The 115,343-nt window shown below is 60.0% G+C and carries 99 protein-coding genes and 3 tRNA genes (2 of these 102 cut by a window edge); 59 read left to right on the forward strand and 43 right to left on the reverse strand.

Going from position 1 to position 115,343, the window contains the following annotated elements:
• Both pta and ackA read right to left on the reverse strand, forming a co-directional pair.
• Positions 1-982 carry the 5' end (the start) of a phosphate acetyltransferase gene (gene pta / locus J0X03_RS06920; RefSeq protein ID WP_004936066.1) on the reverse strand. It extends 1,178 nt beyond the left edge of the window, so the window shows 982 of its 2,160 coding nt (coding positions 1-982); it begins with the start codon at positions 980-982; its stop codon lies off the left edge, out of view.
• Positions 983-1,056: 74 nt separating this feature from the next.
• A complete protein-coding gene (ackA, locus tag J0X03_RS06925; RefSeq protein WP_004936063.1) occupies positions 1,057-2,259 on the reverse strand; it encodes an acetate kinase in 1,203 nt (400 codons plus the stop codon).
• Positions 2,260-2,617: 358 nt separating this feature from the next.
• On the opposite strand from ackA, the gene yfbV reads away from it, so the two are divergent.
• The 4 genes from yfbV (at position 2,618) to J0X03_RS06945 (ending at position 6,312) form a co-directional block, all read left to right on the forward strand.
• On the forward strand, positions 2,618-3,073 hold the full coding sequence (gene yfbV / locus J0X03_RS06930; RefSeq protein WP_004936061.1) for a terminus macrodomain insulation protein YfbV: 456 nt from the start codon (positions 2,618-2,620) through the stop codon (positions 3,071-3,073).
• Between the two features lie 140 nt (positions 3,074-3,213).
• Positions 3,214-3,708 (forward strand): YfbU family protein, encoded by a 495-nt coding sequence (locus tag J0X03_RS06935; protein ID WP_033643864.1) that lies wholly within the window; start codon positions 3,214-3,216, stop codon positions 3,706-3,708.
• 17 nt (positions 3,709-3,725) lie between these two features.
• Positions 3,726-4,382, forward strand: coding sequence for a sugar phosphatase (locus tag J0X03_RS06940; RefSeq protein ID WP_033643863.1), 657 nt, complete (start codon positions 3,726-3,728; stop codon positions 4,380-4,382).
• A gap of 97 nt (positions 4,383-4,479) precedes the next feature.
• A complete protein-coding gene (locus tag J0X03_RS06945) occupies positions 4,480-6,312 on the forward strand; it encodes an SLC13 family permease (protein ID WP_069100275.1) in 1,833 nt (610 codons plus the stop codon).
• Between the two features lie 27 nt (positions 6,313-6,339).
• On the opposite strand, the gene yfbR is transcribed toward J0X03_RS06945, so the two are convergent.
• Positions 6,340-6,939 carry a 5'-deoxynucleotidase gene (gene yfbR / locus J0X03_RS06950; RefSeq protein WP_015378582.1) on the reverse strand — a complete coding sequence of 200 codons (600 nt, stop codon included), beginning with the start codon at positions 6,937-6,939 and terminating at the stop codon, positions 6,340-6,342.
• Positions 6,940-7,046: 107 nt separating this feature from the next.
• The gene (locus J0X03_RS06955) at positions 7,047-8,261 is read right to left on the reverse strand and encodes a pyridoxal phosphate-dependent aminotransferase (protein WP_019453720.1); all 1,215 of its coding nucleotides are present in this window, start codon (positions 8,259-8,261) and stop codon (positions 7,047-7,049) included.
• An 856-nt stretch (positions 8,262-9,117) separates the two neighbouring features.
• Here J0X03_RS06955 and lrhA point away from each other — a divergent pair.
• From lrhA to nuoN, 14 genes are all read left to right on the forward strand, one after another.
• Positions 9,118-10,062: a transcriptional regulator LrhA gene (gene lrhA / locus J0X03_RS06960; protein WP_033643860.1), complete on the forward strand. Its 945-nt coding sequence runs from the start codon at positions 9,118-9,120 to the stop codon at positions 10,060-10,062.
• A gap of 707 nt (positions 10,063-10,769) precedes the next feature.
• Positions 10,770-11,207: an NADH-quinone oxidoreductase subunit NuoA gene (gene nuoA, locus J0X03_RS06965; RefSeq protein ID WP_004936040.1), complete on the forward strand. Its 438-nt coding sequence runs from the start codon at positions 10,770-10,772 to the stop codon at positions 11,205-11,207.
• A gap of 15 nt (positions 11,208-11,222) precedes the next feature.
• Positions 11,223-11,897, forward strand: coding sequence for a NuoB/complex I 20 kDa subunit family protein (locus J0X03_RS06970; protein ID WP_004936039.1), 675 nt, complete (start codon positions 11,223-11,225; stop codon positions 11,895-11,897).
• Between the two features lie 96 nt (positions 11,898-11,993).
• Positions 11,994-13,790, forward strand: coding sequence for an NADH-quinone oxidoreductase subunit C/D (gene nuoC, locus J0X03_RS06975; protein WP_033651942.1), 1,797 nt, complete (start codon positions 11,994-11,996; stop codon positions 13,788-13,790).
• Between the two features lie 2 nt (positions 13,791-13,792).
• Positions 13,793-14,344 carry an NADH-quinone oxidoreductase subunit NuoE gene (gene nuoE / locus J0X03_RS06980; RefSeq protein ID WP_069100276.1) on the forward strand — a complete coding sequence of 184 codons (552 nt, stop codon included), beginning with the start codon at positions 13,793-13,795 and terminating at the stop codon, positions 14,342-14,344.
• Positions 14,341-15,687, forward strand: a complete 1,347-nt coding sequence (gene nuoF, locus J0X03_RS06985; RefSeq protein WP_015378579.1) for an NADH-quinone oxidoreductase subunit NuoF — start codon at positions 14,341-14,343, stop codon at positions 15,685-15,687. Before nuoE ends, nuoF begins: the two co-directional genes overlap by 4 nt.
• A 76-nt stretch (positions 15,688-15,763) precedes the next feature.
• Entirely contained in the window at positions 15,764-18,502 is a 2,739-nt protein-coding gene (nuoG, locus tag J0X03_RS06990) for an NADH-quinone oxidoreductase subunit NuoG (protein WP_069100336.1), read from the forward strand.
• Complete coding sequence (nuoH, locus tag J0X03_RS06995) at positions 18,499-19,476, forward strand: NADH-quinone oxidoreductase subunit NuoH (RefSeq protein ID WP_004936022.1); 978 nt, start codon at positions 18,499-18,501, stop codon at positions 19,474-19,476. The genes nuoG and nuoH overlap by 4 nt, the downstream gene beginning before the upstream one ends.
• 14 nt (positions 19,477-19,490) lie before the next feature.
• Positions 19,491-20,033 (forward strand): NADH-quinone oxidoreductase subunit NuoI, encoded by a 543-nt coding sequence (gene nuoI / locus J0X03_RS07000; protein ID WP_025160170.1) that lies wholly within the window; start codon positions 19,491-19,493, stop codon positions 20,031-20,033.
• 13 nt (positions 20,034-20,046) lie between these two features.
• On the forward strand, positions 20,047-20,604 hold the full coding sequence (gene nuoJ, locus J0X03_RS07005) for an NADH-quinone oxidoreductase subunit J (protein WP_019453717.1): 558 nt from the start codon (positions 20,047-20,049) through the stop codon (positions 20,602-20,604).
• Positions 20,601-20,903, forward strand: a complete 303-nt coding sequence (nuoK, locus tag J0X03_RS07010; protein WP_004936014.1) for an NADH-quinone oxidoreductase subunit NuoK — start codon at positions 20,601-20,603, stop codon at positions 20,901-20,903. Before nuoJ ends, nuoK begins: the two co-directional genes overlap by 4 nt.
• On the forward strand, positions 20,900-22,747 hold the full coding sequence (gene nuoL / locus J0X03_RS07015; RefSeq protein WP_015378577.1) for an NADH-quinone oxidoreductase subunit L: 1,848 nt from the start codon (positions 20,900-20,902) through the stop codon (positions 22,745-22,747). The genes nuoK and nuoL overlap by 4 nt, the downstream gene beginning before the upstream one ends.
• 95 nt (positions 22,748-22,842) lie before the next feature.
• Positions 22,843-24,372, forward strand: coding sequence for an NADH-quinone oxidoreductase subunit M (nuoM, locus tag J0X03_RS07020; protein ID WP_033643857.1), 1,530 nt, complete (start codon positions 22,843-22,845; stop codon positions 24,370-24,372).
• Positions 24,373-24,378: 6 nt separating this feature from the next.
• Positions 24,379-25,836: an NADH-quinone oxidoreductase subunit NuoN gene (nuoN, locus tag J0X03_RS07025; RefSeq protein WP_033635324.1), complete on the forward strand. Its 1,458-nt coding sequence runs from the start codon at positions 24,379-24,381 to the stop codon at positions 25,834-25,836.
• Positions 25,837-25,895: 59 nt separating this feature from the next.
• Here nuoN and J0X03_RS07030 read toward each other — a convergent pair whose 3' ends face one another.
• Complete coding sequence (locus J0X03_RS07030; protein WP_046687544.1) at positions 25,896-26,771, reverse strand: LysR family transcriptional regulator; 876 nt, start codon at positions 26,769-26,771, stop codon at positions 25,896-25,898.
• A 288-nt stretch (positions 26,772-27,059) separates the two neighbouring features.
• Between J0X03_RS07030 and J0X03_RS07035 the strand changes: the two genes are divergently transcribed.
• Together J0X03_RS07035 and J0X03_RS07040 are read left to right on the forward strand one after the other, a co-directional pair.
• Entirely contained in the window at positions 27,060-28,295 is a 1,236-nt protein-coding gene (locus J0X03_RS07035; protein ID WP_042785096.1) for an MFS transporter, read from the forward strand.
• A 130-nt stretch (positions 28,296-28,425) separates the two neighbouring features.
• Positions 28,426-28,935 (forward strand): DUF1097 domain-containing protein, encoded by a 510-nt coding sequence (locus tag J0X03_RS07040; protein WP_033643854.1) that lies wholly within the window; start codon positions 28,426-28,428, stop codon positions 28,933-28,935.
• Here the strand turns inward: J0X03_RS07040 and J0X03_RS07045 are convergent.
• Positions 28,915-29,898 (reverse strand): LacI family DNA-binding transcriptional regulator, encoded by a 984-nt coding sequence (locus J0X03_RS07045; protein ID WP_160204449.1) that lies wholly within the window; start codon positions 29,896-29,898, stop codon positions 28,915-28,917. The genes J0X03_RS07040 and J0X03_RS07045 overlap by 21 nt on opposite strands.
• A 268-nt stretch (positions 29,899-30,166) precedes the next feature.
• On the opposite strand from J0X03_RS07045, the gene idnO reads away from it, so the two are divergent.
• The 8 genes from idnO (at position 30,167) to menE (ending at position 38,428) form a co-directional block, all read left to right on the forward strand.
• Entirely contained in the window at positions 30,167-30,931 is a 765-nt protein-coding gene (gene idnO, locus J0X03_RS07050) for a gluconate 5-dehydrogenase (protein WP_033643852.1), read from the forward strand.
• A 23-nt stretch (positions 30,932-30,954) separates the two neighbouring features.
• The gene (gene idnD / locus J0X03_RS07055) at positions 30,955-31,986 is read left to right on the forward strand and encodes an L-idonate 5-dehydrogenase (protein WP_033643851.1); all 1,032 of its coding nucleotides are present in this window, start codon (positions 30,955-30,957) and stop codon (positions 31,984-31,986) included.
• Positions 31,987-32,067: 81 nt separating this feature from the next.
• The gene (elaB, locus tag J0X03_RS07060; protein ID WP_033643850.1) at positions 32,068-32,379 is read left to right on the forward strand and encodes a stress response protein ElaB; all 312 of its coding nucleotides are present in this window, start codon (positions 32,068-32,070) and stop codon (positions 32,377-32,379) included.
• A 380-nt stretch (positions 32,380-32,759) separates the two neighbouring features.
• Positions 32,760-34,436 (forward strand): 2-succinyl-5-enolpyruvyl-6-hydroxy-3-cyclohexene-1-carboxylic-acid synthase, encoded by a 1,677-nt coding sequence (gene menD, locus J0X03_RS07065; protein ID WP_160204448.1) that lies wholly within the window; start codon positions 32,760-32,762, stop codon positions 34,434-34,436.
• Entirely contained in the window at positions 34,433-35,203 is a 771-nt protein-coding gene (gene menH, locus J0X03_RS07070) for a 2-succinyl-6-hydroxy-2,4-cyclohexadiene-1-carboxylate synthase (protein ID WP_033643848.1), read from the forward strand. Before menD ends, menH begins: the two co-directional genes overlap by 4 nt.
• An 11-nt stretch (positions 35,204-35,214) precedes the next feature.
• The gene (gene menB, locus J0X03_RS07075; RefSeq protein ID WP_033639797.1) at positions 35,215-36,072 is read left to right on the forward strand and encodes a 1,4-dihydroxy-2-naphthoyl-CoA synthase; all 858 of its coding nucleotides are present in this window, start codon (positions 35,215-35,217) and stop codon (positions 36,070-36,072) included.
• Positions 36,072-37,055, forward strand: a complete 984-nt coding sequence (gene menC, locus J0X03_RS07080) for an o-succinylbenzoate synthase (RefSeq protein ID WP_033651932.1) — start codon at positions 36,072-36,074, stop codon at positions 37,053-37,055. Before menB ends, menC begins: the two co-directional genes overlap by 1 nt.
• On the forward strand, positions 37,043-38,428 hold the full coding sequence (menE, locus tag J0X03_RS07085) for an o-succinylbenzoate--CoA ligase (protein ID WP_047574287.1): 1,386 nt from the start codon (positions 37,043-37,045) through the stop codon (positions 38,426-38,428). The genes menC and menE overlap by 13 nt, the downstream gene beginning before the upstream one ends.
• 44 nt (positions 38,429-38,472) lie before the next feature.
• Here menE and katA read toward each other — a convergent pair whose 3' ends face one another.
• Positions 38,473-39,909 (reverse strand): catalase KatA, encoded by a 1,437-nt coding sequence (gene katA, locus J0X03_RS07090; RefSeq protein ID WP_033651930.1) that lies wholly within the window; start codon positions 39,907-39,909, stop codon positions 38,473-38,475.
• 338 nt (positions 39,910-40,247) lie between these two features.
• Here katA and J0X03_RS07095 point away from each other — a divergent pair, with 338 nt between their 5' ends.
• On the forward strand, positions 40,248-40,787 hold the full coding sequence (locus J0X03_RS07095) for a YfaZ family outer membrane protein (protein ID WP_033643844.1): 540 nt from the start codon (positions 40,248-40,250) through the stop codon (positions 40,785-40,787).
• Positions 40,788-40,848: 61 nt separating this feature from the next.
• On the opposite strand, the gene tyrP is transcribed toward J0X03_RS07095, so the two are convergent.
• Entirely contained in the window at positions 40,849-42,057 is a 1,209-nt protein-coding gene (gene tyrP / locus J0X03_RS07100) for a tyrosine transporter TyrP (RefSeq protein WP_004935940.1), read from the reverse strand.
• A gap of 245 nt (positions 42,058-42,302) precedes the next feature.
• Between tyrP and J0X03_RS07105 the strand changes: the two genes are divergently transcribed.
• Positions 42,303-43,499, forward strand: coding sequence for a nicotinamide mononucleotide deamidase-related protein YfaY (locus J0X03_RS07105; RefSeq protein ID WP_122016671.1), 1,197 nt, complete (start codon positions 42,303-42,305; stop codon positions 43,497-43,499).
• 3 nt (positions 43,500-43,502) lie between these two features.
• Here the strand turns inward: J0X03_RS07105 and J0X03_RS07110 are convergent, their stop codons facing one another.
• Positions 43,503-44,711 carry an FAD-dependent oxidoreductase gene (locus tag J0X03_RS07110; protein WP_230358711.1) on the reverse strand — a complete coding sequence of 403 codons (1,209 nt, stop codon included), beginning with the start codon at positions 44,709-44,711 and terminating at the stop codon, positions 43,503-43,505.
• A gap of 116 nt (positions 44,712-44,827) precedes the next feature.
• Between J0X03_RS07110 and J0X03_RS07115 the strand changes: the two genes are divergently transcribed.
• Positions 44,828-45,649: an AraC family transcriptional regulator gene (locus tag J0X03_RS07115; protein WP_033651927.1), complete on the forward strand. Its 822-nt coding sequence runs from the start codon at positions 44,828-44,830 to the stop codon at positions 45,647-45,649.
• Between the two features lie 231 nt (positions 45,650-45,880).
• Positions 45,881-46,033 carry a Hok/Gef family protein gene (locus tag J0X03_RS24305; RefSeq protein ID WP_033651926.1) on the forward strand — a complete coding sequence of 51 codons (153 nt, stop codon included), beginning with the start codon at positions 45,881-45,883 and terminating at the stop codon, positions 46,031-46,033.
• Between the two features lie 59 nt (positions 46,034-46,092).
• Here the strand turns inward: J0X03_RS24305 and yfaE are convergent, their stop codons facing one another.
• The 4 genes from yfaE to ubiG form a co-directional block, all read right to left on the reverse strand.
• Positions 46,093-46,353 (reverse strand): class I ribonucleotide reductase maintenance protein YfaE, encoded by a 261-nt coding sequence (gene yfaE / locus J0X03_RS07125; protein WP_015378558.1) that lies wholly within the window; start codon positions 46,351-46,353, stop codon positions 46,093-46,095.
• 3 nt (positions 46,354-46,356) lie between these two features.
• The gene (gene nrdB / locus J0X03_RS07130) at positions 46,357-47,487 is read right to left on the reverse strand and encodes a class Ia ribonucleoside-diphosphate reductase subunit beta (protein WP_019453694.1); all 1,131 of its coding nucleotides are present in this window, start codon (positions 47,485-47,487) and stop codon (positions 46,357-46,359) included.
• A 67-nt stretch (positions 47,488-47,554) separates the two neighbouring features.
• The gene (gene nrdA / locus J0X03_RS07135; protein WP_033632525.1) at positions 47,555-49,843 is read right to left on the reverse strand and encodes a class 1a ribonucleoside-diphosphate reductase subunit alpha; all 2,289 of its coding nucleotides are present in this window, start codon (positions 49,841-49,843) and stop codon (positions 47,555-47,557) included.
• Positions 49,844-50,281: 438 nt separating this feature from the next.
• On the reverse strand, positions 50,282-51,007 hold the full coding sequence (gene ubiG / locus J0X03_RS07140; RefSeq protein ID WP_160204447.1) for a bifunctional 2-polyprenyl-6-hydroxyphenol methylase/3-demethylubiquinol 3-O-methyltransferase UbiG: 726 nt from the start codon (positions 51,005-51,007) through the stop codon (positions 50,282-50,284).
• A gap of 212 nt (positions 51,008-51,219) precedes the next feature.
• Here ubiG and gyrA point away from each other — a divergent pair, with 212 nt between their 5' ends.
• On the forward strand, positions 51,220-53,862 hold the full coding sequence (gene gyrA, locus J0X03_RS07145) for a DNA topoisomerase (ATP-hydrolyzing) subunit A (protein WP_033643840.1): 2,643 nt from the start codon (positions 51,220-51,222) through the stop codon (positions 53,860-53,862).
• Positions 53,863-54,028: 166 nt separating this feature from the next.
• Positions 54,029-56,890 (forward strand): two-component system sensor histidine kinase RcsC, encoded by a 2,862-nt coding sequence (rcsC, locus tag J0X03_RS07150; RefSeq protein ID WP_033643839.1) that lies wholly within the window; start codon positions 54,029-54,031, stop codon positions 56,888-56,890.
• Positions 56,891-56,951: 61 nt separating this feature from the next.
• Here rcsC and rcsB read toward each other — a convergent pair whose 3' ends face one another.
• From rcsB to J0X03_RS07170, 4 genes are read right to left on the reverse strand one after another with little or no spacing between them, the layout of a single operon-like run.
• Positions 56,952-57,602, reverse strand: coding sequence for a response regulator transcription factor RcsB (rcsB, locus tag J0X03_RS07155; protein WP_004935900.1), 651 nt, complete (start codon positions 57,600-57,602; stop codon positions 56,952-56,954).
• On the reverse strand, positions 57,595-60,297 hold the full coding sequence (gene rcsD / locus J0X03_RS07160) for a phosphotransferase RcsD (protein ID WP_033651924.1): 2,703 nt from the start codon (positions 60,295-60,297) through the stop codon (positions 57,595-57,597). Before rcsD ends, rcsB begins: the two co-directional genes overlap by 8 nt.
• 20 nt (positions 60,298-60,317) lie before the next feature.
• Entirely contained in the window at positions 60,318-61,472 is a 1,155-nt protein-coding gene (locus J0X03_RS07165; RefSeq protein WP_047025315.1) for an MFS transporter, read from the reverse strand.
• A gap of 54 nt (positions 61,473-61,526) precedes the next feature.
• The gene (locus J0X03_RS07170; RefSeq protein WP_103100936.1) at positions 61,527-61,934 is read right to left on the reverse strand and encodes a DUF4186 domain-containing protein; all 408 of its coding nucleotides are present in this window, start codon (positions 61,932-61,934) and stop codon (positions 61,527-61,529) included.
• A 695-nt stretch (positions 61,935-62,629) separates the two neighbouring features.
• On the opposite strand from J0X03_RS07170, the gene ompC reads away from it, so the two are divergent.
• Positions 62,630-63,760 (forward strand): porin OmpC, encoded by a 1,131-nt coding sequence (gene ompC / locus J0X03_RS07175; RefSeq protein ID WP_033643836.1) that lies wholly within the window; start codon positions 62,630-62,632, stop codon positions 63,758-63,760.
• Positions 63,761-63,916: 156 nt separating this feature from the next.
• The gene (locus J0X03_RS07180; RefSeq protein WP_046687537.1) at positions 63,917-64,333 is read left to right on the forward strand and encodes a VOC family protein; all 417 of its coding nucleotides are present in this window, start codon (positions 63,917-63,919) and stop codon (positions 64,331-64,333) included.
• Here the strand turns inward: J0X03_RS07180 and J0X03_RS07185 are convergent.
• Complete coding sequence (locus J0X03_RS07185) at positions 64,327-64,905, reverse strand: TetR/AcrR family transcriptional regulator (RefSeq protein WP_046688521.1); 579 nt, start codon at positions 64,903-64,905, stop codon at positions 64,327-64,329. The genes J0X03_RS07180 and J0X03_RS07185 overlap by 7 nt on opposite strands.
• Positions 64,906-65,013: 108 nt before the next feature.
• On the opposite strand from J0X03_RS07185, the gene J0X03_RS07190 reads away from it, so the two are divergent.
• The 4 genes from J0X03_RS07190 (at position 65,014) to J0X03_RS07205 (ending at position 66,265) form a co-directional block, all read left to right on the forward strand.
• The gene (locus J0X03_RS07190) at positions 65,014-65,481 is read left to right on the forward strand and encodes a nuclear transport factor 2 family protein (protein ID WP_033643833.1); all 468 of its coding nucleotides are present in this window, start codon (positions 65,014-65,016) and stop codon (positions 65,479-65,481) included.
• A gap of 127 nt (positions 65,482-65,608) precedes the next feature.
• Positions 65,609-65,938 carry an osmotically-inducible lipoprotein OsmE gene (gene osmE, locus J0X03_RS07195; RefSeq protein ID WP_004935874.1) on the forward strand — a complete coding sequence of 110 codons (330 nt, stop codon included), beginning with the start codon at positions 65,609-65,611 and terminating at the stop codon, positions 65,936-65,938.
• A 157-nt stretch (positions 65,939-66,095) separates the two neighbouring features.
• Positions 66,096-66,183 (forward strand) — tRNA-Ser (locus J0X03_RS07200).
• 6 nt (positions 66,184-66,189) lie between these two features.
• Positions 66,190-66,265 (forward strand) — tRNA-Thr (locus tag J0X03_RS07205).
• A 236-nt stretch (positions 66,266-66,501) separates the two neighbouring features.
• Here the strand turns inward: J0X03_RS07205 and J0X03_RS07210 are convergent.
• Positions 66,502-66,744: a DinI family protein gene (locus J0X03_RS07210; protein WP_033643832.1), complete on the reverse strand. Its 243-nt coding sequence runs from the start codon at positions 66,742-66,744 to the stop codon at positions 66,502-66,504.
• Positions 66,745-66,917: 173 nt separating this feature from the next.
• Positions 66,918-67,829, reverse strand: coding sequence for a LysR family transcriptional regulator (locus J0X03_RS07215; protein WP_046687533.1), 912 nt, complete (start codon positions 67,827-67,829; stop codon positions 66,918-66,920).
• 125 nt (positions 67,830-67,954) lie between these two features.
• On the opposite strand from J0X03_RS07215, the gene mhbT reads away from it, so the two are divergent.
• The 4 genes from mhbT to maiA are packed head-to-tail and all read left to right on the forward strand — an operon-like array spanning position 67,955 to position 71,743.
• Positions 67,955-69,304 (forward strand): 3-hydroxybenzoate transporter MhbT, encoded by a 1,350-nt coding sequence (mhbT, locus tag J0X03_RS07220; protein WP_046687532.1) that lies wholly within the window; start codon positions 67,955-67,957, stop codon positions 69,302-69,304.
• Between the two features lie 19 nt (positions 69,305-69,323).
• On the forward strand, positions 69,324-70,361 hold the full coding sequence (gene gtdA, locus J0X03_RS07225) for a gentisate 1,2-dioxygenase (RefSeq protein ID WP_060660446.1): 1,038 nt from the start codon (positions 69,324-69,326) through the stop codon (positions 70,359-70,361).
• Between the two features lie 15 nt (positions 70,362-70,376).
• Positions 70,377-71,078, forward strand: coding sequence for a fumarylacetoacetate hydrolase family protein (locus J0X03_RS07230; RefSeq protein WP_160204446.1), 702 nt, complete (start codon positions 70,377-70,379; stop codon positions 71,076-71,078).
• Positions 71,079-71,098: 20 nt separating this feature from the next.
• Positions 71,099-71,743: a maleylacetoacetate isomerase gene (maiA, locus tag J0X03_RS07235; RefSeq protein WP_046687529.1), complete on the forward strand. Its 645-nt coding sequence runs from the start codon at positions 71,099-71,101 to the stop codon at positions 71,741-71,743.
• 139 nt (positions 71,744-71,882) lie between these two features.
• On the opposite strand, the gene J0X03_RS07240 is transcribed toward maiA, so the two are convergent.
• From J0X03_RS07240 to J0X03_RS07250, 3 genes are all read right to left on the reverse strand, one after another.
• A tRNA-Pro gene (locus J0X03_RS07240) sits at positions 71,883-71,959 on the reverse strand.
• A gap of 78 nt (positions 71,960-72,037) precedes the next feature.
• Positions 72,038-73,819, reverse strand: coding sequence for an LPS biosynthesis-modulating metalloenzyme YejM (gene yejM / locus J0X03_RS07245; protein ID WP_033643825.1), 1,782 nt, complete (start codon positions 73,817-73,819; stop codon positions 72,038-72,040).
• Between the two features lie 9 nt (positions 73,820-73,828).
• The gene (locus J0X03_RS07250) at positions 73,829-74,056 is read right to left on the reverse strand and encodes a YejL family protein (RefSeq protein ID WP_004935782.1); all 228 of its coding nucleotides are present in this window, start codon (positions 74,054-74,056) and stop codon (positions 73,829-73,831) included.
• 211 nt (positions 74,057-74,267) lie between these two features.
• On the opposite strand from J0X03_RS07250, the gene yejK reads away from it, so the two are divergent.
• Complete coding sequence (yejK, locus tag J0X03_RS07255; RefSeq protein WP_033652525.1) at positions 74,268-75,275, forward strand: nucleoid-associated protein YejK; 1,008 nt, start codon at positions 74,268-74,270, stop codon at positions 75,273-75,275.
• 84 nt (positions 75,276-75,359) lie between these two features.
• Here the strand turns inward: yejK and rplY are convergent, their stop codons facing one another.
• Both rplY and radD read right to left on the reverse strand, forming a co-directional pair.
• Complete coding sequence (rplY, locus tag J0X03_RS07260) at positions 75,360-75,644, reverse strand: 50S ribosomal protein L25 (RefSeq protein WP_004935776.1); 285 nt, start codon at positions 75,642-75,644, stop codon at positions 75,360-75,362.
• 162 nt (positions 75,645-75,806) lie between these two features.
• Positions 75,807-77,564 carry a DNA repair helicase RadD gene (gene radD, locus J0X03_RS07265; protein WP_160204445.1) on the reverse strand — a complete coding sequence of 586 codons (1,758 nt, stop codon included), beginning with the start codon at positions 77,562-77,564 and terminating at the stop codon, positions 75,807-75,809.
• A gap of 316 nt (positions 77,565-77,880) precedes the next feature.
• Here radD and rsuA point away from each other — a divergent pair, with 316 nt between their 5' ends.
• The 3 genes from rsuA to J0X03_RS07280 all read left to right on the forward strand — a co-directional run bounded on the left by rsuA (position 77,881) and on the right by J0X03_RS07280 (position 80,772).
• Positions 77,881-78,594 carry a 16S rRNA pseudouridine(516) synthase RsuA gene (gene rsuA / locus J0X03_RS07270; protein WP_033652527.1) on the forward strand — a complete coding sequence of 238 codons (714 nt, stop codon included), beginning with the start codon at positions 77,881-77,883 and terminating at the stop codon, positions 78,592-78,594.
• Positions 78,595-78,635: 41 nt separating this feature from the next.
• Positions 78,636-79,832 carry a Bcr/CflA family multidrug efflux MFS transporter gene (locus J0X03_RS07275; protein ID WP_033652528.1) on the forward strand — a complete coding sequence of 399 codons (1,197 nt, stop codon included), beginning with the start codon at positions 78,636-78,638 and terminating at the stop codon, positions 79,830-79,832.
• Between the two features lie 595 nt (positions 79,833-80,427).
• Positions 80,428-80,772, forward strand: coding sequence for a YejG family protein (locus J0X03_RS07280; RefSeq protein ID WP_004935763.1), 345 nt, complete (start codon positions 80,428-80,430; stop codon positions 80,770-80,772).
• 8 nt (positions 80,773-80,780) lie between these two features.
• Here the strand turns inward: J0X03_RS07280 and yejF are convergent, their stop codons facing one another.
• The 8 genes from yejF to J0X03_RS07320 all read right to left on the reverse strand — a co-directional run bounded on the left by yejF (position 80,781) and on the right by J0X03_RS07320 (position 91,147).
• A complete protein-coding gene (gene yejF / locus J0X03_RS07285) occupies positions 80,781-82,391 on the reverse strand; it encodes a microcin C ABC transporter ATP-binding protein YejF (RefSeq protein ID WP_060660447.1) in 1,611 nt (536 codons plus the stop codon).
• Position 82,392: 1 nt separating this feature from the next.
• Complete coding sequence (locus J0X03_RS07290; protein WP_042785062.1) at positions 82,393-83,418, reverse strand: ABC transporter permease; 1,026 nt, start codon at positions 83,416-83,418, stop codon at positions 82,393-82,395.
• Complete coding sequence (locus tag J0X03_RS07295; RefSeq protein WP_033643818.1) at positions 83,415-84,509, reverse strand: microcin C ABC transporter permease YejB; 1,095 nt, start codon at positions 84,507-84,509, stop codon at positions 83,415-83,417. Before J0X03_RS07295 ends, J0X03_RS07290 begins: the two co-directional genes overlap by 4 nt.
• A gap of 9 nt (positions 84,510-84,518) precedes the next feature.
• Positions 84,519-86,330, reverse strand: coding sequence for an extracellular solute-binding protein (locus J0X03_RS07300; RefSeq protein ID WP_069100287.1), 1,812 nt, complete (start codon positions 86,328-86,330; stop codon positions 84,519-84,521).
• Positions 86,331-86,419: 89 nt separating this feature from the next.
• The gene (locus tag J0X03_RS07305) at positions 86,420-88,006 is read right to left on the reverse strand and encodes a cyclic di-GMP phosphodiesterase (RefSeq protein WP_033643816.1); all 1,587 of its coding nucleotides are present in this window, start codon (positions 88,004-88,006) and stop codon (positions 86,420-86,422) included.
• A gap of 391 nt (positions 88,007-88,397) precedes the next feature.
• Positions 88,398-88,973 carry a bifunctional murein DD-endopeptidase/murein LD-carboxypeptidase gene (gene mepS, locus J0X03_RS07310; RefSeq protein WP_033643815.1) on the reverse strand — a complete coding sequence of 192 codons (576 nt, stop codon included), beginning with the start codon at positions 88,971-88,973 and terminating at the stop codon, positions 88,398-88,400.
• Between the two features lie 410 nt (positions 88,974-89,383).
• Positions 89,384-90,094: a phosphatase PAP2 family protein gene (locus J0X03_RS07315; protein WP_033643814.1), complete on the reverse strand. Its 711-nt coding sequence runs from the start codon at positions 90,092-90,094 to the stop codon at positions 89,384-89,386.
• Positions 90,095-90,172: 78 nt separating this feature from the next.
• Positions 90,173-91,147 (reverse strand): CobW family GTP-binding protein, encoded by a 975-nt coding sequence (locus tag J0X03_RS07320; protein ID WP_160204444.1) that lies wholly within the window; start codon positions 91,145-91,147, stop codon positions 90,173-90,175.
• A gap of 319 nt (positions 91,148-91,466) precedes the next feature.
• Between J0X03_RS07320 and J0X03_RS07325 the strand changes: the two genes are divergently transcribed.
• Positions 91,467-91,775 carry a type 1 fimbrial protein gene (locus J0X03_RS07325; protein WP_004935734.1) on the forward strand — a complete coding sequence of 103 codons (309 nt, stop codon included), beginning with the start codon at positions 91,467-91,469 and terminating at the stop codon, positions 91,773-91,775.
• 61 nt (positions 91,776-91,836) lie between these two features.
• Here J0X03_RS07325 and J0X03_RS07330 read toward each other — a convergent pair whose 3' ends face one another.
• A complete protein-coding gene (locus J0X03_RS07330) occupies positions 91,837-93,309 on the reverse strand; it encodes a mannitol dehydrogenase family protein (RefSeq protein ID WP_160204443.1) in 1,473 nt (490 codons plus the stop codon).
• 291 nt (positions 93,310-93,600) lie between these two features.
• Here J0X03_RS07330 and uxuA point away from each other — a divergent pair, with 291 nt between their 5' ends.
• On the forward strand, positions 93,601-94,791 hold the full coding sequence (gene uxuA, locus J0X03_RS07335; RefSeq protein WP_089194986.1) for a mannonate dehydratase: 1,191 nt from the start codon (positions 93,601-93,603) through the stop codon (positions 94,789-94,791).
• Between the two features lie 42 nt (positions 94,792-94,833).
• On the opposite strand, the gene yeiP is transcribed toward uxuA, so the two are convergent.
• Both yeiP and mtr read right to left on the reverse strand, forming a co-directional pair.
• A complete protein-coding gene (yeiP, locus tag J0X03_RS07340; protein ID WP_004935725.1) occupies positions 94,834-95,406 on the reverse strand; it encodes an elongation factor P-like protein YeiP in 573 nt (190 codons plus the stop codon).
• A gap of 126 nt (positions 95,407-95,532) precedes the next feature.
• Complete coding sequence (mtr, locus tag J0X03_RS07345) at positions 95,533-96,777, reverse strand: tryptophan permease (protein WP_047025330.1); 1,245 nt, start codon at positions 96,775-96,777, stop codon at positions 95,533-95,535.
• Positions 96,778-97,048: 271 nt separating this feature from the next.
• On the opposite strand from mtr, the gene J0X03_RS07350 reads away from it, so the two are divergent.
• Positions 97,049-97,303 carry a YkgJ family cysteine cluster protein gene (locus tag J0X03_RS07350; RefSeq protein WP_019453627.1) on the forward strand — a complete coding sequence of 85 codons (255 nt, stop codon included), beginning with the start codon at positions 97,049-97,051 and terminating at the stop codon, positions 97,301-97,303.
• Here the strand turns inward: J0X03_RS07350 and J0X03_RS07355 are convergent.
• The 4 genes from J0X03_RS07355 to J0X03_RS07370 form a co-directional block, all read right to left on the reverse strand.
• Positions 97,300-98,475 carry a sugar efflux transporter gene (locus J0X03_RS07355; protein WP_160204442.1) on the reverse strand — a complete coding sequence of 392 codons (1,176 nt, stop codon included), beginning with the start codon at positions 98,473-98,475 and terminating at the stop codon, positions 97,300-97,302. The genes J0X03_RS07350 and J0X03_RS07355 overlap by 4 nt on opposite strands.
• 154 nt (positions 98,476-98,629) lie before the next feature.
• On the reverse strand, positions 98,630-101,104 hold the full coding sequence (gene torA / locus J0X03_RS07360; RefSeq protein ID WP_160204441.1) for a trimethylamine-N-oxide reductase TorA: 2,475 nt from the start codon (positions 101,102-101,104) through the stop codon (positions 98,630-98,632).
• A gap of 12 nt (positions 101,105-101,116) precedes the next feature.
• Entirely contained in the window at positions 101,117-102,277 is a 1,161-nt protein-coding gene (locus J0X03_RS07365; protein ID WP_123895474.1) for a NapC/NirT family cytochrome c, read from the reverse strand.
• Between the two features lie 233 nt (positions 102,278-102,510).
• On the reverse strand, positions 102,511-102,933 hold the full coding sequence (locus tag J0X03_RS07370; protein WP_033643806.1) for a nucleotide triphosphate diphosphatase NUDT15: 423 nt from the start codon (positions 102,931-102,933) through the stop codon (positions 102,511-102,513).
• Between the two features lie 247 nt (positions 102,934-103,180).
• On the opposite strand from J0X03_RS07370, the gene fruB reads away from it, so the two are divergent.
• From fruB to fruA, 3 genes are read left to right on the forward strand one after another with little or no spacing between them, the layout of a single operon-like run.
• The gene (fruB, locus tag J0X03_RS07375) at positions 103,181-104,314 is read left to right on the forward strand and encodes a fused PTS fructose transporter subunit IIA/HPr protein (RefSeq protein WP_160204440.1); all 1,134 of its coding nucleotides are present in this window, start codon (positions 103,181-103,183) and stop codon (positions 104,312-104,314) included.
• On the forward strand, positions 104,311-105,252 hold the full coding sequence (fruK, locus tag J0X03_RS07380; protein WP_141967709.1) for a 1-phosphofructokinase: 942 nt from the start codon (positions 104,311-104,313) through the stop codon (positions 105,250-105,252). The genes fruB and fruK overlap by 4 nt, the downstream gene beginning before the upstream one ends.
• An 11-nt stretch (positions 105,253-105,263) precedes the next feature.
• The gene (fruA, locus tag J0X03_RS07385) at positions 105,264-106,946 is read left to right on the forward strand and encodes a PTS fructose transporter subunit IIBC (protein ID WP_160204439.1); all 1,683 of its coding nucleotides are present in this window, start codon (positions 105,264-105,266) and stop codon (positions 106,944-106,946) included.
• A gap of 61 nt (positions 106,947-107,007) precedes the next feature.
• Here the strand turns inward: fruA and nfo are convergent, their stop codons facing one another.
• Both nfo and J0X03_RS07395 read right to left on the reverse strand, forming a co-directional pair.
• Positions 107,008-107,847 carry a deoxyribonuclease IV gene (gene nfo, locus J0X03_RS07390; RefSeq protein WP_033643802.1) on the reverse strand — a complete coding sequence of 280 codons (840 nt, stop codon included), beginning with the start codon at positions 107,845-107,847 and terminating at the stop codon, positions 107,008-107,010.
• Positions 107,848-107,945: 98 nt separating this feature from the next.
• Positions 107,946-109,019: a YeiH family putative sulfate export transporter gene (locus J0X03_RS07395; protein ID WP_033652542.1), complete on the reverse strand. Its 1,074-nt coding sequence runs from the start codon at positions 109,017-109,019 to the stop codon at positions 107,946-107,948.
• A gap of 193 nt (positions 109,020-109,212) precedes the next feature.
• Here J0X03_RS07395 and J0X03_RS07400 point away from each other — a divergent pair, with 193 nt between their 5' ends.
• The 3 genes from J0X03_RS07400 (at position 109,213) to J0X03_RS07410 (ending at position 112,075) form a co-directional block, all read left to right on the forward strand.
• On the forward strand, positions 109,213-109,410 hold the full coding sequence (locus J0X03_RS07400) for a hypothetical protein (RefSeq protein WP_101453940.1): 198 nt from the start codon (positions 109,213-109,215) through the stop codon (positions 109,408-109,410).
• A gap of 98 nt (positions 109,411-109,508) precedes the next feature.
• Positions 109,509-110,375, forward strand: a complete 867-nt coding sequence (gene yieE / locus J0X03_RS07405) for a DNA-binding transcriptional regulator YeiE (RefSeq protein WP_021505917.1) — start codon at positions 109,509-109,511, stop codon at positions 110,373-110,375.
• A 221-nt stretch (positions 110,376-110,596) separates the two neighbouring features.
• Positions 110,597-112,075, forward strand: a complete 1,479-nt coding sequence (locus J0X03_RS07410) for an amino acid permease (protein ID WP_033643798.1) — start codon at positions 110,597-110,599, stop codon at positions 112,073-112,075.
• A 46-nt stretch (positions 112,076-112,121) separates the two neighbouring features.
• On the opposite strand, the gene J0X03_RS07415 is transcribed toward J0X03_RS07410, so the two are convergent.
• Entirely contained in the window at positions 112,122-113,222 is a 1,101-nt protein-coding gene (locus J0X03_RS07415) for a GGDEF domain-containing protein (RefSeq protein WP_149542675.1), read from the reverse strand.
• 368 nt (positions 113,223-113,590) lie between these two features.
• Between J0X03_RS07415 and J0X03_RS07420 the strand changes: the two genes are divergently transcribed.
• On the forward strand, positions 113,591-114,673 hold the full coding sequence (locus J0X03_RS07420; RefSeq protein ID WP_033643796.1) for a FecCD family ABC transporter permease: 1,083 nt from the start codon (positions 113,591-113,593) through the stop codon (positions 114,671-114,673).
• Positions 114,670-115,343, forward strand: the 5' portion of a protein-coding gene (locus J0X03_RS07425) for an ABC transporter ATP-binding protein (protein ID WP_160204438.1). The gene runs 115 nt beyond the window's last position; 674 of the gene's 789 nt are visible here — the first part of the coding sequence; the start codon lies at positions 114,670-114,672; the stop codon falls past the right edge of the window. The genes J0X03_RS07420 and J0X03_RS07425 overlap by 4 nt, the downstream gene beginning before the upstream one ends.

The following is a 115,343-nucleotide window of genomic DNA, read 5'->3' on the forward strand; positions in this document are numbered from 1 at the left end:
CCGGCAGGCCGGTCTGGAAGGCGCGTTCGCACAGCTTCTTGATCGGCTCGTCGATGGCGTAGCCGCCGGTCAGCAGGATGGCGCCGATTTCCACGCCGTTCATCGCCGCCAGGCAGGCGGAGACCAGTACGTCAGGACGGTCTGCGGAGGTCACCAGCAGGGAGCCTGGGCGGAAGTGTTCCAGCATGTGCGGAATGCTGCGCGCACAGAAGGTCACGGACTTCACGCGGCGGGTCATGATGTCGCCTTCGTTGACCACGCGGGCCTTCAGGTGGCGAGCCATGTCGATGGCGCGGGTGGCGATCAGATCGAAGCTCCACGGCACGCAGCCCAGAACCGGCAGCGGGCTGTTGGCGAACAGCTGTGCAGGATCGACGTGGGCGATGCTGGCCTTGGTGGAGTCGTCGAAGATTTCGGACAGGTCAGGACGGGTGCGGCCCTGATCGTCGACCGGTGCGTTCAGCTTGTTGATGATCACGCCGGTGATGTTTTTGTTCTTGCTGCCGCCGAAGCTGGTGCGCGCCAGTTCGATGCGCTCTTTCAGCTGCGCCGGGGAGTCGTTGCCCAGCGCCAGCACGAAGACGATTTCGGCATTCAGGGTTTTGGCGATCTCGTAGTTCAGCGCGTTGGCGAACTGATGTTTGCGGGTCGGCACCAGGCCTTCGATCAGCACCACTTCCGCGTCTTTGGTGTTCTCGTGGTAGCGCGCCACAATCTCTTCCATCAGCACGTCTTGCTGGTTGGAGCTCAGCAGGCCCTCAACGTAATCCATGCGCAGCGGTTCGGCCGCCGGGATGGTGGAGTTGCTGCGGATGATAGTGGTGGTCTGGTCGAGTGCGTTGTCGCCGGTGCGCGGTTGAGCGATAGGTTTGAACACGCTCAGACGAACGCCTTTTTGCTCCATGGAGCGGATGACACCCAGGCTGACGCTGGTCAGGCCGACGCTGGTGCCGGTGGGGATCAACATAATAGTACGTGACACAGAATAGTCCTCTTCACGATTAACATGAGGCTAAAACAACACCGTCAGCCTGGGCTGACGGTGTTTTGAGAGCATTACGCGGTCAGGCGGGATGCGTCCTGCGCGATGACCAACTCTTCGTTGGTCGGGATCACCAGCGCCAGGCGGCTGCCGTCTTTGGTGATGGCGCCGGATTTGCCGAAGCGAGCGGCCATGTTGCGGTCGTGGTCGATTTCGAAGCCCAGCAGGCCCAGTTTGTTCAGGGTCAGCTCACGCACCATGCCGGCGTTCTCGCCGATGCCGCCGGTGAAGATCACCGCGTCCAGACGGCCTTCCATCAGCGCGCTGTAGGCGCCGACGTATTTGGCCAGACGGTGGCAGAACACGTCCATGGCGCGTTTGGCGTCGGCTTTGCTGTCGTAGTTGTCTTCAACGTAACGGCAGTCGCTGGTGACTTCGGTCAGGCCCAGCAGGCCGGATTCTTTGGTCAGCATCTTGTTGATCTGATCAACGCTCATGCCCAGAGAATCGTGCAGGTGGAAGATGATAGCCGGATCGATGTCACCGCTGCGGGTGCCCATTACCAGGCCTTCCAGCGGGGTCAGACCCATGGAGGTGTCAACGCACTGGCCGTTGCGCACTGCGGTGACGGAGCCGCCGTTGCCCAGGTGGCAAGTGATCACGTTCACTTCTTCTACCGGCTTGTTCAGCATCTTCGCGGCTTCTTGAGTCACGTAGAAGTGGCTGGTGCCGTGTGCGCCGTAGCGGCGAACGCCGTGGTCGCGGTACAGGCTGTACGGCAGGGCGTACAGGTAAGATTCTTCCGGCATGGTCTGGTGGAACGCGGTGTCGAACACGGCAACGTTCTTGTCAGCCAAGTGAGGGAAGGATTTCAGCGCTTCCGCGATGCCGATCAGGTGAGCCGGGTTGTGCAGTGGTGCAAACGGCACGGAATCTTTGATACCCTGCAGAACTTCGTCGTTGATCACGGCGGAAGCGGTAAACTTCTCGCCGCCGTGCACGATGCGGTGGCCGATAGCGGTCAGCTGCGCAGAAAGCTCTGGTTTTTGTGCCAGAATAGTATTAACAATGAAGTTCAGCGCTTCGCTGTGTGCAGCGCCGGCCCCCAGGGCAGCTTCGTGTTTGGCGCCGTCCATTTTCCACTTGATGCGAGCTTCAGGCAGGTGGAAACACTCGGCCAAACCGGAGAGGAATTCGTCGCCGTTAACGGCATCGATGATGGCGAATTTCAGAGAAGAACTGCCGCAGTTAAGAACCAGTACTAGCTTACTCGACATGGAAGTACCTACTTAAATAGTCGTGTTGTTAAAAGAAAATCGAACACACGTGGTGAATTAATCGTCAATCAGACAACAAGCGTAGCGCATAGTGCCGATGACATTTATGATTAACATCATGTGAAGTGCACAAATCACAGGATGATGGAAAAACCGATGATTTCTCTGCGGTTTAAATAATCTTGATTTTTATAGGGCTAAAAGTTGACAAAATTTACGTCATCTTCTACCGGCCACAAGGCCGGCTTAGGATACCGATAGCCCGGTGCAAACACAAAATAAATTTAAAGCTTCAAATTTTTTAGTATGGGCTCTGGCAGCACGCTTTTAGTTTCTTTACGTGACGTTGAGGTACGCAATGACGAGCAAACCGTCCGGTTCCGTAAGCTGGTTTCAGGTCTTCCAGCGCGGGCAGCATTATATGAAAACCTGGCCGTCAGACAAACGTCTGGCACCGGTCTTTCCGGAGAACCGCGTTGCGCGTGCCACCCGTTTCGCTATCCGTTTCATGCCGCCGTTGGCGATTTTCACGCTGACCTGGCAGATCGCGCTGGGCGGCCAGCTCGGCCCGGCGATCGCCACCGCGCTGTTCGCCTGCAGCCTGCCGATGCAGGGCTTGTGGTGGCTGGGGCGCCGTTCTGTTACGCCGCTGCCGCCGACGCTGCTGCAATGGTTCCATGAGGTGCGCAACAAGCTGACGGAAGCCGGGCAGGCGGTGGCGCCGCTCGAGGGCACGCCCACCTATCAGACGTTGGCCGATCTGCTTAAGCGCGCCTTCAAGCAGTTGGATAAAACCTTCCTCGACGATCTGTAATGAAAAGGCCGCGCTGATGCGGCCTTTCTCGTCAAAGCGCCAATAACCCCGGTTTAAATCAAAGAACGGTCGAGTTGTGATTTCCTGCGTTCTTGCGCTGTGCGATGCTCCCGCCATCATACAGAAATGAGGAAATCCTGATGGAAATGACCCATGCCCAGCGCCTGATCCTGTCGAATCAGTACAAGATGATGACGCTACTCGATCCGGACAACAGCGATCGTTATCGCCGGTTGCAAACCATCGTCGAACGCGGCTTCGGCTTGCAAATGCGCGAGCTGGATCGTGACTTTGGCGAACTGAGCGAAGAGGTGTGCCGCACCATCATCAACGTGATGGAGATGCACCATGCGCTGCAGGTTTCCTGGGGCAATCTGAAAGAGAAACAGGGGCTGGACGAGCGCCGCCTGGCGTTTCTCGGCTTCGACGCCGCCACCGAGGCGCGCTACCTGAGCTATGTGCGTTTCCTGGTCAACACCGAGGGGCGCTATACTCACTTCGATTCCGGCAGCCACGGTTTCAACGCCCAGACCAAAATGTGGGAAAAATACCAGCGTATGCTGGCGATCTGGCTGGCCTGCCCGCGCCAGTATCACTTGAGCGCCGTTGAGATAGCGCAAATCATCAATGCTTGATTAAAAAGAGGTTTTCTGTGGAGTGTAAGGGTTTTCTGTTCGATCTTGATGGCACCCTGGTGGATTCGCTGCCGGCGGTAGAGCGCGCCTGGACGCACTGGGCCGAGCGTCGCGGCGTCGATCCGCAAGCGGTGCTGGACTTCATTCACGGTAAACAGGCCATTACTTCTCTGCGCCACTTTATGCCGGGTGAAAGCGAAGCGGAAATTCAGCGCGAGTTCCAACTGCTGGAGCAGGTGGAAGCGCAGGATACCGAAGGCGTTCGCGCGCTGCCGGGCGCCATCGCGTTGTTGGAGCGCCTGAACGCGCTCGGCATCCCTTGGGCGATCGTCACCTCCGGTTCGGTGCCGGTGGCCGGCGCTCGCCGCCAGGCCGGCGGTTTGCCGCAGCCGGCGGTGTTCATCACCGCCGAGCAGGTTAAACACGGCAAGCCTCAGCCCGATGCCTACCTGCTGGGCGCCGAACGTCTGGGGCTGGCGCCGCACGAGTGCGTGGTGGTTGAAGACGCGCCGGCCGGCATTCTTTCGGGGCTGGCGGCGGGCTGCCAGGTGATTGCGGTCAACGCCCCGGCCGACGCGCCGAAGCTGGAGCAGGTTGACCTGCGGCTGGATTCGCTGGCGCAGATCGCCGTTGATAAAACGGCGCAGGGCGCGATCGTTCGCCTACTGGCCTGAGTGGCATTATCTTCACCCTAATTGATTAGACCCCGCCTTTGCGGGGTTTTTTTATGCTATTTTTTAAGCCCTTGGACATTTGCCGGATGAGGCCGTTTTGAACAGCGAATTACTGTGGGTGCTGAGTTTACTGCTGATTGCCATCGTGCTGTTTACCACCAACAAGCTGCGCATGGACGTGGTGGCGCTGTTGGTGATCATCGCCTTCGTGCTGAGCGGCACGCTCAGCCTGCAGGAGGCGACGGTCGGGTTCAGCGATCCCAACGTGATTCTGATCGCCGCGCTGTTCGTGATCGGCGAAGGGTTGGTACGCACCGGGGTGGCCTATCAGGTGGGCGACTGGTTGGTGAAAGTGGCCGGCAGCAGCGAAACCAAAATGTTGATGCTGCTGATGGTGACGGTCGCCGGGCTGGGGGCATTTATGAGCTCGACCGGCGTGGTGGCGATCTTTATCCCGGTGGTGCTCAGCGTGACGGCCAGAATGAAGATCGCGCCGGGGCGGCTGATGATGCCGCTCAGCTTTGCCGGGCTTATCAGCGGCATGATGACGTTGGTGGCCACGCCACCCAATATGGTGGTCAACAGCGAGCTGGTGCGCGAAGGCATCCATGGTTTCGGTTTCTTCAGCGTGACGCCGATCGGCCTGGTGGTGCTGGCGCTGGGCGTCGGCTACATGCTGATCGCCCGGCGTTGGCTGGGCAGCGGTGACACGGGCAAAGCCGGCGACGGCTGGCAGCGCCGCACCTTCCGCGATCTGATCCGCGATTACAGACTGACCGGCCGCGCGCGGCGGCTGGCTGTCCGCAGCGCTTCGCCGCTGATCGGGCGTTCGCTGGATGAACTGCACCTGCGTGCGCGCTACGGCGCCAACGTGGTGGGCATCGAGCGCTGGAAACGCTTCCGGCGGGTGATGGTCAGCGCCTCCGGCAGCACCGAGCTGCGCGAGGGCGACGTCCTCTTGATCGACATGTCGGACAGCCAGATCGATCTGCGCGAATTCTGCGGCGAACAGCGGCTGGAGCCGATGGTGCTGCGCGGCGATTACTTCTCGGAACAGTCGCGCAACGTCGGCATGGCGGAGGTCTCGCTGATCCCTGACTCGGCGCTGCTGGGCAAAAGCCTGCGCGAAGCGGCGTTCCGCAGCCGCTACGATCTGAACGTGGTGGGCATCCGCCGCCACGGCGAGACGCTCGGCGGCAAACTGGTGGACGAGCCGCTGGAGCTGGGCGACATTTTGCTGGTGATCGGCGACTGGAAGGCGATCCGTCAACTGCAGGCCAAAACCCATGACTTTATCGTGCTCAACTTGCCGGCCGAAGTGGACGAAGTGGCGCCGGCCATCACACAGGCGCCGCACGCGCTGTTTTGCCTGGCGTTGATGGTGGCGATGATGCTGACCGACGAAATCCCCAACCCGATCGCGGCGCTGATCGCCTGTTTGCTGATGGGCAAATTCCGCTGTATCGACATGGAGAGCGCTTATAAATCGATCCATTGGCCGAGCATCATTTTGATCGTCGGCATGATGCCGTTCGCGCAGGCGCTGCAAAAGACCGGCGGGGTGGATCTGATCGTCAGCGGGCTGATGGACGTCGCCGGCGGCGCGGGGCCGCGCGTGATGCTGCTGTGCCTGTTCGTCTTGTGCGCCACCATCGGCCTGTTTATTTCCAATACCGCGACGGCGGTGCTGATGGCGCCGATCGCCATCGCCGCCGCGCGCGAAATGGGGGTATCGCCATACCCGTTCGCGATGATTATCGCCGTCGCCGCGTCCGCCGCCTTTATGACGCCGGTTTCTTCACCGGTCAATACGCTGGTTCTCGGGCCGGGCAATTACAAGTTCGGCGATTTCGTGCGGCTCGGCGTGCCGTTCACCCTGTTGGTGATGGCGGTCAGCGTGATTGTGGTGCCGTGGCTCTACGGTTTTTAACGGCGCAGCGAGGCTGCGCCGGCGGGGTTACAGCGAGCTGTCGAGGCTGATTTCGTCCAGCGACAGGCTGAAGCTGGGAATGAACACTTCCATGAAGTAGTCCATCTCCGGGCTGCGGCGCTGTTCCAGGGTTTTATCCAGCCGCGCCTTGGCCAGGGTAAATTCGTTGTTGCCGGCAGACAGCTCCTCCAGGCATTTCAGGTAGGCGCATAATGCGTCCGCCTGCTTTACCACCTGCTTTTCATCTTCGCTGTAATAGTGCTCATCGAGAATGGTGCGGAAATCGTTGCGCAGTTCCGCGGGGATCATGTCCAGCAGCTTTTGCTGGGCGATCTTTTCGATCTTCTTGTATTCGTGGGCGATCTGCGGATTGTAGTATTTGATCGGCGTCGGCATGTCGCCGGTGATCACTTCGCTGGCGTCATGGTACATCGCCAACAGCGCAACGCGGTCGGCGTTGAGGTTGCCGTTGAATTTGCGGTTCTTGATCACCGCCAACGCGTGGGCGACAAAGGCCACCTGCAGACTGTGTTCGGAGACGTTCTCGGTGCGCACGTTGCGCATCAGCGGCCAGCGGTTGATCAGTTTCAGGCGGGACAGATGGGCGAAGAAATGGCTCTGACTCATGGTGCTCTCTTTAACGGCAAGTGAGGGCCCCATTGTGAAGCAGTGTCGGCGAATTTTGCAACCGGGCTGTGAGGGAAGGGCGCAGCGAGGCGCTGCGCCCCTGATGATTATTGGTGATAGCCTTCCAGGAAGCGGCCCAGCTTGCCGACCGCCATTTCCAGTTCGTCTACGCGCGGCAGGGTGACGATGCGCACGTGATCGGGGTAAGGCCAGTTGAACGCGGAGCCCTGCACCAGCAGCACTTTTTCCTGCAGCAACAGATCCAGCACCAGTTTCTGGTCGTCGTGGATGTTGAAGCGTTTGGCATCGATGCGCGGGAACATGTACAACGCGCCCTGCGGCTTCACGCAAGAGACGCCCGGGATGTCGTTGAGCAATTCCCAGGTGCGGTTGCGCTGTTCGTACAGGCGGCCGCCGGGCTGAATGAATTCGCTGATGCTCTGATAACCGCCCAGCGCGGTCTGAATCGCGTGCTGCATCGGCACGTTGGCGCACAGGCGCATCGAAGCCAGCATCTCCAGCCCTTCGATATAGCCTTTGGCGTGCTTTTTCGGCCCGTTCAGCACCATCCAGCCCTGGCGGAAACCCGCCACGCGGTAGGTCTTCGACAGGCCGTTGAAGGTCACGGTCAGCAGATCCGGCGCCAGCGCGGCGATCGAGTGGTGCTCTGCTTCGTCGTACAGGATCTTGTCGTAGATCTCGTCGGCGAAGATGATCAGGTTGTGTTGACGGGCGATCTCGACGATCTGCTCAAGCAGCGCTTTGCTGTAGACCGCACCGGTCGGGTTGTTCGGGTTGATGATCACGATGCCGCGGGTGCGCGGGGTGATCTTGCTGATGATGTCGTCCAGATCCGGGAACCAGCCGGCCTGCTCATCGCACAGGTAATGTACGGCCTTGCCGCCGGACAGCGACACTGCGGCGGTCCACAGCGGATAGTCCGGCGCCGGCACCAGCATTTCGTCGCCGCTGTTGAGCAGCGCCTGCATGGACTGAACGATCAGCTCGGAGACGCCGTTGCCAATGTAGATATCCTCAACGGTCACGTCACGCATGTTGCGCGCCTGATAGTGCTGCATGATCGCTTTACGCGCCGAGAAGAGGCCTTTGGAATCGGAGTAGCCTTGCGCCGTGGGCAGATTGCGGATCACGTCGACCAGGATTTCGTCCGGGGCGTCGAAGCCGAACGGGGCAGGGTTGCCGATGTTCAGTTTCAGGACTTTATTGCCTTCTTCTTCAAGACGTTTAGCTTCTTTAAGCACCGGGCCGCGAATGTCATAGCAGACGTTGTCCAGTTTGCTGGATTTCTCAATGGGGGACATAAAAAGTTGAGCCTTTTGCTGGGATAGGGGCGCTCCTACCGTGGGACGCCGCAACCCGCCCAATGTACTCCTGGCGTAGTTGCTTTTGAAGGGTTTTGCACGCCTTTGGTGCAAATGCATGTCGTAACGGGGGATTTTAGTTATGATAAGCAAAGGTAAAGTTATTTTGTGGTTCATAATTTCATGAACTATAATTTTACTAGGGTTTTGTTCTGTGAAATCGAGCGTCGTTCAACGCGACGCGCTGGCGTCAGCGCTTGGGTGTGGAGAACTGATAAGCCGTAAGGGAGAATGGTTTTCAGTAACTGTAAAGGAACGATAATACCGGAGTTGTCTGATAGCGGGTTGTCAGATGACACACCACACTAAGAAAAATGGCATATTTACATAAGCTTTACTTTATATTTTATCTTAAGCATTGTTTATGTGGTTATGAGAATATTATTTAAAGTAAAAATCTTACTGATTGAATTTATTAAATTCATTGCGTGGTGACACGAAGTCGGTGCCGTTAATTATTTATATTTCTTGCTCGTAAATGCAGTCTGAACGCCAGTTGATAAGGGTTATCAGTAGCACGAATGGAGTGGAAATTAGGCAGTATGAATGAGTAAAATCTCAGGCCCGGTGGGGGTTTTCCCCGTATGCCGGCATTTAGTCCCCCGCGTTCTATAAGCAGCATCGATAGATCGCATTTCAAAAAGCGATAGAGGTAACGAATCATAAGTAATTTTTTTGCCCTCCACTTATGAGTGGGGTACTGTCATAACAGGCTCCGTCCTTTTTCAACGGCGTCTGAGAAACACACCAGGGTAGTAGTTCGTAAATTAGAATTTAAAAAAGTGAAGAATACACTATGACAACTGCAAATCGTCCGATACTTAATCTCGACCTCGATCTGCTAAGAACCTTTGTTGCGGTTGCTGATTTGAATACTTTCGCAGCGGCGGCTGTCGCCGTTTGCCGTACTCAATCAGCCGTCAGCCAACAAATGCAGCGATTAGAGCAACTGGTCGGCAAAGAACTGTTTGCCCGCCATGGGCGCAACAAACTTCTGACTGAGCATGGTATTCAGCTTCTCGGTTATGCCAGAAAAATCCTGCGCTTTAACGATGAAGCCTGTACCTCTCTGATGTACAACAATATTAAAGGTGTTCTGACCATCGGCGCTTCCGACGACACCGCCGATACCATTCTGCCTTTCCTGCTGAACCGCGTAACCGCCATCTATCCGAAGCTGGCTATTGACGTGCGCGTGAAGCGCAGCACGACGATGGTCGATCTGCTGGAAGAGGGCGAGATCGATCTGGCGGTGACCACGGCCGATCCCGAAGGGCATCCGCACATCGTGCTGCGCACGTCGCCGACGTTGTGGTACTGCGCCGCCGATTACCATTACCAGGCCGGCGAGCCGATCCCGCTGGTGGTGATGGACGAGCCAAGCCCGTTCCGTTCGCTGGCGATCAAGCAGTTGGACGAAGCCGGCATCCCGTGGCGCATCGCCTACGTCGCTTCCACGCTGTCCGCGGTGCGGGCGGCTTGCAAGGCCGGCCTGGGCGTGACCGCGCGGCCGATCGAGATGATGAGCCCTGACCTGCGGGTGCTGGGCGCGGCGGAAGGTTTGCCGCCGTTGCCGGATACCCAGTATGCGCTGTGCAAAAACGCGCAGTGCAGCAACGAGCTGGCGATGGCCATCTTCAGCGCGATGCAGGGCGGCAATGACGGCTATGGCTTCAACGGTGCGGAAGGCGGTCTCCAGAGCGATCAGGATGACGCCAGCCTGGTGGACGAAGAAGAATAACGCTGCGGCGCGATTTCTGATGAAAACCTCTGCTTCGGCGGAGGTTTTTTTTGTCCTTTTTTCACCTAAAAATTTATTTATATATGTTTGGTTTGTTTTTTAACTTAAGTTGGCTGTTTTGCTAACTTTTAAGCGTTACTGAAAAGAGAGTTTGGCCGGGTTTAATACGCTAAGTTCGTTTTTTGAGCAATAAGATTGAATGGGTTAAAGGCATGGTAATAGCAGGGTTATTTTGTTAGCTTATAGCGGCCGTTTTTGCGGCTCAATTTGAGGAAAATTGTTAAAGGGCCACACTTTTTTTGAGGATTTATGCTGAAAACGTGTCCTGGATCAAAAAAATACCCCTAGGTAGTGAGTGGAAGAACAGGGAATTCCTGAGACAATGGTATAGTAAAACTGAAATGTGCATGTTGGTTTATATCTATCTGTTTCTACACAAAAATTAACTGACACGATTTAGCCTGTCCCTGGCGCATCAAATGTTAATCAAATGATACGTATGTAAACTAGTGTGTAGATACTTTTGTCAAAGTTGACAAAAGGTTATAGAAAGGAGTAAAAAGCCCACAGAAAAACGCTGCCTAACTCGCTGTAAAAGCAGTTTGTTTGTGTGGTTATTTATCCTTCCCTTAAATCGATGTGGCGCACTAACTGCCGGTGACAAGAGCAGTGCGATCGACGCCACTTTTGATGAGTAAGCATAGAGTATGTCAACAACCACTGAAGTTATCGCTCATCACTGGGCGCTCGCCGTATTTCTCGTTGTGGCTATCGGGCTCTGCGGCTTAATGCTGCTGGGCGCGTTCTTCTTGGGCGGGAGAGCCCGGGCGCGCGCCAAACACACCCCGTTTGAATCAGGCATCGACTCGGTCGGCACGGCGCGCATGCGTTTGTCCGCCAAGTTCTACCTGGTGGCCATGTTCTTCGTTATTTTCGACGTTGAAGCCTTATACCTGTATGCCTGGTCGGTCTCGATTCGCGAGAGCGGCTGGGTAGGCTTTATCGAAGCCGCCATTTTCATTTTGGTGCTATTGGCCGGTCTGGTTTATCTGGTGCGCATCGGCGCGTTGGATTGGACTCCGGCGCGTTCCCAACGCCGCAGCAAACCGAGCACGATCACTAACACCAACAGTCATCCGCAGTAACAGCGAGGCATTAAGATGGACTATACGCTCACCCGCATAGACCCGAACGGTGAGAACGACCGTTATCCCCTGCAAAAACAGGAGATCGTCGCCGATCCCCTGGAACAACAGGTCCACCGCACGGTTTACATGGGTAAACTCGAGCATGCGCTGCATGACATGGTGAACTGGGGGCGTAAAAACTCTATTTGGCCGTATAACTTCGGCCTTTCGTGCTGTTACGTGGAGATGGTGACGTCGTTTACCGCCGTTCACGACGTGGCGCGTTTCGGTGCGGAAGTGTTGCGCGCCTCCCCGCGTCAGGCTGACCTGATGGTGGTGGCCGGCACCTGCTTCACCAAGATGGCCCCGGTCATCCAACGTCTGTACGAGCAGATGCTGGAACCCAAGTGGGTGATCTCGATGGGCGCTTGCGCCAACTCCGGCGGCATGTACGACATCTATTCCGTGGTGCAGGGCGTGGACAAGTTCCTGCCGGTCGACGTGTACATTCCCGGCTGCCCACCGCGTCCGGAAGCCTACATGCAAGCGCTGATGCTGCTGCAGGAATCCATCGGCAAAGAACGTCGCCCACTGTCGTGGGTTGTCGGCGATCAGGGCGTTTACCGCGCCAATATGCAGTCTGAAAGAGAGCGTAAACACGGCGAGCGCATCGCGGTGACCAACCTCCGGACGCCTGACGAGATTTAAGACGTTCATTTAACGTCCATCTTAGTGCGCTATTGGTTAACACAGCGAAAAGTGAAACTTGCGGCGAATAACCCTTTAGTGTGGTGAAAAAAAATTATGACAGATTTGACGACGCACGACGCCTTGCCTGCCTGGCAGACCCGAGATCACCTTGACGACCCGGTGATCGGCGAACTGCGCAACCGTTTTGGGCCGGAAGCCTTTACTGTTCAGGCCACCCGCACCGGCATGCCCGTGGTATGGGTTAAACCTGACCAGTTACTGGAAGTAATGACGTTCCTGAGAAAACAGCCGAAGCCGTATGTCATGCTGTTCGATCTGCATGGCGTGGACGAACGTCTTCGCACCCACCGCGACGGCCTGCCCGCTGCGGATTTCTCCGTTTTCTACCATCTGATTTCCATCGAGCGCAACCGCGACATCATGCTGAAGGTGGCGCTGTCTGAAAAAGACCTGCACGTGCCGACGGCCACCAAGGTGTTCCCAAACGCCAACTGGTATGAGCGCGAGACCTGGGAAATGTTCGGCATCACCTTCGACGGCCACCCGCACCTGTCGCGCATCATGATGCCGCAGACCTGGGAAGGGCACCCGCTGCGCAAGGACTACCCGGCGCGCGCCACCGAATTCGATCCTTTCGTGTTGACCAAGCAGAAAGAAGATCTGGAGATGGAAGCGCTGACCTTCAAACCGGAAGACTGGGGCATGAAGCGCGGCACCGAGAACGAAGACTTCATGTTCCTCAACCTCGGCCCGAACCACCCGTCTGCGCACGGTGCGTTCCGCATCATTCTGCAGCTGGACGGCGAAGAGATCGTCGACTGCGTGCCGGATATCGGTTATCACCACCGCGGCGCCGAGAAGATGGGCGAGCGTCAATCCTGGCACAGCTACATTCCGTACACCGACCGCATCGAATACCTCGGCGGCTGCGTGAACGAAATGCCTTACGTGCTGGCGGTTGAAAAGCTGGCCGGCATCAAGGTGCCGGAGCGCGTTGACACCATTCGCGTGATGCTGTCCGAACTGTTCCGCATCAACAGCCACCTGCTGTACATCTCCACCTTCATTCAGGACGTCGGCGCGATGACCCCGGTGTTCTTCGCCTTTACCGACCGCCAGAAGATCTACGATCTGGTGGAAGCGATCACCGGCTTCCGTATGCACCCGGCCTGGTTCCGTATCGGCGGCGTCGCGCACGATCTGCCGCGCGGCTGGGATCGCCTGCTGCGTGAATTCCTCGAATGGATGCCGAAGCGTCTGGATTCCTACGTGAAAGCGGCGCTGAAGAACAGCATTCTGAAAGGCCGTTCCATCGGCGTCGCGTCTTACAACGCCAAAGAAGCGCTGGAATGGGGCGTGACCGGTGCCGGTCTGCGCGCCACCGGCGTCGAGTTCGACGTGCGTAAATGGCGCCCGTACTCCGGCTACGAGAACTTCGACTTCGAAGTGCCGGTCGGCGACGGCAACAGTGACTGCTACACCCGCGTGATGCTGAAGGTGGAAGAGCTGCGCCAGAGCCTGCGCATCCTCGAACAGTGCCTGAACAATATGCCGGAAGGCCCGTTCAAGGCCGATCACCCGCTGACCACGCCACCGCCGAAAGAGCGCACGCTGCAGCACATTGAAACGCTGATCACCCACTTCCTGCAGGTTTCCTGGGGCCCGGTGATGCCAGCCAACGAATCATTCCAGATGATTGAAGCCACCAAAGGGATCAACAGCTACTACCTGACCAGCGACGGCAGCACCATGAGCTACCGCACCCGGGTACGTACGCCGAGCTTTGCGCACCTGCAGCAGATCCCATCGGTCATCCGAGGCAGCCTGGTTTCCGACCTGATCGTCTATCTGGGTAGTATCGATTTTGTAATGTCAGATGTGGACCGCTAACTATGCATGATCAAAAAGACAATCACGCAGTCAATGATGCGCTCGAGCCCATCAATGCAGCCGCTCCTCAGAGCGGCGTTGATGCATTTGTACTGAGCGCGCAAGAACGTGATGCGATCGAGCACGAAAAGCACCATTACGAGGATCCGCGCGCCGCTTCCATCGAAGCACTGAAAATTGTGCAGAAGCAGCGCGGCTGGGTTCCGGACGGTGCGATTTACGCCATCGCGGAAGTGCTGGGCATCCCCGCCAGCGACGTAGAAGGCGTGGCCACGTTCTACAGCCAGATTTTCCGTCAGCCAGTAGGACGTCACGTGATCCGTTATTGTGACAGCGTTGTTTGTCACATCACCGGTTACCAGGGCATTCAGGCCGCTATCGAGAAGAAGCTGAACATCAAACCGGGTCAAACCACCTTTGATGGCCGCTTCACGCTGCTGCCGACCTGCTGTCTGGGCAACTGCGATAAAGGGCCGACCATGATGATTGATGACGACACGCACAGTCAGCTGAAGCCTGAAGATATCGAGACGCTACTGGAGCAGTATCAATGACCAAGCACATTGTACGCACTCCCGAAACGCATCCGCTGACCTGGCGTCTGCGCGATGACAAGCAGCCGCTGTGGCTGGACGAATACCGCAGCAAAAACGGCTATGCCGGCGCAGAGAAGGCCCTCAAAGGCCTGGCTCCGGACGAGATCGTCGGCCTGGTGAAAGATTCCGGGCTGAAGGGCCGCGGCGGCGCGGGCTTCTCCACCGGTTTGAAGTGGAGCCTGATGCCGAAGGACGAATCCATGAACATCCGTTACCTGCTGTGTAACGCCGATGAGATGGAGCCGGGCACCTATAAAGACCGCCTGCTGATGGAGCAGCTGCCGCACCTGCTGGTGGAAGGCATGCTGATCTCCGCGTTCGCGCTGAAAGCCTATCGCGGGTACATCTTCCTGCGCGGCGAGTACATCGAAGCGGCGGCGCACCTGCGTCGCGCCATCGCGGAAGCCACCGAAGCCGGCTATCTGGGCAAGAACATTCTCGGCACCGGGTTTGATTTCGAGCTGATCGTGCACACCGGCGCCGGCCGTTACATCTGCGGCGAAGAAACCGCGCTGATCAACTCGCTGGAAGGCCGCCGCGCCAACCCGCGTTCCAAGCCGCCATTCCCGGCCAGCGCCGGCGTCTGGGGCAAGCCGACCTGCGTCAACAACGTCGAAACGCTGTGCAACGTGCCGGCCATTTTGGCGAACGGCGTGGAGTGGTACACCGGCATCTCCGGCAGTGAAGACAAAGGCACCAAGCTGATGGGCTTCTCCGGCCGGGTGAAAAATCCGGGCGTCTGGGAGCTGCCGTTCGGCACCACCGCGCGCGAGATCCTGGAAGACTACGCCGGCGGCATGCGCGACGGTCTGCGTTTCAAAGCCTGGCAGCCGGGCGGCGCGGGCACCGACTTCCTGACCGCCGATCACCTCGATCTGCCGATGGAATACGGCGCGATCGGCAAAGCCGGCAGCCGTCTCGGCACCGCGTTGGCGATGGCGGTAGACCACGAGATCGGCATGGTGCCGCTGGTGCGCAACCTGGAAGAGTTCTTTGCCCGCGAGTCCTGCGGCTGGTGTACGCCATGCCGCGACGGCCTGCCGTGGAGCGTGAAGATCCTGCGTGCGTTGGAAAACGGCGAAGGGCAGCCGGGGGATATCGAAACCCTCGAACAGCTGTGCCGTTCCCTCGGCCCGGGCAAAACCTTCTGCGCCCACGCGCCAGGTGCCGTAGAGCCACTGCAAAGCGCGATTAAATATTTCCGTGAAGAGTTTGAGGCGGGTATCGCCGTGCAGCACTTCGGCAACGCGCATGCGATTGGCGGCATTCAGCCGAACAATCTGCTGAAGCAACGCTGGTAAGCCGACTCGCCCGAACACGGCCAGAATTTTTGATTAACGCCTGCCGCAAGGCAGGCCACTTGGAAGCATGCTGACTATGGCTACGATTCATGTAGACGGCAAAGAGTATGAGGTAGACGGAGCGGACAACCTGCTGCAGGCTTGTCTCTCCCTCGGCCTTGATATTCCTTACTTTTGCTGGCATCCGGCGCTGGGAAGCGTCGGCGCTTGCCGCCAATGTGCGGTAAAGCAATACCAAAACGCGGAAGATACGCGCGGCCGTTTGGTGATGTCCTGTATGACCCCGGCATCCGATGGCACCTTCATCTCCATCGATGACGGCGAAGCGAAGCAGTTCCGTGAAAGCGTGGTCGAGTGGTTGATGACCAACCACCCGCACGATTGCCCGGTCTGTGAGGAAGGCGGTAACTGTCACCTGCAGGATATGACGGTAATGACCGGCCACAGCTTCCGTCGCTACCGCTTCACCAAGCGCACCCACAACAACCAGGAGCTGGGGCCGTTTATCTCGCACGAGATGAACCGCTGCATCGCCTGCTACCGCTGCGTGCGTTACTACAAAGACTATGCGGACGGCACCGACTTCGGCGTGTACGGCGCGCACGACAACGTCTACTTCGGTCGCCCGGAAAGCGGCACGCTGGAAAGCGAGTTCTCCGGCAACCTGGTGGAAGTGTGTCCGACCGGCGTCTTCACCGACAAAACGCATTCCGAACGCTACAACCGTAAATGGGACATGCAGTTCGCGCCGAGCATTTGCCAGCAGTGCAGCATCGGCTGTAACACCAGCCCGGGCGAGCGCTATGGCGAGCTGCGCCGTATCGAAAACCGTTACAACGGCAGCGTGAACCACTACTTCCTGTGCGACCGCGGCCGTTTCGGTTACGGCTACGTCAACCAGAAAGATCGTCCGCGTCAACCGCAGCAGCTGCGCGGCGACGACTGGATCACCCTGAACGCCGAGCAGGCGATGCAGGGCGCGGCGGACATCCTGCGTCAGGCGAAGAAAACCATCGGCATCGGCTCCCCGCGCGCCAGCCTGGAAAGCAACTTCGCGCTGCGCGAGCTGGTCGGCGCCGAGAACTACTACACCGGTATCGCTCAGGCGGAGCAATCACGCCTGGCGCTGATGCTGAACGTGCTGAAGAACGGCGGCGTTCATACGCCGGCGCTGCGTGAGATCGAAGATTACGACGCGGTGCTGGTGCTGGGCGAAGACCTGACGCAAACCGGCGCGCGCATCGCGCTGTCCGTGCGTCAGGCCGTCAAGGGTAAAGCCCGCGCGATGGCGGCGGCGCAGCGCGTTGCCGACTGGCAGATCGCGGCGGTGCAGAACATCGGCCAGCACGCCAAGTACCCGTTGTTCACTACTAACATCGACAACACCCGCCTGGACGACATCGCCGCCTGGAACTACCGCGCGCCGGTAGACGAGCAGGCACGCTTCGGCTTCGCCATCGCGCACGCGCTGGATAGCGCAGCGCCGGCGGTGAACGATCTGGCCGATGGCCTGAACAAGAAAGTCGACATCATCGTGCAGGCGCTGACCGGCGCACGCAAACCGCTGATCATTACCGGCAGCAACGCCGGCAGCGAAGCCATCATCGAAGCGGCGGCCAACATCGCCAAAGCGTTGAAGGGCCGCGGTTCCGACGTCGGCATCACCTTCGTGGCGGGCGCCGCCAACAGCATGGGCCTGGCGATGATCGGCGGTGGTTCGCTCGATCAGGCGCTGGAACAGCTGGCGAGCGGCGCAGCCGATACCGCCATCGTGATGGAAAACGATCTCTATCGCCATGCGCCGGCGGCGCAGGTGGACGCAGCGTTGGCCAAGGTCAGCAACCTGATCGTCGCCGATCACCAGCGCACCGCGATCATGGACAAAGCCAACCTGATCCTCTCCTCGGCCAGCTTTGCCGAGAGCGACGGTACGCTGATCAACCAGGAAGGCCGCGCGCAGCGCTTCTTCCAGGTATACGATCCGGCTTACTACGACGACGCCAAGAAGAATCAGTTCACCGTGATGCTGGAAAGCTGGCGCTGGATGCACTCGCTGCACTCCACCTACACCAGCCGCCACGTGGACTGGACCCAGCTCGATGACGTGATCGCCGCTTGCGTTGCCGCGTTGCCGCAGCTGCAGGGCATCGTCGACGCTGCGCCGGACGCGACTTTCCGCATTCGCGGTCAGAAGCTGGCGCGTTCGCCGCACCGCTCCAGCGGCCGTACCGCCATGCGCGCCAACATCAGCGTGCACGAGCCGCGTCAGCCACAGGATAAAGACACCATGTTCGCCTTCTCGATGGAAGGGAACAACAGCCCGCTGGCCGATCGTCAGCAGATCCCGTTCGCCTGGGCGCCAGGCTGGAACTCACCGCAGGCATGGAACAAGTTCCAGGCCGAAGTGGGCGGCAAACTGCGCCACGGCGATCCGGGCGTGCGCCTGATCGAAGCGGGGGAGGGTAGCCTCGGTTACTTCGATCGCGTGCCTGCCGCGTTCAATCCGGTCGACGGCTGGCGTGTCGCGCCTTACTACCACCTGTTCGGCAGCGACGAAATGTCGCAGCGCTCTCACGTGATCCAGCAGCGCATGCCGGAAGCCTACGTGATGGTCAACCCGGCCGACGCGGCGACGCTTGGCGTCAACGCGGGCAGCCTGGTGGAGTTCAGCTGTGCGGGTCAGACCCTGCGTCTGCCGGTGCGTCTGAGTGAAACCCTGACCCAGGGCCAGGTTGGTTTGCCGCTCGGCTTGCCAGGGATCCCGCCGATCTTGGTGGGTGCTAAGGTAGACAATCTGCGGGAGGCAGCACGATGAGCTGGTTTACCCCTGAGGTGATCGACATTCTGATCGCCATTCTTAAAGCGGTCGTGATCCTGTTGGTGGTCGTGGCGTGCGGGGCATTCATGAGCTTCGGCGAACGCCGTCTGCTCGGCCTGTTCCAGAACCGCTACGGACCGAACCGCGTAGGCTGGGGCGGCTCGCTGCAGCTGGTCGCCGACATGATCAAAATGTTCTTCAAGGAAGACTGGGTACCGAGATTCTCCGACCGGGTGATCTTCACCCTGGCGCCGATGATCGCCTTTACTTCCCTGTTGCTGGCATTTGCCATCGTTCCGGTCAGCCCGACCTGGGCGGTGTCCGATCTCAACATCGGTATTCTGTTCTTCCTGATGATGGCCGGCCTGGCGGTGTACGCCGTGCTGTTCGCCGGATGGTCGAGCAACAACAAATACTCGCTGTTGGGCGCGATGCGCGCCTCCGCGCAAACCCTGAGCTACGAAGTGTTCATCGGCCTGTCGCTGATGGGCGTGGTGATGCAGGCGGATTCGTTCAACATGCAGGCCATCGTTGAATCCCAGGCGCACGTCTGGAACGTCATTCCGCAGTTCTTCGGCTTCGTGACCTTCGCGATCGCCGGCGTGGCGGTGTGCCACCGTCACCCGTTTGACCAGCCGGAAGCCGAGCAGGAACTGGCCGACGGTTACCACATCGAATATTCCGGCATGAAGTTCGGTCTGTTCTTCGTGGGGGAATACATCGGTATCGTCACCGTGTCCGCCCTGATTGTGACGTTGTTCTTCGGCGGCTGGCAGGGTCCGTTCCTGCCGCCATTCATCTGGTTCGCGTTGAAAACGGCCTTCTTCATGATGATGTTCATCCTGATCCGTGCCGCGCTGCCGCGTCCGCGTTATGACCAGGTGATGTCCTTCGGCTGGAAAGTGTGCCTGCCGCTGACGCTGCTGAACCTGCTGGCAACCGCCGCGGTCATTTTGTACAACGCTCAATAAGGGGTGAATAAACCATGACATTGAAAGAGTTAGTGGTTGGTTTCGGCACCCAGGTGCGCAGCATTTGGATGATTGGCATGCATGCCTTCGCCAAGCGCGAAACCCAGATGTATCCGGAAGAACCGGTTTACCTGCCGCCGCGCTACCGCGGCCGGATCGTGCTGACGCGCGATCCGGACGGCGAAGAGCGCTGCGTCGCCTGTAACCTGTGTGCGGTGGCCTGCCCGGTCGGCTGTATCTCGCTGCAAAAAGCGGAGCAGAAAGACGGCCGTTGGTATCCGGAGTTCTTCCGCATCAACTTCTCGCGCTGCATTTTCTGTGGCCTGTGCGAAGAGGCTTGCCCGACTACCGCTATCCAGCTGACGCCGGATTTCGAACTGGGTGAGTACAAGCGTCAGGATCTGGTGTACGAAAAAGAAGATCTGTTGATCTCGGGGCCGGGTAAATATCCGGAATATAACTTCTACCGGATGGCCGGTATGGCGATTGACGGCAAAGCCAAAGGCGAAGCCGAAAACGAAGCCAAACCGATCGACGTCAAAGGTCTGTTGCCCTAAGGAGCCAGCAAGCATGGAAATTGCATTTTACCTGGCAGGTTTGATTGCGGTGGCCGCGACGATTCGCGTGATCACCCATACCAACCCTGTGCATGCGCTGCTGTATCTGATCGTCTCGTTATTGGCGATCTCGGCAGTCTTCTTCTCGCTCGGCGCCTACTTTGCCGCCGCGTTGGAAATCATCGTCTATGCGGGCGCCATCATGGTGCTGTTCGTGTTCGTGGTGATGATGCTGAACCTCGGCAACGTGCAGCAGCAAGAGCGCGACTGGATGAAGCCGACGGTGTGGATCGGGCCTGGCCTGCTGTCGCTGGCGCTGCTGGTGGTATTGATCGTCGCGATCCGCAGCGTATCCGATCAGGGTATCAGCGGCGAGATGGTCGACGCGAAGGCGGTGGGCATCAGCCTGTTCGGGCCTTACGTATTGGCGGTTGAGCTGGCCTCAATGCTGCTGTTGGCGGGTCTGGTTGTCGCCTTCCATATCGGCCGCGAGCACAAGCCTGGCGAGGTGCTGAGCAACGCGCCGGCGAGTGGCGAAATGGCGAGAAGAAAATCGGAGGAGCAAGCATGATCCCTCTTCAACACGGCCTGATCCTGGCGGCTATCCTGTTTGTGCTCGGGCTGACCGGGCTGCTGGTGCGCCGCAACCTGCTGTTTATGCTGATCAGCCTGGAAGTGATGATCAACGCTGCGGCGTTGGCGTTTATCGTGGCGGGAAGCTACTGGGGCCAGGCGGACGGTCAGGTGATGTACATCCTGGCGATCAGCCTGGCGGCAGCCGAGGCCAGTATCGGCCTGGCGCTGCTGCTGCAGCTCTACCGTCGTCGTCATACCCTGAATATTGATACTGTCAGTGAGATGCGCGGATGAACCTATTATATTTAACAATTCTGCTACCGCTGATCGGGTTCCTGCTGTTGGCATTTTCCCGCGGTCGTTGGTCTGAGAACACGGCGGCCACCGTCGGCGTGGGCTCTATCGGCCTGGCTGCGCTGGTCACGGTGTATGTGGCGATGGATTTCTTCGCCCAGAAAGCCGCCGGCGTGCAGCTGTTCGAGCAAAGCCTGTGGACCTGGATGGCCGTCGGCAACTTCAATATCGGCGTGACCCTGGTGCTGGACGGCCTGTCGCTGACCATGCTGTCGGTGGTCACCGGCGTCGGCTTCTTCATCCACATGTTCGCCTCCTGGTACATGCGCGGTGAAGAGGGCTACTCGCGCTTCTTCGCTTACACCAACCTGTTTATCGCCAGCATGGTGGTCTTGGTGCTGGCGGACAACCTGCTGCTGATGTATCTGGGTTGGGAAGGCGTGGGCCTGTGCAGCTACCTGTTGATCGGTTTCTACTACAAAGATCCGGCCAACGGCGCGGCGGCGATGAAAGCCTTCATCGTGACCCGCGTGGGCGACGTGTTCCTGGCGTTCGCGCTGTTCATCCTCTACAACGAGCTGGGCACGCTGAATATCCGCGAGCTGATGATCCTGGCACCGCAGAAACTGGCGGTGGGCGATACGGCCATCACTTGGGCGACCCTGATGCTGCTGGGCGGCGCGGTCGGTAAATCGGCGCAGCTGCCGTTGCAAACCTGGTTGGCGGACGCGATGGCGGGCCCAACCCCGGTTTCCGCACTGATCCACGCGGCGACCATGGTGACCGCGGGCGTCTATCTGATCGCCCGTACGCACGGCTTGTTCCTGATGGCGCCGGAAGTGCTGCACCTGGTGGGCATCGTCGGTGCGGTCACTCTGCTGCTGGCCGGCTTCGCCGCGTTGGTGCAGACCGACATCAAGCGCGTGCTCGCTTACTCCACCATGAGCCAGATCGGTTACATGTTCCTGGCGCTGGGCGTGCAGGCATGGGACGCGGCGATCTTCCACCTGATGACCCACGCGTTCTTCAAGGCGCTGCTGTTCCTGTCGTCCGGTTCGGTGATCCTGGCTTGCCACCACGAGCAAAACATCTTCAAGATGGGCGGCCTGCGCAAGAGCATCCCGCTGGTGTACGTCTGCTTCCTGGTGGGTGGCGCGGCGCTGTCTGCGTTGCCGCTGGTCACGGCCGGCTTCTTCAGTAAGGACGAGATCCTGGCGGGCGCGATGGCCAACGGCCACATCAACCTGATGGTGGCCGGCCTGGTCGGCGCGTTCATGACCTCGCTGTACACCTTCCGTATGATTTTCATCGTGTTCCATGGCGAAGAGAAAATCAAAGCGCATGCCGGTAAAGGCATCACTCACCACCTGCCGCTGCTGGTTCTGCTGGTGCTGTCCACCTTCGTCGGCGCGATGATCGTGCCGCCGTTGCAGGGCGTGCTGCCGGAGACCACCGAGCTGGCGCACGGCAGCGTGCTGACGCTTGAAATCACCTCCGGCGTGGTGGCTATCGTCGGCATTCTGCTGGCGGCCGCGCTGTGGCTGGGCAAACGTAGCCTGGTCAACAGCATCGCCAACAGCGCGCCGGGGCGTTTCTTCTCGACCTGGTGGTTCCATGCCTGGGGCTTCGACTGGCTGTATGACAAAGTGTTCGTCAAGCCGTACCTGGGCATTGCGAAGCTGCTGCAGCGCGATCCGCTGAACTCGCTGATGAACCTGCCGGCCGTCTTCTCCCGCTGGGGGAACCGCGGTCTGACGGTGAGCGAGAACGGTCAGGTGCGTTGGTATATAGCGTCTATGGGTGTGGGTGCAGTGGTCGTATTGGCTCTGTTGATTTTGGTTTAATTGAATAATTTAAACAGACGCATTTTTCGGGCGTAGCGCCGGGCAGGCGCTACGTACAAAGTTTGAAATTATTCGTATAAGGGACACAAAACGCCATGCTATTACCTTGGCTAATTCTTATCCCCTTTATCGGCGGTCTGCTGTGCTGGCAGCTTGAGCGCTTCGGTACTAAGGTGCCGCGCTGGATAGCGCTGATCGCAATGGGGCTGACGTTGGCGCTCTCTCTGCAGCTGTGGATGCAGGGCGGCTATACCTTGACCACGCCGAAAGGCATTCCGCAGTGGCAGAGCGAATTCCTGCTGCCGTGGATCCCACGCTTCGGCATCTCCATCCACCTGGCGCTGGACGGCCTGTCGCTGCTGATGGTGGTGTTGACCGGTCTGCTGGGCGTGCTGGCGATCCTCTGTTCCTGGCGTGAAATCCAGAAGTATCAGGGCTTCTTCCACCTCAACCTGCTGTGGATCCTGGGCGGCGTTATCGGCGTGTTCCTCGCCATCGACATGTTCCTGTTCTTCTTCTTCTGGGAAATGATGTTGGTGCCGATGTACTTCCTGATCGCGCTGTGGGGCCACAAGGCATCGGACGGTAAAACCCGCATCACCGCGGCGACCAAGTTCTTCATCTACACCCAGGCCAGCGGTCTGGTGATGCTGATTGCGATCCTGGGCCTGGTGTTCGTGCACTATAACGCCACCGGCGTGTGGACCTTCGATTACGAAGACCTGCTGCAAACGCCGATGTCCCATAACGTGCAATATATGCTGATGCTGGGCTTCTTCATCGCCTTCGCGGTGAAAATGCCGGTGGTGCCGCTGCACGGCTGGTTGCCGGATGCGCACAGCCAGGCGCCAACCGCAGGTTCCGTCGACCTGGCGGGCATCTTGCTGAAAACCGCGGCCTACGGCCTGCTGCGTTTCAGCCTGCCGCTGTTCCCTGAGGCTTCGCACGAGTTCGCGCCAATCGCCATGTGGCTGGGCGTGATCGGCATCTTCTACGGCGCCTGGATGGCGTTCGCGCAAACCGACATCAAGCGCCTTATCGCTTACACCTCGGTATCGCACATGGGCTTCGTGCTGATCGCCATCTACACCGGCAGCCAGCTGGCTTACCAGGGCGCGGTTATCCAGATGATCGCGCACGGCCTGTCCGCCGCCGGCATGTTTATCATCTGCGGCCAGCTGTATGAACGTCTGCATACGCGCGACATGCGTCAGATGGGCGGCCTGTGGGGGCGCATCAAGTTCATCCCTGCGCTGTCGCTGTTCTTCGCCGTGGCTACGCTGGGGATGCCGGGTACCGGTAACTTCGTCGGCGAATTCATGATTCTGTTCGGCAGCTACCAGGTGGTGCCGGTGATCACCGTGATCTCCACCTTCGGTCTGGTGTTCGCTTCGGTTTACTCGCTGATCATGATGCAGCGCGCTTACTACGGTGCGCCTAAATCCGACCAGCCGCTGCAGGGCATGACCGCGCGCGAACTGTTCATCATTCTGCTGCTGGTGGTGTTGCTGGTTCTGCTGGGGGTTTACCCGCAGCCGATTCTGGATACTTCCAACGCGGCGATGAGCAACGTGCAACACTGGTTTGGTTCGTCAGTTTCAGCAATTTCAACAACAAGGCCGTAATTCGCCATGACAATAACTCCTCAACAACTGATCGCACTGCTGCCGCTGTTGATCGTCGGATTGACGGTGGTGGTTGTGATGCTAGGCATTGCGTGGCGACGCGACCACTTTATCAACGCCACCCTGACCGTGATCGGTCTCAACCTGGCGCTGCTTTCGCTGTACTTTGTCGGCCAGGCAGGCCCAATGGACGTCACCCCGCTGCTGCGGGTTGACGGCTACTCGATGTTCTACACCGGGCTGGTGCTGCTGGCGAGTCTGGCGACCTGCACCTTCGCGTATCCGTGGCTGGTCGGCTATCCGGATAACCGCGAAGAGTTCTACCTGCTGGTGCTGATCGCCGCCATGGGCGGCATCCTGCTGGCGAGCGCCAACCATCTGGCTTCGCTGTTCATCGGTATCGAGCTGATCTCGCTGCCGCTGTTCGGCCTGGTGGGCTACGCCTACCGCCAGAAGCGCCCGCTGGAAGCCGCCATCAAGTACATGCTGCTGTCCGCCGCCGCGTCGTCGTTCCTGCTGTTCGGCATGGCGCTGCTGTACGCCGAATCCGGCGATCTGTCGCTGGCCGGCCTCGGCAAGAGCCTGCAGGAAAACATGATGCACCAGCCGCTGATCCTGGCCGGCATGGGCATGATGATCGTCGGTCTGGGCTTCAAGCTGTCGCTGGTGCCGTTCCAACTGTGGACGCCGGACGTTTATCAGGGCGCGCCTGCGCCGGTCTCGACCTTCCTGGCGACCGCCAGCAAGATCGCGATCTTTGCGGTCGTGATGCGTCTGTTCCTGTATGCCCCGGCCGCCGACAACGAAGCGCTGCGCATGGTGTTGTCGATCATCGCGTTCTGCTCCATCTTGTTCGGTAACCTGATGGCCATCAGCCAGACCAACATCAAGCGTCTGCTGGGCTACTCGTCGATCGCTCATCTGGGCTACCTGCTGGTGGCGCTGATTGCGGTGCAAACCCATCAACTGTCGCTGGAAACCGCCGGCGTTTATCTGGCCGGTTACCTGTTCAGCAGCCTGGGCGCCTTCGGCGTGGTCAGCCTGATGTCCAGCCCATACCGCGGCCCGGATGCGGATTCGCTGTTCTCTTACCGTGGTCTGTTCTGGCACAAGCCAATCTTGTCCGCGGTAATGACGGTGATGATGCTGTCGCTGGCCGGTATCCCGATGACGCTGGGCTTTATCGGTAAGTTCTTCGTGATCGCGATGGGCGTCAGCGCGCACCTGTGGTGGCTGACCGGCGCAGTCGTGGTAGGCAGCGCCATCGGCCTGTATTACTACCTGCGCGTGACCGTCAGTCTGTTCCTCAGCGCGCCGGAATCGCTGCAGCGCGACACCCCGAACAACTGGGCGTTGACTGCCGGTGGCGTCGTGGTGCTGATCTCAGCCGCGCTGGTGCTGCTGTTGGGGGTTTATCCTCAGCCGCTGATTTCGCTGGTGCAGATGGCTCAGCCGACGTTCTGATAACGCTTCAGACGGTAAAAAGGTCGCTTCGGCGGCCTTTTTTTATGGAGAAACGGCACTCAGCCGTAATGGGCGCTAAACGACGTTTCCAGCGCCTGCACCACCGCGCGCACGCGAGCGGCGCGTTGCAAATCGGGGTGCAGCACCAGCCAGATATCCACCCAGTCTTTGCTCTCGGGAAAGAGGCGCACCAGTTCCGGGTCGTGGTCGGCCAGGCACGACAAGAGCAGCCCGATGCCCAGCCCGCTGCGGGTGGCCGAACGTAACAACAGCTGCGAATTGCATTGCAGCACGGCGTTGGGCTCGAACAGGGTCTCGCCGCCGAAATTGCTCCAGTGGCGCGGCACCAGTTCGCGCGGGAACATCAGCAGATCGTGGCCGCGCAGCTGCTCGCCTTTGACCGGCATGCCGCGTTGCGCCAGATAGTGCGGGCTGGCGTACAGGCCCATTTCGATAGTGGCTAAGCGTTTGATGATCAGCTCATCGTCATCGGGGCGCGCGCCGCGGATCGCCAGATCCGCGCTGTGGTAAGCGATATCGGTGATGTTCAGCGCCGTCAACAGCGTGACGGTGATGGCCGGATAGCGTTGCCGCAGATCTTGCAGCGCCGGTATCACGAAGGCTTCGGCCAGGGTATCGGTGGTGGCGATGCGCACGTTGCCGCACAGACTTTCGTCGCCGCCGGCGGCTTTGCGAGCGATCGCCTGCACGGCATTTTCCATCTTCATCATGTCCGCCAGCATGGATTCGCCCAGCGGGCTGAGGGAGAAGGATTTTGGCGTGCGGATAAATAATTTCGAACCCAGCGAGTTTTCCAGGGCGGTGAGACGTCGGCCGACGGTCGCTTGATCAACCTGCAGCTGGTTGGCGGCTTTACGTAACGTGCCGCAGCGTGCGACGGCCAGAAAGAAGCGCGCGTCATCCCAATTCATCATGCCATTTCCTCTCTGCAGATTTGTCGGCGCCAGGGGAGCAGTGCGGGCCGGGCGAACGATACCGGTATCTATCATAAAGCGTTGTTCCGCCTGGAGGGAGAGAAAGACGGTCAACGGCACGCACATCGGCGGTTATTTCTCCGGTGATGCAAGAATGCATCAGGGTGATTCATTCTTGACGATACTTCGCCCGTCGTCGTAACGCTATGATAAGCGCCGTTCCCGGCAGACCGGGTGAGGAAAGACGACGATGGCAGGCCGCCGCCTGCCGACTTTGGGAGTGGAAGCATGTCAGAAAATACCGCCATCCAGGACGCGGCGCCAGCAAACGCACAGGCGTCGCGCACGGCCATTTTACTGTTCCTGGCGCTGGCTTTGATGTCGGCATTGCTGAACAGCAGCGCGCCGACGCCGCTTTATCCGCTGTATCAGCAGCAGCTTGCGCTAAGCTCGGTCAGTCTGACCGTCATCTACGGCGCCTATGCCGCCGGCGTGCTGATCTCTTTGTTCGGCGTCGGCAATCTGGCCGGCAAAGTAAAGGATTTACGCAGCATGATCGTGCCGGCGTTGCTGGTGGTGTTGAGCGGCGCGCTGCTGTTCGCGCTGGCTGATACCTTTGCCATGATGCTGATGGCGCGGCTGCTGGCCGGGGTAGGCACCGGGGCGCTGACCGGCGCGGCGAACATCGCGTTGGTGCGGTTTGGGCCGCGCGACGGCGGTAAAAGCGCGGCGTTAATCGCAACGCTGTCATTCACCACCGGATTAGCGCTGGGGCCGATCTTCAGCGGCATCGCTTTGCAGACCGGTTTTCATCCTACGACGCTGCCGTTCGTTTTCATCATGGCCATTGCCGCCATGGCGGCGTTGGGCGTCATGCTGCTGTGGCCGCGTGGCCAGGTTGCGTCGCCGGCCCGCGCTGTGCCGGCCGAACAGGAAAAAAGCACGCTGCTCGATGGCCTGCGCGCTACCGGCGGTAAATTCTTTGTGTGCGCCGGCGCGCTGTTTGTCTGTTGGGCGCTGGCCGCCAGTATTTTGGCAATCGGCCCCGGCGTGGCGGAAACGCTGTTAGGCATGCACCAGCGTGGCGTCTTTGGCTATGCGATTGCGGTGTATCTGCTGATCGCCGGCATCAGCCAGATCCTGAGCCGCCGCGTTAACGCCCGTCATTCGCTGTTGTTCGGTTGCCTGGCGCAGGTGCTGGCGGCAGTGGTGTTCGCCATGGCGATCCAGTGGCATTCTCTGGGGCTGGCGGCGGTGGGGCTGGTGGTGGCCGGCTATGCTTACGGCGCCATTTTCGTCGGCAGCGCGACCCTGGTGAACTTGATTTCGCCGCCGACCAGCCATGCGCGTTTGCTTTCTCTGTTTTACGTTATCGCTTATATCGCCAACTGGGTGCCGATCTTGCTGGGCGTGGTGGTCGATCGCGTCGATCTGCAGCAGGCGACCCATTTGCTGTTCTTGAGCAGCAGCGCAGTGTGCCTGTTGCTGGCATGGAAAACGTCCCGGGTGGGGTTCCCTTGCTAATTATTTTGTGATTAATATCTATTTTTTATAATTAATGATTCTTTAATTACATTTATGATGTGATTTGTATCGCATAAATTGGCCTGTTTTCGGGTAAACTGCGCGCTTTCTTTTTGCTGCAGGTCACTTTATGAACGTTCTTTTCGCCATTGCCGTCACCACCGGGATCCTGTCCGGCGTTTGGGGATGGGTTGCCGTCAGTCTGGGCCTGATCGGTTGGGCCGGTTTTCTCGGCTGCACGGCCTATTTCGCCTGCCCGCAGGGCGGCCTGAAAGGGCTGTTGATCGGCGCGTTGACCTGCTGCAGCGGCGTTTTCTGGGCAATGGTCATCATCCACGGCAGCGAACTGGCGCCGCAATGGAATTTGCTGGGGTATCTGCTGACCGGCGCCGTGGCGTTCTTGATGTGCATACAGGCCAAACAGCAATGGCTGGGGTTCGTGCCCGGCACCTTTATCGGCGCCTGTGCGACCTTCGCCGGCGGCGGCGACTGGCCGCTGGTGACGCTCTCTTTGCTGGTGGGCCTGCTATTCGGCTATGCGATGAAAAACAGCGGGCTGTGGTGGGCGGCGCGCAGCGAAAAAGCCCGCGCCGCACAGCCGGTCAGCCGGCATGCCGGCTCAAACGGTGCCGCCGAGTGAGAGGCGGTAGTGCAGATCGAGACGCTCGGCGCAGGGCTCGCCCGCGATCCGCTGCAGCAACAGTTCACTGGCGGCCTTACCCATCTCAAAGCGCGGCGTGATCACGCTGGCGATGCCCGGCGTGGTCGCCTGGCCGATATCCAGACCGTGAAAACCCGATAGCGCAACCTCCTGCGGCACGCGCACGCCGAGACGCAGGCAGGCCTGCAACACGCCTACCGCCAAATCGTCGTTGGTGCACAGGATACCGTCCAACTGCGGGTAGCGTTCGCGCGCTATTGCCAGCATGTCGGCGCCGATCGAAACCGATGAGACCCGATGCGGCGTGATCTGGCGCGGCGTTTGCCCCTGAGCCGCCATGGCGCGGCAGTAACCCTGGTAACGTTTAATGTCGCGGGCGTCGGACATGGCGCCAAAGTAAACGATATGGCGTTTGCCGCTGGCCAGCAGCGCGGCGGTCATGTCATACCCCGCCTGTTCATTGTCAAATCCCACCGCGATCCGCCCCGGCGGCGCGTCGAGATCCATCACCTGCGCGATGGGAATTTTCGCGGCGGCGAGATAGGTCTCAGCGCGCAAGGTGTGCGCCGAATCGGTGAGGATTAGCCCGGCGATTGGATAAGCCAGCAGCTGTGCAATCTGCTCTTCTTCCCGCTGCGGGCTGTAATCGTAGTTCACCACCAGCGTTTGATAACCCCGCGCCTGGGTGACGGATTCGATGCCGGCCAGCAGATCGGCGAAAATCTGGTTATTGAAAGAGGGGATCAACACGCCGATGCGCGGTTTTCTGCCGGCCTGTGCGGTATCGGCGTCAGTGATGTTCAGCTCCCGCATGACCTGCGCAATGCGTTCAGCGGTGTCGGCCGCCACTTTGTCCGGCGTGCGCAGAAAACGGCTGACGGTCATTTTGGTCACGCCGGCCAATTGCGCGATGTCCTGTAGCGTTACGCGGGGGGGTTTCATTCGGTAGCCTTAACGGGCGGCGCGGCAAGGGTGGATAGCGGTATGTTAACAAATCGATTTGGTGATAACAACGCATGCGATTTTATTGAAAGTGGCTATTTTTCAATTGGATAGATTGGCTTTGTTCTCTTGCTGTCTGCGTGAGTTCACGTTAAGGGTAACAGGGTTTCGTAACATTATTTTCAGTGATTTCCATCACGTTTTTACCGGTAACAATCGGCTGAGATAGAGGCCTGTCCGATTGGAGGCCTGAAGGCCGGGAATTACCATGAACAACCTGTTTTCTCTGGATAACAAAACCGTCTTGATCACCGGCGCCTCGCGCGGCATCGGTTTTCTGCTGGCGCGTGGCCTGGCGCAGCAAGGCGCGCATATTCTGGTCAATGCCACCACCGAAGAACATGCCCGGCACGCTGCCGATCGCCTGCGCGAAGAGGGGCTGCGCGCCGACGCGGCGGCGTTCGACGTCACCGACTCTCAGGCGGTGCATGCCGCCATCGGCCGTATCGAAACGGACATCGGCGCGATAGACGTGTTGATCAACAACGCCGGCATCCAGCGCCGTCATCCCTTCACCGAGTTCCCGGAGCAAGACTGGGACGACATCATCGCCGTCAACCAGAAGGCGGTCTTCATCGTGTCGCAGACCGTGGCCCGTTACATGGTGCCGCGCCGGCGCGGCAAGATAGTCAATATCGGCTCGATGCAAAGCGAGCTGGGGCGGGACACCATCACCCCTTACGCGGCGTCCAAAGGGGCGGTGAAAATGCTGACGCGCGGCATGTGCGTGGAGTTGGCGCGTTACAACATTCAGGTCAACGGCATTGCCCCCGGCTATTTCAAAACCGAGATGACGCAGGCGTTGGCCGACGACCCGGCCTTTACCGCCTGGCTGACCCAGCGCACGCCCGCCGCGCGTTGGGGGGATCCGCAGGAGCTGATCGGCGCGGCGGTGTTCCTGGCCGCCGACGCTTCCAGCTTCGTCAACGGGCAGCTGCTGTTTGTCGATGGCGGCATGTCCGCCGCGGTGTAATCCCTCTTTCGTGGAGTGTTGAGATGAAAATTCAAACCCAGTCCTGCATGGTCAACGGCAAACGAGACGTGGCGGTGATCGCGCAAGAAGTGAATTATCAGGGACAGGGCACGCTGGTGAAAATCCGCCGCGGCGGCATCTGCGGCTCGGATCTGCATTACTTTCAGGAAGGGAAGGTCGGCAATTTTCAGGTACGCCAGCCGATGGTGCTGGGCCACGAGGCGATCGGCGAGGTGGTCGCCAGCGATTCACCGCAGCTGGCGATCGGGCAGAAGGTGGCGCTCAATCCCAGCAAACCCTGCGGGCAGTGCAAATATTGTCTGGCGCAGCAAAGCAATCAGTGCGTCGAGATGCGCTTTTTCGGCAGCGCGATGTATTTCCCGCACGTCGACGGCGCTTTCACCCAATACAAGGTGGTGGATAGCGCGCAGTGCATTCCTTACGCCGCCGATCGCGACGACAGGGTGATGGTATTCGCCGAACCGCTGGCGGTGGCGATCCACGCGGCGAAACAGCCCGGCGCGGTGAAGGGTAAAACGGTTTTCGTGTCCGGCGTCGGCCCGATCGGTTGTTTGCTGGTGGCGGCGCTGAAAGCGCTGGGCGCCGCCGAGATCGTCTGCGCCGATCTCAGCCCGCGCTGTCTGGCGCTCGCCGGCCAGATGGGGGCGGACCGCTGTCTGCATGCCGCAGACGACGATTTCAGCGTATATCAGCAACACAAAGGCTATTTCGACATCGCTTTCGAGGCAGCAGGGCATCCGACGTCGCTGCAGCGCTGCCTGGAAGTCACGCGCGCCAAGGGCACCGTCGTGCAGGTCGGGATGGGCGGCAGCTTCCCTGATTTCCCGCTGATGCTGTTGATCGCCAAGGAGTTGAATCTGCTCGGCTCCTTCCGCTTCGTGGAGGAATTCGCGCTGGCGGTGGCCTGGCTGGCCGGCGATGTGGTCGATCCGCTGCCGCTGCTGTCGGCGGAGTTCGCCGGGGACCAACTGGCGCAGGCGCTGGAGTTTGCCGGCGACAAGCGCCAGGCCGCCAAGGTGCAATTAGTGTTTTAGGGTAAAAGTCCGATGGCCGCAGGTGACGATCGTTGTCTATAGTGTAGGAACGCTTAATTTTTCAACCACGGAGATCTCACGATGGCAAGACATACGGATGCTGAGCAAACTACGCTGGATGACGATCTGAGAATGCTGACCGAAACGCTGGAAGAAGTGTTGCAATACAGCGGCGATCGCGCGGATCAGGCCTACATCGACATCAAGTCGCACGCCGAGCAGGCGCTGAGTGAGGTCAAGGCGCGCTGGGTGAACACCGGCGAATCCTACTATGCCCGCGCCAAAGAAGCGGTGCACCGCACCGACGACTATGTGCGGGATAAACCCTGGCACAGCGTGGGCATCGGCGCCACCGTCGGGCTGGTGCTGGGGCTGCTGCTGGCCCGCAAATAAATCACGCCCCAGGGGCGGCGCAAGCCGCCTCGTTCTTTTCTGCAGACTGTGTGCTTCATCCCGCTGTTTCTCCGATAGTTCTTCCATATCCCGCCTATACTTTCCGCTAGCCGCCGCAGGCGGGGCGCTATTCCCCTGTTTTTTGTGCGGACGAATTGAGGCCATGTCGCCGCAGGTGTAAAGTGTTTGTGTATTTATTGTTTGTTTTTTGTTCTAAATCAAATAATTATCTGGTGTAAACACCCAGGGATATACGGCGTTTTTGCGCTGGCGCAAAAGCCGTGAAAATAACACCTCATATAATACAGAGCGTAACTACAGGCGCGGCGTCCGTCGGCTGCGCCGGGGACGATCTCTGCTAACTGACTTGTGAGCGAACTATGTCGACAAGTGTTTTTAATCGCCGGTGGGCGGCTGTGCTGCTCGAGGCGCTGGCCCGCCATGGGGTGCGGCATGTTTGTATCGCTCCGGGATCGCGCTCCACGCCGTTGACGCTGGCCGCTGCGGCCAACCGATCTTTTATCTGTCATACCCACTTTGATGAACGCGGGCTTGGCCATTTGGCGCTTGGGCTGGCGAAGGCGGCGCGTGAGCCGGTAGCGGTGATTGTCACGTCCGGTACCGCGGCGGCGAACCTTTACCCGGCTTTAATCGAGGCCGGCCTGACCGGTGAGCGGCTGGTGTTTCTCACCGCCGATCGGCCGCCGGAACTGATCGACTGCGGCGCCAATCAGGCGATCCGTCAAAACGGCCTCTACAGCAGCCACCCGACGTTGGCGATCGATCTGCCGCGTCCTACGCAGGATATTCCGGCCGCGTGGCTGGCCTCCAGCGTCGACAGCGCGATGGCGCGCCTGCAGCACGGCGCGTTGCATATTAACTGCCCGTTCGCCGAACCGCTGTACGGCGGCGATGAACGTCAGTATGCCGATTGGTCCGCCGCGCTGGGCGACTGGTGGCAGAGCGATCGGCCTTGGCTGCAGGAAAGCGAGACGCGTGCGGCGCCGTCGCCGCAGCCGGACTGGTTCTTCTGGCGGCAAAAACGCGGCGTGGTGCTGGCTGGCCGCATGAGCGCGGAAGAGGGTGCACAGGTGGCCGACTGGGCCGAGACGCTGGGCTGGCCGCTGATCGGCGATGTGCTGTCGCAGACCGGGCAACCGCTGCCCTGCGCCGATTTATGGCTCGCTCATCCGCAGGCGCAGCGCGTGTTGCAAGACGCGCAGCTGGTGGTGCAGTTCGGCGGCAGTCTGACCGGTAAACGCTTGCTGCAGTGGCAGGCGCAGTGTCGGCCGGAAGAGTATTGGGTCATCGACGAGCTGCCGGGGCGGCTCGATCCGGCCCAGCACCGGGGGCGGCGTCTGCGTGCCGGGGTGGCGCAGTGGTTGGCGCAGCATCCGGCGCAACCGCGCGCGCCGTGGGCCGCCGGGCTGGCGGTCTTGGCGGATAAGGCGCTGACGGCGGCGTCCACGCATCTGCACGATAACTTTGGCGAAGCGCAGCTGGCGCACCGCCTGCCGGAACTGCTGCCGGAGAACGGCCAGCTGTTTCTCGGCAACAGCCTGGTGGTGCGATTGATCGACGCGTTAACCACGCTGCCTGTCGCTTACCCGGTATTCAGCAACCGCGGCGCCAGCGGCATCGACGGTCTGATTTCCACCGCCGCCGGCGTACAGCGCGCCACCGCCAGGCCGACGTTGGCGGTGGTGGGCGACCTTTCCGCGTTGTATGACCTCAATGCGCTGGCGTTGTTGCGCCACTGTTCGGCGCCGACGGTGCTGATCGTCGTCAATAACAACGGCGGCCAAATTTTCTCGCTGTTGCCGACGCCGGACGAGGAGCGCCAACGCTTTTACTGCATGCCGCAGAACGTCGAGTTCAGCCACGCGGCGGCGATGTTCCAGCTTGACTACGCGCGGCCGGAAAACTGGCGCCAACTGCAACAGGCGGTTGAGCAAGGCTGGCGGCGCGGCGGCGCCACGCTGATAGAACTGCAGGTGTCGCCGAGCGCAGGGGCCGAGAGTCTGCAATTCCTGGTACAACAGATGGCGGTGCAATGATGCTGGCGACGCGAATTTTGCAACAGGGCGAAGCGGGGCGTCCGTGGCTGGTATGGCTGCACGGCCTGTTGGGCAACAACAATGAATGGCGGGTGATCGCCGCGCGTTGCCCGGAATGGCCGTCGCTGGCCATCGATCTGCCCGGCCACGGCGATTCCGTGGCGGTGAGCTGCCGCGGCTTCGACGACATCAGCGCGCAAATCGCCGCGACCCTGCAACTGCGCAATATTGAACGTTATTGGTTGGTGGGCTACTCGCTCGGCGGGCGCATCGCCATGTATCACGCTTGCCACGGCCGCCATGACGGCCTGCAAGGCGTGATCGTCGAGGGCGGCAACCCGGGGCTTGAGGACGAACAACAGCGCCGCGATCGTTGCGAGCAGGATGCGCGATGGGCGGCGCGTTTTCGCAGTGAGCCGATTGCCGAAGTCCTGGCGGACTGGTATCAGCAACCGGTGTTCAAAGAGCTTAGCCATGTGCACCGCCAGGCGCTGATCGCCGCGCGTTCGGTCAACAGCGGCCCGGCGATTGCCGACATGCTCGAAGCCACCTCGCTCGGGAGACAGCCTTATCTGGCGCCGCAGCTGCGCCAACTGACCGTGCCGCTGCGGGTGCTGTGCGGTGAGAACGACCCCAAATTTCAACGGCTGGCGCGCGACGCCGGGTTGCCGTTGCGCATCGTGCCGCAGGCCGGCCACAACGCGCATCTGGCCAATCCGCAGGATTTCGTCGCCGAGCTGCAGACCTTTCTCGTTAACCCTGGTTAAAGGAACCGAACATGCTTTATCCGAATGAAGAACACCTGTATGCCGCTATCGCCTGGCAGGATTGCACCGGCGATTTCGAAGACATTCTGTATCACAAATCCGCCGACGGCATCGCCAAAATCACCATCAATCGGCCGCAGGTGCGCAACGCGTTTCGCCCGCAAACGGTCAAAGAGATGATCGACGCGCTGGCCAACGCCCGTTACGACGACGGCATCGGCGTCATTATTCTGACCGGCGCCGGCGATAAGGCCTTCTGCTCCGGCGGCGATCAGAAAGTGCGCGGCGACTACGGCGGCTATCGCGATGACAGCGGCGTACATCACCTCAACGTGCTGGACTTCCAGCGCCAGATCCGCACCTGCCCGAAACCGGTGGTGGCGATGGTGGCCGGCTATTCGATCGGCGGCGGCCACGTGCTGCACATGATGTGCGATCTGACCATCGCGGCGGATAACGCCATCTTCGGCCAGACCGGCCCGAAAGTGGGCTCGTTCGACGGCGGCTGGGGCGCGTCTTACATGGCGCGCATCGTCGGCCAGAAGAAGGCGCGCGAAATCTGGTTCCTGTGCCGCCAGTACGACGCCGCCGCCGCGCTGGACATGGGTCTGGTCAATACCGTCGTGCCGCTGGCCGATCTGGAAAAAGAGACGGTGCGCTGGTGCCGCGAAATGCTGCAGAACAGCCCGATGGCGCTGCGCTGCCTGAAGGCGGCGCTGAATGCCGACTGCGACGGCCAGGCCGGTTTGCAGGAGCTGGCGGGCAACGCCACCATGCTGTTCTACATGACCGACGAAGGGCAGGAAGGGCGCAACGCGTTCAACGAGAAGCGCCAACCGGACTTCAGCAAATTCAAGCGTAACCCGTAATGAGCGGGGCAAACCGCAGCGCGGCGCTATACCGTTACAGCCTGCCGATGGAGGCGGGCGTGGTGCTGCGCAATCAACGGTTGAAAACGCGTGACGGATGGGTGGTGCAGCTGCGTCAGGGCGAGCGTGAAGGTTGGGGCGAGATCGCGCCGCTGCCGGAATTCAGCCGGGAAACGCCGGCGCAGGCCGAACAGGCCGCGTTGGGCTGGCTGCAGGCGTGGTTGGCGGGCAACGAACCGGAGCACAGCGCGCTGCCCTCGGTGGCCTTTGGGCTCAGCTGTGCGCAGGCCGAGCTGGAGCAGCGTTTGCCGATGCAGGCGGATTTTCGCAAGGCGCCGCTGTGCACCGGCGATCCGGATGAGCTGTTCGAGACATTGAGCGCTTTGCCGGGCGAGAAAGTCGCCAAGGTGAAGGTGGGGCTGTATGAGGCGGTGCGGGACGGCATGATCGTCAACGTGTTGCTGGAGGCGCTGCCGGATCTGCGGCTGCGGCTGGACGCCAACCGCAGCTGGACCCGCGCCAAGGCCGACGGCTTCGCCAGGTACGTTAACCCGGCGTGGCGCGATCGCATCGCCTTCCTGGAAGAGCCCTGTAAGACCCGTGATGAATCGCGCGACTTCGCCCGGGCGACCGGTATCGCCATCGCCTGGGATGAGAGCGTGCGGGAGGCGGACTTTGTGGTGCAGGCCGAGCCGGGCGTGGCGGCCATCGTGATCAAGCCGACGCTGGTCGGCAGCCTGGCGCGTTGCCAGACGCTGGTGGCGCAGGCGCACGCGGCGGGCCTGACGGCGGTGATCAGCTCCAGCCTCGAATCCAGCCTGGGGTTGACTCAACTGGCGCGCATCGCCCATTGGCTGACGCCGGATACCGTGCCGGGCCTGGACACGCTGGGGTTGATGCAGGCGCAGGTGCTGCGCCCGTGGCCGGGCAGCGCGTTGCCGCTGCTGGATGTCTCGGCGCTGGAGTGCCTATGGCGCCGTTGAACGATTGGCCGTGGCGACACTGGGCGCGCACTCAGCCGCAGGCGACGGCGCTGATGCTCGGCGAACAACCGCTGAGCTGGCTGGCGTTGCAGAGCCAGGTGGATGAGCTGGCGGCGGATTTCCAGCATCAGGGCGTTGAACCGGGCTGCGGTGTGGCGCTGTGCGGTAAAAACAGCTATCCACTGCTGCTGGCCTATCTGGCGTTGTTGCAGTGCGGCGCACGCCTGTTGCCGCTCAATCCCGCCTTGCCGACGCCGCTGCTGGCGCAGCTGTTGCCGGAATTGGATATGACCTTTGTCTTCGGCCCGGACTCGTTGCCGGCGCTGCCGGAAGACGTGATTCGATTGACCCCGCCGTCGACCGAGCCGCGTTGGCCAGACCTGCCGACGTGGGATGCGCAGCGTCTGGCGACGCTGACGTTGACCTCCGGTTCCAGCGGCATGCCGAAAGCGGCCGCGCACAGCTATGCCAACCATCTGGCCAGCGCCGCCGGGGTGTTGGAGCTGATGGCGTTTCAGCGCGAGGATTGCTGGCTGCTGTCATTGCCGCTGTTTCACGTCTCCGGACAGGGCATTGTCTGGCGCTGGCTGGCGGCGGGCGCCCGGTTGGCGGTGCGCGAGATGCACCCGCTGAACGAGGCGTTGGCGGGATGCACGCATGCCTCGTTGGTGCCGACCCAGCTGTGGCGGCTGCTGGCGCAACCGCTGGCGGACATGACGCTGAAGGCGGTGCTGCTCGGCGGCGCGATGATCCCGGTGGAGCTGACCGAGCGGGCGGAGGCGGCGGGGATCCGTTGTTGGTGCGGCTACGGGCTGACCGAACTGGCCTCCACGGTGTGCGCCAAGCGCGCCGATGCGCGGGCGGGCGTCGGCCTGCCGCTCGGCGGCCGCGAGGTAAAACTGGTGGATGAAGAGGTCTGGATCCGCGCCGACAGCCTGGCGCTTGGCTACTGGCGTCATGGCCATCTGCAACCATTGGCCGATGAGCAGGGCTGGTTCCCGACCCGCGATCGCGGCGCGATGATCGAGGGGGAACTGCGAATTCTCGGCCGGCTGGACAACCTGTTTTTCAGCGGCGGCGAAGGGGTGCAGCCGGAAGATATCGAACGCGTGCTGGCGGCGCATCCGCAGATATCGCAGGCGTTTGTGGTGCCGGTGGCGGACGCCGAATTCGGTCAGCGGCCGGTGGCGGTGATCGACGGCGATCCGTCGCTGTCGCTGGCGACGCTGCTCGTCTGGTCGCAGGATAAGCTCGCCAATTTCCAACGCCCGACGGCATTGCTTCCGCTGCCTGACGAGCTGAAAAACGGCGGCATCAAGATTTCGCGCCGCCGGTTGCAGGCGTGGGTGGCGGAGCGCCTGCGTCAGGCATAAAAAAAGCCGCCCGAAAGGGCGGCTGAGCGAATGATGACGACGGGTTATTTCAGTCCCAACGCCTTGGCGACGCCGGCGCCGTAGTCCGGGTGCACCTTGGTGAACAGCTCGACCTGACGGCGCTGGATGTGTTCCGGCACCTGCGACAGTTCGCCGGCGATGCGGGTGAACATGCGCTGGTGCTCTTCGGCGCTCAGCAGGTTGAACAGCGCGCGCGGCTGGCTGTAGTAATCGTCGTCTTCACGATGATTCCAGTGGTCGGCCGCGCCTTCAATGCTCAGCGGCGGTTCGCTGAAGTCCGGCTGCTCCTGGAACAGGCCAAAGCTGTTCGGTTCGTAGGTTGCGCCGTTGCCGCTGTTGCCGTCCACGCGCATCGCGCCGTCGCGATGATAGTTGTGGAACGGGCATTTGGCGCCGTTCACCGGGATCTGGTGGTGGTTGACGCCCAGGCGGTAGCGGTGCGCATCGCCATAGGAGAACAGGCGGCCCTGCAGCATTTTATCCGGCGAGAAACTGATGCCCGGCACCACGTTAGCGGGGTTCATCGCCACCTGCTCGACCTCGGAGAAGTAGTTGTCGGGGTTGCGGTTCAGCTCGAAAAAGCCGACGTCGATCAGCGGGTAGTCGCCGTGCGGCCAGACCTTGGTCAGATCGAACGGGTTATACGGCGTCTGCGAGGCTTCGTGTTCCGGCATGATCTGGATCTGCAGTTTCCAGCGCGGGAAGTCGCCGCGTTTGATCGCATCGAACAGATCGCGCTGTGAGCTTTCGCGATCCTTGGCGATGATCGCTTCCGCTTCTTCATCCATCAGGTTTTCAATGCCTTGTTCGCAGCGGAAGTGGAATTTCACCCAGAAGCGCTCGTTGGCGGCATTGATAAAGCTGAAGGTGTGGCTGCCGAAACCGTGCATGTGGCGGTAGGACTTGGGAATGCCGCGATCGCTGAAGTCGATGGTCAGCTGGTGCAGTGATTCCGGCAGGTGAGAGAAGAAATCCCACTTGTACACCGGATTACGCAGGTTGGTATGCGGATCGCGTTTCACCACGTGATTAAGATCGGGGAATTTCAGCGGATCGCGCAGATAGAACACCGGCGTATCGTTGCCCACCAAATCCCAGTTGCCTTCTTCGGTATAGAACTTCATGGCGAAACCGCGAATGTCGCGTTCGGCGTCGGCCGCGCCGCGCTCACCGGCGACGGTGGAGAAGCGGATAAACATGTCGGTCTGCTTACCGATTTCGGAGAAGATCTTGGCGCGCGTGTAGCGGGTGATGTCATGGGTGACGGTAAAGGTGCCGTAGGCGCCGGATCCTTTGGCGTGCATGCGGCGCTCGGGGATGACCTCGCGGTCGAAGTGGGCCAGTTTTTCCAGGAACCACACGTCCTGCAACAGCATCGGGCCGCGTTTGCCCGCGGTGATCACGTTATTGTTATCGACAACCGGGGCGCCGGCTGCGGTGGTCAGTCCTTTCTTGCTCATCACTTGCTCCTTATCGTAGTGCAGTTAAGTAAAGACTCGGGCGGTTTAAGCGTTCATCAGCATAGTCCTTTGGCGGGGCTTCTTCCCCTGACCTTGGTCAAAGCCACTACTAGTTGTAGCCCTATTGCCGAGCGACGGCAAATAGGTCTCGGTTATCGTTGGCATCGCCTTGACGAATATGGATTTTTGTTTGCAAATTTTTACATTTATTTGATTATTGAAGAATTTTTTCGCTTTTATCCCTTAAATACTCATTGCGCTTTGGTATAGACTCATGACGTTATTATTTTGCGTTGATTCGATCATTCGGTACGGATGACAAACCAGAGGGAAAGATGATGAAAAAGACTTGGGTCGCGTGCGCGGCAGGATTGCTGTTTGTGACCGGCGCGGCGAACGCCATCAGCGTGTCGGGCGAAGCCGGGCAACACTACACCAACCTGGGCGTTGGTATGAGCACCGGCTCTTCAGGTCTGGGCCTGACCGGCAACTGGGCGCGCAGCGACCACGACGGCAACGTCGGCAGCGTGGGGTTGAACTTCGGCGTGCCGCTGGGGCCGTTGACGGCGACCGTGGGCGCCAAAGCGCTGTACCTCAGCCCGAAAGACGGGAAAAGCGGCGGGGCGGTGGCGCTGGGCGGCGGCCTGGAGTGGGAAATTAACCGTTACTTCAGCCTGCACGGCGAAGGTTACTTTGCCCCTGAGTCTTTCACCAGCGGCGTGAAGGCCTATAACGAAGCCAGCGGCGGCCTGCGCTGGAAGTTCCGTCCGCTGAGCGTGGACGTGGGCTACCGTTACATGCAGATGGAAGGCAAAGACGGGCGTCGCGACAACACCCTCGCCGATGGCCCTTATGTCGGTGTCGGTCTGAGCTTCTGACGCTCAGCAAAAAGGGGCCATTGCGGCCCCTTTCTCTTTATCATTCTTTGTCTTTCGTCGCTTACCCGACCGCCGGCAGCATGCCGCTGGCGATGCCCAGTTGGATGGCGATCACCGTTACCCCACAGACAAACACCAGCGCCAGCGCAGGGGTGCCGCCCCAGACGCGATATTGTGCCTGATGCTTTTGGCGAGTTTTCCACACCAGCAGCGAAGGCAGCAGCAGCGCCAGCACCGACAGGGCGATGGCGGCGAAACCCAACGCCAGCACGAAACCGCGCGGATAGAACAGCGCGAAGGCCAGCGGCGGCAGGAAGGTGATGGCGCCGGTTTGCAGGCGGCCACGCACGTTATCTTGCCGCTTGAACAGGTCAGCCAGGAAATCGAACAGCCCAAGCGCAACGCCGAGGAACGAGGTCGCCAGCGCCAGATCGGCGAACAGGTGCACCGCCAGTTCAACGTGCGGTGAAGCTACTGCATCACGCACCGCCTGCAACAGGCCATTCAGCCCGGCCTGCTGCGCCAGAATGCCGACGAAGGTGTCGGAGCTGATGCTGCCTAGCGTCGCCAGTTGCCAGAAGATATAGGCGATCAGCGGGATGGCGCTGCCGATGATAAACACCCAACGCAGTTTGCGAATGTTGCCGCCCATGTAGTTGACGATGCTCGGCACGCTGCCGTGGAAGCCGAATGAGGTGAAGATCACCGGAATGGCCGATAACGCCAGGCCTTGCTCCAGCGGCAACGTCATCAGATTGGTCTGGTGGATATTCGGCAACATCAGGCCGAGCATCACCACAAGAAACACCACTTTCGCGCTGAACAGGATGCGGTTGAACAAGTCGACCGAGTGGGTGCCGATGCACACCACGCCGCCGGCCACCAGGGTGAACAGCAGGACGCCGAGCGACACCGGGAAGTCCTGCGATGTCCATTGGCTGATGCTGGTGGCGAGCAGTTCGCCGGCGCCGCTAATGTAGGCGGCGGTGAGGGCATACATCAGGAACATCATGCTAAAGCTGGTCAGCCACTGGCCGCCGCCGCCGAGATAACGTTTGGCGAGCGTGCCCAGACCGGTATCCGCCTGCTCATGCTGGTAAACCTCCACCAGTAACAGCGCGGTGTAACACATCAACAGCCACAGCCCGACCAGTAAGGCCAGCGTGACGCCGAAACCGACGCCGGCCGCCGCCAGCGGCATCGCCAGCATCCCGGCGCCAATGGTGGTGCCCGCCACGATAAAAACACTGCCAAGAGTGCGATTCTTCACGTTTTTTCTCTACCAGCCGAAAGATTTTGAAAATTATAGGTAACGATTTATGAGGATGGCAGGATAGTGGAAGCCCTAATTTGTGTCAAACCGGCGTTACGCGCATTGTAAATTAAAGTTTACAACCTTGCGGGCGGCATGGCGCATGATGAACGACGCGATGGCGGAAATAATCCGACGGCGGCTAGTGAAAAGTTATTTACGGGCTTCTATAGTGGAATGACCAAAAAATGTGGGAGAGATCAATGTTAAGGGTGGAGATGCTCAGCACCGGCGATGAGGTGCTGCACGGGCAAATTATTGATACCAACGCCGCCTGGCTGGCGGACTACCTGTTCCAGCAGGGCGTGCCGATGAGCGGGCGGGAAACGGTAGGGGACAGCCTCTCTGCTTTGATCGAGATCCTGCAGGAACGCAGCCATATCGCCGATGTGCTGATTGTCAACGGCGGCCTGGGGCCGACCAGCGACGATTTGAGCGCGCTGGCCGCCGCGAAAGCCTGCGGCGTAGAGCTGATTGAACGGGCTGACTGGCTGGCGCGTATGGAAGCCTATTTCGCCGAGCGCGGGCGGCCGATGGCCCCTTCCAACCGCAAGCAGGCGCAGATCCCGGCCAATGCGGAAATGCTGGATAACCCGGTGGGCACCGCCTGCGGTTTCGCGTTGCAGCTGAACCAATGCCTGATGTTCTTCACCCCCGGCGTGCCTTCGGAATTCAAAGTGATGGTCGAACAGCAGATCGTGCCGCGTCTGCGCCAGCGCTTCACTTTGCCGGCGCCGCCGCTGTGCCTGCGTCTGACGACGTTCGGTACCTCCGAGAGCGATCTGGCCGCCGAACTGGACAGCCTGCCGCTGCCGCCGGACGTGGTGCTGGGTTACCGCTCGTCCAGCCCGATCATTGAGTTGAAGCTGACCGGGCCGGAAAACCGGCGCGCGGAGATGGAGCTGGCCTGGCGACGCGTGCGCGAGGTAGCGGGGGACAACTGCATCTTCGAAGGCACCGTCGGGTTGCCGGCGACGCTGACGCAGCGCTTGAATCAGCAAGGGCTGAAGCTGGCGTTGAGCGAGCAATTCAGCGGCGGCTTGATCAACCTGCAGCTGCAGAGCGAAGGCGCGCCGCTGGCGGGGGGAGAGCTGCTGCCGGCCCACTGCATCGAAACGCTGGAAACGACGCTGGCGCGCGCCCGCTCGCTGGCGGAATTGACCGGCGCGCCGTTGGCGTTGGCGGTCAGCGCCATGCGCGATGAGCAGGTGAGCATTGCGCTGCACACGCCGCGCGGCGGGATTGGCCAGACCGTGCGTTATCGCGCGTCGCGCCACGGGCTGCGGCTGCGGCAGGAGTCGGTGGCGATGCTGGCGCTGGATATGCTGCGCCGTTGGCTGAATGGGGGCCAGGCGTGCGGTAAAAACGCCTGGCTGGAGGTGGTGGAAATTATCGAGTGACGCTCATGGCGCTGAGTTGTCTGCCTCACTGTTTTGTTGTAGCCGTTCGGACGCCAGGCGTGAAAGACGTATTGCCGCCGCGCCTCGCGTTTGCAGCTCTGTACCGGAGTTCCTGAGCGCCTGCGCGGCGCTGTCTGAGTGCGCCAGATGCGCCGCCAGGCTGGCGGCGTCTACCAGCGCGGTGTTGGCGCCGAGCCCACCTGCCGGGCTCATGGCGTGCACGGCGTCGCCGAGAAAGGCGATGCGTTCGCTGTGCCATTCCGGCATCGCCGCCGTAACCTGCACCGTCCGCACGCTGAGCGACAGGGGATCCGCCAGCGCTAACGCCGTTTGCAAGGCGGGCGCCCATCCTTGCGAGATATGCCGTACGCGCGCCTGCAACGCGGTGTTCTCCTCCAGTCCCGGGGCTCCGCCGAGACGTTCAGCCGAACCGATACAGGCCCAATAGAGATAGTCGTCGACCGGCGAGAGGCGGCAATCGGGCGCGTAGTCGGCCGCCAGTTGCGCCATGGGGGCCTGAAAGCGCATCGGTTCAACCACCAGCGACACGCCGTCGGCGAAGATCACCGATACGCCGTTCAGCAGCTCAGGGGCCAATTGGGCCCGGGTCGCCGCATCGAGCGGCGTTTTGCCGTAGAGGGTGACCGCACCGCTGTCTTCTGGCCCCGCCTCGGGCAGGCAGCGCCGCCGCACCAGCGAGTTGACACCGTCGGCGGCGATCAGCACATCGACCCGCACGTGTTCGCCGTTGGCGAACTGAAGTTCCACACCCTGCGGCGTTTGTGCAAATTCACGCAAGGTATGGCCGAAACGCACCCGGTCTTGCAGGCCGGCAAGCAGGATCTCGCGCAGCGTTTGGCGATGAATGCCGAGATCGCCGCCCGGTTCTTGTGTTTGGCGCTGGCTGGAGGGCAACCAGTGCTCGGGGCGCCGGCCGGTGAGCGGGGCAAGCTGCGGATCCCATAGATTGCTCTCGCCGCTGTTTTGCGCGCTGCCGGCGCAGAGCAAGCGGTAGTGCGCCGGCGGCAGGCAGGCGGCCAGCGCCTGCTGCCCCGACGGATCGATGCGCAGCCGGTAGCCCTGATCGCGTGCTTGCGGTGTGGTGTCGCGTTCAAACACCGTGGCGTGGATGCCAAAGCGGCGCAGTCCCTGAGCCAGACACAGGCCGCCGGGCCCGGCGCCGATAATGCCAATGCTGAGTGTTGTCATCATGTTCCCTCGTGAGTCAGTGGCCGCAGACGGTCGCGGCCGGAAGCATTTCATTATGTCGGTGCAGGAAAAGGTTGGTATAACGGTATCTGGACTAAAAATAGTGATTAGTGGCCAATATGAATGCGAACCTTCACGCCCTCGACGCTGACTGCAGCGAATGGTCGACGGGCCCCTGGCTGATCGCCCTCGGCGGCCGCGACGCGGCAGGCCGGGAGTATCGGTTGGGCACGCGCGAATACGACTGGCATCAGCATGTGCGCGGGCAGTTGCTGTGCGTTGAAAGCGGTTTGCTGCATGTAAGCACGGCGCAGGGCGATTGGGTGCTGCCGCCTCAGCGGGCGGGTTGGATCCCGCCGGCGACGGAGCACCGGGTGCAGGTTTGCGGCGCGCTGAGCGGCTGGAGTTTACTGCTGGCGCCGGAGGCCTGCCACGATCTGTCGAATACACCTTGCGTTATCGGCATCAGCGCAGTGCTACAGGCGCTGGCTCAGCGTGCGGAAGGTTGGGACAAACGCAGCGCGCTTACCCTGGAGCAGGAGCGTATGGCGCAGGTGATGCGTGACGAGATACGGCTGGCGCCGACGGAGCCGCTGTATTTACCGATGTCGTCCCATCCGCGCCTGGCCGGCGTTCTGCAGGCCTTGCTGGCGCAACCGGGGAGCGAACGTTCACTGGAGGCGTGGGCTGAATGGGGGGCGATGTCGCCGCGTACCCTGCGGCGGCTGATGATCGGCGAGACGGGGTTGAGTTTTGCCCAGTGGCGTCAGCAGGCTCGGTTGTCATATGCGTTGGCGAAGCTGGCCGAAGGCGAAACGGTGCTGCAGATTGCGGAGGCGCTGGGGTATGCCTCGCCGAGCAATTTTATCGCCATGTTTCGTAAAGCCTTCGGCGATTCCCCGGCGCGTTATTTTTCCACATCGGCGGGAAAGGGGCGCTAAGCGAAATACTTTGAGGATAGTTATATATCCCTGATTAATCATAATCTTATAGGGGATATTCGCGGTGAGGGAATGCTGTTACTCTCTTGACGGGTGCTTGAGACTGTTCGTCTTGGGCATTGTGTGACAAGGCGGATAGATGAAAGCCCCAGACTGACTCTCAATCAGAATGGGGCTGCACATACCGCCTAGACACCGGTATGGTAGCCCCTTCACAGCAAGGAGGCAAGCATGCGCTTAAGGCATGTGTTTCACTCGCTAACCGTTGTAAGTATTACGGTTTTGTTATTTATCTGGATGATAAGAGACTCGCTGTGCGAGCTGAAAATCTACCAGAAAAATATCACTATCCTGATCAGGTTGGCGTGTGAGGTGAAGCGGTAATCCTAGGGCGGGGGCAACCCCGCCTTCTGGTCTCCAGGCGCGGTTTCCGGCACCCGACTTTACATTTCCAACTCGATATCCGTCAGCGGCATGCAGCAGCAGGGCAGGATTTCACCGGCGTTGATAAACGCCAGCGGCTGTTGGCGGTAGGCCACTTCGCCTTTCACCAGCTTCAGACGGCAGGCGCCGCAATAGCCGGAGCGGCATTGGTACTCTACCTGCACATCGTGCAGTTCCAGCACGTCGAGCAGGCAGTTTTCACTGTTAGGGCAAGAGAGCTGCGTGCCGGCGGCGCGCAGCGTTACGGTTGGCGTCGCCATCGCTTACAGTTCGAAGTCGCTCAGGTCGTCGGCGTTGATCTCCGAGTCGATCTGGCCAACCAGGTAAGAGCTCACTTCCACTTCCTGCGGCGCTACCTGCACGTTGTCGGACACCAACCAGGCATTGATCCACGGGATCGGGTTGGAGCGGGTTTCGAACGGCAGACCGAGGCCGACCGCCTGCATGCGGATATTGGTGATGTACTCCACATACTGGCACAGGATGTCTTTGTTCAGGCCAATCATCGAGCCGTCGCGGAACAGGTATTCCGCCCACTCTTTCTCCTGCTGGGCGGCCAACACGAACAGATCGTAGCACTGCTGCTGACATTCCTCGGCGATCTCCGCCATTTCAGGATCGTCGGCGCCGGAACGCATCAGGTTCAGCATGTGCTGGGTGCCGGTCAGGTGCAGCGCTTCGTCGCGGGCGATCAGTTTGATGATTTTGGCGTTGCCTTCCATCAATTCGCGCTCGGCGAAAGCGAAGGAGCAGGCAAAGCTGACGTAGAAGCGGATCGCTTCCAGCGCGTTCACGCTCATCAGGCACAGGTACAGCTGCTTCTTCAGCGCACGCAGATTGACGGTGACGGTTTTTCCGTTCACCTGGTGGGTGCCTTCACCCAGCAGGTGATAGTAGCTGGTCATCTCGATCAGATCGTCGTAGTAGCCGGAAATGTCTTTCGCGCGCTTCTTGATCTCTTCGTTGGTGACGATGTCGTCGAACACCAGCGCCGGATCGTTGACGATGTTGCGGATGATGTGGGTGTAGGAACGGGAGTGGATAGTCTCGGAGAACGACCAGGTTTCCACCCAGGTTTCCAGCTCAGGGATCGAGATCAGCGGCAGCAGGGCGACGTTCGGGCTGCGGCCCTGGATGGAGTCCAGCAGGGTCTGATACTTCAGGTTGCTGATGAAGATGTGCTTCTCGTGCTCCGGCAGCGCCTGGTAATCGATGCGATCGCGGGAAACGTCAACCTCTTCCGGGCGCCAGAAGAAGGAGAGCTGTTTTTCGATCAGTTTTTCGAAGATTTCATGCTTTTGCTGGTCGAAACGCGCAACGTTTACCGACTGGCCGAAGAACATCGGCTCTTGCAGCTGGTCGTTTTTGGTCTGAGAAAAAGTGGTGTAAGCCATAAGCCTGAATCCATCGTAACGTGGCTAAATGAAGGGGCCGGAAAATTCCGGCCCGCTAGGTCAAACTTTAGATCTTGCAGGCGCCGCTTTCGCAGTCGTCATCGCCGGCCTTGGCAGGCTGCAAATCTTCCTGGGCGTCTTCCGCACCGTCGCGGGTGTTTTGGTAGTACAGCGTTTTCACGCCGAACTTGTAGGTGGTGAGCAGGTCTTTCAACAGCTGCTTCATCGGCACCTTGCCGCCCGGGAAGCGGGTCGGATCGTAGTTGGTGTTGGCCGAAATCGACTGGTCGATGAATTTCTGCATCAGCCCCACCAGCTGCAGATAGCCGTCGTTGCTCGGCATTTCCCACAGCAGCTCGTAGTTGTCTTTCAGACGCTCATACTCCGGCACCACCTGGCGCAGGATGCCGTCTTTCGACGCCTTGATGCTGATGTGGCCGCGCGGCGGCTCGATGCCGTTGGTGGCGTTGGAAATCTGCGAAGAGGTTTCCGACGGCATCAGGGCGGACAGCGTCGAGTTGCGCAGACCGGTTTCCTGGATCTCTTTACGCAGGGTTTCCCAGTCGTAGTGCAGCGGCTCGCTGCAGATCGCATCCAGGTCTTTCTTGTAGGTGTCGATCGGCAGGATGCCCTGCGAATAGGTGGTTTCGTTGAACCACGGGCAAGCGCCTTGTTCCTGCGCCAGACGGTTGGAGGCTTTCAGCAGGTAGTACTGAATGGCTTCGAACGTCTTGTGGGTCAGGTTGTTGGCGCTGCCGTCGGAGTAGCGCACGCCGTTCTTCGCCAGATAATAGGCGAAGTTGATGACGCCGATGCCCAGGGTGCGGCGACCCATTGCGCCACGGTGCGCGGCCTTGATCGGATAATCCTGATAATCCAGCAGGGCGTCCAGCGAACGTACCGCCAGGGTCGCCAGCTCTTCCAGATCGTCCAGGCTGTCGATCGCGCCCAGGTTGAAGGCGGACAGGGTGCACAGCGCGATCTCGCCGTTTTCGTCGTTGACGTCTTCCAGCGGCTTGGTCGGCAGTGCGATTTCCAGACACAGGTTGGACTGGCGCACCGGCGCGATCTGCGGATCGAACGGGCTGTGGGTGTTGCAGTGGTCGACGTTCTGGATATAGATACGGCCGGTAGAGGCGCGTTCTTGCATCATCAGCGAGAACAGCTCAACCGCTTTCACGCGCTTCTGGCGAATGCTGTCGTCTTTCTCGTACTGGGTGTACAGGCGCTCGAATTCGTCCTGATCGGCGAAGAACGCGTCATACAGCCCCGGCACGTCGGACGGGCTGAACAGGGTGATGTCTTCGCCTTTGATCAGGCGCTGGTACATCAGACGGTTCAACTGCACGCCGTAGTCCATGTGGCGCACGCGGTTGCCTTCAACGCCGCGGTTGTTTTTCAGCACCAGCAGGCTTTCCACTTCCAGGTGCCACATCGGGTAGAACAGCGTTGCCGCGCCACCGCGCACGCCGCCCTGCGAGCAGGATTTGACGGCGGTCTGGAAGTGTTTGTAGAACGGGATGCAGCCGGTATGGAAGGCTTCACCGCCACGGATCGGGCTGCCCAGCGCGCGGATGCGGCCGGCGTTGATGCCGATGCCGGCGCGTTGCGAAACGTATTTCACAATGGCGCTGGAGGTAGCGTTGATGGAGTCCAGACTGTCGCCGCACTCGATCAGCACGCAGGAGCTGAACTGGCGGGTTGGGGTGCGCACGCCGGACATGATCGGCGTAGGCAGCGAAATCTTGAAGGTGGAAATCGCGTCGTAGAAACGTTTGACGTAGTCCAGACGAGTTTCACGCGGGTAGTTGGAGAACAGGCAAGCGGACACCAGCATGTACAGGAACTGGGCGCTTTCGTAGATCTCGCCGCTGACGCGGTTCTGCACCAGATACTTGCCTTCCAGCTGCTTGACGGCGGCATAAGAGAAGTTCATGTCGCGCCAGTGATCGATAAAGGAGTCCATCTGCTCGAACTCTTCAGCGCTGTAGTCTTCCAGCAGATGTTTATCGTATTTGCCCATCTCGACCATGCGGGTCACGTGAGCGTGCAGCTTCGGCGGTTCGAACTGGCCGTAAGCCTTTTTACGCAGGTGGAAGATCGCCAGGCGAGCGGCCAGGTACTGATAGTCCGGCGCATCGCGGGAGATCAGATCGGCAGCGGCTTTGATGATGGTTTCGTGAATGTCGGCGGTTTTGATGCCGTCATAAAACTGAATGTGGGAACGCAACTCTACTTGAGAAACCGAGACGTTGTGCAATCCTTCTGCGGCCCAATCGATGACCCGGTGGATTTTGTCGAGGTTGATGCGCTCTTTACGGCCATCGCGTTTAGTTACAAGCAGACTTTGGTTCATGTGGTGTTTTACCTGTCCGTATGGTGCCCCTAAGCAGAAGTGTAGTCGCTCTGCTCAGTATGTAAACACTATATATAGGGGTTGTATGTCGGTGAGGTAACAAGATAGTGAGAAAAAACGGCGTTTGCAAGTGAACAAAACCGGCCTAATTTGTGGATAACTTGGGGGTGAAATGTAACTTGCCGTTCGCAGTGCGCGCCGTGACTGGCGCGACAAGCTTGTCAATAAGCGAGATCAGATTTTACTGAAAAACTGAAAAAACCGATCGTTTGGCGCTTTATTAAACGTTAGAAAAAAACGGCATATTGATCTGATTTAATATTCTAAAAAACTGTCTACAACCACGATTTTGATCGAAGTCGCGGAAATTAGGTATTTTTCCTAACAGCGCGTTGGCGCCGAACCCCGATAACGCAGGGCCGGCGCGGTTTACAGCGCTCAGCCTTCGTGCTGGGTGTGCACCATGTAGTTCACGTCAACGTTGCGCCCAAGCTTGAAATGATCGGTGATCGGGTTGTAATGCAGGCCGATCATCTGCTTTTCGCGCAGCGGCGTGCCGTCGACCCAGCCGATCAGTTCGGAAGGGCGAATAAACTTCTTATGATCGTGGGTGCCCTGCGGCACCATCTTCAGCACGTACTCCGCGCCGATCACCGCCATCAGCCAGGCTTTGGTGTTGCGGTTGATGGTGGAAAAGAACACGTGGCCGCCCGGTTTCACCAGTTGGGCGCAGGCGCGCACCACCGAGGCCGGATCGGGCACGTGCTCCAGCATTTCCATGCAGGTGACCACGTCGTAGCGCTGCGGGTTGGCCTGAGCGTGGCTTTCCACCGTCTCCTGCACGTAAGTCACGTTCACGCCGCTTTCCAGCGCGTGCAGCCGGGCGACCTGCAGCGGCTCCCCGCCCATGTCCAGACCGGTCACTTCGGCGCCTTCGCGCGCCATGCTTTCCGCCAGAATGCCGCCGCCGCAGCCCACGTCGAGCACCTGCTTGTCAAAAATGCCGCCGGCGCGCTGCATGATGTAGTTCAGGCGCAGCGGGTTGATGCGGTGCAGCGGTTTGAACTCGCCTTCCAGATCCCACCAGCGGGAGGCGACGGCCTCGAACTTGGCGATTTCCTGGTGGTCAACGTTTTGCACTCGGCTGGATGATTCTGCGTTCATGGGCTTGTCTGGCTCCTTGTTCTCGTTGCGCGGATTATACATGTTCCGGCGCGGCATCGTCTGCGTCGATGCGTTTTTAGCGCACTAATCTGTACAATTTCCGTGAAACAGCGGCGGTTATTTTCCCGTAAAGCGTGCTTTGTGATATAGTTTTACACCTTTGCCACTATGGCAGCGGGCAGATGAATCATTAGTAGAGGGATAGCAGCTCCATGAGCGACCTTGCCAGAGAAATCACACCGGTAAACATCGAAGACGAGTTGAAAAACTCGTATCTGGACTACGCGATGTCCGTTATTGTCGGACGTGCGCTGCCAGATGTTCGTGATGGACTGAAGCCGGTTCACCGCCGCGTTCTTTACGCGATGAGTGTATTGGGTAACGACTGGAATAAACCATACAAGAAATCGGCCCGTGTCGTCGGGGACGTGATCGGTAAATATCACCCGCACGGTGACAGCGCGGTTTACGACACTATCGTGCGTATGGCTCAGCCGTTTTCACTGCGCTACATGCTGGTGGACGGTCAGGGTAACTTCGGTTCCGTCGACGGCGACTCCGCCGCGGCGATGCGTTATACCGAAGTGCGCATGTCCAAGATTGCTCACGAACTGTTGGCGGATCTGGAAAAAGAAACCGTCGACTTCGTGCCTAACTATGATGGCACCGAGCAGATCCCGGCCGTTATGCCGACCAAGATCCCGAACCTGCTGGTCAACGGCTCGTCGGGCATCGCCGTGGGCATGGCCACCAATATTCCGCCGCACAACCTGGCTGAAGTCGTCAACGGCTGCCTGGCCTATATCGATGATGAAAACATCAGCATCGAAGGGCTGATGGAACACATCCCGGGGCCGGACTTCCCGACGGCGGCGATCATCAACGGCCGTCGCGGCATTGAAGAGGCCTACCGCACCGGGCGCGGCAAAGTCTACCTGCGCGCGCGCGCGGAAGTGGAAGCCGACGCCAAAACCGGCCGCGAAACCATCATCGTTCACGAGATCCCGTATCAGGTGAACAAGGCGCGTCTGATCGAAAAGATCGCCGAGCTGGTGAAAGAAAAACGCGTAGAAGGCATCAGCGCGCTGCGTGACGAGTCCGATAAAGACGGCATGCGCATCGTGATCGAAGTCAAACGCGACGCGGTCGGCGAAGTGGTGCTGAACAACCTGTATGCGCTGACGCAGCTGCAGGTTACCTTCGGCATCAACATGGTCGCGCTGCATCAGGGGCAGCCTAAGCTGCTGAACCTGAAAGATATCCTCGAAGCCTTCGTGCGCCACCGCCGCGAAGTGGTCACCCGCCGCACCATCTTCGAACTGCGCAAGGCCCGTGACCGCGCCCATATCCTGGAAGCGCTGGCTATCGCGCTCGCCAACATCGATCCGATCATCGAGCTGATTCGCCGTGCGCCGACGCCGGCGGAAGCGAAAGTCGCGCTGGTGGCTCAGCCGTGGGATCTGGGCAACGTCAGCGCCATGCTGGAACGCGCCGGTGACGACGCCGCTCGCCCTGAGTGGCTGGAGCCGGAGTTCGGCATCCGCGACGGCAAGTACTACCTGACCGAGCAGCAGGCTCAGGCGATTCTGGATCTGCGTCTGCAGAAACTGACCGGCCTGGAGCACGAAAAGCTGCTGGACGAATATAAAGAGCTGCTCAACTTCATCGCCGAACTGATCTTTATTCTGGAAAGCCCAGAGCGCCTGATGGAAGTGATCCGCGAAGAGCTGGTGGCGGTCAAAGAGCTGTACAACGACGGCCGCCGCACCGAGATCACCGCCAATACTTCCGACATCAACATCGAAGACCTGATCAACCAGGAAGACGTGGTGGTGACCCTGTCTCACCAGGGCTATGTGAAGTATCAGCCGCTGTCCGACTATGAAGCGCAGCGCCGCGGCGGCAAAGGCAAGTCCGCCGCGCGTATTAAAGAAGAAGACTTTATCGATCGCCTGCTGGTGGCCAACACCCACGATACGATCCTGTGCTTCTCCAGCCGTGGCCGCCTGTACTGGATGAAGGTGTATCAACTGCCTGAAGCCAGCCGTGGCGCGCGCGGCCGCCCAATCGTCAACCTGTTGCCGCTGGAAGCCGATGAGCGTATCACCGCCATTCTGCCGGTGCGCGAGTATGAAGAAGGGCGTCACGTGTTCATGGCCACCGCCAGCGGTACCGTGAAGAAAACCGCGCTGACCGAGTTCAGCCGTCCGCGCAGCGCCGGCATTATCGCCGTCAACCTCAACGAGGGTGACGAGCTGATCGGCGTCGATCTGACCGATGGCACCAACGAAGTGATGCTGTTCTCCGCCAACGGTAAAGTGGTGCGCTTCCCGGAAACGCAGGTGCGTTCGATGGGCCGCACCGCGACCGGCGTGCGCGGCATCAACCTCGGCGAAGGCGACAGCGTGATTTCGCTGATCGTGCCGCGCGGCGAGGGCGACATTCTGACCGTCACGCAAAACGGCTTCGGTAAACGTACTGCAGTCACCGAGTACCCGACCAAGTCACGCGCCACCCAGGGGGTTATCTCCATCAAGGTGAGCGAGCGTAATGGCCAGGTGGTCGGCGCCGTGCAGGTGGAAACCAGCGACCAGATCATGATGATCACCGATGCTGGCACGCTGGTGCGTACCCGCGTTTCGGAAGTCAGCGTGGTCGGTCGTAACACCCAGGGCGTGACGCTGATCCGTACGGCGGAAGACGAAAACGTCGTCGGTCTGCAGCGCGTGGCCGAGCCGGTGGAAGACGAAGAGCTGGACAGCCTGGAACCGGGCGCGGAAGCGGTGGAAGAAGACACTACGCCGCTGGACGATGGCGACGACGCGGCTGAGCCGATGGACGACGACAACGTTTAAGCAAGGTGAGGGCGTCGGCATGCCGACACCGTAATGCACTGAGACAAAAGGGCCTGGCAGCGATGCTAGGCCCTTTTTCAGTTATATGGTTTAATTGGCGCACCGAGCCGCCGGCCACTGCGCCGGCGACAACGCGCGCCGCCACTGACTTTCGTATGGTATCCGATTGAAATATTTAGCCTCTTTTCGAACTACGCTGAAGATATCCCGCTATCTGTTCCGGGTGCTGGCGATTTTGCTGTGGTCGTTGGGAGCGCTGCTCACCACCTTTTATATTCTGAATATCCTGCATCAGAAAGAATCGGACATCCGCCAGGAGTACAACCTCAATTTCGATCAGGCGCAGGGCTATATTCGCCATTCCGCCGACATCATACGCGACATCAAGTACATGGCGGAAAACCGCCTCAACGGTTCGGTCAGCGGCCTGGACATGTTCAGCGGCGTGATCCCCGGCAAGGGCAGCCCACCGCAATTCTATCCGCTGTATCCAGAGTCTAATTGTGCCCTGAGCGCCACTTACCGCAGTTCACTCGATTCGCTGAGCGGCCTGATCCAGTATTGGAAAGAGAACTTCGTGGCGGCCTACGATCTCAACCGGGTGTTCTTTATCGGCGGCGACAGCCTGTGTCTGGCGGAATTCGGCGGCGGCAACGCGGTCGCCAACCGGGAAAACATGCTGAAGCTGCTGCACGAGCGCATTCTGAAATACCGCAACGCCAAGAATCTGGACAAAGACAACAACCTGTATTGGATTAGCCCCAGCGCGCAGCGGCCTGACATCGGTTATCTGTATGTGCTGACGCCTCTCTATATCGGCAACAAGCTGGAGGCGCTGCTGGGCATCGAGCAAACCGTCCGGCTGGAAGATTTCGTCACCGCCGGCAACCTGCCGATCGGTGTCACGCTGCTGGATGAAAACAACGATCCGATACTGCGCCTGGCGGATGGCGATCGCTATGCCGCTGCGCTCAACAGCTACCCCGAAGAGCATGCTTACTTCGGTTATGTCGACAACTACCGCGATCTGATCCTGAAAAAAGCGCTGCCGCCTTCATCGCTGAGCATCGTTTATGCGCTGCCGGTGAAAAGCGTGGTGGAACGCTTCAAAATGCTGATCCTCAATGCGCTGTTGCTGAACCTGTTGTCGGCTATCGTGCTGTTCACGCTGGCGTGGCTGTTTGAGCGCAAGATGTTCCTGCCGGCGGAGGACAATGCCTTCCGGCTGGAAGAACACGAACAGTTCAACCGCAAGATCGTCGCCTCGGCGCCGGTGGGCATCTGTATCCTGCGCATCAGCGATGGCACCAATATTCTGAGTAACGAACTGGCGCACAACTACATCAACCTGTTGACCCACGAAGATCGCGATCGCATTACGCGCATCATCTGCGAACAGCAGGCGAACTTCGTCGATGTGATGACCAGCAACAACAATAACCTGCAGATCAGCTTTGTCCATTCGCGTTACCGCAACGAAGAGGTAGCGATCTGCGTGCTGGTGGACGTCAGCGCGCGCGTGAAAATGGAAGAGTCGCTGCAGGAGATGGCGGCGGCGGCGGAGCAGGCCAGCCAGTCTAAATCGATGTTCCTGGCCACCGTCAGCCATGAACTGCGCACGCCGCTGTACGGCATTATCGGCAACCTCGATCTGCTGCAGACCAAGGCGTTACCGCCAGGGGTCGATCGGCTGGTGAATGCGATGAACAACTCTTCCGGGCTGCTGCTTAAAATCATCAGCGATATTCTCGACTTCTCCAAAATCGAGTCCGAGCAGCTGAAGATTGAACCGCGTGAGTTCTCCTGCCTGGAGGTGATCACCCATATCGCCGGCAACTATTTGCCGTTGGTGGTGAAGAAACGTTTGGGGCTGTACTGCTTTATCGAGCAAAACGTGCCGGAGCGTATCTTCGGCGATCCGGTGCGGCTGCAGCAGGTGCTGTCCAACCTGGTGAACAACGCCATCAAGTTCACCGATACCGGCTGCATCGTGCTGCAGGTCTGCACCCGCGGCAGCTACCTGGAATTCAGCGTGCGCGATACCGGCGTCGGTATTCCGGAGAAGGAGATCTCACGCCTGTTCGATCCGTTCTTCCAGGTGGGCACCGGCGTGCAGCGCCACTTCCAGGGCACCGGTTTGGGGCTGGCGATCTGCGAGAAATTGGTCAACCTGATGGACGGCGACGTCTCCGTCGAGTCCGAACCGGGGCTGGGCAGCTTGTTCAGCATTCGCATTCCATTGTTTAACGCCCAGTTCCCGATCCCGCAGGCCAGCGATACCTGGCAGGGCCGGCGGCTGTGGCTGGATATCCGCAATCAGCGGCTGGAAAGCTACCTGATGGCGATTCTGGGCGGCTACGGCGCCGATATCCAGCGCTATGACGGGCAGGAGACCGCCGCCGACGAGGTGATGCTCAGCGATTATCCGCTGATGCTGAACACGCCGCTGTTGGCTCAGATCCAGTTCTCGACCGAACATATCGGCCCGTCGCTGGAAACCCGGCCAGGCTATTGGATGCACAGCACCTCTACGCCGCGTGAAACGCTGACCTTGATCAACCGATTGTTCGGCGTCGGCAACGGCGCGGCAGAGGCGCTGGTGCAGCTGCCGGTGCCCGCCAAGGCCAGCGCGGCGGACAACGGCGATATTCATCTGCTGGTGGTCGACGATCATCCGATCAACCGTCGTCTGCTTTCCGATCAGCTGGGGTCGCTGGGGTATCAGGTGGTGACCGCCAACGACGGCGTAGACGCGCTCGCCGTACTGAAACAGCACCACGTCGATATTGTGTTGACCGACGTCAATATGCCGAACATGGACGGCTATCGCCTGACGCAGGCGCTGCGGGAGATGCAGTTCAGCGCGCCGGTGATCGGCGTGACGGCGAACGCGTTGGCGGAGGAGAAGCAGCGCTGTCTCGAGGCGGGCATGGATAATTGCCTGTCGAAACCGGTTACGCTGGAGACGCTGGAGCAGACATTGGCTTATTACAGCCAGCAGGTACGCTACAACCGCAGCGAGGCCTGAAAAGCAAACAGGCACGGCGGATGCCGTGCCTGTTTGGCGTTAACCTGCCGTGAGGCGGGCTTTAGTCTTTGTCCAACGGCGTCATGCTGACGGACGAGAGGTAGTTGAGCAGGGCGATGTCGTTTTCGACGCCCAGCTTCATCATCGCCGATTTCTTCTGGCTGCTGATGGTTTTGATGCTGCGGTTGAGTTTCTTGGCGATTTCGGTCACCAGGAAACCTTCGGCGAACAGACGCAGCACTTCGCTCTCTTTCGGCGACAGGCGTTTGTCGCCATAGCCGCTGGCGCTGATTTTCTCCAGCAGTTTGGAGACGCTTTCCGGCGTGAACTTCTTGCCTTTCTGCAGGGCGGCCAGCGCCTTCGGCAGATCGGTCGGCGCGCCTTGTTTCAGCACGATGCCTTCGATATCCAGATCCAATACCGCGCTCAGGATCGCCGGGTTGTTGTTCATGGTCAGCACGATGATCGACAACTGCGGATAATGACGCTTGATGTACTTAATCAGCGTGATGCCGTCGCCATACTTGTCACCCGGCATCGACAGATCGGTGATCAGCACGTTGGCATCCAGCTTGGACAGATTGTTGATCAGTGCGGTTGAGTCTTCGAACTCCCCAACGACATTCACCCATTCAATTTGCTCAAGTGACTTCCGGATGCCAAACAGTACGATAGGATGGTCATCAGCAATAATTACGTTCAGGTTATTCATGTTGTTGGCTACCTTGCTTCAGCAGTCTGCTGACGAAAAAATCAATCTGACTGATGTTATTCTCGATCTCGGGCGCATCACCTTCTGCGATGCGCTGTTCTAACGATTCGCACAGCTGCTTGCCGGGAAGCAGATTTAACATGGCAAACACGCCTTTCAGGCGGTGTGCGGTTTGTGACAGCGCATTGAAATCACTGCTGCCCGCCTCAGTATACAGTTTTTTGACATCATCGGGTACTGTATCGACAAACAGCCCATAGTAATCACTTGATTTCAATTGTTTTTCATAGAGTTGGATATCTTCTGAGCTCAATGAAAGCGGACTTTCTTCCTGCTCCAGCGCGGCCATTTGCTGTTCGATCAGCATCAGCACGGCGTCGATTAATGCGCCGTTCAGGTTATAGTTCACCCGAATGTAGCGTTTATCCAGCGCTTGCCAACCCGGTTCATCGGTCGCCAGCAACAGCGTGTAATCATCGGCTCGCTGCGGGTTATCGGTCAGCAGCACGTCATAATCGCGGTTGACCGCGCGATCTTCGGCGACGAGGCAGTCGGCGCCGTAAGCCTGCAACAGGCGGGTCACGATGCCGCGCACTTCATCTGACGTGATGTCCAGCAGGGCGGTGACGCCGTCGAGCAGCTTTTCCTGTTCCTGCGGCTCTTTTCTCTCCATCTCCATGGCGACGCGAATGGTATAGCGAGTGCCGATATCCACTTTGCTGCGAATGTCCAACTGGCCGTTAAGCTTTTTGCACAGCTGATTGCACAGGAAGAAAGTGAGGCCGGAACCGTGGTTGAAGCGGTCCACCAGCGTCTGGCTGAGGAACGGGTAATTGAGATTGCTGATCTCTTCGTTGGAGATGCCGGAGCCGGTGTCGTTGATTTGGAAAATCAGGCGATCCGGGTGTTCGGGCTCATGGTCGATGACCAGAGAAATCTTACCGCAGGCGGTGGTGATAATGGCGTAATGCACCAGCAGTGAGATCACTTTGCGCAGCGCGTTGGCGTCGCCGATGTAGTTCTGTTCGACGTCCAACTGGAAATGCTTGAACAGCGCCAGCCCCTTTTGATTGAGAGCGGGCAGGGCTTCCAGCAGCAACTCGTCGATCATCGCCGCCGGGTTGAACGGCTCGCGCGTCGGTTGCCAGTCCTGGGTTTCCAGCCGCGTCAGCAGAGTGATGTTATCGATCAATCCCAGCACCGATGACGACGCCGCCGTCAGTTGGCCCAGCAGCGCCTGCTGTTGTTCCTGATCCGGCTGGTTGCGCAGGCTGTCGACCAGATCGTGCATCTGGCGCACCGGCTGATTCAGTTCGATGCCCAGGTTGTGCAACATCAGTTTGCGCGCCTGCACGTTCTTGTCGTATTCACGCCGTGCCTGCTGCAGCCGCTTGTTCACCATGACCTCTTTATCCTGATCGTGCATCAGGAACAGGTAGGTATCCGGCGATAGCTGGCTGCGGAAAATGCGGATTTCATACACCTCGTTGTTGACCGTTGCCTGAATGACGCCGTGATGCTGTTCGGCCATATGGGCGATTTTTTGCAGGCTGAGGTGCGGCAGCAGGTGCTCGGCGATTTTGTTGCTGGCGATCACCGCATTGTTGGCGAAGCTGTAAACCAGCAGGCCGGAGGGCAGGCTGGAGACGATTTCCTGATTCAGCGCGCGCTCGGCCTCCAGCTCAACCGCCATGTTTTCGCTCGGGCGGATGTACTGGCGGCGGATAAAGTAGATGCTCAGCATCGAGAGCGCCAACAGCAGCAGATTGACCGCGATCAGCCAGATGTTGTTGCGCAGCAGGTCTATGGCCAGATTAATGGCCGAAACGCGATACACCACCTTCAACGGCGCATTGGGCAGGGCGGCGCTGAACTCCACCCAGCCGCCGCTCATCGCCGCCTGGGCGCCGAGGGCGGTTTCCGCCGGGATGGCGCTGTCGTCGAGCTCGACATCGTCCGGCTGCAGCAGGAAATTGGCGCGGGCCAGGTTGGCCGGAATGATGTCGTTGATCGGCAAGTCGAAGGCGATCACCGTCGCCAGATGCCCCGGCTGATTAAAGGTGGTGCGAATCGAGAATGAATAGGCGTTCTGGAAGCGCTGTTTGCGCAGATCGGAAAAGCTCTCGCGTTCGTCGAGCATATTGGCCTGTTGCAGCATCTCGGCGCGGCGTTCGTCCGCCGAAGTGGTCAGGTAGCTTTCCCTAAAGCGCGAAGCCAGCTCTTTGAGCGGCTGAGTGGTGATCAGACTGAGGCTGTTGTCCTGACCATTGAGGTAATACATGGCGTAGCTCTCGGTCTTGGCGCCCCAACGGTTGTCCAGGTAGTCCGAGATGTTGGCGATCATCGCCAGCGTGTTCTCGTCATGGCTGCCGAAGATCACCGCGTCGGTTTTCTTGTGCGGCTTCTCGACATAGTAGACGTCGGGGCGCAGGCGGGTTTCCTGCAAACCGGGATCGACATTCTGCGCCGGCGCGTTGCCGAATTTGTCATAGACCTGATAGGTCATGTAGCGATAGGTATCGATGCGCTTTTGCAGCGAACCGGCGATGCTGTTCAGCGTGTACTTCTTTTCCGCCAGCCAGGCGTTGGTGTAGTTGTAGCCATACAGGCCGATGCCGATCGTCAGCAGCACGATAAACAGCAGGAAGCAGCGAGTGATATTGCTGGAGCTAATGGTCAGTTGTTTATTTTGCATAGTGGCTGCGCATTCCTGAATCAGCGAGTGACGGCCCTGGCGCTGGCGGTCACCGCCAACAGCAGAGCGGCTACGCAGGCGAAGGCCACCGTCAGGCTGGAAAACTGAGCGATAAAGCCGATCAGCGCCGGGCCGGCCAGAATACCGGCATAGCCGACGGTGGTAACGGACGCGATCGCCAAATTGGCCGGCATATCGCGTTGGTTGCCCGCGGCGCTGAACAGAATCGGCACGACGTTGGAAGCGCCCAGGCCAACCAGCATAAAGCCGACCAGCGAAACGGTGGCGTGATTGAAGGCGATAGCCAGGCTGAGACCGACAGCGGCGCACAGGCTGCCCAGCAGCAGCACCCGGTAGCGGCCCAGCGAGTTCACCACCCGATCGCCATTGAGGCGGCCGAGCGTCATGGTGATGGAAAACAGCGCATAGCCCAGCCCGGCCTGGCTGTGTTCGACGCCGCGCAGCGTGGTGAGGAACAGCGCGCTCCAGTCGAGCATCGAGCCTTCCGCCAGGAACATGATAAAGCACAGAATGCCGATAAACATCACCCAACCGCGCGGCAAGACGAACATCGGTCCGCCGTCGTCGGCGCCGCTGTCACGCAGCAGATGGCGGCTGGCGAACGCCAGCAGCACGATCACCGCCAGCACGGTGATCAGGGTGGATTGCAGCGGCGTCAGCCCCAGCCACAGCAGCGCGCTGACGCCGCCTGCGCCGGCGATGCCGCCGATGCTGAAAAAGCCGTGAAAGCCGGACATCATCGCCTTGCCGCTGTTGCGCTCGACGATCACTGCCTGCACGTTCATCGCCACGTCTATCATACCGATCGCCGCGCCGAACAACAGCAGCGCCACGGCCATGCCGCCGAGGGAGTCCATCAGCGCCAGCAACGGCAAATCGATGCACAGCCCCAGCCCCGCCATCAGGATCACCGCGCGGCAGCCCAGTTTGCCGGTCAGGAAGCCGGTCAGCGGCATCGCCAACATGGAGCCGGCGCCGATACATAACAACAGCAGGCCGAGCGAGCCGTCATCGAGGCCGATGCGCGTTTTGGCGAAGGGCACCAGCGGCGCCCAGGCGGCCATACCGAGGCCGGCGACGAAAAAGGCCAGGCGGGTGGCGATCTGTTGAGGAACGCCGGGCGTTTGCTGTTCATTGCACAAGGTGGCTGTCATGTAAGCGTCAGGATCTTGGGTCAAAAGAGTGGCGAAAGTTACTGACAGTTTTTATCACAATCCGCGATCCGGGTCGAAAAGATTCGCGCCTGATTCCTCTCTGGCGCCGCCTCGGCGCACCAGCCACAGGGCGATCGCCTGGACAATATAGTCTTTTTGCTGCTCGTCCAGCGCGATGCCCTGCGGTATGCCGTGCCATTTTTCCAGGCAGCTTCGGCAGCAGGTGGCGGTGGCGTGTTGGGCGACGAACACCGGGTGGCCGCGCATCGGCGTCTGCTTGCCATCGTTTTTGGGGTGGGCGGCGGCCAGACGGCGATCGATAAAGTCGCGGGCATGGCTGAGGATCAGCGGCAAGCCTTTGTCGTCAAGATAGCTCTGGTCTTTGGGATTCAAACGGAAACGGGAGCGGAAGGGGGAGCCTTGCAGCCGCCGCCATAGCGCCTCTGGGTGAAATGGCATCATGACTTTACTCGCTGAGGGTGAGCTTTTTTTCAGGCTACCAGAAGTGAAACTCTGCGGCCAATTTTGCCTGTGACGCACAATATTCGGCGAGATAAAGCACGAAATGAAAAACAAATTCAATTTGTAGACCAAAATAAGAGAAAAGATTAGCAATTAGTGCGGATGTAAATTGGCGAAACTATATCGCGAGGTTATTTATTTGCGTGCTATTTGTGCGGATTTAAATTGTGAGGACAGTGTGGAGTAAAATAAAAAACCGGCCAGAAGCCGGTTAAAGGTATGCAGAAATTATCTTCGGATAATGAAGGTAATAATGAAAATAATGATGATAGCGAGGTGATTATAGCGGCTGCGTGCAGGCGGCGTTTTGGCACAATGTGCTTATTGTCCAGCACAATTGTATGGTTGGCTTTTTTTTCTTAAAGATTTGTATAACTACATGATTTTTTATCAATTAATCTATTCTTTGTCTTTAAGTGCTTTATTTTGTTTGTCGGTAATGTTTTGTGAAAGTTCGCGCGCATTTACATTTTGAAACCTTTATTAATCACGCTGAAACACTATCGGATACTTGGTATCATTTTCTTTCTGGATTAATATAACCCTTGTTACCAGAATGGTAATGCACAGTCGTGCTAATAATGCTCGAAAAGGGCAGTGGCCGTAGCTCGACATAATTAACGAGGATAATAACGATGAAACTTCGAGTACTCTCTCTGATGGTACCCGCACTGCTGGTTGCAGGCACAGCAGGCGCGGCGGAAATCTACAACAAAGACGGTAATAAACTGGATTTGTACGGTAAAGTCGACGGTCTTCACTATTTCTCCAGCAACAACGGCGTGGACGGTGACCAGTCTTATATGCGTTTTGGCCTGCGCGGCGAAACGCAAATCAGCGATCAGCTGACCGGCTACGGCCAGTGGGAATATCAGGCTAACCTGAACCACGCTGAAAACCAGGACAACAAGAACTTCACCCGTTACGGCTTCGCCGGTCTGAAATTCGGCGACTACGGTTCCTTCGACTACGGCCGTAATACCGGCGTGCTGTACGACGTCGCGGCGTATACCGACTTGCAGCCTGAGTTCGACGGTATGACCTACGGCGCCGACCAGTTCATGTTCCAGCGTTCCAGCGGCCTGGCGACCTACCGTAACAACGACTTCTTCGGTCTGGTTGACGGCCTGAACTTCGCCCTGCAGTACCAGGGTAAAAACGGTAATGGCGAAGAGACCAACAACGGTCGCGACGTCCTTGGCCAGAACGGCGAAGGCTACGGTATGTCCATGAGCTATGATATGGGCTACGGCATCAGCGCGGCGGGCGCCTTCTTCAACTCTCGCCGCACCAGCGAGCAGAACGGCGCTAACGGTCACCAGAACATCATGGGCCGCGGCGACAAGGCCGAAGGTTACTCCGGCGGTCTGAAATATGACGCCAACGACGTCTACCTGGCGGTGATGTTCACCCAGTCCTACAACGCGGCGCGTTTCGGCAGCTCCGACAGCAGCGTTTACGGCTACGCCAACAAGGCGCAGAGCTTCGAAGCCTACGCGCACTACCAGTTCGATTTCGGTCTGCGTCCGTTCGTCGGCTATAACCAGACCAAAGGTAAAGACCTGGGCCGCGCCGGTAACGGCAAGGACTACGGCGATCAAGACCTGGTCAAATTCGTCGATCTGGGTGCGACCTACTTCTTCAACAAAAACATGTCTACCTATGTTGATTACAAAATCAACCTGGTGGACAACAACGACTTCACCGACGCTGCCGGGATCAACACCGACAACGTGGTTGCCGTGGGCCTGGTTTACCAGTTCTAAGCACCTCAGTGTGAACGTCATCGCGCGGCCTTCGGGCCGCGTTTTTTTTGCCTGTAAACCGGTAAAAAGCACGGATTGATCCGCTATCGGCACGGGAAGCACCGTGGTTTTCCTCCTCTAAGCCTACGCTGTCAGTACAAAAAAGAGGGGGATGATATGGAACTCAAGATCGATAAGGTGATCGAAACGGTGCTGTACGTCAGCGATATTGAGCGAGCGGCCGCCTTCTACCGAGAAGTGCTGAAGCTGCCGGCGATGGTCGCCAACGAGCGGTTCCGCGCCTATAACGTTGGCGATCGGAGCGTATTGTTGCTGTTTGTCGAGGGCGATTCGCTGCGTGGGGCGCATTATCCGACCGGCTTTATTCCCGCGCACGATGGTGTGGGGCCGGCGCATATCGGGCTGGCGGTGGCGAAAGACCAATTGCCGCACTGGGAACGGCATCTGACGGCCAACGGCGTGGAGATTGAGGGGCGCATGCGTTGGGATCACGGTGGCGAGAGCATCTACTTTCGCGATCCCGACGCCCACCTGTTGGAACTGGTGACGCCGGGCATCTGGGCCAATTACTGATCGAACCCGCCTTGCGCCAACAGCGCCAGTGCGGCATTCAGCACCTGCAACGCCGGCTGCGGCTGGCGCTCAATCTGCACCCTGACGATGGCGCCGTCGATCAGCATCGCCAATATCGCGGCGTGCTGTTCCCGCTGCGGGCCTGCGGGCAGGTGGCGCGCCAGTTCATCCGTCATCTGTTGCTTATGCCGGCCGGCGAGGTGCAGGCTTTCCGGCAGCAGATCGGCGATCTCCACGGCCGTATTGATAAACGCGCAGCCGCGAAAACGCGGATCGTCGAACCATTCCGCCAGGCAGGGCGCCAGCGCCGGCAGTAACCCGCTGTTCTGCGCCACATGTCGATCCAACGCTGTACTGAACCAGGTTAGCCACTGCTGGTGGCGATAGGCCAAAAACGCCGTAATCAAATCGTTCTTGCTGGGAAAGTGGCGATAAAACGTCACCTTAGTGACGCCTGATTCCTTGATGATGCGATCGATGCCGGTGGCGCGGATCCCTTCCTGATAGAACAGATCGTGGGCCGTCAGCAGGATGCGCTGACGGGCGGGTAAGGTGTTGCGATCGGTGGTCATCATTTTTCTCCCAGGCGATTTTCGAGTGATTGTAGACAACTCTGTCTACATGCGCTAGCGTAATGATGTAGACAGAGTTGTCTACTTACCTATACGCAGGAGATGATCATGAGCATTAAACCCCCATTGCCGCCTTTTACCCGTGAATCCGCCATCGAAAAAGTACGGTTGGCGGAAGATGCCTGGAACAGCCGCGATCCTGAGCGGGTGTCGCAGGTCTATTCCCTCGATACCCATTGGCGTAATCGCGCGGAGTTTGTCGACGGCCGCGCGGCGGTGGTCGCATTTTTGCAACGCAAGTGGGCGAAAGAGCTGGAGTATCGGCTGATTAAGGAATTGTGGGCGTTTGACGGCGCGCGCATTGCGGTGCGTTTCGCCTATGAGTGGCGCGACGATTCCGGCAACTGGTATCGCAGCTTCGGCAACGAAAACTGGGAGTTCAATCAGGAAGGGTTGATGATCAACCGCCATGCCTGCATCAACGACATGCCGATTCGCGAACAGGATCGGCGTTTTCATTGGCCGCTCGGTCGGCGCCCGGACGATGTCCCGGCGCTGAGCGATTTCGGCTTTTGAATCCGATGTCGCGCCCGCGCCGGCCGATCGCGAGAAAAAGCGCACCGATCGACAAAGGGGAGTTTGTAGAAAAGCCTTTCCACTTCTAGACTTAGGGGACAACAAACGTACTCCAAGAGGACAAGCTATGACGAAGAAGTTGGTTTTGGCCGTCGGCACTGCGGCGGTATTTTCCATTCTTGCCGGCTGCACCGCCTATGACCGTGCAACCAGTTATGTCAATGAGCCGGTGGTCAGCGATGTCAAAGTAGGGATGACCAAGCAGCAGGTGCGGGCGATTGCCGGTCCGCCGTCGACGTCCGCCACGCTGATCCATGCGCAGGGCACTTGCGACACCTATGCGGTCGCGCCGCGCGATGGCAAAGTGCAAACGTATTTTGTCAGCTACAACGACACGGGCCATGTCATGAACAAGGGCTATCAAACCTGTTCAGACTACGATTCGCAGCCGAAGTAATCGCGTTTCAGCCGAACATAAAAGCCTCGCTTTTGCGGGGCTTTTCATTTTTTAAGCGTTTAAGGCCTGAAGTTTAGGCAACTGCGCCGCCGATGCGATTTTTTTGCATCAAAACGATAGACATTTCATAACGGTATCGCTAATATCAGCGCCCATTGGAAGGATGGCCGAGTGGTTTAAGGCAACGGTCTTGAAAACCGTCGAGTGTAACAGCTCCCAGAGTTCGAATCTCTGTCCTTCCGCCAAATTCAGCCGGCTTAGCTCAGTAGGTAGAGCAACTGACTTGTAATCAGTAGGTCACCAGTTCGATTCCGGTAGCCGGCACCATGACAGAGGCCCCAGCAGCGATGCTGGGGCTTTTTGTTATGGTGCTTGTACGAGGAAAAGGTGCCCACGCAGGAATACACGCTTCGAAGTGCGCCAGGATTAACCGATAATCGGGGGCATGTGCCGCAGTCAGTCCTTTGACCCAAGGGGGTATTCGCTGCGGAACCGGAGGTTGAGCGGTGCGATATGCTGGTGGAAATAATAGCCGGTGGGTCAGCCCGGCTTTCAGATTGGGTTTATATATCCATAACCAGCCACTGATCCGCTTCTTCGAACATCTCTTCCAACATCCGGTTCAGCTTTTCGCGATCGCTTTTGCTGGCGTCGGAGTTCAGGCCGTTGGCCTGCATCGGTTTCACGCGCACTTCCGCCTCCGGGAACAACACGTGCACGCGTTTTTCCAGCTCGCTGCGAATAATCTCGGCGGCGTTGGGCAGCCCAGCGACGTTGCGTTTGTCGTACACCAATTCTACAAACATGACTCACCTGTAAACACTGATTTAATGTACAGTATTCTGGCCTGAGCCGCTCGGGTTGGCAAGAGGCGGCGCAGAATTTTACAAGGGGCGTTTATTCTTGCGCGGCGTGCGGTAAAGCCCGCTGCTGAATCCCCGTTCTGCCAGAAAAGGGAGCCGTCGCGTTAAGGCGATTTTTATCTGGCCTGCGTCAGCAGCTGCAAAAAGCGGCTCAGTGCGGCAAAAGGCGGCTCGCTGTTGCGCCAGAAGACGCCCACGCTGCCTTTCTGCTCAATCTTCGGCAGGTTCAGGATCGCCAGTTGCCCCTGGCTGGCATAACGCTGCGCCAGCCGTAGTGAAAGAATGGAGATCATGTCGCTGCTTTGCAGCAGGTTGGTGCTGACGTTCATCGATGCCGATTCAACCGTGTTTTCAGGCAGCATCACGCCGTTATCTGCCAACGCATTATCGATGCTGAGGCGGATTGGCGTGCCGGTCGGCCAGACTATCCAGCGCCAGTGGGTGAGATCGTGCCAGGTGAGGGAGGCGGATTTTGCCAGCGGATGGTGAGGGCGGGCAACGAAGCATACCGGTTCGGTGTAGAGCACTTGATAGTTGAGCGGCAGTTGCAGCGCCCGCCCCCCGACGCGGCCCACGACGACATCCACCGCGCCCGCGAGCAGATCGTGCAGCAGGGGGGTCATCACCTTTTCCTCAATATTGAGATGCAGCGTCGGCATTTCCTGCAGCAGGCTCAATATGGCCTGCGAAACGCAGTCGGTCGCCACCGGCGAGCAGCCGATTTTCAGGCTTCCCACCAGCCCGCCTTGCTTAAAGCGGGCGATTTCAGACTGCGAACGCTCCAGATCATTGATCAAACGCTGCGCATGCTGAAGCAGCAATTTCCCCCCCTCGGAGGGGCGCAGCCCTTTGCTATGCCGCTCAAAGAGCGTGATCCCCATCTCATCTTCGAGCTGCGACAGCCATTTTGACAGAGCGGGTTGGGAGATGTTCATCATCCGTGCAACGTGGGTCAGATTTCCCTGTTCACCCAATGCCACCAACATTTGCAGATGGTGCAGCTTCAATTTCTGCGCCCAGTTCGCCATTTGCTATAACCCTCCGGTTATGTCTCCGCCCGAAAAGCCATTGTACATTTTATCGCTAAAGATACAAATTCGTAACATACCTAAAACAACACAGACATCTCCCTACCTGCTCCGAGGCGCTCACTATGACTCAACGGCGTGATTTACAAGCACTGATCGACGCAGCCCCTATCGGCAAGACGCAGTGGCGCGTCATTCTCTGCTGCTTTTTGGTGGTGATGCTCGATGGTTTTGACACCGCCGCCATTGGTTTCATCGCGCCCGACATCCGCGCCCAATGGCAACTGTCCGCCGGTGAGCTGGCGCCGCTGTTTGGCGCGGGGTTGCTGGGATTGACGGCGGGCGCGCTGCTTTGCGGCCCGCTTTCTGACCGCTTTGGCCGCAAGCGCGTTATCGAACTTTGCGTGGCGCTGTTTGGCGCGCTGAGCCTGATTTCGGCCTTCTCCCCCGATCTGCAAACGCTGGTCGTTTTGCGTTTTCTCACCGGCCTGGGCCTGGGGGGCGCGATGCCGAACACCATCACGATGACCTCTGAATATCTGCCCGCTCGCCGCCGTGGCGCGCTGGTCACGCTGATGTTCTGCGGTTTCACGCTCGGTTCGGCCCTGGGCGGGATCGTCAGCGCCCAACTGGTGCCGAGGGTGGGGTGGTCCGGCATTTTGGTGCTCGGCGGCGTCTTGCCGTTGATGCTCTTTGCGGCGCTGCTGTTTGCCCTGCCGGAATCCCCGCGCTGGCAGGTTCGCCGCCAACTGCCGCAAAAGGTGATTGCCAAAACGGTCAGCGCCATGACTGGCGAGTGGGATGAAGAGACCCATTTTTATCTGAACGAAGCCGCCACGGCGGCCAAAGGCAGCATCAGCCCGCTGTTCGCCGGCCGCCAGTTGCGCATCACCCTCATGCTTTGGGCGGTTTTTTTCATGAGCATGCTGATCATCTACCTGCTCTCCAGCTGGATGCCGACGCTGCTTAATCACCGCGGTATTGATCTGCGGCATGCCTCCTGGGTGACCGCTGCTTTCCAGATAGGCGGCACGGTGGGCGCGCTGGGGCTGGGCGTGTTGATGGACAAATGCAATCCCTTCCGGGTGCTGGCGGTGAGCTACGCCTTGGGCGCCGTGTGTATCGTCATGATTGGCCTGAGCGAGAACGGCCTGTGGCAAATGGCGCTGGCCATCTTCGGCACCGGCATCGGCATCAGCGGGTCGCAGGTCGGGCTGAATGCTTTGACCGCCACGCTCTATCCGACGCAAAGCCGGGCGACGGGCGTCAGCTGGTCCAATGCCATTGGCCGCTGCGGCGCGATTGTCGGCTCGCTTTCCGGCGGCGTGATGATGGCGATGAATTTCTCATTCGATACGCTATTTTTCATTATTGCCCTTCCGGCGGCGCTCAGTACGGTGATGTTAATGCTGCTGACGGCTGTCGTTCGTCTGTCTGCCCCAGCCCCTGACACGTTGCCTCGCGCAGCGTCGTGAATGAAAAAGGAGAATCCCTATGCCTGAACGCCATCAGGATGTTAACCCCAGCCGCCAGCAGTTTTACCGGCAGATTTCCGGGCAGAACCTGACCCCGTTGTGGGAGTCGCTGCACCATCTGGTACCGTCAACGCCGAATGCAAACTGCGCCCCGGCTTACTGGAACTATCAGGAGATTCGCCCGCACCTGCTGGCCAGCGGCGAGTTGATTGGCGCCAAAGAAGCAGTGCGCCGCGTGCTGGTGCTGGAAAACCCGATGTTGCGCGGACAAGCCGCCATCACCCCGACGCTGTACGCCGGCTTGCAGTTGATCATGCCGGGCGAAATTGCGCCGAGCCATCGCCATAATCAGTCCGCGTTGCGTTTTATCGTCGAAGGGAAAGGGGCGTTTACCGCCGTTGACGGCGAACGAACGCAAATGCATGAAGGCGACTTCATTTTGACGCCGCAGTGGCGCTGGCACGATCACGGCAATCCCGGCGCTGAGCCGGTGGTATGGCTGGACGGGCTGGATTTGCCGCTGGTGAATCTGCTGGGCTGCGGTTTCGCGGAAGACTATCCGCAAGAACAGCAGCCCGTGACGCGCCGGGAGGGGGACTATTTACCGCGTTATGCGGCCAATATGTTGCCGCTGCGCCATCAGAAAGGCAACTCATCGCCCATTTTCAACTACCGCTACGATCGCAGCCGCGAAACGCTGTACGACCTCACCCGCATGGGGGACGCCGACGAGTGGGACGGCTACAAGATGCGCTACGTCAATCCGGTGACCGGCGGCTATCCCATGCCCTCGATGGGCGCTTTTCTGCAACTGTTACCGAAAGGCTTTTCCTCACGAAAGGCGCGCGCCACGGACAGCACCCTCTACCACGTAGTGGAAGGGCGCGGCCAGGTCAGCATCGGCAACGAAACCCTTCACTTTTCGGCAAAAGATATCTTTGTGGCACCGACCTGGTTCGACGTGTCGTTTCAGGCGGATGAAGACACCGTGTTATTCAGTTTTTCGGACCGGCCGGTTCAGGAAGCCCTGGGGCTGTTCCGTGAAGCACGTTATTAATTTGGGAGAGACAAAATGACGCAATACGTATTTGCACCGCCAGCCCCCGTGACTGTTCCTGTCGTGGGGAGTGATAAACAGTTCCCCGTGCGCCGTGTCTACTGCGTCGGGCGCAACTATGCCGCCCATGCTCGCGAAATGGGCTTTGATCCGGATCGTGAGCCGCCGTTCTTCTTCTGCAAGCCTGCCGATGCGGTGGTGCCGGTGGCGGCCGGCGAAACGCTGGCGCTGCCGTATCCGGCGCAAACGGACAACTATCACTACGAAATCGAACTGGTGGTGGCGATTGGCAAACGGGGGAACGATATTCCGTTGGAAAAGGCGCATGAATATATCTGGGGATATGCCACGGGCCTGGACATGACCCGCCGCGATCGGCAGATGGACATGCGTCAAATGGGGCGCCCATGGGAAATCGGTAAGTCGTTCGATCTCTCTGCGCCCATCGCGCCACTGCATAAAGCCGGCGACAGCGCAGACGTCAACCATGCGCCTATCTGGCTGCAGGTCAATGGCAGCGATCGTCAGCGCAGCGACATCCGTCATCTGATCTGGTCGGTGAATGAAACCATCAGCTATCTGTCCGGCTTTTTTGAGCTGCAGCCCGGCGATCTGATTTTTACCGGCACGCCGGAAGGGGTGGGGGCGGTGGTGAAAGGCGATGTGATTACCGGGAATGTAGAGGGGCTTACCCCTATCGCCGTGAAGATTGTCTGAGGCTGATTCTGAGGTGAATGATGAAGCTGTACAGTTTTTTTAATAGCTCTGCGTCCTACCGCGTGCGCATTGCGCTGGCGCTGAAAGGTATCCATTACCAGACGGTGGGCGTCAATATTCGCATCGGGCAGCAGAATGAGCTGGCTTATCGGCGTATGAACCCGGTCGGGCTGGTGCCGACGCTGCTCACGGACGACGGCGAGTCTCTCAGCCAGTCGCTGGCGATTACCGACTGGCTGGATCGCCATTTCCCCCAGTCGCCGCTGTTGCCGACGGCCGATTCGGCGCGCAGCCGGGTACTGGAAATCGTTTATGTCATCGCTTGCGATACTCACCCGGTCAATAACCTACGGGTGTTACGCTACCTGAGTGAAGAGCTGAAGGTGAGTGAGGAAGAGAAAAAACGCTGGTATGCATATTGGATCCGGCAAGGGCTGAGCGCCGTGGAACAGCTGTTGCTCCAGAGGCCGCCAGGGCCCTTCTGTGTTGGCGACAGCCCGACGTTGGCGGATTGCTGCCTGATCCCTCAGTGGGCGAATGCCCTGCGGATGGGGTGCGATCTGAGCGGGTACCCGCGCTGTAAAGCGATTTACGACGCCTGCACTCGGCTCCCGGCGTTCATCGCCGCAGCGCCCGAAAACCAACAAGACAAAATCTCAGCCTGAGCTTGATAAGGAGAAAGGCCGTCGCGAAAGCGAGGCGCGCAATGATCGTTGGGGGAGGCAGGGGTGCAGCGGCTGCGTTCTCATCCTCTCGACGTGCAGACGAAAAAAAACCTGCTGTTACAGCAGGTTTTCTTGAATTTGGTCGGCATGAGAGGATTCGAACCTCCGACCCCCGACACCCCATGACGGTGCGCTACCAGGCTGCGCTACATGCCGACGCTATGAAAAATCATACTACCGATTCTCGATGTTTATGCAAGCGCCTTACCACTTGATTGCTTTAGTTTTAAGCAGTTAGTTGGCGATAAAGCGTTTTACATCGGTCAGCACCTGCAACAGCAGAGCAAGCTGCGGTTTCTCGTCTTTTATTTCATCGCCGTTCTGATCGTAGACGCGATAGTTGCCGCTGTTGTCCAGCATCAGCGTCTGCGTCGGCGTGGTGATCACCAGCTGGTTGCCATCGCCGGTTGCGATCCAGTTGTTGCGGCGCTGGGCGGTAAACAGATCTTCGCCCTGCGAATAGTCTTTCGGCGCGGTTTTCACGTGCAGCAGCCGTTGCATCAAGGTACGCATCACGTCGTTATGGCCGGTCAGCTTGTTGATGGTCTGCGCCGGCGTGCCCGGCCAGTGGATCACCAGCGGCACCTGCAGCTGCGCCTGGTTGAAGGCGGTGCCGGCGCCCCATTGGCCTTTGCCGCTGTCGTTGAACTCGACGCCGTGCTCGGCGGTGATCACCACCACGGTTTTATCCAGCAGGCCGCGCTGTTTCAGGGTGTCCAGCACCTGGGCTATCTGGCTGTCCACGTCCTGAGCGCCGGTGCGATAGCGTTGGATAAAATCGGCCGGCGCCGGAGTTTTAGCGCCTTCGGCCGGCTCGGCGCCGCTGAAGTTGATATAGGAGAACCACGGCTCTTTGTCGCCCTGATCCGTCAGCCAGCGTTGCCATTGCTGCGTGGTTTGCGCGTCGCTTTGCGGCGCCGGCGTCGGCAGCGAGAAGTCGGTCAACAGGGCCTGACGGTACAGGCTGGCGTTGAAGCCGTCGGACGAGAACAGCCCCAGTTGGTAACCCTGCTCGCCGAGCGCGTTGATCAGCGCCGACGGCTTGCGGCCGGCGAGCACGCTGTCCAGATAGGTCGGGGAAATGCCGTAGAACAGGCCGAACAGCCCGGTGTCGGCGTGGTTGCCCGAGCTGTAGTGATCGCTGAAGCGCACGTTTTCCTGGGCGAAACGCGTCAGCGTCGGCATATCCTGCGCCACGTCTTTGGCGCGAATGCCGTCCACCACGATCATCAGCAGGTTATAGCCGCTGCCCTTATCGCCGTAGCTGAGATCGCTGAGCGGGTACTCCACCGCCACCGCTTCCGGATTGCCCTGTTGCACCAGGCGGCGTTCATATTCTTGCTGATCGAGCAGGCCGTGTTTTTCGAGGAACTTGCGCGCGGTCATCGGGTACGAGAGCGGCAGGTTGGCCCGCTGCATGGTGATCGGGCGATAGAAGTTGGCGTCGGCCCAGATGTAAATCAGGTGCGAGGCGAAAAAGGCGCTGATGAACAGCGCCGCCAGCGGCTTGCCGAAACGGCGGCGGTTCAGGCTGCGCAGCTTCTGCCAGCTCCAGGTGCCGAACAGCATCTCCACCAGGAAGATCACCGGCACGCAGATAAACATCAGCTGCCAGTCGCGCGACAGCTCGCTTTGATCCGGGTTGACCACCAGATCCCACACCACCGGATTGAGGTGCAGGTGAAAATGGGAGAACACCTCGCTGTCGACCAGCAACAGCGTGAGCCCGGCGGTGGCCAGCGCGGCGGAAATAAATCGCAGCAGCCGCTGCGACATCACCACGAAGGTGAGCGGGAAGATCACCAGCAAATAGCCGGCGAACACGATAAAGCTGAAATGCCCCAGCAGGCTGACCAGGGCATAGACCCGGCCCAGCAGGGAAGCGGGCCAGTCGGTGACAAACAGGTAGCGGCTACCCAGCCCAAGGGCGAGCAGGATGTTGAATAAGGCGAACCAGTGCCCCCAGCTGATCATCTGGGAGACTTTTTCACGATAACGCTGACGGTTTGTCACCATAAATAAATATTAATGCGCTTTATCTTCACGGACAGAAGCCTGCAGGGCTTCCGCGAACGATCTCGCCAGGGTTTTCCGCTGCGCGGGGGCAACGCTGGTGTTGATCAAATTAGTGACCATATTGCCCAGCACCATCAGGGAAAGATCGGTGGGGGTATGGTGTTTTTCCAGAACATTGACCAGCTCTGAGAGCAGTTGTTCAACGTGTTCGTCACTGTAACGGGATGATTGTGGCATAAAATTGCGCTTAGTAATCTGCAAAGTGCCCTATCTTACCGTATAGGACAGTGATTTTCCGCTCTTTTATCACTTCCTGTCATTCGGGAAAGGGTTCGCCCGCGACGGGGCGGCTCACCGCTGCGCCTTTCCGGTTTGCCGCGGTTTTTTAGTATTGCAGGGCGGGGCCTTCAGTGTTTGAATACGCGCCTAAAGAACAGGAGGATTTACCATGAGTCTGGATATCGACCAGATCGCTCTGCACCAGTTGGTGAAACGCGACGAGCAAACGCTGGACGTGGTGCTGCGCGATTCCTTGCTTCCCACCAACGCGGCGGTGGAAGAAATGATGGCGGAACTGCATCGCGTCTACAGCGCCAAGAGCAAGGCCCTGGGCTTGTTCAACGAGGGCAGCGAGCTGGCGGAAGCGCTGCGCACCTGCCGCAAGGACGATAAGGACTTTCTGGCCTTCAGCCGCGCGGCGACCGGCCGTCTGCGCGACGAACTGGCGAAGTATCCATTCGCCGAAGGCGGCGTGGTGCTGTTCGGCCAATACCGTTATCTGGCGGTCGAGTACCTGCTGATCGCGGTGCTGAACAGCCGTAACAGCATGCGCGTCAACGAAGAGCTGGATATCAACACTACGCACTATCTGGACATCAACAACGCCGATATCGTTGCGCGCATCGATCTGACCGAGTGGGAAACCAACCCGGAATCGACCCGCTATCTGACCTTCCTGCGCGGGCGCGTGGGCCGTAAGGTCGCCGACTTCTTCATGGATTTCCTGGCAGCGTCCGAAGGGTTGGACACCAAGGCGCAAAACCGCGGGCTGCTGCAGGCGGTGGACGACTACTGCGCCGACGCGCAGCTGGACAAGAATGAGCGCCAGTCGGTGCGCCAGCAGGTGTACAGCTACTGCAACGAACAGCTGCAGGCGGGCGAAGAGATCGAACTGCAGGCGCTGTCGCAGGAGTTGTCGCCGGTCGGCGAGAAAGACTTCATGCAGTTCTCCAGCGAGCAAGGGTATGAGCTGGAAGAGAGCTTCCCGGCGGATCGCGGCACGCTGCGTCAGCTGACCAAATTCGCCGGCAGCGGCGGCGGTATCAGTCTGAACTTCGACGCCATGCTGCTCGGCGAGCGCATTTTCTGGGATGCGGCCACCGACACGCTGACCATCAGAGGCACGCCGCCGAACCTGCGCGATCAGCTGCAACGCCGGACCGGCAGCGGCAAGTAAGCTTGCCGAATCGCAGACAATAAAAAACGCCGCAATTGCGGCGTTCTTTATTTCGGCGTCCCGAAAGGTTCGAAAACGTAGCGATTAAACGCGAACGAAGTCGATGTGAGCCAGTTTTGGCTTGAACGGGTGACGCTGTACAGCCTGAACCTTAACTTTGGTTTCTTTACCGTCGATAACCAGAGTTACTGCTTCGCTGTAGAATTCTGGTTTAGCTTCCATGTTCTTGACAGAATCATGATCCAATTCGATGGAAACTGCAGCTTCTTTGCCACCGTAAACGATAGCTGGGAATTTGTTTGCTGCACGCAGGCGGCGGCTCGCACCTTTACCCTGGTCTTTACGTACTTCTGCATTGATAGTGAACATTGTTTTTTCTCTTAAAAGAAAATTTACCCTGCTACAGGCGACCCAAGTAGCAAGTTCGGAATTCCGCTTTAACGCTGGGCAGGCCCAGGTAAAGCGCGCGGCATTTTAACGGAAAGCCGCCCGCAGGGCAACGAAAACCTGCCCAGATTGAGGGCCGTTCGCTCAGGCCAACTGATTGGCACGGCGGAAACGGCCTTGATAATCGAACACTTTCTCACGCACCTGCCAAAACTGCCCGCGCTTGCGTGCCACCACGAAATCCGGATGGCGCAGCGATTGCTGTTGCGCCAGCACGTCGGCGGCGGTGTGCCAGGCGAACGGCACGCCCGGCGCGCGCTGGTGCGGGCGCAGGAACAGCATCTCGAACGCTTTGCGCTGCGCCGGCGTCTGCAGGCGGAAGCGCTCGCTGGTGCTGGTGCCGTCCTCGTCGTAATAGATGGCCTTCAGCCATTCGCCCTTATCGTCGCGGCCGCTTTGCAACTCCATGCCGCCGCAGCGCAGCACCAGCGCGTCTTTCAGCTTCAGCGCCGCCTTCAGCATGTCGTCGGGATCGACCAACACCTCCTGACACTGATGGCAGCGGCGTGCGGCGATGTCGTTCTCCGCGCCGCAGTGCGGGCAGCTCTTGAACCGGAAGCGGTAATCGCACTGTTCGCGGTGGCCGTCGTCGTCCTCCAGCCAGCCCTGGCAGCGGCGGCCGTAGTGTTCGATGATGTCGCCGTTTTCGGTGCACTTGCCCCAGAACAGGTTGGCGAAACCGCAGGCCGGGCAGAACACCTGCACCGGCTGGCTGTCGCCGTGCGGCTTGCTGACGCCGACCTCCGGCGTAAACAGATCGTGCGGGTTGCCGGCGTAGTCGAGGATCAGGCAATCCTTTTTGTCGGGCGCCAAACGCAGCCCGCGCCCGACGATCTGCTGATACAGGCTGACGGACTCGGTGGGGCGCAGGATAGCGATCAGGTCGACGTGCGGCGCGTCGAAGCCGGTGGTTAACACCGCCACGTTGACCAGATAGCGCAGATGCTGCTGTTTGAACGCCTCGATGAGCGCATCTCGCTCGGCGGGCGGCGTTTCGGCGCTGACCAGCGCGGCTTCGCCGTTCGGCAGCAGGCCGTGGATCTCGCGGGCGTGCTCGACGGTAGCGGCGAAGATCATCACCCCTTTGCGATCGTCGGCATACTCCATAATCTGGCTGATGATGTGCGGCGTGACGCGGTTTTGCCGTTTCAGCTCACGGTTCAGGTCCGCTTCGCTGAACAGGCCGTTGCTCCTGGCCTCCAGCCTGCTGAAGTCGTATTGCACGATCGGCATATCCAGCCGCTCCGGCGGCACCAGAAAACCGTGTTTAATCATGTAGCGCAGCGGCAGCTCATAGATGCAGTCGCGAAACAGACTGGCGCCGTCGCCGCGGGTGAAACCGTGGTAGTGGTACTGATAAATCCAGCCTTTGCCCAGCCTGTACGGCGTGGCGGTCAGCCCCAGCAGCCGCAATTGCGGGTTGGTTTTCTGCAGGTGCTGGATGATTTGCTGGTACTGGCTGTCGTCGTCGTCGCTGATGCGATGGCATTCATCGACGATCAGCAGCGAAAAGGCGCCGTCGAACAGCGGCAGGTTGCGCGCCACCGACTGCACGCTGCCGAACACCACCTTGCCGGCGCTCTCTTTTTGTTGCAGCCCGGCGGCGAAGATGTCCGCCTCCAGGCCGTAGGCGCAGTATTTGGCGTGGTTTTGCGCCACCAGTTCCTTGACGTGCGCCAACACCAGCACTCGCCCACGGGCGCGTTTCGCCAGCTCGGCGATCACCAGGCTTTTGCCGGCGCCGGTCGGCAGCACGATCAGCGCCGGCTCGGGATGCCGCCGGAAATGGTTGATGGTGGCTTCGACCGCTTCCAGTTGGTAGGGGCGTAGGGTAAAGGCCATAAATGAACGCCGTAGGTTGGAATGGGCCGCGGGGGTTAGGTTTGTCAGCGCTGTTGCCACAGAAACGCTGACATTTTACGCCCCGGGCGACCGAGAAATGTCTATATTATGCCTTCTGAGCGCGCGCGGTGCGAGAAGCGTGAAAATTACCCCTGTCGGGCAGCGCGTTGTGCCGCTATACTCGTGTGACAGCAATCGCTGTGCCCCCACGCGATTTCCCCCCTGAGCCTGCCATTTGCACCCGGTGCAACGGCGGGCGTCATATTTTGGCAATACGATCAATGCGATCATAACAACGACAGGCAAAGCAGATCCCATGCGATTGGACAAGTTTTTATCTCAGCAGTTAGGCATCAGCCGTGCGCTGGTCGCGCGCGAACTTCGGGCTAAACGCGTCACCGTAGACGGTGAGGTGGTGAAGAGCGGGGCTGTCAAACTGACCCCGGAACAAGAGGTGGCGTTCGACGGCAATCCGCTGCAGCAGCAGAACGGCCCGCGCTATTTCATGCTTAACAAACCGCAGGGTTACGTCTGCTCCACCGACGATCCCGATCATCCGACGGTGCTGTACTTCCTCGATGAGCCGGTCGCGTACAAACTGCACGCCGCCGGGCGGCTGGATATCGACACCACCGGGCTGGTGCTGATGACTGACGACGGCCAGTGGTCGCACCGCGTTACCTCGCCGCGCCACCACTGCGAGAAAACCTATCTGGTGACGCTGGAGCACCCGCTGGCGGAAGACACCGCGCAGCGTTTCGCCGCAGGGGTGCAACTGCACAACGAGAAAGATCTGACGCGGCCGGCGACGCTGGAGCAGGTTGACGAGCATGTGGTGCGCCTGACCATCAGCGAAGGGCGCTACCACCAGGTGAAGCGGATGTTCGCTGCGGTCGGCAATCGGGTGATCGAATTGCACCGTGAGCGCATCGGCGCCATCGTGCTGGATGACGATCTTGCGCCGGGCGAATATCGCCCACTGACCGAAGAAGAGATCGCCAGCGTGGGCGCGCCGCACCTGCAGGACTGATAACCGATCATTGATTGCGGCCGATTAAGGAGTCGTGGAACGTGCAACAGAACCGAACCTCTCATCTCGGTTTGATTTTCATTCTGGGCCTGCTGTCCATGCTGATGCCGCTGGCCATCGACATGTACCTGCCCAGCATGCCGGTGATCGCCGCCCAGTTTGGCGTCGAGTCCGGCAGCGTGCAGATGACGCTCAGCGCCTATATGCTCGGCTTCGCCTTCGGGCAGCTGTTCTATGGGCCGATGTCGGACAGCATCGGCCGCAAACCGGTGATCCTGTGGGGAACGCTGATCTTCGCCATCGCCGGTTGCGCCTGCGCCATGGCGCAGTCGATCGATCAGCTGATCGGATTGCGTTTCTTGCACGGCCTGGCCGCCGCCGCCGCCAGCGTGGTGATCAACGCCTTGATGCGCGACATGTTCACCAAGGACGAGTTCTCGCGCATGATGTCGTTCGTCATTCTGGTGATGACCATCGCGCCGCTGCTGGCGCCGATGATCGGCGGGGCGCTGCTGCTGTGGTTCAACTGGCATGCCATCTTCTGGACCATGGGCGCCGCGGCGCTGATCGGTTCACTGCTGGTGGCCTTGTTCATCAAGGAGACGTTGCCGAAAGAGCGGCGACAGCGGTTCCACCTGCGCACTACGCTGGGCAATTTCGGTTCGCTGTTCCGCCACAAGCGGGTGCTGAGCTACATGCTGGCCAGCGCCTTCTCGTTCGCCGGCATGTTCTCGTTCCTCAGCGCCGGGCCGTTCGTCTACATCGAACTGAACCAGGTTTCGCCGCAGCACTTCGGTTACTACTTTGCGCTGAATATCGTCTTCCTGTTCCTGACGACGCTGATCAACAGCCGCAACGTGCGGCGGTTCGGCGCGGTCAAGATGTTCAAACTGGGGCTGCTGGTGCAGCTGGCGATGGGGCTGTGGCTGCTGGCGGTGAGCGCCGTCGGGCTGGGCTTCTGGGCGCTGGTGATCGGCGTAGCGGTCTATCTGGGGTGCATCGCGATGATCTCCTCCAACGCCATGGCGGTGATCCTGGATGATTTTCCGCATATGGCGGGCACCGCGTCTTCCCTGGCCGGCACGTTGCGGTTCAGCATCGGCGCGCTGGTGGGCGCGGTTCTGTCGATGGCGCCGGGCAAGAGCGCCTGGCCGATGGTCACTTCGATGGCGCTGTGCAGCATTGTGGCGGTGTTGTTCTATCTGTACGCCAGCCGGCCGCGCGATCGCGCAGCCTGACGTTCTCCTGGTTCGGGGCGAAGTTGCCCCGAGCCGTCACAGGGTTGCGCCTTGCCAGTTTGCGGTGCAACCGGCAATGAAAATTTTGTTGCCAAACATATGCCTGCTAATTAATGGGGCATTTACCCTTCTGTGTGCTTTTTGTTAAAAAATACCGTCGCTGAGCTGCCCGATATCCTCCGGTATGCGCGGCGTTTTGCCGGCGGGTCGGTGCGGGCGGTTTGCATTAGGGGTGATGTAAATCAAGGTATTAGCGGAGGACGGTGCGCTAACGCGACGGGTGAAATGTTTCTTCAATGTAAAAATATGGCGACGAAAAAGTAGTCGCATTGCAAGAAAAAAGAGTTGAGATCGCTGCGGGAAAGGGTTACATATAACGCAAAAATGCGAGCTGAGTCGCAAAATGCCGTGAAATAACACCGCACGGCGCGCCAAAAAATGGCACGGCATCGGCAAGCACGGGGTCAGGTTAATGGCTTGCGGCAAAATTTACATTTAAATAACATTTGTGCGCGGCAGAGTCGGGAGTCAACGGCTATAACTTAGTAACCCTGTCAGGTAAAAGTGTTTCACCTTTTCAAACTAGGGATTTCATGTGGAGAGTATCCAACTTTCGGTAGTGCATCGCTTGCCGCAAAGTTATCGTTGGCTATCCGGTTTCACCGGCGTAAAGGTCGAACCGATTCCGTTTAACGGAATAGACGAGGATAACAACCTGATTGGGCTGAAGCTGCTCAGCCATGAAGGGGCCGAGGCCTGGCAGGTGATGCAACAGCTTAATCTGTCGTTGCAGGAGATTCAGGTCGACTGCGCGATCGTCGAATGGGAAGGGGAACCTTGCCTGTTCGTGCAGCGCAGCGATGAGAGCGCGACGATGTGCCGCCTGAAAAACGTCGGCGCCGCGATCGCCGAACCGCTCAGCGCGCAATACCCCTTCTGAATTCGCCGCTAATCCGCCAACTGCAACAGTTGTCGGGTATAGTCGGCTGCGGGCGCCGCGAAAATCGCCCGACAGTCTCCCTGCTCAACCACTTCTCCCTGTCGCAGCACAATCACCTGGTGGCACAGCGAACGCACCACCTGCAGGTCATGGCTGATGAACAGATAAGCCAGCCGGTGGCGTTGCTGCAGCGATTTCAGCAGCGTCAGGATCTGCGCCTGCACCGATTTATCCAGCGAAGAGGTCGGCTCGTCGAGGATCAGCAACTGCGGCTGCAGGATCAGCGCACGCGCGATGGCGATGCGCTGGCGCTGGCCACCGGAAAACTCGGTGGGGTAGCGGTGGCGCAGCTGCGGATCCAGGCCGACCTCCTGCAACACCTCGATCACGCGCTGTTCGCGCTGCTCGGCGTTCAGCCGTTGGTGCACTTCCAGCCCTTCGGCGATGATCTGCTGTACGTTCAGGCGCGGGTTGAGGGCGGAATACGGATCCTGAAAGACGATTTGCATCCGGCTGCGGTAGGGCAGCATTTGTTTCATCGTCAGCGGGTGGAGCGGTTCGCCGTCGAACCAGATGGCCCCCTGCGAGGCCAGCAGACGCAATAGCGCCAGCCCGGTGGTGCTTTTACCCGATCCGGATTCCCCCACCAGCCCCACGCTTTCTCCGGCGCGCAGTTCGAAACTCAATGACTTCAACGCATAGTGATAGTCCACCGTGCGGCGAAGCAGGCCGCGCCGAATGGGGAATCGCACCTGCAGATCTTCCACCTTGAGCAGCGGCCGCTCATCGCCGGGGCGCGCGCTGGCTGCGGCCGGCAGCGGCAGCGGTTCGCCGACGTCCTCGGCGGCCAGCAGTTGCCGTGTGTAGGGATGCTGCGGCCGGCTGAACAGCTGTGCGCGGCCGTTTTGCTCCACGCAACGGCCCTGACGCATCACCGCCACGTTGTCCGCCAGACGGCGCACAATATTCAGGTTATGGGTGATGAACAGCAACCCCATGCTCATTTCTTGTTTCAATTCTTGCAACAGCGTCAGGATCTGCGCCTGGATAGTTACGTCGAGCGCGGTGGTGGGTTCGTCGGCAATCAGCAATTTCGGGCGGGTTAACACCGCCATGGCGATCATCACGCGTTGGCGTTCACCGCCGGAGAGCTGATGCGGATAGTCCTGCAACCGGGTTTTGGCCTGGCGGATGCCGACGCGCTCCAGACAGTCGACGATCTCTGCGCGTGCGGCTTCGCGCCGCAGGCCGCGGTGCAGCATCAGCACTTCCGCCAGTTGCTTCTCAATGGTGTGCAGCGGATTGAGCGACACCATCGGTTCCTGAAAGATCATCGCGATCTGATTGCCGCGCACCTTGCGCAGTTCAGCCTCCGGCGCATGCAGCAACGAGTTGCCGTTGAACAGAATATCGCCGCCAGGGTAAACCACCGGCGGCGCGGGCAGCAGTCGCAGTATCGACAGGGCGGTGACGCTTTTGCCGGAGCCGGATTCTCCCACCAGCGCCAGCGTTTCCGCCGGGGCTATCTGCAAAGAGAGTTCGTTGACCACCGGCGTGACGGCGTCGCCCTGGCGGAAGGCGATGCTGAGATCCTGGATGGCGAGCAGAGGTGTAGCCATATCAATGCGCCTTGCTGGGGTCAAAGGCGTCGCGTACCGCTTCGCCGATAAAGATTAATAACGACAGCAGCACTGCCAGCACCAGGAAGGCGGTGATGCCGAGCCACGGCGCCTGCAGATTGTTTTTGCCTTGCAGCAGCAGTTCGCCGAGCGACGGCGAACCGATCGGCAGACCGAAGCCGAGAAAATCGAGCGACGTCAGGGTGGTGATCGAGCCGCAGAGGATAAACGGCAGGAAGGTCAGCGTCGCCACCATGGCGTTGGGCAGCATGTGGCGGGACATGATCACGCGATCCGGCACGCCCATGGCGCGCGCGGCGCGGATATAGTCATAGTTGCGGGTGCGCAGGAACTCGGCGCGCACTACGCCCACCAGGCTCATCCAGCCGAAAAGAATAGTGATGCCGAGCAGCCACCAGAAATTGGGCTGGACGATGCTCGACAGCAGAATGATCAGAAACAGCGTCGGCATGCCCGACCACACTTCGATAAAGCGTTGCCCCCACAGATCGAAACGCCCGCCGTAATACCCCTGTGTCGCGCCGACGCACACGCCGATCAGGCTGGAAAACAGCGTCAGCGCCAGGCCGAACAGCATCGAAATGCGAAAACCATACAGCACGCGGGCCAGCACGTCGCCGCCGTTGCTGTCGGTGCCCAGCAGGTTATGGCGCGAAGGCGGGGAGGGGAAGGGCACCTCGGTGGCGAAGTTGATCGTGTCGTAGCTGAAACGGATCGGCGCCCAGATCGCCCAGCCATGCCGGTCGATTTGGCGCTGGACGAACGGATCCTGATAGTCGGCTTCGGTGTTCAGTTCGCCGCCGAACGCGGTTTCGCTGTAGTTGATCATAAACGGCAGGTATAGCCGGCCTTCATAACGCACCAACAGCGGTTTGTCGTTGGCGATAAGATCGGCGGCCAGGCTGAGCGTGAACAGCGCCAGAAAGATCCACAGTGACCAGTAACCGCGGCGGTTGCGGCGAAAACGCGCCCAGCGCGCCTGATTGATCGGGCTAAGGCGGCTCATTGGCGGGCCTCGAAGTCAATGCGCGGATCGACCAGGGTATAGGTGATATCGCTGAGGATGTTCAACAGCAGGCCGATCAGGGTGAAGATATACAGCGTGCCGAACATCACCGGGTAGTCGCGCTGCAGCGTGGCGTCGTAACCCAGCAGCCCCAGTCCGTTGAGCGAGAACATCACCTCAATCAGCAGCGAGCCGGTGAAAAACATGCTGATAAAGGTGGCCGGAAAACCGGCGATCACCAGCAGCATGGCGTTGCGGAACACGTGGCGGTACAGGATCTTTTTCTCGTCCAGGCCCTTGGCGCGGGCGGTGGTGACGTACTGTTTGCGGATCTCGTCGAGGAACGAGTTTTTGGTCAGCATGGTCAGGGTGGCGAAACCGCCGATCACCGTCGCCAGCACCGGCAGCGTGATGTGCCACAGATAGTCGGCGATCTTCGCCGGCCACGAGAGGGTATCGAAGTTGCTGGAGACCAGGCCGCGCAGCGGGAACCAGTCGAGATAGCTGCCGCCGGCGAACAACACGATCAGCAGGATGGCGAACAGGAACGCCGGAATGGCGTAGCCGATAATGATCAGCGTGCTGCTCCAGGTATCGAACGCGCTGCCGTTGTGGACGGCCTTGCGGATGCCGAGCGGGATCGACACCAGATAGATGATCAGCGTGCTCCAAAGGCCCAGCGTGATGGAGACCGGCAGGCTTTGGCCGATCAGTTGCATCACCGAAGCGCCGCGAAACAGGCTGTCGCCGAAGTCAAAACGCATGTAGTTCCACAGCATGGTGAAGTAGCGTTCGTGCAGCGGTTTATCGAAGCCATAACGCTGGGTGATCTCGGCGATCACCTCCGGATCCAGGCCGCGCGAGCCGCGGTATTGCCCTTCGGTCGCGGCCGGGACGCCGGCTCTGGCGTGCCCCAGGCCTTCATTGACCCCGCCGCTGCCGAAACCGCTGCCCTGACCCAGTTCGATGGCGGCGATGGCCTGATCGACCGGGCCGCCGGGGGCGATTTGCACGATAAAAAAGTTGATGGTGATGATCGCCCACAGCGTAGGGATCACCAGCAACAGTCTGCGTATCAGATAGGCTGCCATGCCGACTCCTTATTGCCGTTGAGCCGGCAAGCGCGCCGCCTTGTTGACGTCGTACCACCAGTTGTCGAAGCCGATGGCGTAGGCCGGGCGGATCGGCGGCGTGGAGAACTTGTCCCAATAGGCGTAGCGGTCGTGGTTGGAGTACCACATCGGCAGCATGTAGCGGTTCCAGGTCAACACCCGATCCAACGCGCGGCCGAGCGGCAGCAGCGCTTTTTCGTCGCCCTGATGCTCAGCGATTTGCCTGACCAGGCTGTCGACCGCCGGGTCCTTGACGCCGGGGGTGTTATAGCTGGAGTTGATGTACTCCGAATCCCAAATGATGCGTAAATTGGCGGTGGGGAACGGCATCGCCATGTACACCGTCGGCATCATATCGAAGTCGCGTTCGCGCATGCGGCGCGTATATTGCGAGGCGTCGATCTCGCGGATTGCCATATCGATGCCCAACCGCTGCAGGTTGTGGCGGAACGGCAACACGTACTGGAAGTTGCTGCCGCTCAGCAGCATCAGCTCAAAGGCGAACGGCTGGCCGGTTTTGGCGTTGACCAACTTTTGATTTTTGACCACCCAACCGGCCTCTTGCAACAGTTGGGTCGCCTTCAGCAGATTTTGCCGATCGTTGCCGCTGCCGTCGGAGGCGGGCGGTTGATAGATGCTGGTGAACACCTCAGGCGGCACCTGGCCTTTGAGCGGCGCCAGCAGCGCCAGTTCGGCGGCGTCCGGATAGCCGCGGGCGGCGTAGGCGGTGTTTTGGAAATAGCTGTCGGCGCGTTGATAGGCGTTGTAATACAGCGCCTTGTTCATCCAGTTAAAGTCGAAAGCCAGGGTGATCGCCTCGCGCACGCGCGGGTCGGCAAACAGCGGTTTTTGGATGTTGAACGCCAGCCAGCGGGTGTTTTGCGCCGCCTGGTTGGTCTCGTCCTGTTTGATGATGTAGTTGCGCGCGAAGTTGCCGCCCTGATACTGGGTGGCCCAGCTCTTGGGCGACGGCTCGATGCGGAAATCGTAAGCGCCGGCCTTGAACGCTTCCAGCGCCACTTTATCGTCCAGATAATAATCGTAGCGAATGCTGTCGAAGTTATAGCGGCCGCGGTTCACCGGCAGGTTGGCGGCCCAGTAGTCGCGCACCCGTTGATAGGTGATGTACTGGCCGAGGCGATAATCGCCGATTTTATACGGGCCGCTGGCCAGCGGCGGCGTGTTGAGCGGCTCGTTGAGCTTATAGTTTTGCCAAAAGGCGGCCGGGAGAATAGGCAGGCTGCCGAATAACGACAGCATCGCTTCTTTGTTCGGCTGCGGGAATTCAATGCGCACCGTCAACCGAGAGATGGCTTTGACCGTGACGCCTTTGTAGTAGGAGCGAAACTGCGGAACGCCCTCGGCCATGAATTTGCTGAAGGTGAAGGCCACGTCGGCGGCGGTGATCGGGCTGCCGTCGTGGAAACGCGCGCGGGCGTTGATATCCACTTCCACCCAACGCATGTCGGCCGGGAAGCGCGCCGATTCGGCAATCAACGGATAAAAGCTGCCGGGTTCGTCGTCGGACGTTGCGAACAGAGTATCGTAGAGTTCGTCGGTACGCGCGCCGGGCACGCCCCGGGTAGCGAAGCGGTTGAAGTTATCGTAGGTGCCGATGGCCGCCAGGCGCACGTCGCCGCCCTTGGGGGCCGCCGGATTGACGTAGTCGAAATGGCTGAAGTCGGCGGCGTATTTCGGTTCACCGAGAAGGGCGAAAGCGTAGCTTTCGTTGAGGGCTTCGGCCTGCGAGGCGAAGCTCAGTGCCGAAAGCACCAGAGCAGCGAAAATGCGCACGGACATCAGACGGTAAGCTCCTGCTGTGGAATAAAGTACAACCGGCGCCCAGCATAACATTCTTCGGGCGGACGCAGGGTAAAGATGCTTAAAGATTAACTATTTTTTTCCTGATAATCAAAGACCTGATGAGCATTGCAGTAAGCGAGGAAATTAGCGATGCTAAGCGGCTTGCTGAAGTAATAGCCCTGCATGAAGTTAACGCCGCGTTCTTGCAGGAACTGCATCTGCTCGGCGGTTTCCACGCCTTCGGCCACCGTCAGCATTTTCAGCTTTTTCGCCAGCGAAATCACCGCATCCAGCACCGGTGCGGTGACGGTGTCCTGGCCGATGGTGTTGACGAAGCCGCGATCAATCTTCAGGTAATCCATGGTGAAACGCTCAAGATAGATCAACGCGCTGTGGCCGGTGCCAAAATCGTCCACCGCGATCTCGATGCCCTGTTTATGCAGCCAGTCGAACTCCGCCAGCGCGCTCTCTTCTTCCACCATGCCGCGTTCGGTGATTTCAAACACCAGCGTAAAGTAATCGCCCGGCAGCTGCGCCAACAGTTCATACACGTCCTGATGGAATGACGGCGCGCTAAGGTGGGCGGGGGAAATATTGAGGCCGACCTTGCCTCCCCGCGGCAGCGCCTTGGCGAGCTGCGGCGCATCTTCGGCAATCAGCCTGAACAGATGGCGGGTGAGCGGCACGATCAGCCCGTTGCTTTCGGCGTACGGGATAAAGACATCCGGGGGAATGCGGCCCTCGATAGGATGCTGCCAGCGGATCAACGCTTCCAGCCCGCCGATGCTGTTGCTGCCGGTATGGAACACCGGCTGATATTCGATGAAGAACTCGTTGCGCTTGATGCCGCGCAGCAGCGCGCGCTCCGGGCTTTGCCGCAACAGCAGCATGTAGTAGCAGAGCACGCCGATCATCAGCGACAGCACCAGGCTGCCCAGCAGCGTCAGGCGAATATCGTTGGGCGTCAGTTTCTCGTTGTAGAACAGGATGCTCAGCGGCAGATTGGGCAGCGTCAGGGTGTCCGCCTTGTCTTGCGGCAACTGCGCGATCGGCATCAGGTTCGGGCTGAAGGTGGTCAGCGCGCGGTTGCCCATCACGATGGCGATGCCCGGCGCCTGCTCGTCATGCGAAGTGAACAGCAGGTAGGGCATCAAATTGATGTCCAGCGTGGCGAGGATGCCGGTCGCCGATGCGCCAGGATGCCGCAGCCAAACCGCGACCGCCGGCTTGTCCGGCACGATCGGCGTGCCCTGCTGCAGCTTCAGATCCAAAGGCAGGTGGGTATCGATGTCCTGATACAGGTTTTTCATCGGCAGCATCATGTCGCCGGTGGCGGAGGAGCAGTAGGCGTAACCGTCTTTCACCAGCAGGAAGGTGCGTACGCCGCTGGTAAAGGCCGCCTGATAGGTGATGTCCGACTGGCTTGAGAGGCAGGGTTTGTCCAGCAGCGGCATCATTTTTTGCATGACATCCGTCAGGTGCGAGATATAACCCAGCGCGAATTTTTGCGTACGCGCTTCAACCTTGTGTTGATATTGCGTGCGCTGGTGGTTGATCAAAGAAAGTGTGACCGCGGTGAATAGCGTAAAAAATAGCAGGGCGGCGACAACGCTTTTGGCCAGACTGCGCTGTCGGTGCGACACGCTGCGAGAGAACGCCCTTTTCAAGCCCATAACCGAGACCTCTGCAACGGGGCGTCAGGCGTGTCGCGCAGCCATTTAATGGATTGTGCCAACGGCTTTTTTTTCATTTTTTGCCTTTTATCCCGTACCCAACCGGCGACGCGTTTAAATACAAGGCGTCGCCGACAGAAATATAATGCACCTATTAAGCGGAAACGTTTTAAATAACGCCGGGCGCGCCGTTGCCGTCATCTGACGATAATAGGCGAGTTTTTCCTCGTCGGCGCGATTTCCGGCCGGCAGTTTATCAAAATAATGGTGTGAGGTGACGATAAGGCCTGGCTCAGCCCCGGTGGCTCTCGTTCGACAGCCAAAAAAAACGCCGCCCGTAGGCGGCGTTTATCGCTCGTTTGGTATTCAGGATCTTCAGGGCGTTGCGCCGTCAGCCGTTGGTCAACACTCGGCGCGCTTCTCGATAACGTTTATTCCAATAGTTATCGGTCAGCTTGGAAATCATGACGCCACTGCTGGTAGAAGCGTGAACGAACTGATCGTTGCCTAAATAGATGCCGACATGGCGCCCGGTAGAACCGGCGCGGAACAGCACCAAATCGCCGGCGCGCAGTTTGGTGCGCTGGATTTTCTTACCGAGGTCTTCCTGTTCGTAGGTAGAACGCGGTAAATCCATGCCGAACTGTTCGCGGAAGGTGCGCTGTACAAACGCCGAGCAATCGATGCCGCGCTTGGTGTCACCGCCTAAACGGTAGCGAACGCCTTTCCAGTCCGCGTACTGATCCATAATCTTTGACTTGACGTCAACGTTGCGGACCATCGCTTCGAATTCATCCTGAGAGGCTTGCAGTAAAAGACCGTCTTTGTCATTAACTGCACGCATCTCAGTTTGTGCGTTACTCAAGTTCGAAGTGTGAGTCGAGCTGCACGCTGACAGCATAACCGCAGCGGCAATTGCAGGGACTACCCGCAAAAAATATCTCAGAAACGGTTGAGATTTGACCATTGTTGTTGTTTTCCCTTGAAGTCCTTAACGACGAAAGTCGCTACCTGAAAAATGCCAAACGAAACGAGCCTAGTCCGCACCTGTTGCATCGACAATCAGTTACCGTTGAAAACGTGCGGGAACGCACATTTTTATCGGATTCCGTACTGATTCGACTTAAACCAGGCACAAACGCATCTGAGATTACCGGAACAAATAGGGGATTGCGAGTCTTTTTCCGGTCTTTTTTATATGAATTTGTGATGTAACATAATGTAAATATTCATATAAAAAACGCCAATTGTCCGATGTATGAATCTGGCGTGAAATCAGGTTGCAAAAGCGTTAACGGGGGGCGGAGAAATTTTGCGCATCGCGAGGGGATAAAACGCGGGAGGCGGGCGCCTCCCGGAATGACTCATAGACGTAAGTTATGGTTGGCCGGGGCGGTGCTTGCCGGGCAACAGGCGATTCAACCGTTCGATAATCCAGTCGCTGCAAGGCGTCATCAGCACCCAACTGGCGCCAACCAAGACCACGGACAGCGAGCCTACGGCGATATCGGTAAACCAGTGGGCGCCAATCATCACGCGTGGCAATGAAAAGATCAGCGTAATCAGCAGGGCGACGGCGAAGGCGCCGCGGCCGAAATAGCGCAGCATAAAGCAGGAAAAAATAATCAGCATCATGCCGTGGTCGCCGGGGAAGCTGTCGCCGGAGGCGTCCTTGGTGGGGATGCCGGTCAATGCGCTGACGCGATTGATATTGTCGAAGGTCAGGGTGGGGCTCGGATGCTTCACCGGCAGCAGGTGGCCAAGCTGATTCAGCACCACGGCGGTCAGCAGCATTACCACGCCGGTGATCACCAGACGGCGGCGGCCGGCGGCGTCCTGCTTCAGGTAGAAGTACAAATACAGCAGGCCCATGGCGAGCAGCGAAATCACATCGAACGCGCGGTTGTTGGTGATGGCGACCAGGTGCAAAAATGCCGGGTCGGTGGCCAGATGGCGGTTAAAGAAGAAGAAGATCGCCGAATCCAGGGTAAACCAGCCGCCGTGATTGGCCGGCAGGAACCAGGACAGAAACAGCGCAACGCCCAGTAAGTTGAAGAAGAGAATGAAGGGTAAATTGCGGCGTGTCATGACATAAACCTGTTGGAAAAATGAAAACGAAACAAAACCGGCCGCCCTGCGGCAACCGGGGGGGCAACGGTACGGGGTTTAACTTAAACGAATCTTAAACAAGGCGGATTGCAGGGCGTTCCAGTCGGCATTTTCGCTGTGGATCAGTTCAACCCGGCTGTCGAGTGGCGCGTTCGGGCGGGTTTCGATGTTGAGATCCTGGCCCTGGCGATTGATCAGCAACGTGCCTTCGGGGATGCGCACCACGCCTTTGGCACGTTCGACCGGCGCCAGCCGCACCCATTCCATAAAGCCGACGGTGTCGAACCGGGTGTCGCCGTCAAAAATCCAGCCGCAGCTGGTGAAACCTTGCCCTTCGTTCAGCGCTCGCCGCCAACGCGCGTTCTCCGGCAGCCGCAACGCCGCCAGTCCCTGCGTTTTCGCCTGACCATGATGATGTCGTGCGTCCGGCAATTCTGTACGATTTGTGCGAGGAAGTGACAACAACGCGATATCCGCCTCGCCTTGCGCGATGGCGTAGCAGGGCCGCTGCAGCGGATCTTGCGCCGTCCAGGCTTCCAGCGCCCGTCTGTCTTCCGGCCGATAGGTATCGCTTTTGCTGGCCAGGATAACGTCGGCCGCGGCCAGCTGATCGCGGAAGTTTTCGTTGTCGCGGTAGCGGGGCTGACTGAGTTGACGGGCATCCAGCAGGCACAGCGTGGCCTGCAGATCGATCCAGCCGGCATAGCTCTCCTGGGTCAGCAGCGACAGGATTTGCTTCGGATGCCCGAGCCCGGTCGGCTCGATCAGCAGCCGGTCCGGTTTGGTCTGCTGCAACAGCATATTCAGACCCACCTGCATCGGCAGGCCGTTGACGCAGCACATGCAGCCGCCGGGGATCTCTTTGAGCACCGCGCCGCTGTCCGCCAGCAGCGCGCCGTCGATGCCTATTTCGCCGAATTCGTTGACCAGTACCGCCCAGCGTTCATGCTCGGGCTTATGGGCCAGCAAATGGCGGATGGCGGTGGTTTTACCGCTGCCGAGGAAGCCGGTAATCAGATTGGTTTTAGTCATTAATCATTCCTGGGTGCAAAAATCAACCTGCCTAATAAATGAGCGATTCTGCGCGGTCGCGGCGGCGAGCGCGATTTAATTTGTGCTCTGCCTCACAAATTTTGCACGCCACCCTGCGCTTTTCAACCGGCAAAATCCACTTTTTTTGGCAAGAAAATTCTTAGATAAAACCCTGTATTAGATAAGGTTAACTTTTGTTAGTAGCTTGTTTTTACATTGTTAATGACGCGATTAACGATCAAATCTCGTCCCTTTCCTTGCGATTATTCCGAACAAGATCCTCTATGGTTAAATTGGCTTAACTAAAAATGAGGTTGCCATGAATACCTTTCGGTTATTTTTGATCGTAGGAATGTTGTTTTCATGGACGGCAGTGAGTCAGGCAGGAGTGGCCGGCGGGGTAATTCGCTTCGTCGGCTCTATCGTTGAAAGTCCTTGCACGGTCAAGATTGCAGATTCTAAGGCGAATACGCAATGTTACCGCAACGGCCAGCATTATCAGGCCCAGCAAGCGTTGTCAGGTTTTGATACTACACGCAAAGAACTTCCGCTGAATCTTGGCACAACCGAAATGAAGTGGGTAGACCAACAGAAGAAACTTGCTGTTATGACGGTCGTTTATCGTTAAGTCGTTCCGCCATGCCGGCGTAACGTTACGTCGGCATGGTTATTCTCAGCCTGCAGGCACTTCACCGCTTCACCCACTCCTTCACCGTTTCACGCGCACCGCGATCGCGCAGTGACAAATAGGCTTGCGTCACCGCCTCGATAAACGCGGCATGCGTCGCCAACTGTTCGCCAAACACCGATTTCAGCGCCAGGAGCGCCGTTACGCGCCGCCGATCGTCCGGAGTGGCGGCGATCGTCTGTTGCAGGACATCTGCCAGCGGATCGCGAATGTCGATGGGCTGGCCGGCGTCATCGACACCGCCGACGTACCGCATCCAGCCCGCCACGCCCAGCGCCAGCCCGCTATAGTCGCCGCCGTGCCGCAGATGCCAGCGCACGGCGTCCAGCAGGCGCTGCGGCAGCTTTTGCGTGCCGTCCATGGCGATCTGCCAGGTGAGGTGTTGCAGCGCCGGATTGCTGAAGCGCGCGATAAGCTGCGCGGCGTAGTCGGGCAGACTGATGCCGGTGACGCTCAGGGTTGGGGCCTGCTCGCACAGCATCAGCCGCTGTGCGGCGCGGCGGTAGTGCTCGTCCGCCATGCACTCGTTGATATAGCGGTAGCCGCCCAGGTAACCGAGATATGCCAGGAACGAGTGGCTGCCGTTCAGCATGCGCAGCTTCATATGCTCAAACGGCAGCACATCGCGGACCAACTGGGCGCCGACCAGCTCCCATGCCGGGCGTCCGGCGGCGAAATTGTCTTCCACGACCCATTGAATGAAGGGCTCGCAGGCGATGGCGCATTCGTCACGCACGCCGCCCAGCGCGGCGGCGATCTCATCCAGCGTGGCCGGCGTGGCGGCCGGAACGATGCGATCGACCATGGTGCAGGGGAAGGTGGCGGCGGAGGCTATCCAGTCGGCGAGCGACGGATCCCGCGCCTGCGCCAAATCGAGCACCGCCCGGCGCAGGACGTGGCCGTTCTCCGGAATATTGTCGCAGGAGAGCAGGGTGAAGGCGGGCAGCTCGCGTTCACGCCGCAGCCGCAGCGCCTCCACCAAAATGCCGGGCGCGGTCTGCGGCTGATGCGGCGCCGCCAGATCGGCGACGATCCCCGGATGCCGCCGATCCAGCCGCCCGCTGCCGGGTTCGATGCAGTAGCCCTTTTCGGTAATGGTCATCGAGACGATCGCCACCTGCGGCTCGGCCAGCTTCTCCAACACCGCGGCGATGCCCTCCAGCTTGCGGTGCACGCTCTCATGCACTGCGCCGATCACCAGGGCCTGATGGCCGTCCGCGCCTTTCTCCAGCACGCTGTATAAATGATCCTGTTGCCGCAGCGCCTGAAACAGCGGCACGCCGCCGGACAGGCTGATCTCGCAAATGCCCCAGTCGCCGCCCTGGGCGTTCAACACCCGATCGGTCAGCAGCGCCTGATGCGCACGGTGGAACGCGCCGAAACCCAGGTGCACGATGCGGCTGCGCAGGGCCCGGCGATCATAATTCGGTTGCCGGACGGCGCCCGGCAGCGGGGTGTTGGCGATCGTATTCATCTCATCTCCAAAGCGAGTAGACAGCTGGCGGGCCACTTGCGTCAAGTTAGCGGACCAGTTTGCCGACGCAAGGGCAGCGGGGGCCGGCGATAAAAAACTGCCACCAGTCTAAAGTTATCGGCAGGTTAAGGGAATTGGTCAGGCCAAAATAAGCCAGAATCGTGAAGCGGATCAACCAATGAATGGTTCAATTTTGACAGCGCACGGCGAAAGAGTAAGTTAAAGCTAGCTGACATCTAAATTAAACTGGTATAACAACATCGCGATGCGAGACAGGCATAAGGACACAACATGGAACAGACATGGCGTTGGTATGGCCCGAACGATCCGGTCTCTTTGGATGACGTGCGTCAGGCTGGGGCGACCGGGGTGGTCACGGCGCTGCACCATATTGCGAACGGCGAAGTCTGGCCGATCGACGAGATCCGCGCGCGGCAGGCGCTGCTGGCGGAAAAGGGGCTGGTGTGGTCGGTGGTGGAGAGCGTGCCGGTACATGAAGAGATCAAAACCCACAGCGGCGATTGGCGGCGGCATATCGCCAACTATCAACAGACGCTGCGCAACCTCGCGGCCTGCGGCATCGACACCGTCTGCTACAACTTCATGCCGATCCTCGACTGGACGCGCACCGATCTGGCCTATTCGCTGCCGGACGGTGCCAAAGCGCTGCGTTTCGATCAAATCGCCTTCGCCGCGTTCGAGCTGCATATCCTGCAACGCGCCGGCGCCGAGGCGGACTATACGGCGCAAGAGCGCAGTCAGGCGGCGGCCTATTTCGCCGCCATGGGCGAGGAGGAGAAAGCCACGCTGACGGGCAATATCATCGCCGGGCTGCCGGGGGCGGAAGAAGGCTATACGTTGGAGCAGTTCCGCCGCCGCCTGGCGGAATACGACGGCATCGACAAGGCGCAGCTGCGCGAAAACATGGCGGTCTTTCTGCGCGCCATCGTGCCGGTGGCGGAAGAGGCCGGCATCCGGCTGGCGGTGCATCCCGACGATCCGCCGCGGCCGATCCTCGGCCTGCCGCGCATCGTCTCCACGATCGAAGACATGCAGTGGCTGAAGCAGACCGTCGACAGCATTCATAACGGTTTCACCCTATGCACCGGTTCCTACGGCGTGCGCGCCGACAACGATCTGGTGCGGATGATTGAAACCTTCGGCGATCGCATTCACTTTACCCACTTACGCGCCACCTGCCGCGAGGAAAACCCGAAAAGCTTCCACGAGGGGGCGCATCTGCAGGGCGATGTGGACATGGTGGCGGTGATCGAAGCGATCCTGACCGAAGAACTGCGTCGGCAGCGGGCGGGCGATCGGCGGCCGATCCCGATGCGCCCCGATCATGGGCATCAGATGCTGGACGATTTGAAAAAGAAAACCAATCCGGGCTATTCGGCCATCGGGCGGTTGAAAGGGCTGGCGGAGCTGCGCGGCGTCGAGCTGGCGCTCAAGCGGCGCTTTTTCCCGGAATTGCCGTAGCGGAAAAGGAAACGGAGCCGAGTATCGGCCCCGCTGGCGCGACTAGTCGGCGCGGCTCATGTAGCGGCGTTCGGCGATATGAATGCGGATCTTGTCGCCGGCGCTGAGGTATTCCGGCACATGGATCACCAGACCGGTCGCCATGGTGGCCGGTTTGTTGCGGGCGCTGGCGGAAGCGCCTTTGATGCCCGGCGCGGTCTCGACGATTTCCATATCCACGGTCTGCGGCAGCTCCAGCGCCAGCACCTGGCCGTCCAACGTCAGCACCTGCATGCCCGGCAGGCCGCCTTCCGGAATGAACAGCAGTTCGTCTTCGATCTGGTCTTTCTTGAAGATGTACGGCGTGTAATCTTCGTCATCCATAAACACGTATTCTTCGCCGTCGATATAGGAGAAGTTCACCTTGCGGCGCGACAGGGAAATGGTGTCCAGGATATCGTCGCCCTTGAAGCGTTCTTCTACTTTCAGGCCGGTGCGCACGTCGGAGAAGCGCATTTTGTACAGGGTGCTGGCGCCGCGGGCGCTCGGGCTCTGCACGTCGATATCTTTTACCAGCAGCAGCTTGCCGTTGTAGCTGATCGCCATGCCGCGTTTAATTTCGTTAGCTCTTGCCATTTCAATTCATCCGCAATGAAGAGTATTAGAGAAGTTGCGACAAGGTACTCGCGCCGCCGATTTCAGGCAATAGCCCGGCGCAAAAACAGTGCGGGAAAGGGAGGGCGGCAGCCCTCCCGTCGGGGATTACCGGAAGACCGGCAACAGGCCGAACAGCGACAGAATATGCGCGGCGGCGTTGATCAGTCCAAACAGGATGACGAACAGGATCACGCCGTTGCCGCCCGGTGCGCGATAACCGGCCTGCGGATAGCGGCGGCGGCTGGCGCGCGCCATCAGCGCCGGCACGATCACCGCCCAGATGGTGGCCGCCAGCCCGGCGAAGCCGATGGCGTACAGGAAACCGTTCGGGAACAGCAGCGCGGCCAGGGTCGGCGGCACAAAGGTCACCAGCGCGGTCTTGCTGCGCCCGACGGCGTCGTCCTTGAATTTGCAGAAGTCCGCCAGGTAGTCGAACAGGCCCAGCGACACGCCGAGGAACGAGCTGGCCAGCGCCATATAGGAGAAGGCGTTCAGCAGTTGGCTGACGGTCTGGCTGCTGGAGACGTTGCCCATTTGCTTGAGCAGGCTGCCGATATTGCCGCCCTCGGCGATCACCTGTTTAAAGGCGTCGCGCGCGATATTGCCCTGAATCACATACTGCCACAGGATGTAGATAGCCAATGCCAACAGGGTGCCGTACACCAGGCTGCGCACCACGGAGCCGCTGTCCTTGTGGTAGTACTTCACCAGCCCGGGAATGTTGCCGTGGTAGCCGAACGAGGTCAGCAGGTAAGGCAATGCCGCCAGGGCGTAAGGCAGATAGCTGGCCTGGTCATCGCCGGTATTGAACAGCACCGCAGGCTGCACGTGGGTGAACATGTCGCCCACCGACATCACGAAGGTGATCACCATGCCGCCGATCAGAATGGTGCTCAGGCGGTCGACCGCGCGGGTGGAGAGCCAGACGATAAACGCCACGACCAGCGCGAACACCAGGCCGGCGGTGGTCTGGCCGACGCCGACGATGCCCTCCAGCGTGTGCGCGATGATCGAACCGCCCGCGGAGATATAGGCGTAGGTCAGGATATACAGCACGAACGCCACCGACAGGCCGTTCACGGCGTTCCAGCCTTTGCCCAGCAGATCCTTGACCATGGTGTTGAAGCTGGCGCCGCTCGGGTAGTGCAGCGTGGCTTCGAGGATCATCAGGCCGGAAAGCAACATGCAGGCCCAGGTATACACCAGCAGCGCGACGGAGCCGCTGAACCAGACACCGGAAGTGACGATCGGAATGGAAAACATGCCGGCGCCTACGGCGGTACCGGCAATGATCATCGCGCCGCCGAGAACGGAAGGGCGGGCCAGCTTCTGGATGGTGTCCGTAGACATGTGCGCTCCTGATGGAAGAGGTTCTTTTGTACTAGCTCAATGGTACATGGGTACATGGCGCATGTAAAGCGTGGGAATTGCACGCTTCACGCGTTTTTGTCTTTAAATTGCGGCTTTTTGGGTATTTATTCGCCAGGCGGCGAATCCGGCGGGGCAAGACGGTTGCGGGACGAGTGTAAAGATCGCCAAGGCGCAGGGATTCTGCTGGCGGCCGCCGCACGCGGCTGCTATTGTCGCGCTTCTTTTCCCCAGCCCACCAGGAGTAGCGCTGATGGACTGTCGCAGCGACTGCGGCGCTTGCTGTATCGCGCCGTCAATATCCAGCCCGATCCCCGGCATGCCGAACGGCAAGCCCGCCAATACCCGCTGCATTCATTTGGATGAACAGCTACGCTGCGGCCTGTTTCATTCGCCGCTGCGGCCGAAGGTGTGCGGCAGCCTGCAGCCGAGCCGCGACATGTGCCACGATCACCGCGATCAGGCGCTGATCTACCTCGCCAGACTGGAAGCGGACACCGCGCCTTAAGCGTCTTTCAACCGCCACAGACACAGCGTGGCCCCCACCGTCATCGCCAGCGCGGCGTAAAACACCGCATGGTAGTTCCAGATTTCCGCCACCGCGCCGGCGATCGAGCCGGCGATGATCCAGCCGACTCGAATGGTGTTGGTGAACAGCGTGGTGGCCGCGCCGGCCTGGCCGGGCATCAAATCCTGAAAATAGAGCATGCCGATCCCCGCCAGCACGCCGATAAACGCCGCATTCAGCAGCTGCAGAGCGATGAGCTGCCAGCTGCCGGTGATAAACAGCAGGCCGCAGTAGAACAGCACGCCGGCGACCACCGCCCCGCGCATCAGGCGGCGTTTGCCGCAGCGCTTCGCCGCCAGGCCGGCGAGCAGCATGACCGGGATCTCCAGCCCGGCGGCGGCGCCCATCAATATCCCGGCCAGCCGCTCCGGCAGCCGCAGCTCGTGCACCACGTACAGCGGCATGTTGATCAGGTACATGCTGTTGGCGGTCCACATCAGGGTGCTGGCGCCAAACAGCAGCAGCGCGTCGCGGCGATGCTGGCGTGGTGCAGCCAGAGGCGCGCTCGCCACGGCGCTTTTCGGCATGGAGGGCAGCCGTTTCCACACCAGCAGGCCGCACAGGACAAAGGCCGCCGCGCCCGCCAGATACAGGGTTTTGAAGCCGAAACTCAGCGCCAGCGCGAAGGCGATCGGCGGGCCAATGACCCAGGCCAGGGAGACCTGGGCGCGCATGATGGAGGTGAACATCACCGCCTCGCGCCCGGTACGGTCGGCATGCTCACGCGCCAGCGCAAACATCTGCGGGTTGGCGGTGGAGCCGAAGCTGGTAAGCAGCACGCCGACGATCAGCAGCAGATAGTAGTTGCGGCTCCAGGCGAACAGCGTGAACCCCAGCGCACCCAGCATGCAGCAGAGGAAGATCAGCGATTTGCGGTCGCCTTGTTTATCCGAGCGGCCGGCGAGAAACTGGCTGACCAGAATGCCGATCACCGCGCTGCCGGTAAAGAACAGCCCGACCAGCGCCGGGCGTACCTTGACCTCGGTTTCCAGAAACAGGCTCAGCGTCGGGGTTTGCAACGCACCGGCGATGCCGGTAAGAAACGCCACCGCCAAAAAGGCCAGCGAAGTGAGATCGGGCGCGCGTCGCGTTATTGCGGATGAAGTCGGCATGGTGGTTGATAATTCGTCGAAAAAGGAAGGTCGCGCGCATCATACGCCCGTTGAAATGAAACGCAAACCGCTCCCTTGCGGCGAAGGGTAAACGGCTATGTCGTGCGGCGACGAGAAAAAAGGGGCGCGTTGCGCCCCTTTGCTTGCCGGTAAATCAGGCGCCTTGCGGCACCGCGTGCGCGGTATTTTTCAATACCGGCCCCCGATACTTCTCGATCTGCAGCTGCGCCATCTGCCCGCAGTTGCCCTGCGCCAGGCTGGAAGAGCCGATATCGAAGGTCAGGCAGTTGACGTTGCCGTTCTTGCACAGCGAGCCGGGCTGCGCCGGATCGGCCGGATCGAACCAGGCGCCTTCGCTGATGCGCACCACGCCAGGCCGCACGTCTTCGCTGACCACCGCGCCCACCAGGATCTGGCCGCGATCGTTGAACGCCCGCACCAGATCGCCGCCGCTGATGCCGCGTGGCTGCGCGTCCTGCGGGTGGATCAGGATCGCTTCACGATCCGCTACCGCGTATTTCTCGCGCAGCGGCGTGTTGTCGAGCTGAGAATGCAGCCGGTTGGTCGGGTGGGCGGTATTGAGCGACAGCGGATATTTGGCCGCTTCCGGCCCGCGGTACCACTCGTGCGGTGGCATCCAGGTCGGGATGCCGGGGCAATCCGCATAATGCATTTTGGCAATCGCATCGGAGTAGATTTCGATCTTGCCCGACGGCGTGCCCAGCGGGTTCAGCAGCGGGTTGTCACGATAATCGGCGAAGCGCACCCACTGCGTGTTGGCCTCCGGCACCGGGAAGCGCACGTAGTTGTTGGATTGCCAGAACATGTCGAACGGCGGCAGCGCCACCCGCGCGGCGCGCGCCTGGTTCTTCATGTCGTCGTACATGCCTTTCAGCCACTGGGTTTCGTCCTTGCCCTCGGTAAAGGCTTCCTGTACACCCAACCTGGCCGCCATCGCCGAGAAGATGTCGAAGTCGCTGCGCGACTCGTGCTGCGGCGGCACGCATTGATGCATCGGGAACACGTAGAGCTGCGAATAGTCGCCCCCCATCTCCAGATCGTTGCGTTCGTAGCTGGTGGTGGCCGGCAGCACGATATCGGCATGCTTGGCGGTGGCGGTCCAGTAAGGCTCGTTGACCACGATGGTGTCCGGCCGCTGCCAGGCTTTGACCAGGTTATTGGTGTCCTGATGCTGGTGGAAGGTGTTGCCGCCCGCCACATACACCATTTTCACCTCAGGGTAGGTGACCTTGGCACCGTTGAAGTCGATGGTTTTGCCCGGGTTGCTCAGGCATTCGGCGATGCGCGCCACCGGGATCGGCGCCGGGGAGTTCTTCGGCGCGTTGCCGGCGGAGATGCCGGCGATGATGCCGCCCTTGGCGGTCGGGCTGCCGCCGGAGGAATAGTGGTAGCTGAAGCCGAAGCCGCCGCCCGGCAGGCCGATCTGGCCGAGCATCGCCGCCACCGTCACCAGCAGCCAGTGCTGCTGTTCGCCGTGGTGCTGGCGCTGAATGCCCCAGCCGCCCATGATCATGGTGCGATGCTTCGCCATCTCGCGCGCCAGACCGCGCAGCGTGTCGGCATCGACGCCGCTGATGTCGGCCGCCCATTCGGCGGTTTTCGCCACGCCGTCGCTCTCGCCCAGCAGGTAGGCCTGGAACTTGTCGAAGCCGACGGTGTAGGTTTTCAGGAAGTCCGGGTTATGCAGCTTCTCGGTCAGCAGCGTGTGGGCGATGCCGATCAGCATGGCGCCGTCGGTGTATGGGCGCGGGGCGATCCACTGCGCATTGACGAACTTGGCGCTGTCGCTGTGCACCGGATCGATGCTGATCACCCGGGTGCCTTTCTTCTTCAGCGCCTCGAAGCCGGTCTGGCCGACGTGATCCGGCACGTTCCAGCTGTTTTTCAGCGTGACCATCGGGTTGCAGCCCCACAGGAGCACCAGTTCGCTGTTCTCGATCACGTTCGGCCAGGCGGTCTGCTGTTCGTAGACCTCCATCGAGCCGACCACGTGCGACATGATCACCTGCGCCGCGCCGGTGGAGTAGTCGCCGGCGTAGCCGAGGAAACCGCCGGTCAGGTTCATCAGGCGTTGTAGCAGCGTGCGGCTGTTGTGCAGCATGCCGACGCTTTTCCAGCCGTAGGAACCGGCGTAGATCGACTGCGGCCCGTGATCTTTTTGCAGGCGAGTGATCTCATTGCACACCAGCTCGGTCGCTTTGTCCCAGCTGACGCGCACCCACTCGTCACGGCCGCGCAGCTCGGTGCGGCTGCCGGGGCCGCCTTCCAGCCAGCTTTTACGCACCATCGGGTATTTGATGCGGTTCTCGGCGTGCACCTGATAAGGCGCCATGGTGATCAGCTCATTGGGATACGGATCGTCCTGCACCGGCTGCACGCCGACCATCTTGCCGTCCTGCACGATGGCCTCAAACGCGCCCCAGTGGGCGCCGGTCAGGATGCCTTTTTGCGCCTGACGCAAGACGATGAACTGCGGCAGCGCTTCGCTGATGGCCTGCGCCAGCGCCGCTTTGGGCCATAAGCCTGCCAGCAGCGGGGCGGTGGCCAGCGCGGCGGCGCCGGTCAGGAAGCGGCGGCGGCTCATTGTTAACGGTTGTTGGTTGCTCATTGCGCTTCTCCCTTAAAGCTTGGCCGGTGCGGCAGGTGGCATGTCGCTGGCGTGTTTTTGTACGTATTGTGTCAGCACGCGCAGCTGTTCCTGCGTCAGCGAGGTGCGCGGCGCCATGCCTTTGATGACGCCGATCCATTGGTTGGCGTTGAAGCGATCGAGCGCGGTCAGCCCGTGGCAGCCGGTACAGTTGGCCGACATCATGTCCGCGGCGTAACGCCAGATTTTTTGCTGGTCGTCGATCAACTGTTTACGCGGCAGCCACACCTGCAGAGAGACCTGATGCCAGACCAGACCGGTTTCCGCATCGGTCTGGGTGGATGCGGTCTTCAGCTGTTTGCGCGCGTCTTCACCCAGCAGCACGCTGAGGATGCGTTTACCCTGCGCGGCGTAGAACACTTCGCTGACCCCGTCCTGCTGCCAGCCGCTCACGGTGGCCAGCACCTTGTCGCCATCCTGTTTCACCACCTGCACTTCGGTGGATGGCATCAGGTTGCCGGCGTTATGGCTGTCGTCCGCGCTGAGGAAGAACGGCTCGGTGGCGATGGTGTAGAGGGTGGTGGCGTCCGGGGCGGTCAACGCCGCGGCCTTCGCCAGCTCGGCGGCGCCGGCCTGGGTTTCGCCGCTCATGTCCGGCAGGATGTGGGCCACGCCCTTATGGCAGTCGATGCAGGTCTCGCCCTGTTTGATCGCTACCGGGTGCTGCAGGCGCGCCTCAGGGCGCTGGGCGGTGATGTCCATGGCGTCGTAGCTGTGGCAGGAGCGGCAGGTGGCCGAGTCGTTCTCTTTCAGCGTCTTCCAGACCGATTGCGCCATCGCCAGCTTGTGCGCTTCGTATTTTTCCGGTGTGTCGATGGTACCGACCATTTCGCCGTAAATGTCTTTCACCGCGCGGATTTTGGTCCACAGGTAATCGATCGGCTGATGGGGGACGTGGCAGTCGGCGCACTCGGCGCGGATGCCTTTGGTGTTCTGGAAGTGGACGCTGCCCTGATATTCGGCCAGCGGTTGTTGCATGGTGTGGCAGGAAACGCAGAAGGCGGTATCGCTGGTTTTATGGAATACGGTGGCGGTCCCGGCCAACAGCGCCGCGCCGAGGATAATCCCCAGCAGCAAAAGCCATAGCCATCCCCACCGGCGCTTTTTTTCAAAGCCAGTCAGTTTTTTGCTCATGGTAAACCCGCTTATAATTATGAATTTAAAATAAAATCTTGCCAAAAGGCCACCGACCGAAGGTCAGAATGCCACGTCGATTGCAGGGGTAATAATAGAAGAGGGTTAACCCCATAGGGTTATCCATAGTCAAAAAAATGGCGTATATCGCAAAAAATAGCGTTATATTCTAAATTATATAGCGGTGGGGCGGTGCAGCAGGGAAAGCGAGCGCAGCACGCGCTCGCGATGGGTCAGGCCGTGGGCAGATAGGCCTGGCCGCTCAACCACAGGCGGATGGCGGTGAGGCTGGCTTCGAAATGCGGTTCCGGCAGGGCGTCCGGCGCGCACCAGCGCCACTCGGCGCATTTTTCGGGTTCTTTCAGCTCGGCGTTGCCACCGGGGTGATCCACCTGCAGGCAGATGGACACCGTGTGTTTGCCTTCGGCGCGCCAGGTTTGCAGATTGTTGCTGACGCCAACGAAGCGCGGCGGAGCGATGAGCAACCCGGTTTCTTCGGCGATTTCGCGCTGGGCGCACTGCTCGAAGGTTTCGCCGGCATCCAGATGCCCGCCGGGGATAGACCAAAAGGGCGCATGGGAGCCGCAGCGTTTGCCCAACAAAATCTCACCTTGTGGGTTGACGATGATCACCCCGACGCCCGTCACTACGTTCATGCTTTTCTCCGTCAGCAAAGTTTCAGCACAGTATGTCATTTTGCCCCGGCGCTGACCAATGCGCCGGCAAAAGTGTGCGTAAGCTCAAAAATCTGCAATGGCGAAAGGGAGAAAACTTGCTTTCACCTTGCGCTGCTTACACACTCCTTGAAACGTTTCAGCGTTATCCGGCCGCTTGTGGCCAGCGGGTAGCGCTCCTTTTTCTCAATGAGGCTGAAACGATTCAATTCAGCAGGAGAGGAGAATCATGTTCCAGTTGTCACCGCAAGACATTCATCTGGGCGCCGCTGCCGCCGATAAGCAGGAGGCCATCCGTCAGGTGGCCGCCGCGCTGACCGACGCCGGCTGCGTCAGCGCCGGTTATGTGGACGGCATGCTGCAGCGCGAACTGCAGACGTCCACCTACCTGGGCAACGGCATCGCCATTCCGCACGGCACCACCGATACCCGCGATCTGGTGTTGAAAACCGGCGTGCAGGTGTTCCAGTTCCCGCAGGGCATCGCGTGGGGGGAGGGCCAGACCGCCTATGTGGCGATCGGCATCGCCGCCCGTTCCGACGAGCATTTGGCGCTGCTGCGTCAGCTCACCCACGTGCTGAGCGATGACAGCGTGGCGGAGCGGCTGGCGAAAACCACCTCCGCGGAAGAGCTGCGCAGCCTGTTGATGGGCGAACGGCAGAGCGCCGAATTCCAGTTCGACGTTTCGCTGATTGCGCTCGACGTCGCCGCCGACAGCCTGATGACGCTGCAGGCGCTGAACGCCGGCCGTCTGCAAAAAATCGGGGCGGTCAACGCGCAGTTCGTCAGCGATGCCATCACCCGCAAGCCGCTGAATCTGGGGCAGGGCATTTGGCTGAGCGACAGCGTTGAAGGCAACCTGGCCAGCGCGGCCACCGTCAGCCGCCCGGCGCAGGCTTTCGTGGAAGACGGCGAGCCGGTGGCGCTGCTGCTGACGGTGTCGGTCGCCGACGCGCAGCCGCTGGCGGTGCTCAACTACCTCAGCGATCTGCTGCTGGCCAACAAAGCTGAACGCTTGCTGAAGGCGGATGCCGCCGGCGTGCTGGCGCTGCTGACCAGCAACGTGGCGGAAGAGAGCAGCGTGCTGAGCGCCGAGTTCGTGATCCGCAACGAGCACGGTCTGCACGCGCGGCCGGGCACGGCGCTGGTCAACGTGATCAAAAGTTTCAACAGTGACATCACCGTCACCAACCTGGACGGCAGCGGCAAGCCGGCCAACGGGCGCAGCCTGATGAAGGTGGTGGCGTTGGGCGTGAAGAAAGGGCATCACCTGCGCTTTACCGCCAATGGAGAAGATGCTGAAGCCGCGCTGAAGGCGATTGGCGAAGCGATTAATGAAGGACTGGGCGAGGGCGCAGCATGAGCAGAAGAGTAGCAACAATCACCCTGAACCCGGCGTACGATCTGGTGGGTTTCTGCCCGCAGATTGAACGCGGGGAAGTCAACCGGGTAAAAACCGCCGGCCTGCACGCCGCCGGTAAGGGCATCAACGTCGCCAAGGTGTTGAAAGATTTAGGCATCGACGTCACCGTCGGCGGCTTCCTGGGCAAAGATAATCAGGACGGTTTCCAGCTGCTGTTCAGCGATCTGGGGATCGCCAACCGCTTTCAGGTGGTGCCGGGGCGCACCCGCATCAATGTCAAGCTGACGGAAAAAGACGGCGAAGTGACCGATTTCAACTTCTCCGGCTTCGAAGTGACGCCGCAGGACTGGGATCGCTTCGTCAGCGACTCGCTGAGCTGGCTGGGCCAGTTCGACATGGTGGCGGTGAGCGGCAGCCTGCCGGCCGGCGTCGATCCCGATGCCTTTACCGACTGGATGACCCAGCTGCGCGCCAAGTGCCCGTGCATCATTTTCGACAGCAGCCGCGAAGCGCTGGTCGCCGGGCTGAAGGCCTCGCCGTGGCTGGTGAAGCCGAACCGCCGCGAGCTGGAAATCTGGGCCGGCCGCCCGCTGCCGACGTTGGCGGACGTGGTCGACGCCGCGCATGCGCTGCGCGAACAGGGCATCGCCCATGTGGTGATCTCCCTTGGCGCGGAAGGCGCGCTGTGGGTTAACGCGTCCGGCGCCTGGATCGCCAAACCGCCGTCCTGTGAGGTGGTCAGCACCGTGGGCGCCGGCGATTCGATGGTCGGGGGCCTGATTTACGGCCTGCTGATGCGCGAATCCAGCGAACACACCCTGCGTCTGGCCACGGCGGTAGCGGCGCTGGCGGTCAGCCAGAGCAACGTCGGCGTGACCGATCGTCCCCAGTTGGCCGCGATGATGGCGCGCGTCGATCTGAAACCTTTCAATCAATAGCAGGAGGCAGAATGAAAACGCTGCTGATGGTAGACAGTTCGCAGGGACAGGCCCGTGGCCACCTGGCGAAACGCATGCTGGAGGCCGCCGCGGCCAAAGCCGGCCTGACGCTGGTCGAGTCGCTGCAGGACGCCGAACTGGTGGCGGTGGCGGGGCAGGCTGCTCCTGCTGACGCCGCGCTGAACGGCAAATTGATCTATGTGGGCGAGGTAGAACAGGCGGTGCGTGAACCGGACGCGTTTCTGGCGCGCGCCCAGGCCGAAGCTGAAACCTATCAGGCGCCGCAGGCGGCTGCGGTGAAAGCCGATGGACAAAAACGCATCATGGCGATCACCGCTTGCCCGACCGGCGTGGCGCACACCTTTATGGCGGCCGAAGCCATTGAAAGTGAAGCCAAGAAACGCGGCTGGTGGGTGAAGGTGGAAACGCGCGGCTCCGTCGGCGCCGGCAACGCCATCACCCCGGAAGAAGTGGCGGCGGCGGATCTGGTGATCGTCGCGGCGGACATCGAAGTGGATCTGGACAAGTTTGCCGGTAAGCCGATGTATCGTACTTCCACCGGTCTGGCGCTGAAGAAAACCGCGCAGGAACTGGACAAGGCGCTGGCCGAAGCCGAAGTGTTCCAGCCGCAGCAGCGCAGCGGCGCGGCGCCGACGGCGAAGAAGAAAGAGGGCAACGGCCCGTATCGTCACCTGCTGACCGGCGTGTCCTACATGCTGCCGATGGTGGTGGCGGGCGGTTTGTGCATCGCGCTGTCGTTCGTGTTCGGCATCAAGGCCTTTGAGGTCAAGGGCACCCTGGCGGCGGCGCTGATGCAGATCGGCGGCGGCTCCGCCTTCGCGCTGATGGTGCCGGTGTTGGCCGGTTTCATCGCCTTCTCCATCGCGGATCGTCCGGGCCTGACGCCGGGCCTGATCGGCGGTATGCTGGCGGTGAGCACCGGCGCCGGGTTCCTTGGCGGCATCATCGCCGGTTTCCTGGCGGGTTATGTCGCCAGGGCGATCAGCAGCAAGCTGCGCCTGCCGCAAAGTATGGAAGCGCTGAAGCCCATCTTGATCATTCCGCTGGTGGCCAGCCTGATCACCGGCCTCATCATGATTTACGTGGTTGGCACGCCGGTGGCGAAAATCATGGAAGGCCTGACCCATTGGCTGCAGTCTCTGGGCACCGCCAACGCTGTGCTGCTGGGGGCGATCCTGGGCGGCATGATGTGCACCGACATGGGCGGCCCGGTGAACAAAGCGGCCTACGCGTTCGGCGTGGCGCTGCTCAGCTCCTCGGTGTATGCGCCGATGGCGGCCATCATGGCGGCGGGCATGGTGCCACCGCTGGCGATGGGCCTGGCGACGCTGCTGGCGCGCCGCAAGTTCCCGAAATCCGAACAGGAAGGCGGCAAGGCGGCGTTGGTGCTGGGGCTGTGCTTCATCACCGAAGGGGCGATTCCGTTCGCCGCCCGCGATCCGATGCGCGTGTTGCCGTGCTGCATCGCCGGCGGGGCGCTGACCGGCGCGCTGTCGATGGCCTTCGGCGCCAAGCTGATGGCGCCGCACGGCGGCTTGTTCGTGCTGCTGATCCCGGGCGCGATTTCGCCGGTGTTGCTGTACCTGGTGGCGATCGCCGCCGGCACGCTGTTGGCCGGGGTGGCTTATGCCCTGCTGAAACGTGCTGAAGTACCGGCGGCCAGCGTGGCGTAACGGCGATCCAGCCATAAAAAAACCGGAGCCCAGGCTCCGGTTTTGTCGTTTGGGCGCCGCGTTACTGCTGCGCCTTCAGCCAGGCGATCTCTTCGGCCCAGATATCCGGGTTTACCGTTTCCAGAATCAGCGGGATGTTGTCGAAACGCGGATCGCGCATGATGTAGCTGAACACCGTTTTGCCGATGTTGCCTTCCCCCAGGCTGTGATGGCGGTCGACGCGGCTGTTGAACTCGCTCTTGGCGTCGTTCAGGTGCATGCCGCGCAGGTAGTTGAAACCGACGATGTCGCCCAACTGCTTGAAGGTGCGCTCGCACTCTTCTTCGGTGCGCAGATCGTACCCGGCGGCGAAGGCGTGGCAGGTGTCGATGCAAACGCCGACGCGGCTTTTGTCTTCGACGCCGTCGATGATCGCCGCCAGGTGCTCGAATTTGAAGCCCAGGTTGCTGCCCTGGCCGGCGGTGTTCTCGATCACGGCCGTCACGCCGGCGGTTTTATCCAGCGCGATGTTGATCGATTCGGCGATGCGCGCCAGGCATTTATCTTCGTCGATTTGTAGCAGGTGGCTGCCGGGGTGGAAGTTCAGCAGCGTCAGCCCCAGCTGTTCGCAGCGCTGCAGCTCGTCGATAAATGCCTCGCGCGATTTTTCCAACGCGTCGGCTACCGGGTGCCCCAGATTGATCAGGTAGCTGTCGTGCGGCAGGATTTGCCCCGGCCCGTAACCGTACTGGGCGCAGGCGCTCTTGAACTTATCGATCACGTCGGCGGCCAGCGGGGCGGCCTTCCATTGACGCTGATTTTTGGTGAACAGGGCGAACGCGGTCGCCTCCAATTCGTGCGCGCGGATAACCGCCTGATCCACGCCGCCTGACGCGCTGACATGTGCACCGACAAACTTCATCTTCATTCTCCTGTGTTATCGGTGACATTATGGCATTGATGGCGGGCGGATTGAATGGCGAAAAGCGGCGGCCCGCCGAAGCGGGCCGCCGAGGGAGATTACAGCAGGTGTTGCACCAGTTGGTTTATCGCGCCGCCGCCGACCAGCAGCCAGACGAACAGCAGCGTTGCCAGCAGAATCGGTTTCATCCCGGCCTGGCGCACGGCGCTGATGTGGGTAGTCAGCCCCAGCGCCGCCATCGCCATCGCCAGCATCCAGGTGTCGGCGGTGATCAGGTGCCGCACCAGCGTGGCCGGCAGCAGGTTGAAGGAGTTCAGCCCGGCGACGGCGATAAACAGCACGGCGAACCACGGAATGGTGATGGCGGATTTTTCCGCCTTGCCTGCGCTGCCGCGGCTGATGTAGCCCGACAGCAGCAGCAGGAACGGCGCCAGCATCATCACGCGGATCATCTTGGCGATCACCGCCGCATTTTCGGCGTCAGGCCCGATGGCGTGCCCGGCGGCGACCACCTGAGCCACTTCGTGGATGGTGGAGCCGGCGTAGATGCCGAAGGTTTCCTGGCTGAACGGCAGCCACTGGAAGTGTTCATTCAACTGATACAGCCACGGATAGGCGAAGATCGCCAGGGTGCCGAACACCACCACGGTCGAGACCGCGACCGCCACTTTGCTGGAGTCGGCCTTCAGCACCGGCTCGGTGGCCATCACCGCCGCCGCGCCGCAAATGCTGCTGCCGGCGCCGATCAGTATCGCGGTTTGGCTGTCGATGCCGAACACTTTCTTGCCGAGCCAGCAGGCCAGCAGGAAAGTGGTGATCAGGGTCAGCGCATCGATGATGATGCCGCTGGCGCCCACGTCGGCGATCTGCTGAAAGGTCAGCCGGAAGCCGTAAAGGATAATGCCCAGACGCAGCAGGCGCTGTTTGGCCAGCTGTACGCCGCTGTGACAAACGGTTTGCCAGCGGGGGTACAGCGTGTTGCCCACCAGAATGCCGAGCAGGATCGCCAGCGTCAGCGCCCCCAGCCCCAGCTCCGCCACCCAGGGAATGTCGCCGGCCCAGACGGCCAGCGCGGTGAGCGCGCCGGTCAGCGCCAGCCCCGGCACCAGCCGCGGCAGGCCGAACAGCGGGAAGCGTCGCTCGGGGTAAGTGTGAGTGGTATCAGTCGCCATATAAAGTCAGTCCTTCAGTCTGTTTCTTGCGGTCAAGAGTACGTTTGGGCTGAATAAAAGAGAAATTGATTATATATTTATAACCTATCTGAATAAGTGGTATGGGGTCAGCCATTGGCATAACGCCGCATTGCGGCTAGGGTGTGGAGGAGCGGCGAGCCGCCGTCAATTTTCCAACTAACAGGAGCAGGTGATGGATACCGACGATCAACGCAGAGAGCAGGTAGATCAGGAAGTGGGCCGCGCGGTGCGGCGGTTGATTGAAGAAAACAAGGCGATCGACCGCAACCATCTCGCGGCGATGCTGCAATTGATACTGCGGGACGAAACCGGCACGCCGCGAGAGCCGGTGCTGGCCGCGGCGGCGCAGCTGGTCGCGTTGGGCAAATAGCGCGCCGATCTGGCCGCAAACAGGGTAGCCTGGCAGGGCTGCCCACCACACCATGTGGGGGTTCTCTGGCAGAACCTTCTTTCAATACCGGGACAGCTATGCATATCACGTTGCGTCAACTGGAAGTCTTTACCGAAGTGCTGAAAAGCGGTTCGACCACGCAGGCCTCGGTGGTGCTGGCGCTGTCGCAGTCGGCGGTCAGCGCGGCGCTGGCGGATCTGGAAGGGCAGTTGGGCGTGCAGCTGTTCGATCGCGTCGGCAAACGGCTGGTGATTAACGAGCACGGCCGGTTGCTGTATCCCAAGGCGCTGGCGCTGTTGGAACAGGCGGGGGAGATAGAGCAGCTGTTTCGCCATGACGGCGGGGCGTTGCGCATCGCCGCCAGCAGCACCATCGGCAACTACATGCTGCCGGAGATGATCGCCCGCTACCGCCGGGATTTTCCCGCCACGCCGCTGGAGCTGAACGTCGGCAACAGCCAGGACGTAATCGTGGCAGTGGCGGATTTTCGCGTCGATCTGGGGCTGATCGAAGGGCCTTGCCATATGCCGGAGCTGGTGACGCAGCCGTGGCTGGAGGACGAGCTGGTGGTGTTCGCCGCGCCGGATAACCCGCTGACCCGTCAACCGCCGACGCTGGAGGCGCTGGCCAATGCGCCGTGGATCTTGCGCGAGCGCGGTTCCGGCACCCGTGAGGTGTTGGACCATCTGCTGTTGGCGCATCTGCCGCACTTCCAGCTGGTGATGGAGCTGGGCAACTCGGAGGCGATCAAGCATGCGGTGCGGCACGGCATCGGCATCAGCTGCCTGTCGCGGCGGGTGGTGGCGGAACAGCTGGCCAGCGGCGCGCTGGTGGAACTGCCGGTGCCGTTGCCGCCGCTGCGCCGCACCCTGTACCTGATCCGCCATCGGCAAAAGCACGTCTCCAACGCGTTGCAACGTTTTCTCAGCTATTGCGTGCTGTAACCGGCGACACGTCAAGCCCTCTGCTGCCGCGCAGGCCGGAAAAAGCATAAAAACCTGCGCGCGCTCACATTAATGAGAGTAAGTAAGGCTATAAGGGCCGCAGCTAATAATTGCCTCTGAATTATGAAGCTATCTTATATCGGTGCAATGTTGCTAGTTCACCGGCGGGTATTTGTTACAATCCGCCCTCATTTTTCGAAGAGCAGATAGATAGGGAACGAATGGCTCAGCAGGATATAAAAACATCGGGGCAGCAAGCACCCGGATTGCGCCGTGAATTGAAAGCCCGGCATTTGACCATGATCGCCATCGGCGGCTCCATCGGCACCGGCCTCTTCGTCGCCTCGGGCGCCACGGTTTCTCAGGCAGGCCCCGGCGGGGCGCTGCTGTCTTACGCTCTGATCGGTTTGATGGTGTACTTCCTGATGACCAGCCTGGGCGAACTGGCGGCCTTTATGCCGGTCTCCGGTTCATTCTCCACCTACGGCGCCAAATACGTAGAAGAAGGCTTCGGCTTCGCGCTGGGCTGGAACTACTGGTACAACTGGGCGGTGACCATCGCCGTTGACCTGGTGGCCTCGCAGTTGGTGATGAGCTACTGGTTCCCGGACACCCCGGGTTGGATCTGGAGCGCGCTGTTCCTCGGCCTGATGTTCCTGCTGAACTACATTTCGGTGAAAGGGTTCGGCGAGGCGGAATACTGGTTCGCGCTGATCAAGGTCAGCACCGTGATTATCTTCATCGCCGTCGGCGTGATGATGATCGTCGGCATTCTGAAGGGCGGCGAGCATGCCGGCTGGCAGAACTGGACAATAGGAGACGCGCCGTTTGCCGGTGGCTTCTCGGCAATGATCGGCGTGGCCATGATCGTCGGCTTCTCGTTCCAGGGCACCGAACTTATCGGCATCGCAGCCGGCGAATCGGAAAACCCGGGTAAAAACATCCCGCGCGCGGTGCGTCAGGTGTTTTGGCGTATCCTGCTGTTCTATATCTTCGCCATTCTGATCATCAGCCTGATCATTCCGTACACCGATCCGAGCCTGTTGCGCAACGACGTGAAAGACATCAGCGTCAGCCCGTTCACGCTGGTGTTCCAACATGCCGGCCTGCTGTCGGCGGCGGCGGTGATGAACGCGGTGATCCTGACGGCGGTGCTGTCGGCCGGTAACTCGGGCATGTATGCGTCGACCCGCATGCTGTACACCCTGGCTTCGGAAGGCAAGGCACCGCGCATTTTCGCCAAGCTGTCGAAAGGCGGCGTGCCGCGTAACGCGCTGTATGCGACCTGCGTGGTGGCCGGCCTGTGCTTCCTGACGTCAATGTTCGGTAACCAGTCGGTTTACCTGTGGCTGCTGAATACCTCGGGCATGACCGGTTTCATCGCCTGGTTGGGCATCGCCATCAGCCACTACCGTTTCCGTCGCGGCTACATGCTGCAGGGGCGCGATCTGAACGATTTGCCGTACCGTTCCGGTTTCTTCCCGCTGGGGCCGATCTTCGCCTTCGTGCTGTGTCTGATTATCACCCTGGGGCAGAACTACCAGGCCTTCCTGCAAGACAAGATCGACTGGTACGGCGTGACCGCGACCTACATCGGTATTCCGCTGTTCCTGCTGATTTGGTTTGGTTACAAGCTGTCGCAAGGCACCCGTGTCGTGAAGTACAGCGAGATGGAATTCCCGAAGATGGACGTGAAGTAATTTTCGGTGAGTGACACGCGGCGGGGGGCTCCCGCCGCGTTTTGTTTTACTTTTTCCCGCCTTTGGCTTCCGCCAGCGCCTGCTGCGCCGAGCTCATCAAACTCTCTACCGTCGCGTAATCCTGCGTCAGCGCCACAATGCCGGCGTTAAGCTGCATGTTCACCTCGCCGAACGCGCCAAAATCGTAGGGCGCCTCCAGCGGCGGCACAATGCGCGCCAGGAACTCGCTTTCCGCGCCGTAGGGCAGATCGTGCACCAGAATCAGAAACTGGCCGCCGGTATAGCGGCAGATGTAGTCGCTGGGGCGGATCAGCGTCTTGAGGCGCTCGCCGACGGTGCGCAGCACGTCGTCGCCGATCTGGACGCCGTGGCTTTGGTAGAGCGCCGCCAGCGGGCCGAATTCAAGAATGAACAGGTGGGAGATCGGCTGCGCCGTTCCGGGACGGCAGATGCTGCGCATTACCGCCTCGCCGCCTGCGCGGTTGAGAAAGCCGGTCAGGCGATCGCGGTGCGACGCCTGCTGCTTCTCCCACGCCAGCGTGACGTGCTGCACCAGCTGGCGGTGGTAGCGCGCGATCATGCCGTGGGCCAGCACCAGCCACAGCGGCGCGAGGTCCGCCAGGACAAACAGGTTTTGCACGCGCGACAGCGGCGCCGCCAGCAGGTAAGGCAGAGTCAGCGCGATCACCTCAAGCAGCGCGAAGCGCGGGACGGCGGCGTGGCGTTGCATCAGCCAGCAGGCCAGGGCGGTGATCGTCAGGCCGGCGAACAGCATTAAGACGAAGCGGCCCGAGAGCATCGCCAGAGCGGCGCTGGCGCCGACCAGCAGCGCCCACAGCAGCACCGTCACCAGCATGGCGTTCGGCCAGGCCGGTTGACGCCGGCGCGCCAGCCAGGCTCGCCCGGCGGTCAACAACAGCAGCAGCAGCAACAAACCGATGCCGAGCGGCCGCTGGACCAGCCAGGCGTACCCCGCCAGCAGCGCGGCCGGCCCTGCGGCATTCAGCCAGGGCGTGAGAGGAGAGGGCGTCAGCGTGAGACGCAGCTGGCGTTGAAACGGCTCGTCATCGGCGTGCAGCGGGCTGTATAACAGCCAGTTCAGCAGCGCCGGGCGTTTGGGCGTTACCGCCGGAGATGGACTTCTCATTACAGCCTCGTCAATCAATAAGGCCGCTCTTGCGGCGGCCTGAAGTTTTTTTGCACGCGCGGTGCTGTGATTTTGGATTCTATGTGGTTTTGCCGTTATTTGTCAGAGTCTGGTCGGATCAGGAAGAATTTTCAGAATAATTAACCTACTGGCCGTTGGCGGGGGAAAGCGTGGTGGTTTGAAAAATGGCGATAAAAAACAAATTATTACATTTCGACAACGCCGTTTTCACCTATTGATATGATTGATAAGTATTATCGTTTGTTTTATTGTTAACGGCCGTGCGCAGGCTGCTGCCGCACACTTTTCGGTTCACGGCGGCCGCTTTCGCGCCGCTGTCATGATGGTTGCAACAGGTATCTTAACTAATGAGCGTATCCACCGATCCCATGACTGAAGCCAAGGGGCAACCCGACGCCGGCGTGATGGGGCGTTATCAGCATATTCTTCGCCATCGCCTGTTGATGATGGGCGTATTGGCACTGGCGATCCTGGGCTCGCTGCTGCTGGATTTCACCATGGGGCCGTCCGGCCTGTCGTTGTCGTCTTTATGGCAAACGCTGCTTGATCCCGCCGCGGCCGATGCCGGCACGCGGGTGATCGTCTGGGACATCCGCTTGCCCTATGCGTTGATGGCGGTGGTGGTGGGCTTTGCGCTCGGCCTGGCCGGGGCGGAAATGCAGACCATCCTGAATAACCCGCTGGCCAGCCCCTTCACCCTCGGGGTGTCTTCCGCCGCGGCCTTTGGCGCCGCGCTGGCGATCGTGCTCGGCATCGGCATTCCGGGGATCCCCGATCAGTGGTTCATCTCCGCCAACGCCTTTATCTTCGCGCTGTTCGCCGCGCTGATGCTTGACGGCATCACGCGCTGGACGCGGGTCGCCACCTCCGGCGTAGTGCTGTTCGGTATCGCGCTGGTGTTTACCTTCAACGCGCTGGTCTCGATGATGCAGTTCATCGCCAGCGAGGATACGCTGCAGGGGCTGGTGTTCTGGACCATGGGCAGCCTGGCGCGCGCCTCGTGGGACAAACTGGGCATTCTGTTCGGGGTGTTCGCCGTGCTGCTGCCGCTGTCGATGATGAGCTCGTGGAAACTGACCGCGCTGCGTCTGGGTGAAGACCGGGCGGTGAGCTTCGGCATCGACGTGCGTCGGCTGCGTTTGACCACGCTGCTGCGCATCAGCATGCTCTCGGCGCTGGCGGTGGCTTTCGTCGGGCCGATCGGCTTTATCGGTCTGGTGGCGCCGCACATCGCCCGCATGATCTTCGGCGAAGATCACCGTTTCTACCTGCCGGCCAGTGCGCTGATTGGCGCGCTGGTGCTGTCGATGGCCTCGGTGGCGTCGAAAAACCTGGTGCCTGGGGTAATCATCCCGGTGGGGATCGTGACGTCGCTGGTCGGGGTGCCATTCTTCCTGAGCATTATTCTGCGCCACCGGGGGAACGTATGAGCCAGGGTTTACGGATAGAAAACTTCTCGGCGGGTTACCCGAAACGCCAGGTGATCGACAATCTCTCGGTGCCGATGCTGCCGCGCGGGCAAATCACCGTGTTGCTGGGGCCGAACGGCAGCGGCAAATCGACATTGCTGCGCTCGCTGGCCGGGCTGAACCCGGCGCAGGGCAAGCTGTGGCTGGACGACGGCGATTTGATGCAGATGCCGTTCGCCCGTCGGGCGGAGAAAGTGGTGTACCTGCCGCAGTCGCTGCCCGCCGGGGTGCATCTGCACGTGCTGGAGTCGATCATCGTGGCGCAGCGCGCCTCGGGCGGCCGCAGCAACGCCGGCAGCGAAGCGGAAGTGATGGCTTTGCTGGAACAGCTGGGCATCGCCCACCTGGCGCTGAGTTATCTCGATCAGCTGTCCGGCGGCCAGAAACAGCTGGTGGGGTTGGCGCAGTCGCTGATCCGTCAGCCGTCGCTGCTGCTGCTGGATGAGCCGCTGAGCGCGCTCGATCTCAACTACCAGTTCCACGTGATGGATTTGGTGCGCCGCGAAACCCGCAAGCGCGATATCGTGACGGTGGTGGTAGTGCATGACATCAACATTGCGCTGCGTCACGGCGACCACGTGCTGATGCTGCAGGATGGCGATCTGATCGCCGACGGCGCGCCGGATCAGGT

Source organism: Serratia ureilytica (assembly GCF_017309605.1).
Taxonomy (GTDB): domain Bacteria; phylum Pseudomonadota; class Gammaproteobacteria; order Enterobacterales; family Enterobacteriaceae; genus Serratia; species Serratia ureilytica.

Coding starts and splice junctions, on each gene's coding strand:
- ackA (WP_004936063.1), bottom strand. CDS start 2,259: ATGTCGAGTAAGCTAGTACTGGTTCTTAACTGCGGCAGTTCTTCTCTG.
- yfbV (WP_004936061.1), top strand. CDS start 2,618: ATGACGAGCAAACCGTCCGGTTCCGTAAGCTGGTTTCAGGTCTTCCAG.
- J0X03_RS06935 (WP_033643864.1), top strand. CDS start 3,214: ATGGAAATGACCCATGCCCAGCGCCTGATCCTGTCGAATCAGTACAAG.
- yfbR (WP_015378582.1), bottom strand. CDS start 6,939: ATGAGTCAGAGCCATTTCTTCGCCCATCTGTCCCGCCTGAAACTGATC.
- J0X03_RS06955 (WP_019453720.1), bottom strand. CDS start 8,261: ATGTCCCCCATTGAGAAATCCAGCAAACTGGACAACGTCTGCTATGAC.
- lrhA (WP_033643860.1), top strand. CDS start 9,118: ATGACAACTGCAAATCGTCCGATACTTAATCTCGACCTCGATCTGCTA.
- nuoA (WP_004936040.1), top strand. CDS start 10,770: ATGTCAACAACCACTGAAGTTATCGCTCATCACTGGGCGCTCGCCGTA.
- J0X03_RS06970 (WP_004936039.1), top strand. CDS start 11,223: ATGGACTATACGCTCACCCGCATAGACCCGAACGGTGAGAACGACCGT.
- nuoC (WP_033651942.1), top strand. CDS start 11,994: ATGACAGATTTGACGACGCACGACGCCTTGCCTGCCTGGCAGACCCGA.
- nuoE (WP_069100276.1), top strand. CDS start 13,793: ATGCATGATCAAAAAGACAATCACGCAGTCAATGATGCGCTCGAGCCC.
- nuoF (WP_015378579.1), top strand. CDS start 14,341: ATGACCAAGCACATTGTACGCACTCCCGAAACGCATCCGCTGACCTGG.
- nuoG (WP_069100336.1), top strand. CDS start 15,764: ATGGCTACGATTCATGTAGACGGCAAAGAGTATGAGGTAGACGGAGCG.
- nuoH (WP_004936022.1), top strand. CDS start 18,499: ATGAGCTGGTTTACCCCTGAGGTGATCGACATTCTGATCGCCATTCTT.
- nuoI (WP_025160170.1), top strand. CDS start 19,491: ATGACATTGAAAGAGTTAGTGGTTGGTTTCGGCACCCAGGTGCGCAGC.
- nuoJ (WP_019453717.1), top strand. CDS start 20,047: ATGGAAATTGCATTTTACCTGGCAGGTTTGATTGCGGTGGCCGCGACG.
- nuoK (WP_004936014.1), top strand. CDS start 20,601: ATGATCCCTCTTCAACACGGCCTGATCCTGGCGGCTATCCTGTTTGTG.
- nuoL (WP_015378577.1), top strand. CDS start 20,900: ATGAACCTATTATATTTAACAATTCTGCTACCGCTGATCGGGTTCCTG.
- nuoM (WP_033643857.1), top strand. CDS start 22,843: ATGCTATTACCTTGGCTAATTCTTATCCCCTTTATCGGCGGTCTGCTG.
- nuoN (WP_033635324.1), top strand. CDS start 24,379: ATGACAATAACTCCTCAACAACTGATCGCACTGCTGCCGCTGTTGATC.
- J0X03_RS07030 (WP_046687544.1), bottom strand. CDS start 26,771: ATGATGAATTGGGATGACGCGCGCTTCTTTCTGGCCGTCGCACGCTGC.
- J0X03_RS07035 (WP_042785096.1), top strand. CDS start 27,060: ATGTCAGAAAATACCGCCATCCAGGACGCGGCGCCAGCAAACGCACAG.
- J0X03_RS07040 (WP_033643854.1), top strand. CDS start 28,426: ATGAACGTTCTTTTCGCCATTGCCGTCACCACCGGGATCCTGTCCGGC.
- J0X03_RS07045 (WP_160204449.1), bottom strand. CDS start 29,898: ATGAAACCCCCCCGCGTAACGCTACAGGACATCGCGCAATTGGCCGGC.
- idnO (WP_033643852.1), top strand. CDS start 30,167: ATGAACAACCTGTTTTCTCTGGATAACAAAACCGTCTTGATCACCGGC.
- idnD (WP_033643851.1), top strand. CDS start 30,955: ATGAAAATTCAAACCCAGTCCTGCATGGTCAACGGCAAACGAGACGTG.
- elaB (WP_033643850.1), top strand. CDS start 32,068: ATGGCAAGACATACGGATGCTGAGCAAACTACGCTGGATGACGATCTG.
- menD (WP_160204448.1), top strand. CDS start 32,760: ATGTCGACAAGTGTTTTTAATCGCCGGTGGGCGGCTGTGCTGCTCGAG.
- menH (WP_033643848.1), top strand. CDS start 34,433: ATGATGCTGGCGACGCGAATTTTGCAACAGGGCGAAGCGGGGCGTCCG.
- menB (WP_033639797.1), top strand. CDS start 35,215: ATGCTTTATCCGAATGAAGAACACCTGTATGCCGCTATCGCCTGGCAG.
- menC (WP_033651932.1), top strand. CDS start 36,072: ATGAGCGGGGCAAACCGCAGCGCGGCGCTATACCGTTACAGCCTGCCG.
- menE (WP_047574287.1), top strand. CDS start 37,043: ATGGCGCCGTTGAACGATTGGCCGTGGCGACACTGGGCGCGCACTCAG.
- katA (WP_033651930.1), bottom strand. CDS start 39,909: ATGAGCAAGAAAGGACTGACCACCGCAGCCGGCGCCCCGGTTGTCGAT.
- J0X03_RS07095 (WP_033643844.1), top strand. CDS start 40,248: ATGAAAAAGACTTGGGTCGCGTGCGCGGCAGGATTGCTGTTTGTGACC.
- J0X03_RS07105 (WP_122016671.1), top strand. CDS start 42,303: ATGTTAAGGGTGGAGATGCTCAGCACCGGCGATGAGGTGCTGCACGGG.
- J0X03_RS07110 (WP_230358711.1), bottom strand. CDS start 44,711: ATGATGACAACACTCAGCATTGGCATTATCGGCGCCGGGCCCGGCGGC.
- J0X03_RS07115 (WP_033651927.1), top strand. CDS start 44,828: ATGAATGCGAACCTTCACGCCCTCGACGCTGACTGCAGCGAATGGTCG.
- J0X03_RS24305 (WP_033651926.1), top strand. CDS start 45,881: ATGCGCTTAAGGCATGTGTTTCACTCGCTAACCGTTGTAAGTATTACG.
- yfaE (WP_015378558.1), bottom strand. CDS start 46,353: ATGGCGACGCCAACCGTAACGCTGCGCGCCGCCGGCACGCAGCTCTCT.
- nrdB (WP_019453694.1), bottom strand. CDS start 47,487: ATGGCTTACACCACTTTTTCTCAGACCAAAAACGACCAGCTGCAAGAG.
- nrdA (WP_033632525.1), bottom strand. CDS start 49,843: ATGAACCAAAGTCTGCTTGTAACTAAACGCGATGGCCGTAAAGAGCGC.
- ubiG (WP_160204447.1), bottom strand. CDS start 51,007: ATGAACGCAGAATCATCCAGCCGAGTGCAAAACGTTGACCACCAGGAA.
- gyrA (WP_033643840.1), top strand. CDS start 51,220: ATGAGCGACCTTGCCAGAGAAATCACACCGGTAAACATCGAAGACGAG.
- rcsB (WP_004935900.1), bottom strand. CDS start 57,602: ATGAATAACCTGAACGTAATTATTGCTGATGACCATCCTATCGTACTG.
- rcsD (WP_033651924.1), bottom strand. CDS start 60,297: ATGCAAAATAAACAACTGACCATTAGCTCCAGCAATATCACTCGCTGC.
- J0X03_RS07165 (WP_047025315.1), bottom strand. CDS start 61,472: ATGACAGCCACCTTGTGCAATGAACAGCAAACGCCCGGCGTTCCTCAA.
- J0X03_RS07170 (WP_103100936.1), bottom strand. CDS start 61,934: ATGATGCCATTTCACCCAGAGGCGCTATGGCGGCGGCTGCAAGGCTCC.
- ompC (WP_033643836.1), top strand. CDS start 62,630: ATGAAACTTCGAGTACTCTCTCTGATGGTACCCGCACTGCTGGTTGCA.
- J0X03_RS07180 (WP_046687537.1), top strand. CDS start 63,917: ATGGAACTCAAGATCGATAAGGTGATCGAAACGGTGCTGTACGTCAGC.
- J0X03_RS07185 (WP_046688521.1), bottom strand. CDS start 64,905: ATGACCACCGATCGCAACACCTTACCCGCCCGTCAGCGCATCCTGCTG.
- J0X03_RS07190 (WP_033643833.1), top strand. CDS start 65,014: ATGAGCATTAAACCCCCATTGCCGCCTTTTACCCGTGAATCCGCCATC.
- osmE (WP_004935874.1), top strand. CDS start 65,609: ATGACGAAGAAGTTGGTTTTGGCCGTCGGCACTGCGGCGGTATTTTCC.
- J0X03_RS07210 (WP_033643832.1), bottom strand. CDS start 66,744: ATGTTTGTAGAATTGGTGTACGACAAACGCAACGTCGCTGGGCTGCCC.
- J0X03_RS07215 (WP_046687533.1), bottom strand. CDS start 67,829: ATGGCGAACTGGGCGCAGAAATTGAAGCTGCACCATCTGCAAATGTTG.
- mhbT (WP_046687532.1), top strand. CDS start 67,955: ATGACTCAACGGCGTGATTTACAAGCACTGATCGACGCAGCCCCTATC.
- gtdA (WP_060660446.1), top strand. CDS start 69,324: ATGCCTGAACGCCATCAGGATGTTAACCCCAGCCGCCAGCAGTTTTAC.
- J0X03_RS07230 (WP_160204446.1), top strand. CDS start 70,377: ATGACGCAATACGTATTTGCACCGCCAGCCCCCGTGACTGTTCCTGTC.
- maiA (WP_046687529.1), top strand. CDS start 71,099: ATGAAGCTGTACAGTTTTTTTAATAGCTCTGCGTCCTACCGCGTGCGC.
- yejM (WP_033643825.1), bottom strand. CDS start 73,819: ATGGTGACAAACCGTCAGCGTTATCGTGAAAAAGTCTCCCAGATGATC.
- J0X03_RS07250 (WP_004935782.1), bottom strand. CDS start 74,056: ATGCCACAATCATCCCGTTACAGTGACGAACACGTTGAACAACTGCTC.
- yejK (WP_033652525.1), top strand. CDS start 74,268: ATGAGTCTGGATATCGACCAGATCGCTCTGCACCAGTTGGTGAAACGC.
- rplY (WP_004935776.1), bottom strand. CDS start 75,644: ATGTTCACTATCAATGCAGAAGTACGTAAAGACCAGGGTAAAGGTGCG.
- radD (WP_160204445.1), bottom strand. CDS start 77,564: ATGGCCTTTACCCTACGCCCCTACCAACTGGAAGCGGTCGAAGCCACC.
- rsuA (WP_033652527.1), top strand. CDS start 77,881: ATGCGATTGGACAAGTTTTTATCTCAGCAGTTAGGCATCAGCCGTGCG.
- yejF (WP_060660447.1), bottom strand. CDS start 82,391: ATGGCTACACCTCTGCTCGCCATCCAGGATCTCAGCATCGCCTTCCGC.
- J0X03_RS07290 (WP_042785062.1), bottom strand. CDS start 83,418: ATGAGCCGCCTTAGCCCGATCAATCAGGCGCGCTGGGCGCGTTTTCGC.
- J0X03_RS07295 (WP_033643818.1), bottom strand. CDS start 84,509: ATGGCAGCCTATCTGATACGCAGACTGTTGCTGGTGATCCCTACGCTG.
- J0X03_RS07300 (WP_069100287.1), bottom strand. CDS start 86,330: ATGTCCGTGCGCATTTTCGCTGCTCTGGTGCTTTCGGCACTGAGCTTC.
- J0X03_RS07305 (WP_033643816.1), bottom strand. CDS start 88,006: ATGGGCTTGAAAAGGGCGTTCTCTCGCAGCGTGTCGCACCGACAGCGC.
- mepS (WP_033643815.1), bottom strand. CDS start 88,973: ATGGTCAAATCTCAACCGTTTCTGAGATATTTTTTGCGGGTAGTCCCT.
- J0X03_RS07315 (WP_033643814.1), bottom strand. CDS start 90,094: ATGACACGCCGCAATTTACCCTTCATTCTCTTCTTCAACTTACTGGGC.
- J0X03_RS07320 (WP_160204444.1), bottom strand. CDS start 91,147: ATGACTAAAACCAATCTGATTACCGGCTTCCTCGGCAGCGGTAAAACC.
- J0X03_RS07325 (WP_004935734.1), top strand. CDS start 91,467: ATGAATACCTTTCGGTTATTTTTGATCGTAGGAATGTTGTTTTCATGG.
- J0X03_RS07330 (WP_160204443.1), bottom strand. CDS start 93,309: ATGAATACGATCGCCAACACCCCGCTGCCGGGCGCCGTCCGGCAACCG.
- uxuA (WP_089194986.1), top strand. CDS start 93,601: ATGGAACAGACATGGCGTTGGTATGGCCCGAACGATCCGGTCTCTTTG.
- yeiP (WP_004935725.1), bottom strand. CDS start 95,406: ATGGCAAGAGCTAACGAAATTAAACGCGGCATGGCGATCAGCTACAAC.
- mtr (WP_047025330.1), bottom strand. CDS start 96,777: ATGTCTACGGACACCATCCAGAAGCTGGCCCGCCCTTCCGTTCTCGGC.
- J0X03_RS07350 (WP_019453627.1), top strand. CDS start 97,049: ATGGACTGTCGCAGCGACTGCGGCGCTTGCTGTATCGCGCCGTCAATA.
- J0X03_RS07355 (WP_160204442.1), bottom strand. CDS start 98,475: ATGCCGACTTCATCCGCAATAACGCGACGCGCGCCCGATCTCACTTCG.
- torA (WP_160204441.1), bottom strand. CDS start 101,104: ATGAGCAACCAACAACCGTTAACAATGAGCCGCCGCCGCTTCCTGACC.
- J0X03_RS07365 (WP_123895474.1), bottom strand. CDS start 102,277: ATGAGCAAAAAACTGACTGGCTTTGAAAAAAAGCGCCGGTGGGGATGG.
- J0X03_RS07370 (WP_033643806.1), bottom strand. CDS start 102,933: ATGAACGTAGTGACGGGCGTCGGGGTGATCATCGTCAACCCACAAGGT.
- fruB (WP_160204440.1), top strand. CDS start 103,181: ATGTTCCAGTTGTCACCGCAAGACATTCATCTGGGCGCCGCTGCCGCC.
- fruK (WP_141967709.1), top strand. CDS start 104,311: ATGAGCAGAAGAGTAGCAACAATCACCCTGAACCCGGCGTACGATCTG.
- fruA (WP_160204439.1), top strand. CDS start 105,264: ATGAAAACGCTGCTGATGGTAGACAGTTCGCAGGGACAGGCCCGTGGC.
- nfo (WP_033643802.1), bottom strand. CDS start 107,847: ATGAAGTTTGTCGGTGCACATGTCAGCGCGTCAGGCGGCGTGGATCAG.
- J0X03_RS07395 (WP_033652542.1), bottom strand. CDS start 109,019: ATGGCGACTGATACCACTCACACTTACCCCGAGCGACGCTTCCCGCTG.
- J0X03_RS07400 (WP_101453940.1), top strand. CDS start 109,213: ATGGATACCGACGATCAACGCAGAGAGCAGGTAGATCAGGAAGTGGGC.
- yieE (WP_021505917.1), top strand. CDS start 109,509: ATGCATATCACGTTGCGTCAACTGGAAGTCTTTACCGAAGTGCTGAAA.
- J0X03_RS07410 (WP_033643798.1), top strand. CDS start 110,597: ATGGCTCAGCAGGATATAAAAACATCGGGGCAGCAAGCACCCGGATTG.
- J0X03_RS07415 (WP_149542675.1), bottom strand. CDS start 113,222: ATGAGAAGTCCATCTCCGGCGGTAACGCCCAAACGCCCGGCGCTGCTG.
- J0X03_RS07420 (WP_033643796.1), top strand. CDS start 113,591: ATGAGCGTATCCACCGATCCCATGACTGAAGCCAAGGGGCAACCCGAC.